Origin of the sequence: Chryseobacterium sp. RU33C (assembly GCF_900156015.1) — a bacterium.
Lineage (GTDB): Bacteria > Bacteroidota > Bacteroidia > Flavobacteriales > Weeksellaceae > Chryseobacterium > Chryseobacterium candidae.
In genome coordinates this window covers 57672-173014 of sequence record NZ_FTMT01000004.1, presented here as the reverse complement: position 1 = coordinate 173014, position 115343 = coordinate 57672, and the positions used below count along the sequence as shown (strand labels likewise).

The following is a 115343-nucleotide window of genomic DNA, read 5'->3' as shown; positions in this document are numbered from 1 at the left end:
CTCCGGAGGACAGAAGCAAAGGGTTCTTATTGCAAGAGCGGTGTACAAAAATCCTCATTTTATCCTCTTCGATGAAGCCACCTCTGCGCTGGATGCCGAAAATGAAAAAATCATTCATGATAACTTACAGGAATTCTTCAAAGGAAAAACGGTAATTATTGTAGCCCACCGTTTAAGTACCGTAAAAAATGCAGATCAGATTATTGTTCTGAAAAACGGAGCTGTTGTTGAAAAAGGAAACCACCAGGAATTGGTCAACAGAAAAGCAGATTACTACAGTCTTGTAAAAAATCAGCTTGAATTAGGCAACTAATCACCTCTCAATATATTTTAACCGTTTCGCAGTTTGTGAGGCGGTTTTTTATGCAGCTTATTAAAAAAGAAAACCTTTGCAATGCATTTACAAAGGTTTTTGTTTTAGTCTGGAGAGATTGTAAATCAATTATTTAAAATCTTTATCCTCAATATTCTTATTGTAGTATAAATCTACAAGAGTTGCTTCCTGATTACCATCTTCAGAAACAAAAGTAGATTTGGTAGCATACCAAAGATCCCCGAATTTTTTATAATCGCTTTGTAAAACTGTAGAGAATGTATTCTTTTCACCATTTTCCACCGTTTCTTCTTTGCTTAGAAAGAATGACTTTACATCGTAATACAGATAGGTCACCTTTCCTGTTATATAGGTTGCTTTTATTTTATAATAGATCTTATCCGGATTTTCGTCAATAAGTTCAATCTTGTATAATTTTGGATCTATGTAAGCAAGTTCATTCATGATATACTTTCTGTCGGCCTTATCTTTAAATTCAGCAGGATCAGCCAGCTTTCTCTCACCGTTGACCAGTTCATAACCTGTTTTACCGTCAAACCATGATTTGTAAACAATTCTTCCCTGGTATTCAATTTCAAAGCTTCCTTTATTGGGTACCATTTCTTTGGTAATCCAATACACATTTCGTCCGTCCATTACCGTTTCAGATTTGGAATAAAGCGTTTTTATGCTGCTCAGAAGTTTTTTTCCGCCTTCTGCCTGGATGGCTTTTTCAATAATTTCTTTGGCTTTGCTTTCGCTGGATGTCTGTGAGAATAACGGGTTAGAGGCAGCGATCATGCCAACGACTACAATGGTATTGAATAACTTCATGGTTTTATTTTTTCTGTGGCAAATGTACCAAAAGACATGATATAGTTTTCCTTTTTGATTCACTATTTTTAAATTATAATGAATTAAATATAAAAAACAGACAGGGATTTATTGCATTGAAAACAAAAAAGCCCTCCGTAATAACTTACGGAGGGCTTTGTACCCCAGACGGGACTTGAACCCGTACGTCCTTGCGGACACAGGATTTTAAGTCCTGCGTGTCTACCAGTTCCACCACCAGGGCATGGTGTGGGCAAAAAAAAAGATTCGAACCAGAGGTTCCAACCTTCTTAATGATTCTAAAAAACCTTTTAGAATAGTGCGGATGAAGGGACTCGAACCCCCACGCCTCACGGCACCAGATCCTAAGTCTGGCGTGGCTACCAATTACACCACATCCGCTGGTTTTGCTGATCTGAATACTCAGATTCAACCTGATTTATTACAAATATAAGATTTTTATTTAAAGAACGCTCTCTATTAAAACAAAAAACCCTCCGTAAGATATTACAGAGGGTCTTGTACCCCAGACGGGACTTGAACCCGTACGTCCTTGCGGACACAGGATTTTAAGTCCTGCGTGTCTACCAGTTCCACCACCAGGGCATGGTGTGGAGCGAAAAACGGGATTCGAACCCGCGACCCCAACCTTGGCAAGGTTGTGCTCTACCAGCTGAGCTATTTTCGCATAGTGCGGATGAAGGGACTCGAACCCCCACGCCTCACGGCACCAGATCCTAAGTCTGGCGTGGCTACCAATTACACCACATCCGCTGGTTTTTTATATTGTAAGTTTTAAAGAGCTTGCTTCGTTTTTGTGAGTGCAAATATAGGACAATTTCCTTTATCACCAAACTTTTCAGGAAAAAAAAATAAAATTTCCATATTTTTTTTTCATGCCTTCTTTTATTACATTTCATTTTCATACTTTTACATCGTTAATATTTACGATATGGAATTACAAGGAACGGTAAAGAAACTTTTTGATGCTCAAACATTTGCGAGCGGGTTTCAAAAAAGAGAAATGGTTATTTTGACCCAGGAACAGTATCCACAGCCGATAAACATAGAATTTTTGTCTGATAAAATCAGTTTATTAGATAACCTTAAAGAAGGAGAAAACGTAAAGGTAGGAATCAACATCAGAGGAAGAGAATGGGTTTCTCCTCAGGGTGAAACGAAATACTTCAACTCTATTACGGGATGGAGAATAGAAAAAGTTTCTGAAAATGCTTCAGAACCTACTCAGGCTATGCCTCAGCAATCAGCATCTCCAGTTTCTAACGAAAATCCGTTTGCCGGAGACGATGATGACGATTTGCCTTTTTAATTAAAGAATAAAGATCAAATATAAATCCTGCTTTTTGAAGTGGGATTTTTTTTCTAAAAATGGTCCGATTAGACGAAAACGAGATTTCATTTCCTGACCCTGAGCTGTATGATGGGCACGAGGGAGTGGTTGCTTTTGGTGGCGACCTGTCTGTAGAACGTATTTGGTTTGCTTACCAGCTCGGTATTTTTCCCTGGTACAATCCCGGTGAGGAAATCCTTTGGTGGTGTCCCGATCCAAGATTTGTTCTTATTCCTGAAGAATTAAAAGTTTCCAAGTCTATGAGAAAGATACTCAACAGAAATGTTTTTACTTTCTCCGAGAATAAGAATTTCAGAGAAGTGATCAGGAATTGCCAGCAGGCTACAAGAAAAGGACAGTCAGGAACATGGCTTTCTGATGAATTGATGGAATCTTTTATCCGGCTTCATCAATACGGCTTGGCCAAAAGTATTGAAGTATGGCAGGGTGAAGAACTTGTTGGCGGTTTTTACGGATTGCAGATTGGAAATGTATTCTGCGGAGAAAGTATGTTTGCCAGGGTAAGTAATGCTTCAAAAGCAGGTTTTATCAACTTTGTAGAAAGCAACAAAGACAACCTTGAGTTAATTGACTGCCAATCACATACAGAACATCTGGAGAGTCTGGGGGCGAAAATGATTCCTAAAAAAGAATTTCTAAAAATCTTACACGAAAATAATGAACGCAGATAAAGAAAAATGGGTTCTTCTGGTGGTTCTGAGTATTATCTGGGGATCATCCTTTATTTTAATCAAAAAATCGCTGGAGCATTTCAATCCGTTTCAGGTTGGGTCTTTAAGAGTTCTTATTGCCGGGATTATTCTTCTTCCGGTGGCTATTTCCAATTACAAACTTTTCCCTAAAAAACATTTAAAATGGTTAATTCTGGCTGCCTTCACCGGAAATTTTATTCCCATGTTTCTGTTTCCGATTGCTGAAACGGAAATAAGCAGTAGTATTGCCGGAATCATCAACTCCATGATGCCCATTTTTGTGATTATTGTAGGTGCACTGGTCTGGAAGTTTGAAACCACGAAAAAACAGATTACAGGAACCCTAATAAGCTTTACCGGAGTATGCATACTCGCATTTGGAGGAGGAGACAGCAAAGAGCTGAAAATGATCCCTATTCTGCTCCTTTTATTGGCTACTTTATGCTATGCACTGAGTACCACAACTGTAAAATCAAAGCTGATGGATGTCTCTTCTACGGTTTTATCTGCTTTTGTTTTTTCCTTTGTTTTGTTGCTGCCATCCATTATTGCACTCACAGGTACAGGATTCTTTTCGGAATTCAGTTTTTCGAAGGATAATCTGATGGGACTTATGTTTGTCAGCCTTTTATCTGTTTTCGGGACCGGCCTGGCCATGATGATGAACTACCGTTTATTAAAAGTTTCCTCTCCCCTCTTCGCATCCACTGTTACCTTAGTGATGCCTATTGTTGCTATTATCTGGGGAATAATTGATGGTGAAAAACTCACTTATTTACAATTTACGGGTGCTGGAATTATTATCGCAGGACTCATCTTTTTAAGAACAAATCCAAAAAAATAAAATCATATTATAAATTAAATTATATTTGGTTGATTATAACTTATAACTATGAAAAAACTTCTACTTTTGGGGTCTGTAGCCTTATCTGTACTTTCCTGTTACAATTCTGACGACACTCCTTTTGACAACAGTGATCCGTCTAATCAAAGTGTAATTCTTCCCACGAAGATGACCATGGACGGTATTGTAATGAAAATCAATTACAACGGAACCAAAATCATCAGTATGATGAACAACATTAATCATGGACAAAGAGTGGAGTTTTCTTATACCGATGATTATGTTTCGGGCATTAAGAATTACGAAAATAATGTTCTTGAAAGTGCTGTGGAATATGGATATTCCAATGGACGTATGGCTTCAGCGGTTGTTAAGGAATATTCTACTACCGGAACTGTTCAAAATACGGTTACATTTACCTATAACTACACCAGTAATACGGAAATCAAGGTGAAAAGAGAGACAAATTCGGGAATTGCAGGTTCTTCCACCATCAACAGTGTATTTACTTATAACAATGGAAATATGGTAAGCAGCGTAGGATCAGGAACCGGAACTGTTAATGGAAATACCGTTAATTATACCGAAAAAGAGACTTATACTTACACAGAAAAAAACTATCCTTTTAAAAATGTAAAAGGCTTTGACAAAATCATATTCAACGGAAATGAGAACAGTGACGGGGTAAGCATGCTATTTTCGAATATAAAAAACAGCTTAAGTACTTATAAAGGAGAGTTCACCCATGCTACAGCCGGAGGAGGAACAGTTACCGGAGCTACCTCTCATAAGTATACCACCACTTTTAATACTGCAGGTTATCCATCTGAAGAAAGCAGACAGTCTCTTGATATGAACGGAAATGCAAACACCAGCGCTCCGGATAAATTTTTCTACGAATACAATTATCAATAAAAAAAACCTGCATTTCTGCAGGTTTTTTCTCTTATTTTAGATTCTTCTAGTTCTTTTTCTTCACTTTGCTGGCTTTTACCTTTTTCACTTCGTCTTTAATGAAAGGATATTTTTTCTGCATATCCTTAGCTAGAGAAGGATCAAGTTCAAGTGCTTTTTGAAGTGATTCCATTCCTTTATCCTGGTCTTTCAGATTGTAAAAGCAATTACTAAGCTGATAAAACAGCTCTGCTCTGTAATGCTTTTTAATGGCTCTGTTCAAAACCGTTACCGCATCTTCATACTCTCCTACCAACATCAAAACTTCTGAATAGGCATACCAGTTATAGAATCTTGACGGCTCTGCATCCACCAGTTTTTTAAGACAGGAAAGGCTTTCTTCAAACTTCCCTGAATCAATGAACAGGAATGCCAGTCTCTTTTGATAATCAAGATTGTTTTCATTGAGCTGGGTAGCTTCTTTGGCAAAATGCAATGCTTCAGACATTCCGCCCATCTCTTCATAAAGATAAGACTGCTCCATCATGGCAAGATAGAACTGAGGATCTTCTCTCAGTGATTTCTGGAATGCGTTTAATGCTAAAATAGGCTGTTTCAGGGCCTTATTGCACAATCCGATCTTATAAAAAGTAAATGCTTTTGTATATTCAAGCTCCAGCATTTCTTCATAAGTTTCGATCGCCTTTTGGTATTGTCCCAAAGCTTCATAACAAGCTGCTTTATTGGCATATACTCCTACAGAGTTTGAGTTGATTGCCAGCAAATAGTCGTAGCCTCTTATCGCTTCGTCATAATTTTTTCTGTTGAAGTAGAATTGTCCGTATTCAAACCATGCGGTTTCAGAATAAGGGAATTCATCTAAATATTCATTAAGAAAGGCAATAGCCTCCTCACTCTTATTCAGGTCACTGAAGCATACCATAGCATTTTCCAGCGAATATTCATCCGTAGGATCTTCCTTCAGTGCTTTTCTGTAATGTTTAAGAGCGTTAAAAGGATCTCCGAGATTCACATATTCATCCGCAATAAAGTTGTGGAGAAAGTTTTCTTCTTCCTCTAATGTTAAAGCTTTTTTGCAGATTTCAATGGATTTTCTGGGATTTCCTAGGTTCGAATAATACTTGGCGTAGCAAACCAAAAAGTCTGTATTCTCCATAGAAGCGCCTTTCAGTTCGTCAATAAGTTCTTTCGCCGTATTATACTCTTCCCACTCCAGAAGGATCTCAAGTCTTTTAATCTTAATATCCAACGAATTAGGGTGAAGCTTTAGTCCATAATTAACAGCCATGTCAGCGTAATTAAAATCCCCAAGCTCCAAATAATAAACAATAATGTCTTCCAACTCTTCTGTATCAAAGTAGAATTCGTCATTGTTTTCCATCATTTCCTCGAACTTTTTTACAAGTTCATTTCCAAAATACTCTTCCAATAGTGTCCTCTTTGTCGGCCCAACGTTTGAATTTGCTTACAAACCTCGGCAAACGTTTAATTAATAATATATCTGAAACTGATATTCAAATATTTATGCAAAGTTGCAACTTTTTTTTGAATTTTCCATTTCATAAATTTCTATTATAAAAATAGTAAAAAAAGAAAACCGATAAAAGGATTGTGGATAAAAAACCGGAAATTGGGGTTAAATTCTTATAACAAGGTGTTTTCCGCTTTGTATCTCAGCGTTTCATGCCGATTCGATATCTTTACTATCTATTTCTTGTGTCTCCATTTTAATTTTTCCATCCACAGCTGCCTGAAACATTTCTGATATAAAAAAAGAACAGACTCATTGTCCGTTCTTCCTGTATTTTTAGATTAAACTTCTGATTTTGCTAATGATATCATCACCTAACTGATCTGCTTCCTCCTGAGATTTAGCTTCAGTATAGATTCTGATAATCGGCTCCGTATTGGATTTTCTAAGGTGGACCCAGTTGTTTTCAAAGTCTATTTTTACACCATCTACTGTAGAAACTTCTTCATTCTGATATTCCTGCTCCATTTTACTTAAGACAGCATCTACATCAATCTCTGGTGTAAGTTCTATTTTCTTTTTCCCCATAAAATAGCTCGGATATCCTGCTCTCAGTTCAGAAACGGTTTTATTTTCTTTGGCTAAATGAGTCAGGAAAAGCGCAACTCCTACCAAAGAGTCTCTTCCGTAATGTAACTCAGGGTAGATAATTCCTCCGTTTCCTTCTCCTCCGATGACAGCATTTTTCTCTTTCATCAGGGTGACTACGTTTACTTCTCCCACAGCACTTGCAAAGTATTCTGAATTATGGGTTTGTGCCACATCTTTCAGTGCACGGCTTGAAGAAAGATTGGAAATAGCTGCTCCGTTTTTATTTTTCAATAAATAATCTGCAACCGCTACCAATGTGTATTCTTCACCAAACATTTCTCCTTTTTCATCAATGAGAGCTAATCTGTCTACATCCGGATCTACAACGATTCCTAAATCTGCATTTTCTTTCTTCACCAATTCACAGATATCTCCCAAATGTTCTTTTAAAGGTTCAGGATTGTGTGGGAAGTGACCTGTAGGCTCACAGTATAATTTAATCGTTTCGCATCCTAATTTATCCAAAAGCATAGGAATGGCAATTCCTCCTGTAGAGTTTACCGCATCAAGAACAACCTTAAAATTCTTTGCTTTGATGGCTTCTGCATCTACCATTGGTAAATCCAGAATCTGCTGAATATGGATATCAAAAGCATCATCTCTTGTTTCATATTTTCCAAGATCATCTACTTCTGCATAGTTGAAGTCTTCACTTTCTGCCAGGGCCAATACTTCAGCACCGTTTTCACCACTAATGAATTCTCCTTTTTCGTTTAATAACTTCAGAGCATTCCATTGTTTTGGATTATGAGAAGCGGTAAGGATAATTCCTCCGTCTGCATTCAGCTCAGGAACCATTACTTCTACTGTAGGCGTTGTAGAAAGCCCCAGGTCTACCACATTAATTCCTAATCCCTGCAATGTAGCGGTTACTAAAGAAGACACCATCTGACCGGAGATTCTTGCATCTCTACCGATGATAAGCGTAAGATCTTTTTTGTTTTTATTATTTTGAAGCCAGCTTCCGAATGCAGATGCGAATTTTACAACATCCAGCGGTGTTAAGTTATCATTTACTTTACCACCAATGGTTCCGCGAATTCCGGAAATAGATTTTATTAATGACATGATGTTTTTAATTTATTTTGTTTTTCTGAATTTTCCAACGCAAAGATACTTAAAAGACCCTTCAACTTATAAAACAGGAATCTTTTTTTGGACTTTATCATAGGTATTTTTCACAACTCTCGGTGGTGCAAAACGATACCCCAGATAAATAAGTCCGTACAGATTATTATTTTCTACTGCCTCTTGGTTTTTCTGATAGGTATAAGTCTTAAAGCTCATTCTTGCTCCAAAAAGTAAATGTTCCGAATTATATCCGACGTGGAGTCCTCCTTCCATTCTCAGGGTTACAAACTGTTCATTTTCTTTCTTCTTATTCTCCTCAGTGGAGCTTGAAAACTGTCCCCCAAGACCTACAGAAAGATAAGGAGCAATATTTACCTTATCTTTTATAATCCAATTATAAAAGTATCCCATATTACCGCCTATCTTATACTGAACCTCTTTGTTTTTCACTTCATTGATTGTGTTGGTAAAAAAGCTAACATCATAATCCAGATAGGGAATCCAGCTTCCGCTGCTTTTTTTCTGCCATTCACTGTGAGTATATATACTTTTGGCTGAGAAATTTTTATTGAGTACGTATGATGTTGTTCCACCAAAACTCAGTACTTTTAGGTCCGGAAACTGTAAATAAGCATCTGTCTCCTTCCAGTCCGGAATAAAATCTTTCATATTTTCCACATAAAATCCCTTTACTTTTTTATAATAAAGATTCTGGATAAATCTTTTGGGGAAAAACCTGAAGCTCAAATCTGTATAGGAGCTTTTTCCTTTCAAATCATCCTCATTATTTCCCGGGATAAATTTGGGAGAAAAAGAAATGGTAGCACTTATAACACGATAGTCAACGGATACAGATGTTCTAGTTTTGTTATTGATAGACAGTTCTATTTTATCATTTTTTCCCTGGGAAAGAATGTATTTTTCAAGATTCGTATCAAGATTAAGGCGAATCATCACCTGTTCTGCATAAGACTTGATGTTTAAGGTATCTGACTGTGCTTTTACCTGAAGAACAAATAAAGAAAATAAAATGGATAATCCTGCTTTAAAAAAATTCAAATCGAGTAATTTACATTAGAAAATGAAATTACTGATTTTTTCAATTTATTTTAATGCATAATTATTTTTTTTTATTAATACTGAATAAAAAACAAAGCAATTTGTGTTTTATTTTTAATTAACAGAAAAATACTCTATCATAATCAACATAAATGTATTATTTTTAACATTTTGTTCTCATTTTTCAGATTCCTTTATTAATTTATGTTTTTTTAAATTTGTGTAATAAAAATTTACTATTCAATGAAAAAAATTATTTTATTATTTACTCCTTCCATTTTCTTCTGCCAGAATGTTGGGATCAATAATACTACGCCTATCGCCACATTAGATATTATATCATCAGGAAATACCAATGCAACGAAGGCTTTAAAAATTACCAATTCAAATCCTACAGAAATCTTTACTATTCAAAATGATGGTAATGTGGGGATAAACAGTTCTTCGGCAGCAGCCAATACAGCCCAATTAAACATTAATTCAGGATCGGCTACAAAATCTGTATTAAAATTAGATAACCTCAGCAATACTAAAGATAAGACTATTGCTTCAGGAGTTAACTATAATCAGTTCAGCAGCCTGGTAGTGGATAATAACGGAAATGTATTTAAGCAATTTGATATCAAAACAACCAGTGGAACGGCTTCAACCTTTGACGGATCCTATACAGCAACCTCAACAAACACAACCCTTACCAATCTTTCCGGAGGAAATGTTGTACGTTTTCAAATACTTACTCCTGATTTCACGTTAGGAACCGGAGACGTTTTGTATGCTGATGTTATGTGGACTCGTAATGCCGGCTTTTTGGTATCTAATTATGGATATGACAGTTCTTCTGCAACGGTTAATCCAATGGTGATTAATGGTCTTGGAACCAACACTCTTGTATTTAATTTTACCAATGGAACAGACTTGACATTTTCTGTAAACTTAACCGGAAGTGTAGGGGCTGGCTCTAATATGGGAACTTTAAATTATAATATTACCGGTTCTGGAGCCACCTCCGTCCCTTTTAATGTTTACTATAGCTTTAAATCCAGATAATTTATGAAAAACATTCTTATTATCAGCTGTCTTATAACAGGAAATAGCATTTTTGCACAGACAGGGAACTTTGGAATCAATACGAATACCCCAACTTCAAAGGTTGATATTGTATCCACCGGTAATTCTTCTACAAAGGCATTAAGAATATCTGATTCCGGATTGCTGGAAAAATTTACGCTTTTAAATAACGGCAATATGGGAATTAATTCTACATCGCCAGACGCACAACTAGGCATTAATACAGGAACGAATACAAAATCGGTATTAAAGATCAATACGGTAAGTACAACAAATGGGAGACAAAATACGGGGATTAATTATAATCTCTTTTCTCCACTCATTTCTGATGAAAATGGGAATTTGGTGAAACAGTTTGATTTGAAAACAGCCAACAGTAATTCCTTAACTTTTGACGGATCTTATACAACTTCAGGAGCCACGAATAAGACATTGTGCTCTGTGAATTCAGGAAGTATTCTCGGTTTTACTGTACTGACAGGGTTTGTTCAAGGACAAAGCGGTACGGGTGTCGTTAAATATGCTACGGTTACCTGGTCCAGGGGTTCAGGTTTTATCATAAGTTCCAACGGTCACGATTTCGCAAATAACAATTCTAATTCTTTAACGGTTCAAGGCTCAGGAACCAATACACTTACTTTTGATGTTCAAACGGGTGATGACCTTATTTTTGAGGTTACCGGCGGAAATCTTGTTTACCGGCAGGTTGATTCAAGTACCGGTACGGGCAGAAGTGAAGGATTTAATATTTTCAAAAGCTTTAGAACAAGATAAATAAGAATATTTTTTAACTGCAGCCGCAATCTTTATCACAGCTGGTTCTTTTGGAACTGAATTTCTTTGGTGCGAAATTCTTTTTAAGTACTTTAAATAAAGAGTAGCAGGCGAATGCTACGATTAACAGAACAAGTACGTATTGAAAAATTAATGATGAATCCATTATTTTAAAATCTGATATACGATCATCGACACAAAATAGGCCAAACCTGTCATCATGACCACCTGAAAGCCGGTCCATTTCCAGCTTTTGGTTTCTCTGTAGACTACTGCTAGTGTAGAAACACACTGCATTGCAAATGCGTAGAAAAGAAGCACCGAAATTCCGGTTGCAAAACTGAAGACTTTTTCTCCGTTGGGTTTTACATCTCTTCTCATTTTATCAATAACTTTTACTTCCGGGGCATCATCTTCCAGGCTGTAAAGTGTAGACATTGTTCCCACAAAAACTTCTCTTGCCACGAAGCTTGTAAGGATTCCTACTCCCATTTTCCAGTCGTAGCCGAGCGGAGCGATTACGGGTTCTATTCCTTTACCCATTTTAGCAAGGTAAGAATGATCCAGATGAACATCTGCTGCTACAAATTCATTTGTTTTCTGGCTTGGCCCGAAATAGCTTAAAAACCAGATAATGATACTTACGATGAAAATTATTTTTCCGGCTCCGGTAATGAAGTCCCATACTTTTCCTAAAACCATTTTAAAGTCATATCCGAAAAGTGGTTTTTTATAGGCAGGAAGATCCATTACCAGGTATGTTTTTCCTTTACTTTTAATAAATCTTTTAAGAATTGCTGCTGAGAATAAAGCCACTAAAAATCCTAGAAGATACATTCCCATCAAGACCAGTGCTTTATATTTTATTCCCAGGAATGTTCCTTCTGAGATAATCAGTCCGATAATGATGCTGTAAACAGGAAGTCTCGCAGAACATGTCATAAATGGGGTTACCAATATCGTGAGCAATCTTTCTTTTACATTTTCAATATTTCTTGTAGAGATCACCGCCGGGATCGCACAGGCAGTTCCTGATACAAGGGGAACGATACTTTTTCCGTTAAGCCCGAAGGGGCGCAGCAGCCTGTCCATCAGGAATACCACTCTTGCCATATATCCTGAATCTTCCAATAAATAAAGGAAGTACAGCAGGATTCCAATCTGTGGTGCAAAAACCACAATTCCTCCTATTCCCGGAACAATTCCATTTGAAATCATTGAATTAATTGGTCCTTCCGGAAGATGTTCATTGGTGAATGCTGCCAGCCATGAGAAGGATTCTTCAATCCAGCTCATCGGATATTCTGCAAGGAAGAAAACGCTTTGGAAAATAACCAGCAGAATAGCTAAAAAGACAACATAACCCCAGAATTTATGAACTAAAACTTTATCCAGTTTTTCGGTTAACAATTCTTTGAACTGAGCTTTTTTAGAAATGACATCAGCCAGTATTTTGTCTACATTCTGATATCTTCTAACGGTTTCCTGAACCTGCAACCTTTTAGGCACCAGGCTTTTAGAATCTGATTCATTCAACTGTTCCATTACTGAGCCAATTCTTCCAAGATCTGTTCCCAGGGAAAGGCTCATCCATGCTTTGTATTCGTTATCGAAACCTTTATTTGCTGACAGTTTCTGAATAAAGTCTCTATGTTCATTTGGGGTTTCAAAAGAAAGTTTGTCTGTTTTTACAAACTCGCTGTTATAAACAGCTTCCCTTACTTCATCAATCCCGATCTGTTCCTTGGCATTGGTCTGAATAATTTTAATACCTAATGCATCGGAAAATTTTTGAATATCTATCGTAATCCCTCTTCTTTCAGCCTGATCAATCTGGTTGACAATCAAAATCATAGGAATACCAAGATCCTGAATCTGCTGAAACAGCAGCAGCCCTCTTTTTAAACTTAATGCTTCAAGAATATAAACAACTCCTGCGTAGTTCTTCTGCTCATCGATAAGATATTTGGAAAAAATAGCCTCATCTTCTGAACTCGGGTATACACTGTAAGAACCTGGAAGATCTATCACCTCAACTTCTTCATTTTTGTAAACATAGTTCCCCGAATGACTTGCAACGGTAACGCCGGCGTAGTTTCCTGTTTTCTGCTTTTTGTTGCAAAGCGTGTTGAAAACCGTTGACTTTCCTACATTAGGATTCCCGACTAAAAGTATCTGTTTTTTCTTGTTTTCCTGCATTAATTCAATTCTTCAACAATGATGTAATCTCCTTCTTCCTCACGAAGAGCAATCCGGCTTTTTTCTGCTCCAAATTCTACATACATTGGCCCGCTGAACGGAGCCTGATACAAAATCCTGAAAAGGGTATCCGGAAGAAGTCCCATTTCAATAATTTTATTGGGCATTTTAAGATGGTCGTTATCATACCCCAATATCTTCCCCATTTTATTTTTAGGGAATCCACTTAATTTATGTAATCCTTTCTCTTTCAAAGCCTGATTTTTAGTCTTGCAAATATACGCTATTTAAATTTAATCTAAATAACAAGGTTCAGAAAGAAAACTTCCTGAACCTTATAATTTTTAAATATTTAGTTAATTAAAGACCTCCAAAACTAGCCATGCAGCTAGCTGTTGCTGCTGCCTCAGCAAAGCCTTCTGAAGTAGGAATTCCCATAGATATATACATTAAGGAAATAGACATTGAATTGTTGAATACACATTGCTGGAAGGGATTCATTACCTTTGCTTTTGCAACTTTTATTACCACATTTTCATCTTTAAAATTCTTTTTTGCTTTAAGAACAGCTTCTGTCTTACTTTTGGATTCGACTGTATTTAATTTTGGATTTTCTGTTTTAGCAAATACAACCGCTGATGTCATCAATAGTGATGCAATAATAATTTTTTTCATGGTTTAATAAATTAAATTAGTTTTAACAAACATATAAGAATAAAAAATAAAATCAAATTTTTTTTGAATAATTTTTTAAAATTTCTTCTCATTAAGTATGAGAAATTATTATCCTAAAAGAAATCAGCCCAGATACAGTGATGTATTTGGGCTGATTCATATGAATATTATTCTAATATTTTAATCATCTGTGTACACATTCTGCCATCATTGCAGCCCATATGAAGGATTGTAACTCCCAACATAAGATGCAATTGCAATACATCCCTCCAAATTCATCTTAGCCTGATCCAATTTTTTAATTATTTTTATTTCTGCTTTTTCATTCTTAAAATTTTTTTTGGCAACCAAAGCAGTCCCAACAACGATTTTTTTGAATTTTCAGAAATAAAAAAGTTTATTGAACTTTGTTTCAATAAACTTCCTGTAACATAAGTAACAATCGGCATTATAAAGAATTTCACCAACTATTTTTGACTATTAACCCATAGTATTTTAATTTGTTGTAAAACAAACATATAATGAAAAATAATTGTTTATTCTTGAATATCAGTTCAAAATAGTGTTTTCTTCAATCCTATATAATCCATAATGGAACATTTTCAATAAAAAGAAATCAACCCAAACACATTGCTGTATCTGGGTTGATTCAAAATATAATTTAGTTGATATGAATGCTTATTTTTTCTTCTTATCAGAAGCTTGTTCTTTTTCTATTGGATTATCATTAGATCCGAAGAAATCTTTTACCTGCTTTTCCAATCTCTTCATAAAGTCTCCTACGGTTCCATCTGTTCCCGGCATTGGTCTGCTCATATTTTCTGCGGTCATATAAGGTCTCGATTCGGCAAAAGGATCTGCTTTGTAACCTTCGTAAGATTTCAGGAATTTTTCTTTCGATGTAGGCGTTATTGTATTGCTCATCATTCCCATTTTAGCATTGATCTTATCCGCATAAGACAATTCATCATAGTTCTCTATCTTTTTGTTTCCACTCAACTGCCATGAATAGTTTTTATCAGCATCTTCAATTTTTACAATAAGGCCTGGAAGTCCTTTAAATTTATATGGACCATCCTGAAAAGGGATGTCTGAACTGAACCATGCCGTCCATTTTCTTCCTCCAAAGTCAGTAGTTGCCTTCTGAGCATTGTATGCTCCTATTTTTTGTTTATCTGGTAGAATACTCCATTCCAGCTTCGGGTCGTCCTCATATGAGAACAGGTTTCTGCTGATTCTGTCTACATACTGTACCTTCATGTCAGGATAAGTCTTGATGATCTTATAGGAAAATTTCGGCCACTTAATCAGCTTAGTCATATCCTTAAAAGATTTGGTTTTCTCCATTTCTTCTATCTGAACTTTAATGATAAAATCCTGGGCAGGCATTGTATAATCCTGATAGATTGATTTTTTAGGAGTAATATCAAGGATAGTAATGATCTTATCTAGTTTTGCTGAATCTTTCTTCGGCTTAAAAGTAAGTTCATAAAAGAAACGGTTTGCAGTCTCTTTTGATTCCTGAGCGCCAGCAAAAGCAAAAAGAGCGATAAGAAATAGGGAGAATAATTTTTTCATTATAGCAAGTTTTATATAATTAGTAATCGCATGTTTTATTTTGTTACAGTTTTTTTCAAATTTTATTTATCATTTATCCTTAATGTTATAAGAATTAAAAAATTATGATTCTCTTAAAACGGTTTCATTTTTAAAACGCTTACCTTTAAGTTTCTAAAAAACAAAATATTATGGACACTTTATCTCAATTAAAATCCGAGCTGGAGGGAGAATTTCAAACCACGAAAAAATTTATTGAACTGTTCCCGGAAGGAAAAAACGATTATGCTCCTCATGAAAAAAGCATGAAAATGATGCCCCTTGCCGCTCATCTGGTAGAAGTTTTTGAATGGCCAAACACTATTTTAAAAACTTCCGAACTGGATTTTGCCAAAGGAGACTACAAACCTGTCGTTCTTTCTACGAGGGGTGAACTCATGAAAAAGCTGGAGGAGGACTACCAATTGGCCAAAACGGCATTGGAAAACAGTACAGAAGATGATCTGAATCCCAGCTGGACGATTAAAAATGATGGTCATGAGCTGGCAAGCTGGAGCAAATACGGAGCAATACGCCATGCTTTAAATCAGATCACCCATCACAGGGCTCAACTGGGAGTGTATTACAGACTGAACAATATTCCTTTGCCAGGAAGCTATGGGCCTTCAGCAGACCAGCAAAGCTTTTAATTACTATCTAAGTATATCTCAACAAAAAACCAATCCGCGTGGATTGGTTTCTTGTTTTATTTAAAATTGAATTTTACGGTAAACATCACCTGGCTTGGGCGGAGCTGCATGGTTGTTTGTGTAATGGTAGCATCTCCGACATTTATTCTTTCAAATACTTTTCGGTCTGCAATATTCATCCATTTCAATTCAAAGTCAACTTTTTTCTTTGCCCAGCTGAATTGGTATGAAACATCAAAAAATCCATTGTTTAGTTTTGTATCTCCCAGTTTTGAATTGATCTGGTCCCAGTAAAAACCAATGGTATGATTTTCTAAAGGATAAAAGAATACATTTAAGTTATGAGTGTAAGATTCGGTTTTTCCAAGATCATTCTGGATGATTCCATTACTTTGTTTATTCCATGATTTGGTCATATTAAAATCAATACTCATCCATGAGAAATAGGTATTGTTGAATTTAAATCCTAATGTATTCCCATTATTTTTGGTGTCAATATCCTGATCATTTCTTCTGGACTGTGATTTTGAACTTGTATCATTAAATGTTACTGAAGCATTGGTTTTGAATTTTGGAAAATACTTTCCAATTTCTACATACAGGCTATTGTTTGTTCTTTTATTTTCACTTTCTATATACTCAATAACGCTAAATCCTAATTCGTTGACAGCGCTTGAGGCGAGTAAATTGTTTTTTGTATCAGTTAACCTGTAGCCCACGTTAAAAAACAGATTGTTCAAAGGATTTCTGTACTCTAATCGTAGTCCTCCATTTTTTGTATTGGTTTCAGGTATCGGATTTTTAGGGTTCATTACATTAAATCCTCCCGGACTTGTCAGGATATACCCTGCATAAGCCGTCTGTATATCTCCAAAATTATTGCTTATTCCTGCATTCACGCTGGCTTTAAAGAATGAAGCAAATGAATATTGGGCAAAAATATTGGGTGTAAAGGTTACTTTACTTAATGATTTGGAAACATTTCTAAAAGCATCTTCAGCCTTAATATTATTGAAGTTTACCGGGAAACTTGAAAATAGACTCCACGATTCAGATTTATAATTAATTCCTACAGATGCAGATGGATTGATTCTTGTGAATTTTAAATCATTTTCATAAGCTAAGCCTGCGAAATCCGGTTTATTATTAACTGTGCTTCCATCAAAGTTGGTGGTAAGGTTATCTGTTGACAGATCAAATCCTACTTGTGGTGTAAAGGTCCATCCTTTTGTAGTGAAACTGATATTTGCAGAATGTGACGTATCTAAAGACTTGATTCTGAAATACTGTAACGCTGTACTTCCCGGCGCAAAATCTATTGTTTTTAAAGGACCTTTAAGCGAATCTCTATAAGGAAACTGCAGGTAATTAGCAGGGCTAATTTCTAATGTCTGTCTATCATCCTGATAGCTTATATAAGACTTAAAATTCACCATTTTTTCTTTCCAAGGGATAATTGTACTTAAAGAGTTTTGGAAAGATGTCGTAGGAGATTCTAAAGCTTCATTTCCAAATCTATATCCGGTTTTATCATTTCTTTCTGCAACAGCTCTGTCTGCATTCCAAAACTGAGAAAATGTAGTTGTATTTTTAAAGAATCCTTTTTTGGCATTCTTCGTAAATATCAATTCTCCCTTCAATTTATCTGTATAGAAATTGTTCAGGAATCTGGTCGTGTATTGTGTTCCTTGCTGGATATCTCTGGTAATACTGTTCGATTCTCTTTCTACCGCATTATTAGTATAGTTTGCGTTAGCTTTAAGCTCCCATTCTTTCTTCTTATCAATATTTGTTAAATAATTAGCTGACAAATAATGAACGCTGTTCATCAAATATCTTTTTACCGGAAGATCAGGCACGGATGCATTCTCTACACTCAGCCAGTTATTTTGAGAAATATTACTTCTTCTTCCTTCCCATGAACTTCCGAAAGCCAGAATATTCCCTTCATTTTCTACCTGTTCCCCCATGTTATTGGTTTTATAATTGACTACCCATTGGCTTTTCTGCCCGAAAAACATGGGAGTCAGCTTTACATTCCAAAGCCATGGATCTCCGAAACCGGTTCCTACTTCGCCTCTACCGGTCATGGTAACAGAGTTTTTAAGTTTGATATTGATGGCAGCCTGATCTGAAGGTACTTTATCCTGAAGTATTTTTACCGGCTGGTGGTTTTCAAGAACTTCTACTTTCTGTACGGCATCTTTAGGAAGTGAGTTGTTGATGGTTCCATAACCACCTTCCATCAGGTCTTTTCCATTGACGTAGAATTTATTGATGGCATTTCCCTGATAAAGAATTGTTCCGTCTTTATTGACTTCAATCCCCGGAATCTTTCTCATAACATCTGCAAGGGTTCTGTCATTTTTACTGTTGAATGCTTTAAGATCGTAAGAAATGGTATCGCCTCTTGCGGTAATCATCTTTGTTTTCAGCTGTACTTCTTTAATTTCTGTGGCTTCAGACTGCATTTTGAAGTTCAGAGTCTGATCGCTGTTATTGATTTGCTTGGTAAGAGGTTTCTGATTGAATGCTTTCACTTTCAGATCCACATTGGATTCTCCGGAAGTGAAAGTTACCTTATATTCTCCCTTAGAGTTGGTAATTCCGTAAGCAAGAATAGCATCTTTGCCGGGTTCTTCTATAGTAACACTGGCACTTGGTATTGCCACCCCGTCATCATCAGTAATTTTTCCTGAAATCGTTTTCTGAGCAAAAGTAAGCACAGTAAAGAAAAGCATCAGAAATAAAGTAATATTTTTTTTCATACTTATTATTTGCTCAATTAGTTAATCATTGTGGTTTTTTGTTACACTTTTATAAAGATCAATTTTACCCTCAAAGGTTAAATCAGTATCACTACAAACATAGTGATAATTTTCAAGCTTTTGACTTTTGTTTAAAAAAGAAATATTCTCAAACAAAATCATAAACAGTTGAAGGTTTCTTTTCCAATATTTATTTCATCATAAGATCATGTTTGGCATAAAAAATATGCAAAAGGAGTAGGAAATTATTTTTAAATTTCTGTAACATTATCCGGATAGATATTGTCTTTTTTTATTACATAAAGAACAATTTTAAAAGGAAGTAAAGGAATTAATATTCTTACTTATTCTAAATAGTAAAATCTGATTTGAATCATAGATTAAAAAAAAAATTAAACGCTATTACATAAATATATATTTAATAATTTTGTAACATAAAATTTATAAAATGGGAATTATTTTAAAGCCTATAGATGTTGTAGAAGACATTTCAAAAGAAGAATTCTACGCAAAATATCTGAAGCCAAGAAGGCCCGTTGTCATCAGGAATATGGCAAAAAAATGGCCTGCTTATCAAAAATGGACGATGGAATATATGAAGGAAGTTGTAGGAGATGTGGAGGTTCCGTTATATGACAGTTCAAAGGCAGATCCTTCTGCTCCCATCAATGCATCGGCAGCAAAAATGAAGTTTGGAGATTATATAGATCTTATCCAGCGGGAGCCTACTGATCTCAGAATATTTCTTTTCGATCCTATAAAATATGCCCCAAAATTGTTGGAAGATTATATTTCTCCCAAGGAATTAATGGGAGGTTTTCTGGATAAATATCCCAATATGTTCTTTGGCGGAAAAGGATCGGTAACGTTCCTTCATTTTGACATTGACATGGCCCATATTTTCCATACTCACTTCAACGGAAGAAAGCACATTCTTCTTTTTGATTATAAATGGAAAGAAAGACTTTATCAGATTCCATATGCAACCTATGCCCTGGAAGATTATGATATTGAAAATCCTGATTTCACCAAGTTTCCGGCACTGGATGGTGTAGAAGGAATTGAGTGTTTTCTGGAACATGGAGATACCTTATTCATGCCTACAGGATGGTGGCACTGGATGAAATACCTGGACGGAAGTTTCTCAATTTCTTTAAGAGCCTGGGACAAATCGTGGGCAGTAAAAGCACATTCACTGTGGAATCTTACCGTACAGCGTAAATTCGACGACATCATGAAGTCCAATTTCAAAAAAAATTATATGGACTGGAAAGAGAAAATGGCAATTAAAAGAGCAGAATTAGCCCTGAAGAGAGGTTTACCAAGATAAATAAAAAAGACGTTTCGTTTGAAACGTCTTTTTTATTCTATGCATAAGAAACTTTATTTCTTAATGATTTTATAGCCCTTTTCAGTCTCTTTATCTTTTATTTTTATTATATAATTTCCTGCGGCCAACTCGCTTACGTTTATAGTTCCGTTTTCTAAGCCCATCATTTCTTTTTTCACCAGTTTTCCACTAAAATCATAGATATTGATTTCAGATATCTTTGTTTTATTTTTGATGTATAAGATATCTTTTACCGGATTTGGATAGATAGATGCACGGCTGTTATCCGCTTTTACATCAGAAACCGCAAGATTATTTGCTGAAATCTGGAAATCGTCTATCCCTATAAACCAGATATCTTCTGTAGTGGAATGAAAAGCAATATAAATTGTTTGCCCTACATAAGGAGTCAGATCGTAAGTGTACTGATTCCACGAAGTAGGTGGTTTTACTGCTGTTGCGAGCGTGTTGGTAAGCCCTGCAACGGTAGGTGTTGTTGTTGAAACTTTTACATCCACCGTTTCAGCTAGTCCTGACCCTCTGTTTCTTGCCCAGAAAGTAAGCTTATCTGATACTCCTGCGGTAACTACTATGGCAGGACTAATGACATAATCATCATGCGCAGTACTGCCATATTCCAATCCCAGAAAATGAGATCCTGAATGAGGAGCATTGAATGAGGAATCATAGGAATCCAAAGTTTCCCAGGTTCCGGAATCTCCTCCATTAATTACGGTCCAATCAGCAGGTATTGTTGCCGAATCAAAACTTTGAGAATATTGTGCAAGCAGACCTATTGGTACAAAGCACAGCAATGTTACGAATTGATAAATTTGTTTCATGTGTTTGTTTTATCGGCTAATTTAATAAAAACAAAACATATTTATTAACAAATCGACATGAAAAAAAAGAAATAATCTTGTTTTTTACAAAAAACTTCTACAACACCCTATAAACAGGATACTGTCTAAACGTTTTCTCCTCAAAATAAGGAGAATGTCTGTAGATCCAATCCAGTTGTGCTTCTCCATCTTCAGACAATTTTTTATCCGATGCTTTAGCTGTTTCAAAGGATTCTCTCAGCTTTTTATCCTTTTTCAGGAGTTCGGCAGCGGTATCTTCAAAAATATAGGCGGAATAATATTCTTTCTGAGCCAGAATTCCGTCAAAAAAGTTCCAGTTGAAAAATGAGTCTAATGCTTCAGGTTCAAGTGTTTCTATGATATATTTTACACCAGGCTGATCGGTAGAAACCAGATAATCCCCGGCAGCAAATGTCATGTTTTTCAGAGCAGTGTCCACTGTTGTTTCAAAATGCAGATAGTGGCCTTCATACGGGTTTTTAACGGTTTTAAAATCTTTGATTTTATAAGACTCAACGGCTATTGTACTGTCTTTCTCTATTGGTTTCATCAGAATTTTATTTCTTTTAAATTCTTCAATCACCCGATATTGCGACTGTGGAATGACATAATACTTCGGAATGGTAATATATCCGGTTGGAACTGCTGTTGTAAAAAGCTTTATATTTTTTGTAAAAGGTTTGTTTCTGTCATAATACAGCCTTGGCTTCCCTGAAACTTCACTGGGTTTGTATTTTCCTTCATAGCCCTTAAAATCCATCGTAGAGAATTTTGTGGAATCTATTTTCCAACGGATGCCATATTGTTTTCCTGCCTGATATTGTTTTAAATTTTTAATACGAAGCTGTTTTATTTTCTGATAATCTTTATCTAAGTTCTGCAGATTCACCAGCATATATTTGTAGGTAGCATCCACCCTTTTGTCATAAGGCTTCAGCATGTGGGTTTCCGGAACGGTTCCCAACGAGTTGAAAAGGGAAGTATATCCCGTAGAGTATCTGGGAGAGTCTTCAAAGGAGGCAAATCCTACTTCCGGTACATCTCCGTGAATGTTGACATAAGGCGTACTTTCATAGCCCAATTTCTTCATATCTTCAAGATTTTTAGCCTGATAATCATTGTAGAAATAGTTTCCCAGGGTATTTCCCAAGCGTTCTTTAAAGGTAGAAATATAGGTGAACGTATATTGATAATCTGCTCCATTGCTGACATGGTTATCAATAAAGACATCCGGTTTGAGCCACTGGTATATCTCCTGAAAACTTCTGGCATTTCTGGAATCTGCTTTGATAAAATCTCTGTTCAGATCGTAATTCCTTGCATTTCCTCTGAAACCATACTGTTCAGGACCGTTTTGATTGGCTCTCGAGTAAGATCCTCTGTTCAACATTCCGCTTACATTATAGGCTGAAATAGCAGCAATAATAAAGTTCTGAGGGGTTTTAATCTTTTTGGAGGCAAGATCTCTCATCAGCATCATGGTAGCATCTATTCCGTCAGGCTCTCCAGGGTGAATTCCGTTGTTGACAAAGAGAATGGCTTTGTTTTTTCTTAATTTTTCAAGATCTTTTTCAGGAAAGGGATTATAAATCACCACATAAATGGGTTTTCCACTGTCATCTTCTCCTTTTTTAAGGTATTGAATGGTATTGAAATTTTTAGCCAGATCGTGATAATAGCTATTCATTTCATCGTAGGTAACAGTTTGGTTACCATTCCCTTTTTCAAAAGGAGTCTGAAATGATTTTTGAGCCAAAAACAGCGTAGAGATTAGAGTGAATAAAAGATATTTCAGTTTCATTGAAGTCATATTTTCAGACTTTAAAATTAATCATCTTTTGTGAGAAAAGGGATGTGCTGGCAGTCAAAATTGCAAGAGGCTAAAAGGTAAAATTATTTTAAAATAGAAACCTAACAGGTTTTGAAAACCTGTTAGGTTTGTTCTCAATAGTATTAATTTCTGCCCTTTTCTTCAGGATATAAGGAGGGAAGCGGATCACTTTGCCAGAATTCTTTAGTATCAATATCCATGATGGATAAAACTCCGGTATAAGCGGCTCCGGTGTCCATATTCCAGATATTGGCTTTATTGGCGGGTATTTTGATCCCAATATCCAGCGTTGGGGTATGTCCGATGAATATTTCTTTATACAGAAGCAGTCTTTTAGGATACAATTCCGAGTTTCTCTGTAATTTTTTATCCATTGCGACAGCTGTTTCCCACAGAGTTCTGTCCCAACGGTAATTACTGGAATACACCTCTCTTTCAGGGCCGTGCATGGAAACATATCCGGCATGAATAAACAACCGTTTCTGATCATCAATATGATAATTTTTCATCCTTTGAAAGAATTCGAGATGAATATCCAGGTCTTCAAGAGAATAATCCGCATAACTTTCTATGGTACTTTTTCCTCCATTAAAAAGCCATACATCAGGTTTTTGTCCAAATGCCAGCCAATCTTCAAACCATACGTCATGATTTCCTTTGATGAAAATACATTCCTGCTTTTCAGAAAGTTCGATTAAGAACTGGATAATTTGGGAGGACTCGCTCCAACCGTCTACATAATCTCCGAGGAAAATCAGTTGATCATCAGGTGTGACTCCTGCTCTTTCAAGAACCTGCTGTAAGGCTTTAAATCCACCGTGAATGTCTCCTATTACTAATGTTCTGCTCATTTTATTTTGAAATGTATTTTGCATCTACAAAATCTGTAAGCCAAACCCTGTTTGCAGACTGATAGAAAGATAATCCGTCCTGATGCATTGTTCCGGTTCTGATGGTAAGAATTACAGGTTTACCGTGTCTCATTCCCACCTTTGCAGCAGTCTCTTTATCAGCACTTAAGTGTACATGCTGGCGGGTTCTTTTTTCAATTCCTTTTTCTAAAATGGAAGAGATATTGGCTTCTGCAGTTCCGTGGTAGAGAAATTCAGGGGGCTGTTTGGCCTCTAAAGCCAGATCTATATCAATAGAATGGCCCTGACTTGCCCTGATCATCGTTTTATCTTCATTAAAAGCAAAGCGTTTTTTGTTATTGGTTTCTACAACCTCATCCAGTTCTTCGGGAGTGAAATACGCTCTTCTTTTGGCTGATTTTGCTCTCAGCTCTTCTATATCTGCCCACCCGTTTTCATCCAGTGTAAGTCCTATACTTTCTGGCTGATGACGTAAGATCAGGCTTAAAAATTTACTTATCTTTTTCTTTTCTATTTCGTTCATGGTTTGTGTTTTAGTTCATTAATTTTTGGTGTAATTTCTCACACAATGCTTCAATATCATCCTTTCTCTCCAGTTCAGCAATCCATTCCTGCGGAATATTTTCATATCCGTAATAAACTCCGGCAATTCCTCCGGTAATGGCTCCTGTAGTATCTGTATCTTCTCCGAGATTTACGGCTTTCAACACGGCTTCAGAATAGCTTTCTGAATTGAGAAAACACCATAGTGAAGCTTCCAGGCTGTGAAGAACATATCCTCCACTCTTAACTTCATCTTCAGGATATCTGGAAATATCATTCTTTAAAATTCTACTGAAAAGCTCAATTTCATTTGGATTAAAGCCTTGTTTTTCAGCATATTATAAAGACACTTTCTGTGTATGCGTGTATGCCTCTCTTTTATTTTTTCCTTTCAACAATTGAATGGCAAAAATGACATAGATGAAACAGGCAAAAACAGACCGGAAATGACCATGAGTTATCGCCGAAACCTCTTTTACTGTAAAATAAATTTTCTGAATATCCTCTTCATTTTCAAGATAAAAAGCAAGGGGAAGAATTCTCATTAAAGAACCATTCCCATTGTCTTCTTCAAAAATATTTCCTGAAAATTTAGCACTTTCGCCTTTGATTAATCTTGCCAGAGCATGTCTTGTAGTTCCTCCGATATCGAAAAGTTTTCCATGGGCAGTCCAATGACCATATTTATTCCATTTCACAAAACTTTGTCCGATTTTTTCCAGATCGTAACCTTTGGCAAGTTCATCAGCAAGACAAAGAGTAAGTGAGCTGTCATCACTCCACGTTCCTTTGGGCTGGTTCCAGGACATATATTCAAGCATTTTTGTTACCGGAAAACGTTTTAAGTCTTCTCTTTTCTTAAATTCCACCGGAACACCAAGTGCATCTCCAATGCAGACCCCCATGATTCCTGCTCTTACTTTATTTTCCATCAGGCAAGGTTGATCAGTTTATCAAATAATAGTTTCATTCCTTGTGTAGCTGTTTCCTTCATTACTACAGCTCTCTGTCCGTAGCCAAACCCTGTTTCGTTAGGATTGATGACGATTAAAAGACAGTCATCTTTGATATCATGAATAAGCCCGGCAGCCGGGTAAACCTGCAAAGAAGTCCCGATAACCAGTAAAATATCCGATTCTTTTACAATTTCTTTTGCCTTTTGATATAAAGGGACATCTTCTCCAAACCAAACGATAAAAGGTCTTAATTGTGCTCCGTCTTCGGCTTTGTCACCAATATTGATATCTTCTTTTTGTTCATAAATCAGGCTTTTATTATTACAAGAACATGATTTGAACAGTTCTCCGTGAATGTGAAGGATATTGGTAGATCCAGCTCTTTCATGAAGATCATCTATATTCTGGGTAATGATCTGTACCTCAAAATGCTTTTCCAGCTCTGCCAGCAATTGATGCGCTTCGTTGGGCTGTACTTCATGAAGCTGACGTCTTCTCTGGTTGTAAAATTCCAGGACCAATGCTCTGTCTTTTCTCCATCCTTCCGGACTTGCCACATCCGTTACATTATGATTTTCCCAGAGACCGTCTCCGTCTCTGAAGGTTTTTATTCCGCTTTCGGCACTGATTCCTGCGCCGCTTAATATGGTTAGTTTTTTCATTGTTTTTAATATAATAGTTTTTTGTAAATCAATTCATTTTCATCATCAAAACAAACAAAAATAACTTTCTCAATAATATCTGAATTAAATTTTCTGACTTCATCTACCGCAATTTTTCCTGCCAGTAATTTTGGAAATCTATAGACTCCTGTACTAATATTAGGAAAAGCAATCGTCTTCACACCAAGGCTTTCTGCTAAATTCAAAGAATTACGATAACAGTTTGCCAGAAGAGTTGATTCCTTTTCTTCGTGACCGTTCCAAACTGGTCCTACTGTATGAATAACATATTTTGCAGAGAGATTTCCTGCATTTGTTACTACTGCTTCTCCCGTTTTGCATTTTCCTTGTCTATTTCTGATCGCAATACATTCTTCCAAAATCTGAGGACCGCCTGCTCTATGAATAGCTCCATCTACCCCGCCTCCACCAAGTAAGGAAGAATTGGCGGCGTTAACAATTGCATCAGCTTGGATTTTTGTGATGTCTCCTTTTATTAATTCAATTTTCATAAAATTTGCTTTTTTTCCAGTTTTCAACATTTTTTGTCCAATCAGGAACTGTATTTTCATTACAACATAGAATGCTTACTCCTCCAGCCATTGCACATGTTGTATCCCTGTCTCCTAAAGCAGAAACTGTATTCCATAGACATTGCTCAAAATTATTTCTATATCTCGATAACATCCAGATAACAAGAGGAACAGTATCCTGAGCTGTCATTTTGATTCCGTTTCCAAGAGTTCTTATTAGTAATTCTATACTTGGGTTACCATCAAGATATAATGATTTATTCAACTTACTTTTCATATCAGAATCATTTAACTCATTTTGAATTTTCTGAATAAAATCTTGCTGAGTAAGTTTTATGATCCCCAATCTCTCCTGAATAGCAAATGCTGATGCCAAAGCAATACTTTTTGTGCCTTCTATTGCTTCCTTATTGGCATGAGTAATCTCGCAGGAAAGCTCGGCATTTTCTTTTAATTTTTTAAGATCATCATAGAAGTACGCTCCAATTGTACAGGCTCTCATAGCTCCTCCATTTCCCATGGACCCCTGCCCTGCAAATTTTGAATAAGAAACGTCTTTCCAATTCTCTCCATTTTTCAAATCTCTGAAATACCGATGCATAGTAGGTCCATATCCTCTGTTGATATCCTTATAATAGTTTTTAGTAAACTCTTCTGCCAGAAAGTCTTGATGGATGCTGCCAAACTTTTCCAAAGATCTGAAAACAGCAATTGACATAATGGTATCATCTGTAAAATCCAGAGACCTTTCTGTAATAATTCTCTGATGAATATACATTTTTACTATAGATTCTTCTCCAAAAAAGCTTTCACCAAAAGCATCTCCTATAGCTATTCCAGTAAGTGATTTTGAGGCAAGAAAGAGTTTATCCATTTAATATTTAATTTTATTCAAAATCATATACATATACTTGTATCTCTTTTGCAAGCAATGTTCTTTCAATAATAGGTTCTATTTCTTCCCATTTTCCTCCTGCCAGTCCACATCCTATTCTCGGCATATGTACTGAAGCATTCTGTTGGGTAGCTTCATGAGCCAGTTTTAATAAACATTCTTCCACGGCATCATATCTTATAGGAGGAACATCCGAATGAGTAATTATTTTATGCTGAGCAATCATATTGCAGATCCAGAGATCTTCTTCTGTCTGAACCAGCTGGATTTCTCCAAGGTTAAAATTTTCTTTGTTTTTAAACCATTCCCTGTATTCTTTCTCCGGTTGTCTCCATCTTTTTGAAATGGCAGTAACAAAACCTTTTCCCCAGCCTCCAATATCATTACAGATATGGGCAATTATTTTATTTCCTCCTGCGTCAGGACAGGTAGCATCTCCTTTTATATATTTTATTGCTTTCATGGTCATTATTTTCAATCTTTAAATCATTCTTCTAATCTCTTATTAAGTATAAAAATAATGCTTTTACTCTATGCCTGATTACTTATTTTGAAATTAAAAAGGGCTTAAAATCCTTCGAATAAGGAGAATAAGATCCGTAAACAGCATTAAATTCAACCTCAAGGTTTTCCAGTTTAAATTGTTCATCAATCTGATCAAGACAGGTAACAACTAAATTCTTTTTAGTCGGAAATACATACGCTCCATCCAGCTTTAAGGCGTAATTCAGCAGTTTGTAATCTATTTCCCCGGTTCTTAGCTCCTTTTGATATTCATTAAATGTACAGGTTTCTTCTTCATTATTTTTCAGATTCATTTGTTTTTCATTGCTTATCCAGCCGTTTCCGTGGCGGGTTGAATAACTTCTGGTGACATAAAACATTTCAATATCTTCAATTTTTAAAAGCTTACAGATTTCGTATGCATTTTTAGAAGTGGTATGAGCATAGGTTACATTAGGAAAAACGCCATGATCCATATCGAGTAAAATACCCTGACTTCCTTCGAAAATGAGGTGATCGAATGAAGCCAGGTAATTATAATCATCTATTTTCCAATCAATAGCTTCAATGGCATTTAAATAAGGCTGTAAAAGTTCCCTGATCTCGCCTTCTTCTACAAAACCATAGTAATAGGCAATTCCTTTCAACTTTTCTATCAGCATTTCTCTGGGTGATATGAGGTCTATAGCAAACAGTTTATAAGGACTTTCGTGTCTTTTCATGGTTGCTCCTATTCCTTTTCCGCAGGTTCCGTGTTCCAGATTACGGGCATTTGTTCTGTTCTGCCATACATCGAAAGGAGTTGTAACTTTTGCCAATGGATGGATATGCAGCTCAATGTTTCCGTTCTTTGCTTTTAACTCTTCTCTTTCATTGAGTAGAAAAACCGGATGAATGGTACAATGCTCGGTAAAGTAAGAAGGCAGACCGCGAAGTGCACCGCTTGCAAAACTGGAATGTACATGCTTTCTTTCATCAATCATTACGGTATGTGCCGCCTGCTGCCCTCCTGAAAATCTGATCACAACAGCCTCCGGATTCTGAGAAGCCAGAAAATCTGTGGTAATCCCTTTTCCTTCATCACCAAAACCAAGTCCTATTACTATTTGCGCCTTTTTCATGTCTTTTAATTTTTGAGGTTTCTAGCATTCATATTTTATGATGACATTGACAGATTTCTAAAGCATCTGAAACTGATCTAATCCTCCTGTTCCTGTTGTTCCGAAGCTTTGATTTTTAAACTTATCACAGATGATGTTTTTTATAACATCCGGAATTTCCCTGTGATCTGCTATGGAAATACAGTTTTGTCCTAATAATTCTTTCCAGCCTCTGTCTGCTCTCAATGCCTGATCGGAATGCAAAACACTGATGTGGTATACTTCATATTTTTTCTTTGCCTCTTCCAGCAGTTCAAAATGAGTGTAGGTTTGCTGTCCTTTTCCCATAATCTCTCTGATCGCGGATGCAGAAAGTGTTTTTAAACAGGGTTCGTCACCTACGGTAAACAATAATCCTTTTTGTCCTCTTTTTTCAAACGCATCTGTTCTGGTGTGAAAAGCGGCAAAATACCACGCTAAAAGATAACTTTCACCTGCATTTCCACCTCCTCCGGACTCAATATAAGTTCGTGTGAGCCACATATCCAGTTCTTGATCTCCCGATTCGAACTGCCCCACCTGAAGCGGATAGCCATCACATTCATGATCTCCGATTCCAAGAAACAATAAGGCCGGATCGGGAACTCCTCCCTGGATAATTCCTCCCATGAGTTTAGGTAATCCTTCTCTGATCAGCTCATGAGGAATATGTCCCATACTTCCGGTAACATCCAATCCTAAAATAATCGGAACTGAATTGGGATGAACTTCCGAATCTCTGGATTCTCTGAAAGAAATACCGTGAGGATTCATCGATTCGTGAGCCATTCTTTTGGCATTCTGGGTGAAAATTTCTCCCGCGGATTTTGTTCCGTAACCTGCTTTGCTTGCTCTGTCATAACGAGCGCCTAAATCGTATCTTGTACTTCCCATGACTACAATGTTTTTCCAAATAAATATTCAAATCTCTTTTGGGTCACTTCGAGCTGAATATTCAGATTTCTGATTGTTAATGATAATTCCATATCTTTCTGAACGAATGCTTCGGGATTAAAATCCGCAAAAGTCAGACTGTTTCTGTCTAAAGGACTGATATCAATAAGCCCTTCCTGTTCGCGCTCGAGTCTTTTAATTTTTAATTCGATATCTTCCACTCTGCGCATGTAAATCAGTTCGGAATCTGCTCCGATGATTCTAGCACGGTCTTCTCTGATCTGATCATTATTTCTTTGTAATGATTTGATAAATCTGGGTTTTAATTCATTTTCCATGATCAAATATTTTCATTTGTGTTAATATTAAGCTAATTAAACAAGACATAGCAATATATGTCTCTGATCCGGTTGATTTATACTTTTGAATACATTATATCTGTTCTCAAAACATATTTCAAGCCACTGATCAGTGTTTTTCCTTCGTGTCTTAATAGATGATGAAAAACAAGGGCAGTCCCTTTCTTTGGAGCGACTGTAAACAGGTTTTCAAATTCTGTTTCTCCTCCTTCAAAATCATCATTCAGATAGATCATAAAGGTGTAAAAGCTTTTCTCCTTTTCATTTCGGATATAACTTCCGTCTCTGTGCATTTTGAACTGCTGTCCGGGAGCATATTTATAAACTCTGAGCATTTCATTAAAGTTAAGAAGCTGATATCCATCATATTCCTGAGGCAGAAACTCTGCAGCCTTATTAAAAAGCTCTTCAGCAATTGCAGTATCAAAAATCATCAATCGGTCATTATTTCTGATTCCTTTATTCATCTGCTGGCGTCCGAATACATTGATTTTTGCTTCTTCAAAGACTTTTTCCTGAGAAAGACTGATATAATGATCACATTCCGTTTCAGTCAGAAAATCTTCAATCAGGAATATCTGTGGATGTAATTCTATTTTTTCCATAATTAATATTTTGTGTCTGGTTTGTGTTTTTACCTTCTTAATTCATCTCTTACTTCCATCAAAGCAAATCCTAAAAGGTTTTCTCCGTTCCATAATAAAGGGTTTTCAGCTCTGTTATCTGTTTCCAGCATCCCAATTCCCCAGATTCTATCATAAGGACTTGCCTCCACTAAAACTTTGTCTCCGGTTGACAGCAGGAAGTCTTTAAATTTCTGGTTTTGAGAGAATTTTAAAAGATTTCCCTGGGTTACAATCTGATATTTATGTTCATCCCAAAGCTTCGGGTCAAAGTTTTTCACTTTTCGGCCAAGAGCTTTTGCCTGATTAGGAGTAGTGGCTCTTAAAATTTCCTCTTCCATTTCAGCATCATTAAATAATCTGGCTTTTCCCGCCATCATATAATGTTCTGCCGTTCTATAGGTAATTCCGTTTTCTTCAAAAGTTCCCGGAAACCACTGACTGAAACATGATTTGGTAACCTCATCTTTTGCCGTGTGTCCCCAGAAAAAAAGAAATTTTATCTTTTCTTTTTTCTGAAAGCGTTCTGTAATATTTTGTAGGGTGAATTTCATGATTGCGTTATTTTGACACAAATTTAAAGGAATATGATTTTATTAACCAAATTTATTTGTGTTAATTTTACACTAATAAATATAGTTGATTGATTTTCAGAGATAAAAATTTAATTTCAATCAACACGAATAACACAAATTTTGATCACAAATGACACAAATTTGATGCGTTTAGGCTAAAGCCAATGGAATTTGATCTTAAAAATTATTATTACATCAATGTTATTCTGAACGAAATGCAGTATAGTGATGAATCTAAACAACTACGAGATTCTTCCTCCATCAGAATGACAGAAGCCCGATAATACAATCTGGAGTCAAATGTTTCCTATTGAATGTCTTTCAATTAATATTGTATAATGTGCATTCCGAAAACGCCTATAAATATTAGCGAATAATCGTGCAAGACATTTGTGAAATTTGTGTTTAAAACAAACTATTTAATTTCAAAATAAAAGCCCTGTTCTTCCAGCTCTTTATATTTCTCTTTATTGAATGTAAAAAGTTTTCCGGGTCTGCCACTGCCTTCTTTTTTAACGTTGTTGGTTTCGTTAAGCAGTCCGTAGCTCATGATTTTTTTGCGGAAATTTCTTCTGTCAATTTCCTGTCCGACAATTGTTTTATAAAGGTTTTCAAGGTCTGAAAAAGGAAATTCTTCATTGAGAAGATTGAAGCCGATAGGCTGGTATTGAATTTTTGTACGAAGCCTTTTTAGAGCAGTCTCAATGATTGTTTTATGATCAAAAGCCACTGAAGGAAGTCTATTGATACTGAACCATTGGGCTTCTTCGGCATCTGAATCGGCAAACAGCTCATGATAAGAGGGGTTTACAAGCCCTAAATAAGCCACAGAAACAACTCTGTTTCTCGGATCGCGACCCAGACTACCAAATGTATAGAGTTGCTCTAAAAAATCGGGCTTTATGCCGGCTTCTTCATACAATTCTCTTTTTACTGCATCATCTACACTTTCATCATCGAGAACCAGACCTCCCGGTAAAGCCCAGCCACCTTTAAAAGGCTCAATATTTCTTTTAATCAGAAGGATCTGAAGGTCTTTTTTATCAAAATATCCGAAAATAACGGCATCTACAGCCACTTTTATATCCTGTAATTTTTTTGGAGACTCCATAAATTGATTTGCGTTATGAATACACAAAGTTACAATTTATGCCTGTATTAAAAAATAATTTCCGTTATAATAAAAGTTCTTATATTTAATTCATCATTCTAACCATCTTAAAACTAAATTATTATGAAAAATTTATTAGCAATTCTTTCTGCGGCATTTTTATTAATAGCTTGTGAAAAAGGAAAAACACCTGCAGCCAATGGCACCGATAAAGCAGGTTCTACGGCTGCAAACTCTGAGTGGAAACCTGTAGATTCAGCAACCGCCATGAAAGATTGGATGGCGTACTCAACTCCGGGAGAAATGCAGAAAATGCTTGCCAAGTCTGATGGAATCTGGAACGGAGAAACCACTATGTGGATGGAAAACGGAGCAAAACCTATGATGAGCAAATCTGAGGCTACGAATAAAATGATGTTTGGCGGACGTTATCAGATCACTAATCATAAAGGTGACTTTATGGGAATGCCTTTTGAAGGAATGAGCATTGTAGGATACGATAATTCAAAAAAGAAGTTTGTCAGTACATGGATCGACAATATGGGAACCGGAATCATGCATAGCGAAGGCGACTGGAATCCTTCCTCAAAATCGGTTGAATTTAAAGGAAAAATGACAGATCCTTCAAGACCAGGAAAAGACTGTGATTTCAGAGAAGTATTCACGTTTGTAGATGACAATACTCAAAAACTGGAAATGTACGGACCTGATTCCAAAACAGGAAAAGAGTACAAAACCATGGAAATAAAATATACGCGCAAAAAATAAATCCATAAAAAACCGCTTCATCAGAAGCGGTTTTTACTTTATAATAGATTAATAATTAATCATTTAACTTTAACACTGCCATGAACGCTGATTGCGGTACTTCTACTCTACCAATCTGCTTCATTTTCTTTTTACCTTCTTTCTGCTTTTCCAATAACTTACGTTTTCTGGAAATATCCCCTCCGTAACATTTTGCGGTAACGTCTTTTCTCAAGGCTTTAATAGTTTCTCTTGCGATTACTTTCGTCCCTAATGCAGCCTGAACAGCAATATCGAACTGTTGTCTAGGGATCAGCTCACGAAGTTTTTCACACATTCTTTTCCCGATGTAATAAGCGTTGGAATCGTGAATCAATGAAGATAAGGCATCTACCATGTCACCATTGATAAGAATATCCATTTTTACCAGCTTGGAAGCTCTGAATCCTATAGGATGATAATCAAATGAAGCGTATCCTTTAGAGATTGATTTCAGCCTGTCATAGAAGTCGAATACAACCTCAGCAAGAGGCATATTGAAAATTAACTCTACTCTTTCTGATGTCAGATAACTTTGGTTAACAATTTCTCCTCTCTTTTCGATACATAAAGTCATTACCGCTCCTACGAAATCGGATTTTGTAATAATAGAAGCCTTAATGAAAGGTTCTTCTACTCTGTCCATTGTTGAGGGATCCATCATTTCAGACGGGTTATTGATCAGAATCGGAACTTCAGGTTCTTTTTTAGTATATCCAAAGTAAGATACGTTCGGTACCGTAGTGATCACATTCATATTGAACTCCCTGTCAAGACGCTCCTGAACAATTTCCATGTGAAGCATTCCTAAGAATCCGCAACGGAAACCAAAACCAAGAGCTGCTGAACTTTCCGGTTCGAAAACCAGAGAAGCATCATTCAGTCTTAATTTTTCAAGAGAGAATCTTAATTCTTCAAAATCTTCCGAATCGATTGGGTAAATCCCGGCAAATACCATTGGTTTTACTTCCTCAAATCCATCAATCGGTGCATCAGCAGGTTTTTCAAAAGAAGTGATGGTATCACCTACTTTTACTTCACGGGCATCTTTAATACCCGATACAAGATATCCTACATCGCCGCAATGGATTGTTTTCTTCGGCACCTGCTTCAGTTTTAAGGTACCCACCTCATCAGCTCCGTATTCTTTTCCTGTTGCGAAGAATTTGATTTTTTCATTTTTAGTGATACTTCCGTTCACTACTTTAAAATAAGCTTCGATACCTCTGAAAGGATTGTAAACGGAGTCAAAGATCAAAGCCTGAAGCGGACCATCAGGATTTCCTACGGGTGCAGGAATTCTTTCCACAATCTGCTCAAGAAGGTTATGAACACCTTCACCTGTTTTTCCGGAAACTCTTAATACATCTTCATATTCGCACCCGATAAGGTTCATAATCTCATCGGTTACTTCTTCAGGGTTTGCAGACGGAAGGTCAATTTTATTCAGAATAGGAATAATTGTCAAATCATTTTCCAATGCAAGATACAGGTTACTAATAGTCTGAGCCTGAATACTCTGTGCAGCATCTACAATAAGAAGAGCACCTTCACAGGCAGCAATAGAACGGGAAACTTCATAAGAGAAGTCAACGTGTCCCGGGGTATCAATAAGGTTTAAAATATATTTTTCTCCTTTATACTCATAATCCATCTGGATGGCGTGTGACTTGATTGTAATCCCACGTTCTTTCTCCAAATCCATATCATCAAGCGTCTGAGACTGTAATTCTCTTTGGGTAACGGTATTCGTATACTCCAAAAGACGGTCTGCCAGAGTACTTTTACCATGGTCGATATGAGCGATTATGCAAAAATTTCGTATGTTTTTCATTTAAGAATCTTGTAGTTTGCAAAGATAAAAAAAAGCGAGAGATTATTGTCTTTCATTATCTTATTGTATAAAATTATTTAATTTCCATTGAAAACCTTTGTATTTCTAATTCACCCTTCCGGAAATATTCCTATTTTTCAAAAATATATCCTCCGGTTAAAGAATCAAGATAAACATTGGATTCCATAGTAGATCTGAAACCGACACCATGAACAGCCCCCGCATTGGTATTGGATGAAGAGTCAATTGCTGCACCTATTAAAGCTCCTACTAAACCTCCTGCCACTGCTCCAACGAATAAGCCTCCGGTTTGGGCTGAAGCAAAAAGATTGGTTCGGGAAGAATAGATACAAAAGCCTTTATCGTCTTTCTTCATTTCATCAAAACCCACAGGTGTCGTTTTATAAGCTATTCCGTTTTCTACGTAGCAATATATTTTAGAGAGCGAAGTCTCAAGACCTTTATATATTAACTGTACTACTTTTCCTTTCTTATTTTTTTTGAGGGAATACTCAGGATTTGGATTCTGGTTTCGAAATTCCTGAAAGTTTGTATAAATACCATCTTTAAGAACAGTATTGTTAAATGCTTTATACTCCTTGTTTAAATATTCTTCATATCTGTTTATTTCATTTTCAGGAATATAATATCCGGGATTGATATTTGGATAATAAGACGCTTTTATAAACTGGGTAAATATCTCAGAGATCTGTCCAGCCAAAAATATAGAAGGATGTACGGTAATTTTTGGATTAGAAACAATTACGTTATTATATCTTCCAATAAAATAGTATTTATCATTTCTTTTAATAAAGCTAGAAAGTTTAATTCTTGCTTTTGCATAACTAAATGTACGGTTACTATCCTGTTCTTCATAAACTTTCAGGTCTTCCAGCATCAGAACAATATCATTATTTCCCAGTGTTTTATTGTCTTCTCTGAATTTGTTTTCGATAAATCCCGGAAGGTCGTTACTTTCAAATTTCAGTTCAACTATATCTTTTTTGTCTGGAATACTTCCTATATTTTTATTGGATCTGTTATCAATAAAAGTAAGTGACTTTGTAAGTACTTTTCTGTCTTTTAGATTATCATTAAGCTTAATTATTTCAGTCTTTTGAGCTGGCCATAAGGATGAAAGAAAAAAAAAGAAAAATAATTTTTTCATCTTGCAAATTTTCGGCAAAAATAGGAATTTATAGTAAAATTAAACGGCTCTCACAGAAAGATCTGTAAGAGCCGTCCAACATTAAAAAAATAAACTATTATGGGTTCTGTTTGGATCCCGAAGCATTATGATTTCCGTGAGGTTTTCTTTCATCCATTTTATCCTTCATCATCTTTTCGGATTGAAACAGCTTCAGAACTTTTTGGCAGGGAATTACCTGCTGCATTTTATCTGCATATTTTTTCCTGTTATCCAATAGCTTCTGCCCTACTTCAAAACTTTGCTGCAACTTAGCTTTGGCTTCGTCATCCGATAAAGTTTCGGGATCAAAGTTGGAATTAAACTGACTTTTTATCTGCTTCTGGCTATCCAGATATTCGTTATACAATTGTGTAAATTCGGCTTTATCATCCGGATCGACATTCAGATTATCCATGATCATATTGTTCCTGAATTTCTTCAGAAGTTCTTTTCTCTCTTCCGGAGAAAGATTATTGATGACTTCTTTCCTTTGTTTAGGATCCATCTTTTTCCAATCATAATCTGTTCTTTGGGCATTTAATCCAAAGCCATAAATAATCAAAAACGTCAATAATATCTTTTTCATTTTCTTTTAATTATAAATATCCAAATAAACGTCCTGAGTCGAATTACTTGCTAACTCTGCAATTTCAGAATTAGAAAACGAGTCCAGATATTCATTCATTCGTGTTTCTTCTTTTTTCTTCACAGTTTTCACCGGTTTAGGGCTCTCTGTTGTTTTTTTAGTTTCGCTTACACTTTTAGAAGCGTAAACATTGTTATTTTTTTGATTTTCAACTGTTTGATTATTATTTTCAACAGAAGTTAAATCAGATTTTAAAGTTTCATAAGCCTGCTCACTTTCTGTTTTCGGCGCTTCGTTATTGGCAACATAAGCTGTTTTAGAGTTCAGTATCTGTTCTGTGGAATCGTTATCTGAATTAAAAACATACGTTGTTCCAAAAATCAAAGCCAGCGATGCCGCTGCTGCATACATCCAGTTCAGCTTAAAGACAGGTGCTTTTTTACTTGTCTTTATATCATTCATAACGCTCTCCTGAATATTTTCAAACATATTATCAGGAACTGTGTAAATGTTTTTACGCTCTAATTTTTCTATGTCGAACTCTTTCATCTTTGTTGGTCAAAAATTATTTTTCGTAATTTTCTTTAATATAATCTTCTATTTTCTGTTTGGCATAATGATAATTTGTTTTCAAAGTCCCTACAGACATATCTACAATTTTTGATATTTCTTCGTAGGGCAAATCATCATAATACCGCATCATAAATACCAGTTTCTGCTTTTCGGGCAGGCTGTGTATAGCGTTCTGCAGTAAAACCTGTATCTCTTCAGCATCTCCTTCTGTATTATCTGCGACGAGATTCTGCATATGATACTCCGGATCCTCATCAGTTTTCTGCATCTTTTTCATTTTGTTGACCTGCTGCAATGCTTCGTTGGTAGCGATCCTGTACAACCAGGTATACAACTGGCTATCATTTTTGAACTGATGAAAATTCTGATATGCTTTAATAAAAGTTTCCTGCAAAGTATCCTGTGCAAGATCTCCGTCCACAATAATTCTTCTTATGTGCCAGTACAATCTGCTTTGATAGGCGTCCATCAAGGCACGAACCCCTTTATCCTGGGTCCGTGGATTCTGCATCAACGAAATAATTTCCGCGTCCTTAATCTTCATAAGATGCCTTCATTGTTTTGGATTACAAAAATAGCTGAAAGTTAAATTAAAAATTCAATTTTCAATGTAAATATTAAAACTAATATGAGACACTTACGCAATAAACGTGCCTATATTGAAGAAGAGGATTTCTGAAGCAATCTTCCTTTCCCGGCTCAGCTTAAAATCTTATATTTGTTATATGCAAATTGTAATCATCGGTTCCGGAAATGTTGCCTATCATATGGCAAAAGCTTTCAGGTTGAAAAGCATTCCTGTGGCCCAGCTATTTGGGAGGAACGAAAAAGAATTGAAGAAAATATCTGAAGAATTAAATATTCCTTCCGCTACAGATCATCTGGAAAAAGCAGATCTTTATATCATCTGTGTAAGTGATCATTCTGTGGGGGAAGTTTCGAAGATGATAACCGAAAAAGACTGTCTGGTTGCCCATACCTCAGGATCACTTTCAAAAGAAGTTCTTGCAGGAGACTATCGAAAATCCAGCTTCTACCCTTTGCAGACTTTTTCAAAATCCAAGGAACTTGACTATGAAAAAATTCCGTTTTTTATAGAAGCGGAAAATGAAAAAGATCAAAAGATATTGTTTGATCTTGCTTCAAAGATTTCGGAAAGGGTGATGGATAGTAATCACGAAAAAAGAAAATATATTCACCTGACAGCTGTATTTGCCTGCAATTTTGTGAATCATCTTTTTTCAAGGGCTAAAGAAATTTCAGATTCCCAGGATATTCCGTTTGATTATTTCTTACCGCTGATTGATGAAACGGTTCATAAAATTCATGAAATTGAACCTAAAATGGCACAAACAGGGCCAGCCGTAAGAAATGATGTAAGGATTTTACAGCTGCATGAGCAGTTATTGAAAGACGAAAGTCTTGACATTTATAAAACAATGAATCATTCTATTCAGAAAATGTATGAGCTATAAAGAGAAATTAAAAGATATTAAGGCATTTGTATTTGATGTTGACGGCGTTTTCACAGACGGAAGTGTTTATCTGCTTCCCGGAGGAAATATGTGCAGGGTAATGAATGTTCTGGACGGATATGCGGTAGTAAAAGCTTTAAAAAACAATTATTTAATCGGTGTTATTACCGGAGGAAATGATGAAATGGTAAAGCATAGAATCAATTATCTGGGTATTCAGGATTACTATCCGAAGTCTCATAATAAAATAGATGATTTTGAAGATTTTAAGAAGAAATATAATCTTAAAAACGAAGAAATTCTGACGATGGGTGATGATCTTCCGGATATTCATATCATGGAAAGTTCAGCTATTGCGGCGTGTCCTGAAAATGCGGTTCCTGAAGTAAAAGGAATTTCCGATTATATTTCTCCTAAAAATGGAGGAACGGGTGCTGTTCGTGATGTGATTGAACAGGTAATGAAAGTTCAGGGGAACTGGCATGACGATAATACTCAATCCGTATAAGTATCTGTATGAAATTACTTTTAGCATCACAATCCCCAAGAAGAAAAGAACTTCTTTCAAGCCTTGGTTTTGATTTTGAGGTCGTAAAAATAGACTGTGAAGAAATTATCCCGGAAAATATTAAAATAGAGGAATCTGCCGCTTACCTTTCTGATTTAAAGGCTGAAGCCTTCAGAAACCTGGAAGAAGGTGAAGTGCTTCTGACTGCTGATACGGTAGTTGCTATCGACAATCTGATCCTTGGAAAACCTAAAGATGAAGCGGATGCCTTTAAGATGCTTCAAAATCTTTCCGGAAGAACACATCAGGTGTATACGGGAATTACCATCAAAACAGCTGAAAAAACGATTACCGAAACGGATGTAGCCGATGTTACTCTGGACAAGGTTTCGGATGAAGAAATAACTTATTATATTCAAAACTATAAGCCTTTTGACAAAGCTGGCAGTTATGGTGTTCAGGAATGGCTGGGAATGGCGAAGATCACAAGCCTTACAGGAAGCTATTATACCATTATGGGGCTTCCTACCCATCTTGTTTATAAAATCCTGAAAGAATCTTCTCTGATTTAAAAGATGATCAGACTTGAAGCGCTCATTAAAGAAGAAATAAAATATTTCCGCAAGAAATATAAATATTATTCATTATAAAATTTTATTATTTTTACAAAATCATCAAACTGCTGATAATAAAAAGCAGATTAGCGAGTTATATTGAATAATGAAAAAGAATATATTATTCCTTTTAGTCATATGTCTTGTTGCTTCCTGTGCTACCAAAACAAAAAAGCCGGAGCAGCGTTCAAGAGTATTGAAAGGATTTTCCACATATTACAACACTCTCTTTAATGCGAAAGATGCATTAAACAGTGAGTTTACATCCAGAGACAAAGGACATAAGGATAACTTCTATGCGCCTTATATCCCTATTCTTACTTACGAAGAACAACCTTTGGGAAGTGATCTTGGGCAAACTGAAGCTTTTGCAGAAAACTCTATGAAGATGGCAGAAGTAGCCAACAGACCTTCAGGAAGAGGCAATTCAGGAATTCCGAATATTCCTGGCGGACCTCAGGGAAATGGACCTTCAAGACCTGACGGTGAGCAAGCCAAAGGAGCTACTACGCTGGAAATTGCAGAAGCAAAAGCTTTAAAAGCAATTAATAAATATTCTGTTACCAGAAATGGTGAAGAGAAAAACAAGCAGATTTTTGATGCCTGTATGATCCTTGCGCAGGCAAGAATTTATCGTGGTAAATCTCTTGAAGCCCTGGATGCCCTCAATTATGTTTTCACCCGTATGAAAGATGATAAAAGAATTGCACTCGCAAGAATTTATCAGGGGCTTGCATATGATAAAATCAAAGATTATCACAGAGCGCATGAAACATTTGCCAAACTGAAGAGTGAAGATATCAGTAAAAGCTATGCAAAACTACTGAGCATTTATTATTCTGAATCTCTTCTTGATGCTGGTAAAAAAGAGGAAGCGGCTAAAGAACTTGATAATGCTTTTGAACTGAATTCGGACAGAAAACTGAAAAGCAGAATCGCTTATCTGAGAGGTCAGGTGCTGGAAAATCTTAACCAGAATGATAAAGCAAGGGAAAGCTATGCTGCAGCATATAAATACGCCAGTGATTTCGAATTTGAAGTAAAATCTCAGGTTGCCATTGCCAAAACTTTTAACGGTAAAGGCGACTATGCGGGAGCAAAAAACTACCTGGAAGGAATCAGTAAAAAAGGGATGTATGGCTCCAGAAAGAATGAATTTTATTATGCTTTAGGGCTAATGGCCAATAAAGCAGGCAAAAAGGATGAAGCACAGCAATTTTTCAGAAAATCTCTTTTTGAAAAGGTTTCTGATCCTCAGATCCGTGGATTGGCATATTATGAAATAGGTAAAAGCTACCTTGATAAGAATGATTATATCGGAGCCGGAAGTTATTATGATTCTGCGCTTGCTGTAATGACTTATGAGCCTTCAAAAATCCTTTTAAAAGACCAGTCTGAATACATTAAGAAGATTTCTAAAAACTATTACCTGATTAAAAAGAATGACAGTATTCTTTCTCTGGCCAAGATGAATGACAGTCAGAAAACAGATTATTTCACAAAATATATTGCAAAATTAAAGATTAAGGAAGAGAAAGAGGAACAGGAAAGAAGACGTGCAGAAAGAAGTAAAGGTTTTGATACCGGTGATTACAGCGCCAATTCTATTTTTGCCAATAGTGCCAATTCTTTTGAGGACTTTGGCGTAACTACAAAAGGTTTTTATTTCAGTAATTCAGGAACGGTAAGCAAAGGAACCTCTTCGTTTAAGCAAATCTGGGGAGACCGTGCCCTGGCCGATAACTGGCGTTCTTCCAAGAAAATGGCCACTATTGAAGATATGAAGAATGAAGCGTTAGGAGTAACTTCAGCGCCTAATCCAAGACGTTTTGAGCCTGCGTATTATATTGAACAGATCCCTACAGATCAGGGGAAATTGTCTCAGTTAAAAAAGGACAGAGATACTGCTTCACTAGGTCTGGGAATTATGTATCAGAATTATTTTACCAATACCCCACTGGCTACAAAAACGCTTTATGACCTTGTAGATGTAAAGCCGGAAGAAAAAGTGATGTTACAGGCGCTGTATGAGATTTTTGCCATGAATTATGAGAAAAATCCACAAGCTTCTGAAAGAGCAAAACAAATTCTCCTGGCAGATTATCCATATACTTCTTATGCAGAATTCGCCAGAAATCCCAAGAATAAATCGTTTGTAAAATCAACCGAAGAAGTTGAAAACGAATACAAAAAGGCATATGCTCTATTTGAATCTGAAAAATTTGCAGAAAGTAAGGATGTGATCGATCAGACGATTCAGAAGTATCCCAAAGATGCGCTGGTTCCTAAGCTGTACCTTTTAAATGCATTCAATGCAGGAAAATCCAGTGGAAAGGAAGTAATGATTCTCCAGCTTGAGCAGATTGCCCTGAATTATTCTAAAACATCTGAAGGAATTAGAGCCAAAGAAATGCTGAATTACCTGAAAAGTGATTTGAGCTTCCAGGCAACGGATAATAAAGGAAATTCTATTCCTCAACAGCCGTCAGGAGTACCCCTACAGCCTAATACTCAAAATACGGGACTTCCACAAATGAACAGCGGGAAAGTACAGAAACTGGAAAATGTAGATCTGCAAAGTACTACTCCGTTACAGACAAATCCTTCCCCACAGAAGCAAGATAAAAATGATAAAAACCCTGGTGTGAAAAGACCTACTTCACAGGTTCCATCAAAACCTCAATAACATAAAAAAGCGAAGATTTACTCTTCGCTTTTCTTTTTCTTTACTCCATGAAAATCTTTGAGATAAAAAGGCTCAAAATAGGCCATATCCTCAAATTCTTTGTTTTCTATTTTTTCCAGAGTCTTTCTGATGAGATATTGTGCAGAAGGATAAACATCTTCTTTAAAAACGGCATCCGGGAGATTCAGAATATCTTTTGCCTTTTTAGCACCATCCCCTGCAAACAGAACTTTTTTATCTTTAAATTCTTCAAAAGAAGTTTCGTCTAAAATCTTAGCTTCCGTCTCAGATAACTCCTTCCCTGTCCTGCCGTCATAAACAGCCGTATACACCTCCATTCTCCTTGCGTCGACCAAAGGTACAACAAAGTCGTAGTTATCGCCTAAAAAAGGCTCTACCATGCTTTCAAGAGAATTCACTGCAATCAAAGGAACTCTGAGTCCATAACAAAAGCCTTTCGCAGAAGCAGCACCAATTCTTAAACCGGTATAAGATCCGGGGCCTTTTCCTAAAGAAACTGCTTCGATATCTTTAAGTGAAATTCCCGCTCCTTCCAACGCCCACTCCACATAGGTGTGTAAGCTTTCGGACTGTTTATAGTTTTCAGAAACTTCTTCACAAAGGCATATAAGCTTTTCATTGTCTGATACTGCTACTGAACAGTTCTTAGATGATGTTTCAAGATATAGAATTTTCATTTTTTTGTTTTAAGCTAAACAGCAACATTGCAAGAGCAAAATTACTTTTAATACTCTGCAAATTTACTCCATTATTTTGGACTATTTTCTATAAATCGTTCTTGGCTCAGCCTGAGCACTTGGATAGATGGTCATATCAGAAACAGTAACGTGTTTCGGTGCATTTACACAGTAAGCAATGGCATCAGCAATATCTTCCGCTTTCAGGGCATCATAGCCTGCGTACACTGTTGAAGCTTTTTCAATGTCTCCTTTGAATCTCACCAGAGAGAAATCCGTTTCTACAGCTCCCGGCTGGATATTGGTTACTTTGATTCCAAATTCGGTGAGTTCCAGTCTCATCCCTTCGGAAATAACATCTACTGCTTTTTTCGTTGCACAGTACACTATTCCATTGGCGTAAGTTTGTCTCGCTGCTACAGAACTGATATTTACAATATGACCTAAATTTTTAGTTTTCATAATTGGTATAATCATTTTAGAAACATAGAGCAATCCCTTTACATTTCCGTCGATCATAGAATCCCAGTCATCTGTCTTACCAGCAGAAAGAGGATCTAACCCGTGGGCATTCCCTGCGTTATTAATCAGAACATCAATCTCTTTCCAGTTTTCAGGAAGGGAATTAATGGCTGCTTCTACTTCTTCAAGATTCCTTACGTCAAATTTCAAACTAAATATTTCGGTATAATCAGAAAGTTTTGTTTTCACAGATTCCAGCACCTCACTTCTTCTTCCACAAATAATGATTCTGTTTCCTTGTTTTGCAAGAAGCTCTGCAGTGGCTTTACCTATACCGGAAGTTGCTCCGGTTATCAATATTGTCTTCATAAAATTGGTTATTAAATGTCCGAATGCTGTACACTGTCAATGTCATGATCCTGATACATTCAAACATTGTTGTATTGATTTATTAGTTCGCATCAAAGGCCTGAAAAGCATCTTTGATATGGTTAACTATTAAGTTTTTATTATAATCAGGAAGAACGGAAATAATATCAAATCGGGCTTCCTGATCTTTATTAAATTCTTCCAGATAATGATTAGCTGCGGAAACAATAGATTTTATCTTTGTTTTGGTTACAGCTTCCTGAGGAAGGAGGAAGATATCGGTAGATCTTGCTTTCACTTCCACGATAATAATCAGATTATCTTTTTCAGCAATAATATCAATTTCGTTCTGCTTAAAGCGAAAGTTTCTGGCCTTAATTGTATAGCCGTTTTTCTGAAGATAATCAGCAGCAAGATTCTCTGCTATTTTTCCAAAATCATTATGATGGGCCATACTGTAAGTTTTAGAGTTGGGGGAGTAGTGGTATTTTAAAAATCAATCTTAACACTGCTGTCCACATTCATTTTCACATTGGCTCCGATTAAAAGTGGTCTGTTGTCCTTAATGTGCCCATTAGGAAAAGTAAATGCAACGGGGAATTTATACTTCGAAATTCTGTCAGAAATCAGTTTGTAAGCAAATTCATCAAAACTATCTTCATAGCTTTGATTGTCCTTTTCATCACCCATATTGGTCATTCCACCCACAATAAGTCCTTTGATCTTACTGAAGACCCCGGCAAGCTCCAGACTCATGATCATACGGTCCAGTGCATAGAAGTTTTCTCCGATATCTTCAATAAACAGAATCTTGTCTTTAAAATCGAATGAATATTTCGTTCCCAGAAGAGCGTAGATAAGGGCTAAATTCCCTCCAACCAATTCTCCCTGAATATTCCCTTTTATGTTCAAAGGGTGAGATTTTAGGACGTATTTAGGCTTTTTGCCTTTAAGGATATCAAAGATCAGATCATAGCTTTCATCTGTCACACCAAAACTGGATGTCTTGATGGTCTGCCCATGAATGGAAACAAAACCTTTTTTCAACAGATAACTTTGTATGACTGTATTATCGGAATATCCAATATACCATTTCGGGTTTTCTGTGAAGTTTTTCAGCTTCAGATGCTGAAGAAGATGCTGGCATCCATAACCTCCTCTGGAAGCCCATACCGCTTTTATTTCCGTATCATTAAAAGCCCAGTTGATATCTTTTGCTCTTTCCTTTTCTGTTCCGGCATAATTATATCCGTTTGAAAATTTAGTGTAGAGATGTTCCCCGGGAACGGGTTCAAAACCTCTGCTTCTAATCATTTCTATTCCTTTTTCCAATTGAGGGACATCTACCGCTCCGGCAGGGGAAATAACAGCTATTTTATCTCCTTTTTTAAGAGACTTTGGAAAGATCATTTTTTTCATTTTGCTTTTTGATATTTTACTTCTTTCTTTTCTGCTTCCTCCAGCTGTTTTTCAAATTGATTGAACTTTTTAAAACTCTGCAGGAAAATAAAGAAACTGAAGATAATAAGAATACAGCCAACAACTCTTCTGATCTGGTTGGCCAGTTTTTGTGTTAATTTATCGTGAAACTGCTTGGCGAGAAATATCTTGGCAAGATCTATAGACAGGTAAGTAGCCAGTACTATGCTGATGTATAAAATAAAACTGCTGGTGTCCGGATATTGATTCCTTACGGAAATTACCGTTACCAGCCAGAAAAGGATGACTCCAACATTGAGAAGATTAAAGAAAAAACCATTGAAAAATGTTTTAATATAATTCTGGCCGATAATCCTTTCTTCACCGGGCAGATGCATCTTGGTTTTGGTAACCAGCATCACAATCCCATAGATAAAAATAAGAATGGAAGTAATTCTGTAAAACCCCGGATGCTTATCTATTAATGTTACAATATCTGTACTGGCATAATACGCCGCTACAATGCATAATAAATCTGCTGTAATGACACCAAGATCTAATGACAGGGCATGTCTGGGGCCTCTGGAAAAGCTGGTTTCAATTAACAGGAAAAATATAGGTCCTATGAAAACCAGGCTCAGCATAAATCCTAATATGATGGCAGATAGTACAAGTTCTAGCATTAAGTGGTGTTTTAAAATGAATAAAAATTCATTTCGTTTAATACAAAGTTATACTTTATGATTTAATTATTCAATAAAGTTGTGATATATCAAGTGGATTTTAATCAGAGTTTAATGTAATTTTTTTAAGAAATAGGAGAGGAGCGTTTATTATACGTTTTTTGCTAAAAAAATAAGGTAATTATATACTTTATAAACCCTGTTAAAATTACAAAATAATAATTTTCTCCATAAGAAATTTTGTATCTTTATAAAACGAAAGGAAGCTCTGGTAAAGCTTCCTTTCAAGATTAAATAACGTATTAACTAATTAATAATTGCTCTAATATGAAAACCATCATACGCATTCAACCTATATCTGATTTTATTTATAAATCCGATTTTAAAACAAGAACCGAAATAGAATTTTATTCTGACGGAACTAATTCTATTGCCGAAGCTGTTTATTATTATAAATAACCTTGTTAATTTAAAGAAACTCCTACAACGTAATAACCTTTTTTCAAAGTAGGAGCTTCTTTCGTTTGTTTATCTATAATTGTTATAGATGATTTTCCGTTACCATAGAATTGGTAATACGGAGCAAAACTTTTCATTTTCTTATAACCATACTCTGGTAACTGATTCTTTATTTTTTCCAATAATTCTAAATCATTACTATAAAAGTTGGTTTTATTTAATGTGAAATTATATTGGTTTGAAAAGGTTTTTTCCCTTTCAATAACTTGATCCTGATCTTTATTTCTAAAACGATATTTTTTTATATCTATATTCCTATTTTCAGTTTGTATTTGAAACGGCATTTCTGCTTCCCAATTTCCGTGAAGATTTTCAGGTAATTCAAATACTGTTAATCTCGATAAATTCAATAAATCTTGTAAATCTTTGATTTGAGAAAAGGCGTTAACGCTTAAAAACATGGCGGTTGTTAACAATAGTTTTTTCATTTTTTATTAAAGAAACTTTGTTTGCTTGTCCATAACAAACGATTAATAAAAAGTAGCGTGGACAAATAATCTACCTTTGTTTTGAGGTTAACCGCCAAGCAAACCCTATCCCATAATAGACTAATGCCCACGCCCTATGGCATGAACAATGAGCCTATCAATTTTTGGGATTTTAATTTTTAAACTTGGCGGTTTTTCAAAATCAAAATTGATAGCTATCGCTACATATTTTCTTAATCGTAAAGATATTAATTATCTTCTAAAGTTATTAGTCAATTCTTTTAAGGTGAGAGTTCGACCAAAACCTTGATTTATCGTTAGCATGAATCTTTCTAAAGAAGTTTCTTTTCTCGTATTCCATCTGAATTCAAATTCAGGCAAATATCTGTGAAGTAGCTTTTTGCTTACTTTGTGATAAATTCCAATTATTCCTCTTTTTAAATGGCTCCAAAAGCATTCCATAGTATTTGTTGTAGCATTTCCATTGACGTACTGATATGCAGCATGATTCACGATTTCATGTTTCTTGAATCTCTTATCTAATCCTCTATAAGCTCCATATTCATCTGAATAAATAGTGCTCGATTTATCTACACAATGAGATAACATTACTTTCATGCCCTTCCAATGTAATTTTCCTATCTGCATAGTTCTTACTCTTCCATTTTTCTCAACAAATCCAAATACTGCAACTTTATCTTTTGTTGAACGTCCTTGGGAATGTTTCACTTTTTTATTGTAATGCCTATTTTTATTTTTGCCTCCAACATAGGTTTCATCAACTTCGATTTCTCCACTAAATTTTCCTTTTCTATCTTTCATACTTAAACGAATCTTATGAAGCATTAGCCAAGCTGATTTTTGCGTTATTCTCAAATCTTTAGATAGTTGAACTGAAGAAAGTCCTTTTCTATGATTTACAAAAATGTATATAGCATAAAACCAATTTCTAAGGTCAATATGAGTTCCTTGAAAAATAGTTTTAGTTATAGGACTGAATTGCTTCTTACAAGAAGAACATTTGTATAAGTATTTATTTGCGAATCGATAGACTTTATCAGAATTTTCACAATGAGGGCAAACGATATTATTTCCCCAACGTAAAGAAATAAGATAGTCTTTACATTTATCTTCTGTATCGAACATTCTCATGAGTTCAAGAACGTTATGAAATTTAGGTAATTCCATTATGTAATGTTTTGGCGGTTACAAAGATAAACTTTGTAAAAATAAAAAGAGAGGTCTTTCGACCTCTCCCGTTTTCGCCAAAAAACTACATAATACTGGAAGTATTACTTAGTCTAAGTAACTTTGTGAATATTTCTTTATTTTGTAAACTAAGGTTTATAAAGTATATAATTACCAAAAATAAAGAGGTCATTCCGCTTAGAAACAACCTCCTTTATATGATAATTTTACTGAATATGTTCAGCAATTTTTTTTATTTTTCCAAACAGTTTTCATTGAAAACAAATTCGAAATCTTTTCTGATTTTAAGACCAAAAATACCCCTTTCAAAGGTATAAATAACCTGATTTTTAAAAAGCATTCTTTTATAATCAATCCAAAAACTTCTGGTCATGTAAGAATATTCGTAGGCGTTTCCACTCAAATAAACGTAAGTTGTCTTTCCTTTCTGATGGCTGTGTACGCTTCCAACCTCTGAAACCATGTTTCTGAAACAATATGTTTCTTTGGTAGGATTCATTCCTGTAACGTAATTGATAAGAAAGAATCCATTTATTATCAATGGAAAAGTGACTCCAAAAAAATATTTTCTTCCTTGCTTATTGATATTGATAATATTTCTTTTAATTAGAATATTACATAATATAACAAGAACAATCAGAACCAATACAAAAAGATAAAAATTGATAACAGTATTAAAAATTACTGTTACCAATAATATTGCGTTTAAAATACTAAATACAATGTATTTATCTATTCTCGTCATTACTTCACGATCTGGAAATCAAGCTGTTTCTGAATCAGATTGGCTTTTACCACTTTGATCTGAACTTCATCTCCAAGCTGATATTTATTTCCATGTCTTATTCCGTATACGGCATGGGTTTTTGCATCATACATATAGGAATCATCTACAAGGTCTCTCAACTTGATCAATCCTTCCGCTCCGTTTTCAGGAATCTCAACCCAGAAACCAAATTCTGCCACTCCGGAAATTACACCTCTGAAAGTTTCTCCCAGATGTTTTTCCATGAATTTCACCTGCATGAATTTGATGGAGTCTCTTTCCGCATCTGCTGCCAGTCTTTCCATGGCGCTGCAGTGTTTTGCTTTGTCTTCAAGCTCACCTCTGTTTGGAGATTTTCCTCCATCCAGATAATGCTGAAGAAGACGGTGAGCCAATAAATCCGGGTAACGGCGGATAGGAGAGGTAAAGTGGCTGTAGTATTCAAAACCAAGACCATAGTGGCCAATGGGTTCTGTGGAATATACTGCTTTGCTCATACTTCTCATCGCAAGAGTTTCAATCATATTTTCTTCCCCTTTTCCTTTCACATCATGAAGAAGTTTATTCAAAGATGCGGCAACCTTTTTGGTATTGGCCAGATCCATTTTGTATCCGAAAGTAGCAACAAAGTCTCTCAAAGATTCCAGCTTTGCGGGATCCGGATCATCGTGAACCCTGTAAATAAAAGTATTGTTGGTGATCTCACCTTTTCTTGAAAGCGATACAAATTCTGATACTTTTTTATTGGCTAAAAGCATGAATTCCTCGATCAGGTGATTGGAATCTTTACTGATTTTAAAGTACACTCCAATCGGTTCATTATTTTCATCAAGATTGAATCTTACTTCACTTCTGTCAAAAGTAATCGCTCCTTTTCTGATACGATCATTACGCATTATTTTCGCCAGCTTATCAAGCGTATTGATTTCTTCCGCCAAATCTCCCTGTCCGGTTTCAATACGTTCCTGTGCTTCCTCATAAGTAAATCTTCTGTCTGAATGGATAACGGTTCTTCCAAACCACTGTTTCTGAATTTCAGCATTGTCATTCAATTCAAAAACAGCTGAAAAAGTATATTTATCTTCATGTGGACGAAGGGAGCAAACATCATTACTCAACACTTCCGGAAGCATCGGCACAACCCTGTCAACCAGATATACTGAAGTAGCTCTCTGATAGGCTTCATCATCAAGAATAGTTCCCGGCACTACATAATGAGATACGTCTGCAATATGAACTCCGATTTCCCAGTTTCCGTTTTCCAGTTTTCTGATGGATAAAGCATCATCAAAGTCTTTTGCATCCTTAGGGTCAATGGTAAATGTACAGATATTACGCATATCCCAACGTTTTGCCACCTCTTCATCTGTGATGCTTCTGTCAATTTTATCTGCATCAGCTTCTACTTCCGATGGAAATTCATAAGGGAGGCCATATTCTGCGAGAATAGAGTGGATTTCCGTTTCGTGTTCTCCCGGAGCACCCAATACCTGAATAATTTCACCTTCCGGATTTTTATCCCCGGGTCTCCATTCTGTCATTTTTACAATGACCTTATCTCCATCTTCTGCAGTGCTAAATTTTCCTTTCGGAATAAAGATATCTGTGTTGATTGTCTTTTTATCACAAACCACAAACCCAAAATCTTTGTGGGCAACCTTCTGAAAGGTTCCTACAAACTCTGTTCTGTTTCGTTCCAAAACTTCCAAAACAGAGCCCTCTAATTTCTTTCCTTTATAATGATAAGTTATAATAAGAACCTTATCTCCCTGCAGGGCATCCTTTACATTTTTGGAATGAACGAAGACATCATCTTCCAAACCTTCCACACTTACGTAAGCATTTCCACTTTGGTTAAAGTCAATAGTTCCGGTAAGCGTTCCTGCGATTTTTAGGTTCACAATGTATTTTCCTTTTTCAACTTCTTTAATCTTTTCAGATCCCTGAAGTTTATGCAGCGCCTGGATCACAAGTTCTCTTTGTCTTGGATTTTTGTAATCTATCCCATCAGCGATCTGCTTATAGTTATAAATTTTGGATGAATTTGCATTCATAAAACGGAGGATCATTCTTCCGATCTCCATCATCTTTAAATCATTTTTATGACTTATATATTTTCTTTTTTTTGGCATTTTAATTTTTCTTTTAATTGTTTTGGTCTTATCTCAATTAAGACCTTTTTCTAAATCTTCCTTATTAGTTCCTTAGTATAAGGTTATTCAATTTCATCATTAGAATCTTTCCGTAAATCATCAGAAATTATCTTTCAGTTTGCTTAAAACGGGAGCTTTAGTTTTGTATAAATTTAATACAATTCTGGAGAAGAAAAGAGAAAAACCTTTTATTAAATATATTTCAAATATAAGAAAGGCTTTGGAGAATAATAGAGTGTAATTTCTATTGGACACTGCAAATGTACGAATAAAAAATAAATAAGGCTTGTAAAGTGATTTACAAGCCTTATTATAATTAGCAAACTGCAATTTTGTCAACTCTGTTCTGGTGTCTTCCACCTTCAAAGTCTGTTGAAAGAAATTTATCTACAATTTCAAGTGCCAGTTCTTTAGATATAAATCTTGCCGGCATTGAAATCATGTTGGCATCATTATGCTGTCTTGCCAGTGTTGCAATCTCCGGCATCCAGCACAAAGCGCATCTAATTTTCTGGTGTTTGTTTGCAGTGATCTGAACTCCGTTTCCGCTTCCACAGATCAGAATTCCAAGCTCATTTTCTCCGTTTTCCACAGAGGTTGCAGCAGGGTGTACAAAGTCCGGATAATCCACACTGTTTGTGGAAAACGTTCCAAAATCCTGTACTTCAAAACGTTCTGAAAGATAGTTCTTAACAATCTCCTTATATTCATAGCCTGCATGGTCCGCTGCAATAGCAATTTTTCTTTTCATAATACTCTTATTAAGCTTTATTAGATTCTATTTCCTTACAAAGGTAAGAATAATAACAATTCGTGTTAGTAAACCCTGAGTTAATTGTGAAAAGGTATGTGAATAACTGTGGAAAACTTTTCTCAACTTTCTATTTTTAAAGATGAATTTATTTCGTAATAGAAAATCTTTCCTCAAACTTTTACCACAACTTTCCAGATGTTTTCTTCAGCTATCCCCAGATTTTTCCATAATAAAATAACTAATAATGGCTTTGTTTCAAAGTTATCAACATTTGTTAATAAGTATGTGAAATTGCAGGTTTACAGAGTTTTATAATGTGAGTTAAATATGAGTTGAATAAAAGTTGAATGTTATCAATTTTTAGCCTAAAACTTATCCCCGAAACTAACAATACTCAACAACAACTACATTATTCTTTTTTTTATAAGAGAAAGAATTGTTGATTAATGGGTGATTGGGTTCGGGGAAAGTTTTTGAAAACTTTTATTTTAATCAAACTGTTGAAAAAGTTTAAAACCTTACATTTGTGAAACAAAAATTCAATGAGGTTTATGAAATTGTTCCTGCGAGATTTTTACAAAAACTAAAACGGATTTCTGCAGAACAGTCTCATAAGGCTAAGTAAAAAATAAATCTATTTATGAAAACAATCAATGATCTTAATTTTAAAGATAAGAAGGCTCTGGTAAGAGTGGACTTCAATGTTCCGCAGGATGATCAACTGAAAGTGACAGACAACACAAGAATTGTTGCTGTGAAACCTACAGTGGAAAAGATTCTTAATGATGGTGGTTCTGTCATCTTGATTACGCACCTTGGAAGACCAAAAGGAGAGGTTAAGGATGAATTTTCCCTTCAACATATTGTAGGTGAAGTTTCTTCTGTTTTAGGACAGGAAGTAAAGTTTGTAGACGAATGTATCGGAGAAAAAGCAGAGCAGGCAGCTGCAGATTTGAAACCAGGGGAGATCTTACTATTGGAAAATGTACGTTTTCATAATGAAGAGGAAAAAGGAGATGCTGCATTTGCTGAGAAGCTTGCTAAATTAGGAGATGCTTATGTAAATGATGCGTTTGGTACAGCGCACAGAGCTCATGCTTCCACAGCAGTAATAGCTCAGTATTTCCCATCAACTAAATATTTCGGTTTACTAATGGCTAAGGAGCTTCAGGCTATCGATAAGGTTTTAAAAAGTGGTGAAAAACCTGTTACAGCTATTCTGGGAGGTTCTAAAGTTTCAACTAAAATTACCATTATAGAAAATATTCTTCCTGCAGTAGATAATCTGATCATTGGCGGAGGTATGGCATTTACCTTTATTAAGGCTCTTGGAGGAAAAATCGGTACTTCTCTTGTAGAAGAAGATAAACTTCCTTTGGCCCTTGAGATCTTAGGAAAGGCCAAAGAACATAAAGTAAAAGTATATCTTCCGTCTGATGCTATCATCGCTGAAAGCTTTAGTAATGATGTAGAAATAAAAGAAGCTGATATTTATGCTATTCCTGAAGGATGGATGGGACTTGATGCTGGTCTTAAATCAAGAGATCAGTTTAATGATGTATTGCTGAATTCACGCACAATTCTTTGGAATGGCCCGATTGGAGTTTTTGAAATGTCAAATTTTGCTGCTGGAACAGTTGCATTAGGAGAGAGTATCGCAGAAGCAACAAGATTGGGAGCTTTTTCTTTAGTGGGAGGCGGTGACAGTGTTGCTTTCGTGAAGCAATTCGGATATGCTGATCAGGTTAGTTATGTTTCTACCGGTGGGGGAGCAATGCTTGAAAGTCTTGAAGGACTTGAATTACCAGGCGTAGCTGCCATCAATAATTAATAGGAAATATAATATATTTTAAAGCCTGCTAATTATATTAGCAGGCTTTTTTTATTTCTTAGATTTAATTAAAATCCTTTATTGATCGGTGTTTTAATACTATTTTAGATATAACTTGTAGTTATATATAGATAGGTTGAATTCTCTTTCAGTGACTTATGTTTTTCAGGAATTTTATGATCACAATATTCTTGTAAAATTTATGTATATAGGAGACTTTATTTCTGTTTTTATTCTCATTTTGATTTGGTAAATGACCATGATTTTTGCAATACTATTGATATAAAGAGAGGTGTTTCTTCTATAAATTATACCTTGTATTTCGAAAAATATAGAAAGAGAAATTGATATAATTTTATGAAAATTATTAGAAAGTTGGAAGGAAGATTTGTGATTTTTTCTTCTAATTGGAATAAGACTTTATTCATCTTTTTTTGGAAAAAATATGATAGATTGATTTAAAAATGAAAGATTTCTGGAAATAGTATTTTTGCTTGTTTTAATTTTAAATTTCTTTTATAAAAGTAGAGATACAAATTTTTGTGAATCCTGGAGATTTAAATTTATTTTTTTTATTTCACATATAAGTGACTATCTTGTATCTTATTGTATATTAATGATTAAACTAATTTGTTAACTGTTTTATTCCTTATCATTTTCATATGATCATTTTCCATAATATTAGAAATAATTGCGTAAGTGCAATAAAATGAGTAAGTTAATGCCTTTTTGATTTTTTTAGAACTTTTTCCAGGATAAATTTTAGTTCGTTTTTGATTTTTTATTTCTTTAGACTGAAAAATTTGCTATGAAGTTTATAGCCTTCTATTTTCAAATTTTTTGTTGAGTATTGAGTTTTGAATTTTGAATTCTCTAGGATTATTAATTTTTATTATTCCGATTTTCTCAAAAAATAGTAACCAATCAATTTTCATCAATTTTTTTTTTAATAGAGAAAAATTATTTTAATAAAAATTATAAAGTGGAGTAGGGGAGTTCTTTTTTGTTTTTATATAGTGGAAGAATTATTTTAAGAGGAAATTCGATTTTCAATTTTGCTTGTGGGCAGAAATATATTTACCTGTTCAGGTTTAATTTTTTATTTTCAATAAAACGTCGAAAAATGACCTTCATAAATAGTTTAAAAATCGATTTTCTATCTTTTTTAGAGTATTTGTATCTTATTTTATTTTGAAGTTAAATTGAAGCTGTTTTTGTGATAATTTATCTTGTTAAAGCTAAATTTCTTCTTTTTTTCGCTTGTTTTTATGGTTTTATTGAATACTAAGTTAGAAACTTAAATAAAAGCTTTAAGTACATAAATTACTGATGAGATGATCTATATTTTTCTTTATTATTAAAATGGAGTAGGGAAGATATTTTTTATTGATAGGTAAGGAAGGTAAATTTCTATTTTATTTTTAAGTCTTTACAAAATAGATGTAGGATTTAAAATATAAATGTATTCCGGAAAAAAGAAAACTCAGGAGAAAAAATCCTGAGTTTTTGATTTTTAAGCTAAAGATGCCGAAAATTTACCTTCATAAATGGGTCAAAAATCGATTTTCTATCTTTTTTCGATAATGTATATCAAACTTGAAAATTCGTTCGAAAATAAGGCCTTTGCGTTAGAAATTGTTCCGTAAACCATGGCTTTTATCCAAAATAGCGGTGATTTTTTATATTTTTCGCTCAACATGGAGATATAATAAGAATCAAGAACCAAAGGTTTGATCTTTCTCATTTTCCAGTCAGGATTTTTAGAAATTAAGTTTTCCATACCTTTTTTTGAAAAATGATAGATATGTCTTGGGACATCATAAGCTGCCCAATACTCTTTATAATGTTTCGCATCATAAGAAGTAGGGTTAGGAACAGCAATAACAAGAATTCCTTTTTCTTTTAATTTTCCATGGAAAATAGCAAGCATTTCATCTTGATTCTCGATGTGCTCAAATACATGCCAGAGCGTAATAGCATCTAAGGTCTTTTCTTCAATTTTATTTATATTATCTAAGATGGAAGCCTTTGTAATTTTTCCTTTTGCTGCTTTTCTTGCATCAGAATCCGGTTCAAATCCGTAGGTTTCAAAATCATTTTCTATATACTTTACAAACTCTCCGGCACCGCATCCGTAGTCAAGAACTTTTGATCCTTTTTTTATTCTGTCTACGAGTATATTCTTTTTGTACTGCAGATTGAAAGACTGAAGAAATTTATAAAGCTTTTCTTTCATACTTCCGGAATCCTGGTGATGAGAAATATAATCTTCGCTTTCATAATATCTGGAAATATTGGATGGGATAGGAGTGGTTTTAAATACACCTTTTGTTTCTGTCTCTTTAATTTCAAATATTTCCTGTGAAAGAAAATGATCTTTTATTTTCATTGAAGTAAATATCTTTAATATGATAAAAAATTAAGATATCCAGAAGTTTTTTACGCTTTTAAATACCTTAATTTTTTGTTTTTGTCTTTAATGTTTCACGTGAAACATTTTTTATTAACGTCCTAAATAAACTAGTAATACATTGATATCAGCCGGAGAAACACCGCTTATTCTTCCTGCCTGGGCAATTGTCTTCGGACGAACATTTGTCATCTTCTGTTTTGCTTCTGCAGAAAGACTGCTTAGTTTTGTATAATCGAAGTCTTCCGGGATTTTAATATTTTCAAGGCGATTCAGTTTAGCTACATTTTCCTTTTCTTTCTCAATATATCCTTTATATTTAATATTGATCTCTGCCTGCTCTCTTACTTCTTCATTATATTGAGTAGAAATTTCTTTAATAAAATCAATTTCGTCCAGCTTTTCTAATGTCATATTAGGTCTTGTAAGGATTTGAGCTGCTCTGTAGGCCTGATCTACAGGACTACTTTCAATAGATTCTAAAACCGGGTTGATAATACCTGGTTTTAAAGAAGTTTCTCGAAGAAACTCTTCAAGTGACTGACTTTCAGATATTTTGGTTTCAACTCGTCTTAATCTGTCTTCTTTTGCTAATCCTAAATGGTATGCTTTCTCTGTTAATCTGATATCAGCATTATCCTGTCTTAAAAGAAGTCTGTATTCTGCACGTGAAGTAAACATTCTGTAAGGTTCTTCCGTTCCCTTTGTGATCAGGTCGTCAATCAATACTCCAATATAAGCTTCATCTCTGTTTAAGATAAAATCTCCTTTTTCATGAACTTTATTGTGTGCATTGATTCCGGCAATTAATCCTTGACCTGCTGCTTCTTCATATCCGGTTGTTCCATTGATCTGTCCGGCGAAATATAAATTATCAATTAATTTGGTTTCGAGCGTATGTTTTAATTGGGTAGGAGGGAAGTAGTCGTATTCAATAGCATAACCTGGACGGAAAACTTTTACATTTTCGAATCCTGGAATATGTTTCATTGCTTTGATTTGTACATCCTCAGGAAGAGAAGAGCTGAATCCGTTTACATAGATCTCCACTGTTTTCCATCCTTCCGGTTCTACAAAAAGCTGGTGTCTGTTTCTTTCTGCAAAACGATTAATTTTATCTTCAATACTTGGACAGTATCTTGGGCCTAAACTTTGAATGGTACCATTGAACATTGGACTTCTGTCAAAACCTTCTCTTAAAATATCATGTACGGTTTCGTTGGTATATATAATATGACAGCTGAGCTGTTTTGTCAATTTCGGAGTATCAAGATAACTGAACTTTTGAGGATTTTCATCTCCTTTCTGTTCTTCCATTTTTGAATAATCCAAACTTCTTCCGTCTACTCTCGGTGGAGTACCGGTTTTCATTCTTCCTGCTTCGAAACCTAAAGTGACCAGTTGTTCTGTAATTCCAAAAGCTCTTGGTTCACCCATTCTTCCTCCGCCTAATTGTTTATCTCCAACGTGAATTAATCCGTTAAGGAAAGTTCCGTTGGTAAGAACTACAGATTTTGCTTTAATCTCAATTCCTAAAGAAGTAACCACTCCGGCTACTTTATTATTTTCAACAATCAGTTGTTTCACCATATCCTGAAAGAAATCAAGATTGGGAGTATTTTCTAATGCTAAGCGCCATTCTTCGGCAAAAAGCATTCTGTCATTTTGGGTTCTCGGAGACCACATCGCAGGACCTTTTGAAAGATTCAGCATTTTGAATTGGATAGCAGATTTGTCTGCTACAATTCCGGAATATCCTCCCATTGCATCAATCTCTCTTACGATCTGTCCTTTTGCGATTCCGCCCATCGCCGGGTTGCAGCTCATCTGCCCGATGGTCTGCATATTCATTGTAACAAGTAGGGTTTTTGAACCGAGGTTAGCTGCTGCCGCAGCGGCTTCGCAACCTGCATGTCCTGCACCTACCACTATTACATCATATATTTCTGAAATCATTTTTATCTCGCTTGTTTTAAGCTTTAAACCTTATCTTTATAACCAATGTTTCACGTGAAACATTTTTGGAGAATGCACTCTAGGTAAACCTATATTGTTGCTAGAATAGAGTGCTTTAGATGCCGGACCTTAAGTGATTCTTCAATCTTAAAACTTTGAATCCCTGTATTTATCCAGATACAGATCTTCCATTCTCCGCATCTCTTTTTCTTCCTCTTCCGTCTTGTCTTTATAGCCTGCAAGGTGTAAAATACCATGCGCTAAAACCCTTCTTAATTCTTCTTCATAATCTCGGGAAAGGGTAGAGGCGTTATCAGAAATGCGCTGCAAAGATACGAAAATCTCACCGCTTATTGTCTTGCCTTTTACATAATCAAAAGTGATGATATCTGTATAATAATCATGCTGCAAATAATCCTGATTGATCTTAAGAAGATATTCATCATCACAGAAAATGTAATTGATTTCTCCTGATTTTTTTCCTTCTGAAAGAATGAGATCTTCCAGCCATTTTTTGTAATCTGCACTTACCGACTCTGGTAAGTTTTCATAAAAGAACTGTATCATTTTTTTAAAACCAGTGTCCTAAAATAACACTGAATATACCTTTTTGGTTATTTTTAAGTGAGTGGCTGAAGTTTACTTTGATCTGTCCGAAAGGAGATTTGTAACCTGCCGTTATTCCCAGTGAGCTATAATTTACTTTCACTGCTTCTTCAAACTTGATATCGTTTGATAAATTTGCAAAGGTAAAGTTTCCACTGATAAAATAGTTTTTATTAAACTTAAACTGGATATCATTAGATGCCAGTATGACATTGTTTGTATAAAGCTGGGCGAAATAGAATCCTCCAAAACTTTTAAAATTGATGAGATTCTGCTCAAAAATTCCTCCCAATCTATATTGATAGTAGGGAGGAAGGTTTTCACCGATAGTAATTCCTCCAAACAGATTGAGACGATAACTGAATTGTTTATTAAGTGGAATATTGAGTTTAAGGTCTGCTTTGATCTGAATGATTCTTTTATCAACTTCAGACTTTAAAAGATCTATAACCTTTCCTTCTGCAGCAAAATAAACCCCTTTTGTAGGAAATTCCTTATCATCCTGAGTATCGGTTTTAATAAAGGCATAAGGGTTCAGAAAACGGCTGTACCGCCTGTTATCTCCATTGCTGTTTTCTGCTTTGAAATAATCATGGCTTATACCGCCGCCAATGGCAAATTTATCTTTCCAAATAGACTGTATATAAGCTTCGTTTCTGATCCATTCCCAGCGGTCTACTACATAATTATCTATATTCTTTATATCGAAGCTCATTCCGGAGGAATAAAGGCCAACTCCCGGAATGTATCCGTTATCTACAAAATAATTCAGGTAATATCTGAGACGATCCCCAACAACAACATCCAGAGAAAGGTTTGAATTTTTGAATAAAAGTCTTTTTGCAGAATAATTCAAAAGAAGTCCTGTTTTAAAAACCTCGTCATAATGGAGGCCAAATTTTAAAAAATGACGGGTATCATCTTCAGTCACGTAAAGCTTCAGATAGTTAGTATTATTCTCCTGAACGATGTCATAATTGATAAATTTGTAGTTGTTGGTAGCAACCAGTTTATCGATCATTTTATTAATATTTCCATACGTCTGCAGAGAAGGGAGACGCAATCCCATTTTTCCCAGCGTATAGTTCTTTCCATAAATTTTACTTCCTTCGATGGAAATACTGTCTATTTTATAAACGTTGGAATATATTGGATTTACCTGCTGTCTGAGACGGTCAAATGGTCTCTTCGGCAGCTGATCCAATATCTTGGAATATTTTAAACCTTCCACATATCCGCTATCTAAAATTTTCTTTTTGTCATCATAGCTTGTGGCAGACATGCCTTTAAGATTGGGTTTGATATTGATGTCTGTGTATTTGTATTGTCTGCGGGTATCTCTTTTGATTCCGAAATCAATAACCTGGTTAAGAATGGCTATAATATTGTTCAAATCTTCTCTTTTCGAGAGATCCTGGTTAAGGTCCACACCAATGACAATATCAATTCCTTTGTCCTTTAAAGGCTTTGACGGATAGTTTACCGTCATTGCTCCGTCAATATAAATGCTGTCGCCAATTTTTACAGGATCCATTAAAGAAGGAAATGCCGAACTTGCCATAATAGACTGCACGAGATCTCCTTTCTCAAAGATCTGCATATTTCCGCTTTCAAGATTGGTAGCAACACATAAGAATGGAATGGGCATCTTAGAAAAGTCTTCAATATTGGAAACGTTTTTGAAAAGTTCTTTCAGAAGATAAACGTTTCTTTGGCCGGTGCTGATAGAAGAGGGAAGTGTGATTTTTCCGTTTTTAAGCGGAATGGATAAAAGATATTTGTCTACGGATTTGTTAAAAAAGCTGGCTTCCTGCCGGGACTTTGGATCCATAATAAGAGAATAGAAATCCGTATCCATGACTATTTTTTCTATTTCTTTTCCGGAGTATCCGGCGGCATACAATCCGCCTACGATAGCTCCCATGCTTGTTCCGGAAATATAGTCTACTTTCACTCCTAACGAATCCAGTACTTTAAGAACTCCGACATGTGAAAAACCCTTGGCACCACCACCGGCAAGCGATAGTCCTATTTTGGGATTCTCCGGAATTACCAGATTTTTTTTTACCTGAGAATGGATCAATAACAGTTGGAATATGAAAAGCAGAATCAGGAGTTTTCTCATAGTTAATCTTTTATATAAATCCGTTTCACCCGTGGTGAAATGGAGGTTAATACTTCATAGGTTATCGTTTTGCAGTAGCCTGCGAATTCTTTTAAACTTGGTTTGGCGTTGAAAACAGTTACCGTGTCGCCTTCCTTTACATTCGGAATATAGTCTACATTGATCATCATCATATCCATACAGATATTTCCTACGATAGGTGCCAGTGTTTTATTTATCCCTACATTTCCTACCTGGTTTCCGATCAGTCTTGGAATTCCGTCTGCATATCCCACAGGAATCGTTGCAATTCTTGTAGGATGATCCGCTTTATATCTTCTGCTGTAGCCTACAGATTCTCCGTTTTCAACAGTTGATATCTGTGAAATTACTGTTTTAAAGCTTACAACAGAACGTAATTGTTTCTGAATTTCGGGATCTGCTGATTCTCCTAGCATTCCTATGCCAATTCTTACCATATCATGCTGATGATCTTTATAGCTCGTGATTCCTGCTGAATTAAGAATGTGGCGGATAGGAGTGTATCCTAATTTTTCAATGAGGCAGCTTGAATTTTTTTCGAAAATCTCCAGCTGTTTCAACGTGAATTCTTTTTCTTCAGGCATATCAGAAGATGATAAATGACTGAACATACTTTGAACCTTTACATTTTTTCGTCTTAAAGTTTCGCTTAACTGATCCAGTTCAAAATCTTTGAAACCAAGACGGTGCATTCCTGTTTCCAGTTTAATATGAATAGGATATTTTTTATCATAACCGGATTTCTGAACTGCTTCATAGAATAATTCCAATACTCTGAAACTGTAAATTTCAGGCTCAAGGTTATATTCAATAATCGTCTGGTAGCTGTGCTGTTCAGGATTCATCACAATAATAGGAGTGGTGATCCCTTTCTTTCTAAGTTCAACTCCTTCATCAGCATAAGCTACCCCAAGATAATCTATATGGTGATGCTGAAGAAATTCTGATACTTCAAAACTTCCCAAGCCATAGGCATTGGCTTTTACCATGGCCATCATTTTAGTTCCGGGCTTCAGCAATGATTTATGATAGTTGATATTGTGAAGAATTGCATTAAGGTTTACTTCCAATACCGTATCATGCTTTCTGAGTTCAAGAATATCTTTCAGTTTTTCAATCTCAAATTTTCTGGCTCCTTTCAGTAAGATAATCTGATTTTCTATTTCAGTAAGGTACTTACTTTCAATCAGCTCTTTGGTATCAATAAAAGTATAGGTTTTAGCTTTAAATAATTCACTGAATTTTGATATTTCATCACCGATTAAGAATACAGAATCAAAATGCTGTTCATTCACCAGTTCAGAAACTTCTTCGTACAATTCTTTGGCATTGGAGTTCACTCCTACAATGTCTGTAAGGACCAATGATTTTTTAGGTTTGTTGTATTCATTCAAAAACTGAAGAGCAGTCTTCAAAGAATCGAGGTCAAGATTAAAAGAATCGTTGATGACAATATTGCCCTTAATTCCTTCAATCGCTTCAAGCCTCATTTCAACGGCTTTTAAAAGATTGATTTTTTCAACGATCTTTTTATTTCCGATATTCAGTTCCTTAAGCACAGAGATAAGCGCCATAGCATTGGTTAATGTAGCTTCGTCTCTCTGATGAACCGGAAAACTGATTTCTTCACCCAAATATTCAACAATGATGTTATCATCCTTAGAAATATTATTTTTGATGAAAACCTGATTCTCTTTTTTAAAACCGTAAGCAATTAATTTTTTGTCAGAATAGGATTTTTTTATTTTTTGATCAACCAGAGAATTGTCACCATTATAAATGATGACTTCGGAATTTTTAAAAAGAATAATTTTTTCATCAATCAATTCTTCCTCGGAAGAAAAGTTGGCAGCATGAGCGGTTCCAATATGAGTTAGTAATCCGATCTGAGGATGGAAAATATTTTCAAGCTTTTCCATTTCATCAGGTTTTGAAATTCCCACTTCAAAAATTCCCAGCTGATGAGAATTGTTGATCTGAAGAAGAGAAAGTGGAAGACCGATCTGAGAATTAAAACTTTTAGGGCTTTTAACGGTAGGAAATTCATTCCACAGACATTGGTAGAGCCATTCTTTTAAAATAGTTTTACCGTTACTTCCCGTAATCCCGATGGATTGTAAATGAGAATGTTCGAAATGATACTTTGCTAATTTTTGAAGAAATTCTACGGAATTTTCAACAATAATCCAGGTTATGTTTTCAAACTCAGGATAATGATGTTCAGAAATAATGACATTGATACCCCTGTCCATTGCAGATTCGATAAATTTTTCACCGGAATTTTTATGTGTATTGATCGCAATAAAAGCAGTGTTCCTCGTAGAATAAATAATTCTGCTGTCATATGCTATATTTTTGATCAATAGATTTCCGTCTCCAATGACCTGTGCATTGGTAATCTCTGCAATGTGTTGTACTGTATAATTCATTGATACCCTTTCTGCTTTATTTTCAGCGAAAGAGCAAAAAGGTAAAATAGTAAAAGGTTAAAGATTTATGAGATCATCTGTTTTTTCCTTTTTAATATTTTACGATAAAGCTTTTCCGCTTTTCATTTTATATTAAGTGAATATTATGTTTTGATGCAAACAGCTTATTTCTCTGTTTTGCCTTTATCCATTTATTATTTTCTTTTTGAAAGTACTTCGTCAATAAAAACACGGCGGCTTACTGCTTCATAACTTTCTGTTTCTCCTAATTCTACCAGATTATCTCCCTGGGAAGTTCTCATGGAATAGTTGGCCAGATTACCTGTTCTCTTACAAATAGCATGCACTTTTGTAACATATTCGGCAGTCGCCATCAAATTAGGCATTGGTCCGAACGGCCGTCCCAAAAAGTCCATATCCAATCCTGCAATCACCACTCTGATCCCGCTATTGGCAAGCTGGTTGGCCACATCCACAATACTTTCATCAAAAAACTGAGCTTCATCAATGGCTACTACATCACAATTGGAAGCCAGCAGAAGAATTTCATTAGGGTTTTCTACTGCTGTACTGCGGATTTTATTCTGATTATGGGACACTACATCCTCTTCAGAATACCGTACATCCATCTTTGGTTTAAAAATTTCCACATTCTGCCCTGCCATTTCCGCTCTTCGCAATCTGCGGATCAGTTCCTCGGTTTTGCCGGAAAACATAGAGCCACAAATCACTTCCATCCAACCACTTTGTTTGGAATGATTAATTGTATTTTCTAAAAACATTTGTTAAATTAGCCGTATATTTTTAACATCAAAAGTAAGCAATTTTAATAAGAATCTTATTATGCAGAATATCCAAGATTTAAAGGAAAAGATTTTTTTTGAATCCATGAATATCATTGATAATCTGGACAAAATAAGCAATATAGACGAATTACTTTCCAAGCAAGATCTTGTAGATGAGCTTGCTAACAGGATTTCTTTTTTGAAACTGCTGGAAAAAAATATTGAATACTTCGCAGCAGACCATCCGGCACAGAATCCGGATCATCAGTATATCTCTTTTGTTTCAGGAGAAGCAGAACATCATGATAACGGAAATGAAGTGACCGAAGAGGAAGCTATTTTCAATAATGAACTGAATGAAATTGATGAAAATGAAGTTTATTCAGACGGATCTGAAGAAGAGGAAGCTGTTTTCAATAATCAGCTGAATGAAATTGTAGAAAACGAATTCCACGAAAATATCGTAAGTTTTGTAGAAGAAAATAATATTGAAATCACCTCTGAAAGTCAGGAAAAGTCTTTTGGTAATGAAACGCTGGAAGAAGAAGCTGCTTTCAATAATGAACTGAACGAAATTGATGAAAATGAAATTTCAGAGGAACAGAGAGCTGTGTTGAGCTTTGTAGATGAAGATAAAATTCTGGCTAATTCCAGACCGGATTCGGATGAAGATCTCAATGAAGACTTGTTTCATCATGAAGTGACGGAGGAAGAAAGTATTTTCAATAATCAGCTTAATGAAATACAAGAACAGGAAGAAAAAGCTACTGAATCGGAATCTGAAAAAGAAAATGATTTTGCTGTAGCAGACGATGCAAAATCTTCTGTAACAGAAACCATTCCAAGTATTTTTGATACAGAAACACTTGATGATGAAATATTGATTGAAGAAAATGAAGAACAGTTTGTCGCTTCAAATGTTTCAATAGAACAGGGAGAAATGGCTACAGAAACTTCCAATGTGGAGAATATTCTGAGCGATATTAAAAATGATTATTCAGAAGAAACAAAAGAAGAAAGCATTCTGGCTGAAGTCTATGACCGAAGAAAAATTGTTGAAATCGATAAACCTGTTCGTGAAGAAACAGATAAACATCCTTCTGATGAGAGCTTCGAAAATTTAGAAGAATACCATCGGGAGAGAAAAATAAAACTTGCCAGTATCAAAGGAATGAAGGCTGTTCAGTCACTTTTTGATGACGACCACCTGGAGCTTTCCAAAGAAGAGAAAACTTCTCCGGTTGTAAAAGAAGACGCAGGAAGCATTCTGAAATCCAATATTCCAACCCAATTCATGGAAGCAGATAAGCTGAAACCAGAATTTAAGCTGGATCTTAATGACAGACTTGCCTTCACAAAAATGCTTTTTGAAGGAAGCCAGACAGATCTGAATGATACCGTATATCAGCTGAACAAATTCAGAACACTGGAAGAAGCTAAAGAATATCTTAGTGATCTGTATTATGAAAGAAAATGGAATAAAGTGGATGAATATGCTCAGAGACTTTGGATATTGGTAGAAAATAAATTCTTATAATTTTGAGCGGAATCCTATATTTTGTTCCCACACCCGTCGGGAACCTTGAAGATATGACCTTCAGAGCGGTAAATGTACTGAAAGAAGTTGATTATATTTTATGCGAAGACACCAGAACTTCCGGTGTACTTTTAAAACATTTTGAAATATCAAAGCCTTTAAAATCTTATCATTTGCACAATGAGCACCAGGCAACAGAGAAAGTGATTACAGACCTTAAAAACGGCCAGAATATCGCTATTATTACTGATGCAGGAACGCCTGGTATTTCGGATCCCGGATATTTACTGGCAAAAGCAGGAGCAGACAATAATATTGACATGATCTGCCTTCCGGGAGCAACAGCGCTTATTCCGGCACTGGTGGTTTCAGGACTTCCCAATAATGAATTCTTATTTGCAGGATTTCTGCCACAGAAAAAAGGAAGACAAACAAAGCTGAAGCAGCTTGCTGAAGAAAAAAAGACCATCGTTCTTTACGAGAGTCCTCATAAAATTAATACCACTTTGGAGCAGATTAAAGAATTCTTCGGAGAAGAAACCAAAGTAAGCTTAAGCCGTGAGATTTCTAAAAAGTTTGAAGAAACTAAAAGAGGAACAATCAATGAATTAATTGAGTTCTCAAAGAGTAAAACTTTAAAAGGGGAGATCGTTCTTATTGTCAATAATTCTATTTAATTTTTCTTGAAGACATTAGTTTTATATTGTGTTCTATAGTCTGTACAGCGCAGACTAACCAATATATGAAGGTGATCCTTTCGAAAAAAACAGACTTTATTTATTTCACAAAATTTTAAAATAATTCTGTTCAGCTCTAATGAAATTTTAAATAATGATCAAAAAAATCCAGTATTTTAACAATTTAAATGGGTTGAATAACATTTTATAATATCTTTGCAAACCGTTTAATTCCAGAATGGAATTGTAAAAACATGAAGAGACAGCTGTCACTGGCTGAACGAGTTATAAAAGAAAATAATTGTCAATAGATATGAAAATATTAGAAGGAAAAGTAGCACTAATTACCGGAGCTACAAGAGGAATCGGTAAGGGTATCGCTGAAATGTTTGCCCAGCAGGGGGCAAAAGTAGCATTTACCTACGCTGGCTCTGTAGACAAAGCAAAAGAATTAGAAGCAGCTTTAAGTTCTGTAACCCAAATTAAAGGATATCAATCTGATGCATCAGATTATGATGCCGCTCAGAAATTGGTGGATGATGTAATGGCAGAGTTCGGGCAGATTGATATTTTGGTAAACAATGCAGGGATTACCAAAGATAATCTCTTATTGAGAATGTCCAAAGAAGATTGGGATAAAGTAATCAAAGTAAACTTAGATTCAGTATTTAACCTTACAAAAGCAGTAATTAAGCCGATGATGAAGGCAAGATCAGGATCTATCATCAATATGACTTCTGTAGTAGGAGTGAAAGGTAATGCCGGGCAAGCCAACTATGCAGCTTCAAAGGCCGGAGTTATCGGATTTACAAAATCTGTGGCACTGGAGTTAGGATCAAGAAATATCAGATGTAATGCGATTGCCCCTGGATTTATTGAAACAGAAATGACAGCTGTGCTGGACGAGAAAACAGTTCAGGGATGGAGAGAAGAAATTCCAATGAAGAGAGGAGGACAGCCCGCAGATATCGCCAATGCTTGTGTATTTTTAGGCAGTGAGATGTCTGCTTACATTACCGGACAGACGTTAAACGTTGACGGTGGAATGTTAACTTAGAAAATGAAAAAAGCACAGAATATAGTATTATTCTTGTCCGTTTTACTATTCATCGGTCTGGCATACATTAGTAGATTTAATGTATATCAGACCGATGATTATTTTTGCTCTTATGCCGCCAGAAAACTTGGGCTGGTACAATGTTTTATAGATACCTATACAACATGGGGAGGCAGATATTTCGGATATTCTCTCAATATGTTTAATCCTGTATTTTATGACAGTAAAAATATTGTTCCGAAAATATATCCTGTCTTTCTGATGCTTTCTTTTATTGGAGTTTCAGCATTAAACTTTAAAGAATATTTCAACTATTCTACTAAAGAGTATCTAAAAAAAGGATTTCTATTGTTTTTCTTCTACACAATGCTATTGGTAAGTCTACCAGAACATTATTTCTGGATCACAGGTTCTAATATCTATTTTGTTCCTGTTATTTTGTCCGGTATTTTACTCTGGTTTTTCAAAAAATATGAGGATTCAAAGCAGAAAATATGGTTTTATCTTTCATCTTTGCTTATTATTATTCTCATGGGGTCTAATGAAATTCTGGCATTGATAATTGAAGGAATTTTAATACTCTCTTATTATCAGAAACGGAATAGAGAAAATCTCTTTTTGATGATGTTGGGAACAGTTTTTTTACTTGTATGTTTTCTTGCACCAGGAAATTTTAACAGGATGGGAGAAGTGGAAAATGGAATGGTAAAATGGTTGAAGAGAATTGCTCTTTTGGGTGCTGATACTGCCTATGTGGGACTTAAGGTTATTGCCGTACTTCCATTGTTTATTAAGGTTTTTGAAGAAGATCTGAAAAAAATCACCACTCAGATAACATGTAAAAAATCAGCTTTATTCTGGTACGTTTCCTTTCTTCCTTTACTGTTTACAAGTTATATTCTTACCTCTATCGCAAGACAGTTTGAAAGTATACTCTTTTATTTTCTGCTTACTTCTTCACTGTTATTATATTTTAAATTTGAAAGAATTAAAAGATTCTGGTGGGTTTCTCTGCTCATTGTTTTTCTACCTGAAATAAAGGTTTTCCCGGCAAAATATTCTTATTTTAATATTGATTTCAACGGTGAAAATATAGTCAAGGAGCTTCTTACTACAGATCTTAACGAATATGAAAGAGAGATGAATGAAAGAATAAATAATATTAAAAACTCCTCTCAGGACTCTGTGGTAGTAGACAAAATAAAAGAAGTTCCAAGAGTTTTATATATGGATGAAATGGCTTCTGTAAAAGAACAGGAGACTTATGTAAACGATCAGCTTCAAAAATATTTCAATAAAAAATATATCAGAACAAAAGAATAAAGGCTTTAGATAAATGTTCTAAAGCCTTTTATTTCTATTCCTTAAAAATCTGGTTTTCCTGTTCCTGAACCCTGATAAAGGTTGTTCTTTTGGACAGCTCTTTAAGTTTCGAAGCACCTACATAAGTACAGGTAGATCTTACACCTCCCAATATATCCTTTACAGTATCTGCTACCGGGCCTTTATAGGGCACTTTCACGGTTTTTCCTTCAGAAGCACGATACTCTGCTACGCCTCCGGAATGTTTATCCATTGCTGTTTTAGAACTCATACCATAGAAAAGGCGATATTTTTTACCGTTTTCTTCTATCATTTCGCCACCACTTTCGTCATGTCCGGCAAACATTCCGCCCAGCATTACAAAATCTGCGCCGCCACCAAAGGCTTTTGCTACATCTCCGGGTACTTTACATCCTCCATCAGCAATGATTTGTCCGCCCAGCCCATGCGCAGCATCCGCACATTCAATAATCGCAGAAAGCTGAGGATATCCTACTCCTGTTTTTACTCTGGTAGTACAAACTGATCCCGGACCAATACCTACTTTTATGATATCTGCACCTACCAAAAGAAGTTCTTCTACCATTTCTCCGGTTACTACATTTCCGGCTATAATAACTTTCTCTGGAAAATTCGCTCTTGCTCTTTTCACAAAATCGACAAAATGCTCAGAGTAACCATTGGCTACATCTATACAGAGAAACTCAATTTTGGGGTGCTTTTCGAGAATCTGTTTTATCTTTTCTTCGTCTGGCTTTCCCGTTCCTGTGCTTAATGCAATATATTGATAAATACTTTCGGGCTGGCTTTCCAGAAACTTACTCCATTCTTCAGGAGTATAATGTTTATGAATAGCAGTAATGATTTTTTCTTTGGCTAGTTCTACCGCCATTTCAAAAGTTCCTACGGTGTCCATATTGGCGGCAATTACGGGAATTCCAGTCCATTTTTTCTTAGTATGCTTAAAAGTAAACTCTCTTTTCAAATCAACCTCCGAACGGGATTTTAAAGTAGAACGTTTAGGGCGGAACATTACATCCTTGAACCCCAGTTTTATGTCATATTCTATACGCATTTTGTAATTATTTGTCAGAATAAAGGTAGTGAATAATATGAAATAGTGTATTTTTGAAATAATGGATTTTCCTGTAACTTTTAACATTTTTGGCAAAACAATCCTTGCACATCCTCTCTTTGAGGCGGTTGGAATGTTTTTGGGAATGAGATATTATTTTTATCTGAAGCGTAAGTCAACAGAAAAGCTTTCTTTCAATACTTCTGCCGCGGTTTTAATAGGAGCTACTGCCGGAGCTTTGATAGGTTCCAAGCTAATCGGTAATCTTGAAAACCCTTATGCATTATTTGAAAACTTTTCTATCAGAAAGTTCTGGTCAAACAACACCATTGTGGGAGGGCTGGCTTTTGGCTTATTGGGAGTAGAGATGGCAAAAAAGATAGTGCATCACAAAGAAAGTACGGGAGATCTTATTGTTTTTCCCCTGATATTGGCCATGATTATAGGCAGAATAGGGTGTTTTCTTACAGGGATTGATGAAGAAACATATGGCATTCCTACTGATTCTGTTTTTGGAATGCATTTGGGAGATCAATACCTCAGGCATCCTGTTGCTTTGTATGAAATAGCTTTTTTAATTGTTCTCTGGATAGGACTAAAATATATTCAGAACCTTAAGAAATATCCTTCCGGTTTTATTTTTCAATTGTTTATGCTTGGCTATTTTATTTTCAGATTCTTTTTAGATTTTATAAAACCAAGGGTTGAGATCATAGGAAATCTTGGTATGATTCAAATGGTCTGTATCTGTGTAATTATTTACTATATTTATACTATAAACACCAAAATTTTATATTTAAAATGAAAACCTTAACTATTTTGGAAGTAGGAAATCTGGCTGGGGTAGTTGTAATGATTGTAGGTGCGATTATTTTGGTTGCACTGGTTTTTTCCCTCATCGTCGCTTTTATTACAAAACTTATTTATGAAAGGAAAGGAGACCGGAAATTCAGCAAAAAACAATTTATTCAAACAATGCTTATATCCCTTCTGATCTGTGGATTGATCAGCGGCTATATTTGCGGAGGACTTTAAAAATTTTGCTATGCCAGTAAGAAACTATACTTATTACGATTATACAATAAGTCTCTGCCCGGAATGTCTGAAAAGGGTGGGAGCAAAGATTATCATAGAGGATGAAGCTGTTTTTATGACAAAAAGATGTCCGGATCATGGATTTTTTAAAACAAAAATAGCTTCTGATGTACATTATTATAAAAATATAAGAAACTATAATAAAGCCTCTGAAATGCCGCTCCATTTCGGGACCGATGTGGAATATGGCTGTCCTTATGATTGTGGGCTTTGTGTAGATCATGAACAGCATAGTTGTCTTTCTATCGTAGAAGTTACAGATCGTTGTAACCTGACCTGTCCAACCTGTTATGCGATGTCCTCACCTCATTATGGAAGTCACAGAAGTCTGGAAGAGATTGAAGCTATGTTTGATGTTATTGTGAAAAATGAAGGGGAGCCGGACGTTGTCCAGATCAGTGGGGGAGAACCTACCATTCATCCGGATTTTTTCAAAATTATGGATATTGCCAAGTCAAAACCTATCAAACATCTGATGCTGAATACCAACGGAATCAGAATAGCCAATGATCCTGGATTTGCTGAACAGTTGGCAACCTATGCTCCTGAGTTTGAAATATACCTCCAGTTTGATTCATTTAAACCTGAAGTCCTGGAAGATTTCAGAGGCAAGGATCTTACTGCAGTCAGAATGAAAGCACTGGAAAAGCTCAATGAGCTTAACCTTTCTACTACATTGGTTATCGTCCTTCAAAAAGATAAAAATATTGATGAAATTGGAAAAATTATAGAGTTTGCCCTGAAACAGAAATGTGTGAGAGGCATTACCTTCCAGCCCGTTGAAATCGCCGGAAGAAACCGGGAAGATTCTGCTCATGAAAAAATTACCTTAACTGAGGTAAGACAGGAAATAATCAATCAGTTTCCTTTGTTAAACTCTGATGATATCATTCCGGTTCCATGTAACCCGGATTCCCTGGCTATGGGATATATTTTAAAACTTCAGGGGGAAACAATTCCTTTGACCCGATATATCAATCCTGCTGATCTTCTGAATAATGAATCAAGGAATACCATTGTTTACGAACAGGATAAGGGTTTGCATATGCAGCTGCTGGATATTTTCAGTACCGGAATTTCAGTAGATAAAGTTCAGCCTAAAGTCAATCAGTTACTGTGCTGTCTGCCGGAAGTGTGTGCCCCGGATCTCGACTATGATAACCTTTTCAGAATAATTATCATGAACTTTATGGATGCTCATGATTTTGATGTACGGGCAGTGAAGAAGTCGTGCGTACATATTGTCAATAAAGACCTGAAGTTAATCCCTTTTGAAACGATGAACCTTTTTTACAGAGATGAAAAAAAGGCTTATCTGGAAGAACTCAGAAAAGAAGATAAAGTATTATTTTAGCCATATAAAAAGCAAAGCGTGAAATCTGATTTCACGCTTTTATTATCTCCTTGTTATTTTACTTCTTTTACATCTTCAAAAGTCATTACATCTTCCAATGTTTTCATGTATTCATAAGCTGTAAGGTCAAACTTTACCGGAACAATAGAAATATATCCGTTAGCTAATGCCGTTTCATCAGCATCTTCAGAATCATCCATATTGTTGAAATAACCCGTAAGCCAGTAATATTTTTTACCATGTGGATTAATCCTTTCATCAAAGCTTTCTTCCCATTTGGCATTGGCCTGTTTACAGACTTTTACTCCTTTTATTTCTGATGCAGGAAGTTTAGGAATATTGACATTTAGTACAACACCTTTAGGCATTGGGTTTTCCAATGTTCTTCTTACAATATTCTGAATAAATTCCTTGGCTTGGGTAAAATCTGCTTCCCAACTGAAATCCAGTAAAGAGAATCCAATCGCAGGAATTCCTTCTACACCGGCTTCTACAGCTGCCGACATGGTCCCTGAATAGATTACATTGATAGAAGAATTTGCTCCGTGATTGATTCCTGAAACCACAATATCAGGTCTTCTGGTCAGAATTTTATCAAGAGCCATTTTTACACAGTCTACGGGAGTTCCGCTGCAGGAAAAATCTGTCTGCGGGCCGTCCAGCGTAACTTCTTCGTAACTTAGGGTTGAATTGATGGTAATAGCGTGGCCTTTTCCACTTTGAGGAGAGTTGGGGGCTACAACCACTACTTCTCCGATTTCATTCATAAAACTGACAAGATTTCTAATACCTGGAGCTGTAATTCCGTCATCATTAGTCACCAGAATAAGTGGTCTTTCCATAAATTATCTTTAATTTTTTATTTAAACAGAGTGAGTTTGTTCATTTTCAGAATTGAACCAATAGATTTTCAACACATCAAATGTAGGTAAAAATCAGACGCAATAAAATACCAGATTGGGATTGGCTGTTGCGAAAAGATAAATAAGATTCTTGTACTTTGACTTATAGAATGAAAAACCAAGTGTAGATAAGGAAAAGTACATAGGGGAAAAAATAAAACTGAAATGAAGGAAATTTAATATGAATTTCATTTCAGTTTTAATTGAAGTGGTTGTACAACTATTAAACTAGTCGAGAGGTTTTCTGCCGGATATGATATTATAAAGAATAACAATAATGGCAATGACCAGTAAAACGTGAATTAAATAACCTGTGCTCATTCCGGGAACTATTCCTAACATTCCCAATAGCCAAACAACGATGCAGATTACTGCTACTAACCATAGTAAACTTTTCATAACTTAATATTTTGAATTTGTATGGTTAATTCTCTGCATATTTTATGCCTTTATGTCTGAAAATTAGTTTTTGTGGTATGTGTTTTTTATTTTTTAATTAAAAAAATAAAACTTAGGATACGTCTGAAAAAAGACTGATCTGTATATTTTTGTAATGAAACAGCCTGATAATAGGAAATGACTAACATTGTTTTGATTATTTGCAAATCTCTTTAAATAAAAATGGCCAAAACTGACGATATTTGTAAATAAGGTATTAAATTTGATCATTTGTAACAGTACCAAACTTACTGCTACTAATAGTATACTTATTTTAAAAAAATTAATAAATAAAGACAGTTTATGTGGAAAAATTTCAAACTGAATAAATTTTTACTCCTGATTCCATTAACCAGTCTAATGTTTTGTTTCAACTCGCCACAGAATGACGATGAAAAGATGCAGACGATAATGGTGAGCGTAAAAAATACACTTTCTTATCTGCATTATAGCCCGAAATCTATCAATGATGCCTATTCAAAGGACGTTTATAAGCATTATTTCGAGTTGGTAGATCCGGCAAAAAGATATTTTCTGCAATCTGATATGGATGAATTCAGCAAGCATGAAACCAAACTGGATGACTATATCGGACAAGGTGATCTTACATTCTATAAGCTTACAATCGACAGACTCTACCAGAGAGTGGATGAGATTGATAAAATCACTCAGGATATTTTCAGTAAGCCCATCAATCTTCAGGAAGATGAAACACTTACTCTTGAGCCAAAACTTAAAAAAGTACCTGCCAACAAACAGGAACAGTATAATGAGTGGAAAAAATTCATCAAATACAATATCCTTCAGGAAGTTGAGTCGATGAACAGCAAAGAAGAAGCTCAGAAAGAAAAGAAAGACTCTGTTCAGAAATACAAACTGAAAGATACCATTAAGTTTAAGCCCCTTACTCAGGACGAAAAAATCAAAAAAGCAACTGATGAAGTAAAAGACCTGGTAAAAGATACCTTTACAAGATTCAAAAAGAGAAAGAAAATGGATTGGTTTACCGTGTACATGAATGCGTATACTGAAGTATTTGATCCGCATACCAACTATTATTCTCCAAAAGATAAAGAAGATTTTGATACTCAGTTTACCGGAAAAGTAATTGGTATCGGAGCACTGATCCAGGAGAAAAAAGGAAACCTTTACTTAGGAGCTCTTACCATTGGTGCACCGGCATGGAAATCCAAGCAGCTTTCAGAAGGAGATAAAATCCTGAAAGTAAGATCCAAACCGAAAGAAGATGCTGTAAATGTGGTGGGAATGCTTTCGGATGAAGCGGTAAGACTCATCAGAGGAGAAAAAGGAACGCCCGTAACATTAACGGTTCAGAAAAAAGATGGTACCATTAAAGATGTAACCATGATCCGTGAAGAGGTTGCTATTGAAGATACTTTTGCAAGAAGTATTGTAGTGAATACTGCCAATGGTAAAAAATACGGTTTCATCAACCTTCCAAGTTTTAATGCTGATTTTGAAAACGCCAAAGGAAGAAACGCTTCTGATGATATCAAAAATGAAATCATTAAGCTTAAAGAACAGAACATTCAGGGAATCATTCTGGACCTTAGAAACAATGGAGGTGGTTCTTTAACTGAAGTAGGAGATATCATGGGGCTTTTCATGGAAGCTGGTCCTTACGTTCAGGTGAAAGACGGAAACGGAAAAATTCAGACGCTTAAGAACAAAAATGAAACGCCAATCTGGACAGGCCCGCTTGTTATTATGCAAAATGAACTTTCAGCTTCAGCTTCAGAAATCCTTGCAGGAGTAATGCAGGATTATGGCAGAGCGATGATCATTGGATCTCCACAGTCTTTCGGGAAAGGAACCGTTCAGACTTTTGTGGATCTGAACAGATTCCTGAACACGGAAGATGATTTTGGATCTTTAAAACTGACAATCCAGAAATTTTACAGAATTACAGGAGAATCTACACAGAGAAAAGGAATTGTTTCTGATATTCAGATGAAAGATTTCTTTACGTATGCTGAAGTAGGAGAGCGATATGATGATTATGCCCTGGCCTGGGACAAGATTCCACCTACAAAATTCCAGAAACTGAACTATTTCAATATTCAGGCACTGGAAAAAGCAAGTGCAGAAAGAATGGCTAAAAACAGCAATTATCAGTTGTTATTAGAATCTGCTCAATGGAGAGAAAAACTGGATAAAGAAGAAAATATCACATTGAATATTACAAAATTCAATGAGTTGATGAAGAACAGAAAATCTCAGATTGAAAAGTTCAAAGCTTTGACAAAATTTGAAAACGGACTTCAGTTTATCATGTATCCAAGTGAAATTGAAAGAGAGAAAAAAGACGAAGTTTTCAGGAAGAAATCTGAAATGTGGATCAAGAATCTGAAAAAAGATCTTTACCTGCAGGAAGCAATGAATATTGTATCAGATATGGGAGCTAAATCCTAAACATAAAAAAACCGCTAATTAAAAGATTAGCGGTTTTTTTATTGAATAAAGTAGATTACTTAATTTCTACACATCCCACTCTTCCTCCGGCATTTCCGGTAGGCTGGGTATGGAAATCATCTGCAGCGGCATGTACAATAAGACCTTTTCCAATGATGTTTTTAGACTCATCTGTACAACCCAGACACCATTTATCTGTCTTGAAAGTCAATGTTGCCGTTCCGGTCTGATCAGCAACCAGGTTTCCTATATCTCCCATATGGAAATGTTCGGCACCCCATTTACCATGATCATTCTTGGAAGGATTCCAATGGCCTCCCGTAGAGGTTCCGTCTGCTGCAGAGCAGTCTCCTTTTTCATGAATGTGTACTGCATGGATTCCAGGAGTAAGGTTGGTGATGTCAAGCTTCATTGTTACTTCATTTCCATTTTGAGTAAACTTCGCCGTTCCTCCTGTCTGTGTTCCGCTTTTGGCATTTACAGAGTACGTTTTTGTGGTTCCGCATGAAACTGCAAAAACGGCAAATCCCGCCAATAATGCTAATGTTTGTACTTTCATTTTTTAAATGATTTATAGTGATTTTAGGATAAATTTAAAAAAGATTTTCCAAAGCGCTTTATGATCTCACTCTTTTTTAAAAAAACAAGCTTGAGTAACAACTGTAATACAGCTTGTTTTAGCCTTAAATTCTGAAAACTTAGCTCTGGAGGCTAAATGTATTTAAAACGAGGTGAAAAAACTTATTTTAGTGGATAGAAAGCCATTCATAGATCAAATCCCGAAGGCAGTAAACAAATAGAAAATGATTATTCTGTATACCTCCATCAGCAAAGAAAAACATCAGTCTCGTTGACACCAATATCTGCCTGCTTTCTTTACTGGGAAAAGTTCTTCTGCAATATGGTTTGAAGACTTATTATACCATTTTGAAGAGGATATCCTGTGACAAAAAACGGAATGACTTTCTTACAATAACAATAATAGACAACAGAATTTCAGCATGGAAAAATATCTTTGTGAACTAACACATGTAATTTGGAAGAGTATAAAAAGCGGATTGTGAAAACAATTCAATATATTGATAGTCATATTGATGAGGATCTTTCTCTGGAAAAAGTTTCAGAGTTAAGTGTCTATTCTCCGTTTCATTTCCACAGAATATTTAAGCTGGTTACTACTGGGATCTCGGGTTTTCCAGTCACTCGGCTTTCTGCAAAACTTTCAAAAAGCATTGCGTATTCTACAAGAAGAACCTTTACCTATGAAATCTATCACACCAATTTTAAGGAACATCCGGAAGGGAAGATGGTCGTGGATTTTTGCTTTCCGATTCATTAATTACCATTCGGTAGCAAAAGAATGCCCTTCGGTAATAAATTTTTTACAGAAAGACATTTCTTGTGCTATTTTTGATCCAGAAAACAATAAAAATGAAAACACAAGGACAAAACATACTGTTTCTGATTCTCCTTCTCACTTCCATCATGGGATATTCCCAGGTGAAAATATCAGGAAAAGTATCCTACAAAAACAAAGGAGTAGCTGAAGTAAATGTTACGTTGAAAGATACCTATGATGGCACTACAACAGATGCTCAGGGGAATTTTACCTTCGAAACTTCAGAAAAAGGGACTCACATCATAACATTTACCCATCCAAAATATGAAAATATTGAAAGAACTGTTACTATTGAGAATCAGGATGTTTCTTTGAATGTTGATCTTAAAGAACAGATCAGTGAGATAGATGCAGTAGTAGTTTCTGCAGGATCTATTGAAGCCAGCGATAAAAAAAGAGCAACAGCATTGCTTACCCCCATTGACATTTATACCACAGCAGGAGCAGACGGACAGATTTCTTCCGCTTTGACCTACCTTCCAGGAGTTCAAAAAGTAGGAGGAACTGAAGGTCTTTTCATCAGAGGAGGAACAGGAACGGAGTCTAAAATCTTTATGGACGGAAGTCTTATCAACAATTATTTTTCTAATTCTGTTCCGGGGATTGCAGGAAGAGACCAGTTCAATACCTCTCTTTTTAAAGGAAATATCTTCTCAAGTGGTGGTTATTCTGCATTGTACGGGCAGGCTCTTTCCGGTGCTTTAATGCTGGAAAGCGTTGATCTTCCGGATGAAACTTCCTATAATTTTGGTATTTCACCCATTTTTCTGAGTGCGGGATTTCAAAAGTTAGGAGATAATAAAAACTATTCCTACGGAGCTACAGCAGGATATTCTCTTTTAAGTCTGATGCAGAAAGTCTTTAATTTTAATACAGACTTTGTAGAAGCTCCACAGGGACTTAACGGAGATCTGAATTTCAGATTTAAAACAAAATCAGGAGGCTTTTTCAAATATTACGGAATGTTCAATTCCAATAAAATGGGGGTAAGGTCAGAAAGTCTTGAACCCGGACCCGAATTCAGTCTGGTAAAGCTTAACGGTAAAAATACATTTCATAACCTCTCTTTTAAACAGAAATTCGGGAAGTATCTTTTGAATGTAGGAGGTTCTTACTCTTACAACAGATCGGATCTTCATTTTTCTACAGAAACCAATGACGTTGAATCCAACAGAAGCCAGCTTCTTACCGATGGAAATTATCTGAATTTCAAAGCTGTTCTTGAAAGAAAAATCAACAGAATCAGTGCAGTACGAGGAGGAATTGAATTGAATAATACCGATGAAAATCTGAATTTTGAAGCAGTACAGAAACATTATAAAGATTTGATCTCCTCTGCTTTCGTGGAAACAGATCTTGGCTTCAGCAATGCTTTATCAGCAAAAATAGGAGTAAGAGCAGAGCATTCTTCTTTTTTAGGAAAGGATAATATTGCGCCTCGTTTTGCTATTGCCTATCGTCTTGCAAAAGACTGGACCACTTCCTTGGCTTACGGACTTTTTTATCAGAATCCGGAAAGTAAATACATCAATGGCCCTGCAAATCTTGGTTTCCAGAAATCACAACATTATATTTTCCAGGTTCAGAGAGCTTCAGAGGGCAGAACTTTACGTTTTGAGGCGTTTTACAAGAAATATGACCAGTTGATTAAGACGTTCAATATTACCCAGAATAAAGAGCAAAATCAGCAGATTCAGACCGCTTTAAACAATGATGGATACGGATATGCAAAAGGGCTGGAATTTTTCTGGAGAGACAATAAAAAAACATTTGAAAATATTGACTATTGGATCAGCTACTCCTATCTGGATTCAAAAAGAGATTTTCTGAATTATCCGGTAAGCCTGCAGCCGAGTTTTGCAGCAGAACATACGCTTTCAGCAGTCGCAAAAAGATTTATTCCGGAATGGAAACTTGGGGTAAATTTATCTTACACGTATGCAAAAGGACGCCCTTATTATGACATAGCTTCTAAAATTGAAAATGGGGAAGTGATTAATTATACCAGAAATGAAGGAAGATTAAAAGATTATAACGCATTAAACTTCAGTGTTAATTATCTTCCGAATATCGGTAAAAAAGATGCGAAAGCTTTTCCGGTATTTGTATTGAGTATCAGTAATATCTTAGGATCAAAGAATATATATGGCTATAATTTCTCAGCCAATGGTTCCAGAAGTTCTGCCATTGTTCCGCCAGTCAATACGTTTGTTTTCATAGGAGCATTTATAAGCTTCGGAGTAGATAAAACAGATGATGCCATCAATAATAATTTATAAAAACATACCTTAGAACAAAAAATATAACTCACTTTTAAAATTTGATATCATGAAAAAATACCTTTTAAGCTTTGCTTTAGCTTTTGTAAGTTTAACTGCTTTTGCACAGGCAGATTATGACAAAATAATGTCTGAAAAAATAGCTAGAATTGAAACCTGCAAAACCTCAGAAGATTTCCAGACTCTGGCGAATGATTTCCAGAGAATAGGAAGTAAAGAAAGCACAAAATGGCTTCCGGCTTACTATGCTGCATTTTCTTATATCCAAAAAGGAAGAACCCTGATGAGAGACGGAAAAATGCAGGAATTGGATGGTATTGCAGACCAGGCAGAGAAGCATCTCTCAATGGCTCAGAATCTTGCAGGAACTGATAATGCAGAAATTCACCTGCTGAGAAAAATGTCTTATTCTCTGAGAATGATGGTGAATCCAGCACAGCGTTATATGACAGATGGCGCAAGAGCTGCTGAGGAAATGAGTATTGCGGAGAAATTAGATCCTTCGAATCCGAGAATTGCGCTGATCAAAGCAGAAGATGTCTATTTTACTCCCGAACAGTACGGAGGCAGCAAAACCAAAGGATTGGAGATGTTTAAAGCGGCTCAGGCAAAATTTAACACCTATAAACCCAAAACGGCTTTAGATCCAAACTGGGGAAAGGGAGAAGCTGATTATTTCTTAAGCTTACCGGTAGAAAAAGCAAAATAGTTTTCTCCATATTTCACTTACAAACCAACCTTCATTCGCGTGAAGGTTTTTTAATACCATTCGGAAAGGAAAATCAGCCCTTCGGTAACAATTAATTTTTGATACCTTTAATAAAAACTAATTTTGAGTCAAGAAAACAGATCATGAAACGGAAAAACTTTATCGTACTATTCTGGATATCACTTGCAGTCTCCATGTTTTTCTTTTTTGTCTTTACAGAAGAAAAGAACCTTGAAAACTTTTTGTATACAATACTCATTTCTTTTATTTATTCCTTTGTGCTGGGAGGAGGAAATGGATTGCTGAACAGTTTTCTGAATAAGAAAATTCCGTGGTCTGAAGCTACCACCAAAAGGGCCGTTATCAGTATCATTTCAATTATTGTGGCCAATTTTGTGCTGGTCTATTTTTGCAATTATGTCAATTTTGTACTTATTCAGAAAGCGGCTACTACAGAAGAGTTTTTCCTTGGAAAATATAATTTCCTGAATTGGTTTACCATCAATATTGCATTGCTGATATCCGCATTTCTTCATGCCAGAAGTTTCATGGAAGAACTGAAAAAGACTTCCAAAAAAGAAGTAGTGGAACAGAAGCTTATCGCCAAATCTGCTAATGCCCAGTTTGAAAGTTTAAAGAACCAGCTGGATCCCCATTTCCTTTTCAATTCATTGAATGTTTTAAGCTCTCTGATTGATGAAAATCCAAAACAGGCACAAAAGTTTACGGCTTCAATGTCAAAGATTTACCGATATGTACTTGAACAAAAAGATAAAGAACTGGTAACGGCAGAAGATGAAATAGAATTTGCAAAAACCTATTGCGATCTTTTGAAAACAAGGTTTGAAGACAGTGTGGACTTTAGTTTTGATGTTGCCAAAGAAGACTATCAGAAATACGTTGTTCCATTAGCTTTGCAGCTATTGTTGGAGAACTGTATCAAGCACAATTTTGCAACATCATCAAGACCTTTGATCATTAGAATTTTTTCAGATGGAAATACCCTCTGTATTGAAAATAATCTTCAGGCAAGAGAACAGATCAAGGAAAGCTCGGGAATTGGTCTTGCTAATATCGTACAGCGTTATTCCCTTCTTACAGAACGAAATGTCTTCATCGAAAAATCCGAAGATCATTTTAAAGTAAAACTTCCAATGCTTATAACTAAGCCGCATATTTCCAGCTCGAAACCAGAGGATGATTCAGCTGCTTATAAACGGGCACAAAAGAGAGTAAAAGAGATTAAGAGTTTTTATATGAACCTGATTTCTTACTGTACGGTAAGCGCTTTTTTAATCTTTATTAACCTTTTTACAAGCAGTAGAAATCACTGGTTCTGGTTTCCTGTACTGGGATGGGGAATAGGTGTTGCTTCTCATGCATTTCAGGTGTTTGGAGTAGGAGAATCATGGCAGGAAAAGAAGATTCGTGAAATTATGAACAAACAAAAAAAATAGGCTTATGGAAACATTTGACGAAAACGATATGGATTATCAACGGGCAAGAAGACAGGTAGAAAGACTGCGTGGATTTTATGGACATTTATTCGCTTATATCGCAGTGAATGCCCTGATTGTTGTCTATAATTGTATGCATCTGAAGCCCGGCGAAAGCTATTTTCAGTTTAAAAACTTTTTTACGGCAACTTTCTGGGGAATAGGGCTTGCTGCACATGCGGTTACCGTTTTTCTGCCCCGTGTTAATTTTATCAAAAAATGGGAAGATAAGAAGATCAAGGAACTGATGGATAAACAGAAAGATCACTAAATAAATTATCTTTTTCAAAATACTTTTAACTTTAAATTTGTTGAAATGAATGCTTTATCAATTCTATTCTACATTTCAATGGCCGCTTGGTTTATCACGGAATTCCTTTACAAGAACATGTTGAAATCCGGTAAAGAAGATCAGAAAAACAAAGATAAATCTACACTGAATATCTTATGGCTGGCCATTCCTTTTTCCATTGCAAGTTCAGTATTTGTGTCTTATCAGACTCATTTTCCAATAATTGACGGCATCTGGATTTTATATCTGGGTGAACTTTTTATTCTTATCGGGATTCTTGTCAGATATGTGATCATCAGATCTTTGGGAAAATATTTTACAGTAGATGTTACTATCAGACAGGATCATAAAATTAAAAAAGAGGGATTTTATAAATATCTGAGACATCCTTCCTATGCTTTTTCTCTACTGACTTCTTTGGGTCTCGGTTTGTATTTAAATAACTGGCTTTCATTGATCTTTGCTTTTTTACCTCCGTTTTTGGCCTTCGCCTACAGGATTAAGATTGAAGAACAGGCTTTGACAGAACAGTTTGGAGATGAGTATATTGAATACAGAAAAAGTACTAAAAAATTAATTCCGTTTATCTATTAATGACAGGTTTTTACAGTTCAGATAGGATAATCTACCGTTCGGTCATATAAAATTGATTTGTGGTACTTTCCTGAGCTACCTTTGACTCAAGAAAAAACAAATCAACCTCTTAAAAAAAACATTATGAAAATTTTACCTGACAAAGAAACAATTGCTTACAGAAAAGCTTCAAGAAGAGTGAAAGATCTGAAAGAATTTTATGGAAATCTTACCTCTTACTGCATCATTATTCCTTTTTTAGCAATACTGAACATTATAACTGCTCCCGGATATTTATGGTTTTTATGGCCTGCACTGGGATGGGGAGTAGGAATTGCATTTCATGCCATAAGCGTATTCGGAATTGGTAAAAGCTGGGAAGAAAGAAAAATAAGAGAGCTTATGGAGAAAGATGAAAAACAGAAAATAAAAACACTATAAACAATAATCATAACTAAAAACATATACAATCATGGATTACGAAACAGCCTCTGAAAGAACGAATAGTATCAGAAAATTCTATAAAAGCATTTTTATATTTGCCCTGTTTGCCGTTCTGATCATTCCTGATGATATTTTTGGTGAAAAAATTATTCATTTGAGTTTATTTGACAGGTATACCATCCTTGCAATCTGGGCATTTATTATTCTCATAAAAGCAGCAAAACTATTTCTTTTTGATTCTGAATGGGAAAATAATATGATTGAAAAAGAACTCAGGAAAGATAAAAGAACGATAAAGTATTAAAATGTATCCACTTTTATCTACCTTTATTTTCCAAAATCTGAAAACCAAAATTTAAACTCAATGATCAAAACTGTCATTATAGAAGACGAAAAACCTGCTTCAAGGAAACTGGAGAGAATGCTGAATAACTTTCCTGAAATAGAGATAGTTGCTAAAATAGAATCAGTGGAAGAAGGAGTTGCCTGGTTTTCTGAAAACGAACATCCACAGCTGATCTTTTCCGATATTGTTTTAGGAGACGGACTGTCTTTTGATATCTTTGAAAAAGCTCCTACCAAAGGTTTCATCATCTATACGACAGCCTTTGACCAATATACCCTGAAAGCTTTTAAGCTGAACAGCATTGATTATCTCTTAAAACCCATTCTTGATGAAGACCTGGAAGGAGCAGTGGAGAAATTTAAATCCTTCATTCCTGCCAATGACACCAATGGCTCTCAGGATATCAAACAGTTAATCCGAAAAGAAAAATCTACCCTTTCCAGAGTGCTTGTAAAAATAGGCTACAACCTTAAGATTATTCAGACTCACGAAATAAGCTGCTTTTTCAGTGAAAATAAAATCGTTTATCTTCAGACGGAAGACCGTACTTATCCATCAGATTTTACGCTTGATGAGTTGGAAGATGTTCTGGATACGAAAAAGTTTTTCCGGGTGAACAGACAGTTCATTATCAGTTCGGATTATATCAAAAATATTCATACCTCGCCTTATTATAAAGTGGATCTTGAATTTCAGCCGGAAGAGGAAATTACGGTCAGCAGAGACCGTGTGAAAGATTTTAAAGACTGGTTGGTCAGTTGATAAGTATTAACCTAAAAACATACACCATGGATCTCATATTATTATTCTTTAAACTATTCCTTACCCTCTTTTATCCCTGAAAAATCCATCATCAGGAATTATAAAAATCACTGGCCGACTGTACAAACTGGTGAAATGCTTCCGTAACTTCTTTTGAATGTTTATGGGTAAGCGGAAACGGAACCATATGGGAATACTCAAACGGAAAATCTTTGATTTCAATGTCTACATTGATATTCCTGTAGCCGCCCCGCAGCGTATTGAGAGCTTCTATAGGAGGAGCAACACTGTCTTTTTCCAAAACATAGGCTTTGATCTGAGATTGGATTTCCTGAATTCTTTCTTCTCTTTCTTTCTGAAAATAATTGTAGCGCAGCATTTTTTTAAACCAGCTTTCCTGTGGATGCAACGATTCATTCTGATAATGTTTAAGACGTGGATCCGATTTAAAATCAGCGCTCAGCAATTCCGTAAAAACAGACTGCATTTTAACGGTTGCCTGGGTATCCATGATATATTTTGAGATAGGAAACATCCTGTCGATCGTCATTCCTCCACAAAAACAAAACACTTTTGAACGGGTAAAATACTGATTCGGATCAGCCATTTTGATAATTAAAGAAAGAAATGATCCTATAGAATAGCCAAATAAATCCAGATTTGCTTCTGGAGAAATACTTTTGATTTTACCGTTTTTAATACTTTTTACCACCTCAGTAATATCCGAATATGTCTGAAGTCCGGACCAGAAAATTCTTTGTGGATGAGCTTCCAGTCTGGAACTTATGGCTGCATTCACGTAAGAGTAATTCATGTTTTCCGGATATTTTTTCTTTCTGAAATTAACCACTTCCATCATATGATGGCGGTCACTCCAGATAGGGTCTGCACGGTCCATATGAAATGCAATGGGGAACAAAATGATAGCCTTTTGTGTTCTTTGAGCCAGTTCATATGCCCATGGCAGGTATTTATCCCATTTCTTTTCATTCAGTCCATGAAAGAAAAACAGAGCTTCCTCGGCTGTTTCAGTATCTGCCCGCTTCAGAATATGATACTCAAACCTTTTATTGCATTCAATATCATAATCTTTGATGTCTACAGCAGGTTGGTTGTAAAAGAGATAGCCGTTTTTGTTGATTTCGAGGGTTTGCTGATGTTTGCTGCAATGCTGATTTTCTGAGCCATAAAGAAGGTCACAAACCTTGGATTCAAAAGGGACTGATTCAATGCTTACATTCAGTTCTTTGAGTTTAGGACTGCTTTTTCCGGAATCAAAATGCTTTTTCAAAACTTCATACAATTCATAATATTCCATAGCACTGCGATTGAAAGGTTCATATTTAGAACTATCAATTTAGATAAAAATTGCGGTAATCAATTGATTTTTAAGAGTTAAATGTATTCTAGACATAGAAGAATTATAATTAACCCCGAAATAAAAATATTTCAGGGGCGTTATATATATTGATGATGATGTTTATTGTTGAGTTTTTTTTAAAAACTATCTGTAATCAATCCGGCTAGATTCCGTATCTTCAAGTTGTTTAATGATAGATTCAGGGATTTCATCACTGTCAATGGGAAAACTGATGGAATCAGAAATAAAGCTTTTTCTGTCGGCTTTTCTGAAAATTTCAAACAAGGCAATCGGTTCCTGATTGAAGCTAATGCAGGTGCTTATAAAGTGGATTTCGTGGAGTTTATAATCCGGGTTCTTAAGTTTTTCTTTACTATCCTTTATCCTTGAAATGAAATGTCTCTGGCGGATAAATGTATTGCTGTTCATTATGATAAAAACATAATCTGAATAAGCGGTTACCTTTCCGAAATACTTATGGTGATCACCACCGCTTCTTTCAATAAAATATTCTCCGGTGGTTTCAGACTTATAAATTTCCATCGCAGAACGCCATATACGGTCTTCTTTTGCCATCAAAGGATTATCGGGCAGATTTCTGTTATAAGAATACCAGCAGCCTACTAAACGGTCTAAAAGAGCGGTGTTCAGATTAATCTTATTCATGTCAATTCTGAGATCGTTAAAATTGAATGCTTCTGTATTAGAATTGATGAAATCGATATAATTGGAATACCCCAGAACTTTCACAATTAAACTCAGCTTGGCGAGATTGGGCCTGCTCAGAACTGAATTTTCGTTCTGTCTGAATTTTTTCAGTTTATTGATGATCAGATGCTCATACAGATAATTTGTTCCCAGAAGATCTGGCTCTTTTTTGATCTCTTTTTCTGAATGATCCTTGATAATCAGATCATTCAGTTCAGCACTGATATAAGACCATTCAGTTTTTGTAACATCTTCCCAATGGTTTTTCTTTAAAAATTGCCGGCTTAAGAAATTCATGAGCTTCTCAAGATGCAGAATATCTTCCTTTTTCATGGTATATATTATAAGACTAATCTAAGATTTTTATCAAACCAAAAAAGACTTTTGAGAGACTTTTATATTGTATAATCCATTGATATTTGAATAGAAAAACAAAAATCAAAACAATGGAAACAAAAATGATAGTAAAAGATGAGTGCCTCTGGAGCCGGATACAGGCATTTTCCCTTGATGCTCCCGGGGCTGATTTCCCTTTCTCAAAAAAACTGGCCAAAGAAGAAGGCTGGAGTCTTGATTTCGCAAGAAAAGCAATTGAAGAATACAAAAAGTTCGTGTATCTCTGCTGTATTCTTCCCCATGGAGCTTCTCCCAGTAAAATTGTGGATAAAGTATGGCATATGCATCTGATCTACACCCAGAATTATTGGGAGGAATTTTGTCCCCACATCTTAAAAAGACCGCTTCATCATCATCCTTCGAAAGGTGGATTCGCAGAGAAAGAAAAACATCAGAAATGGGTTGAAGATACTTTAGCAAGTTATCGGCAGGTTTTCCGGCAAGAAGCGCCCCAAGAAATCTGGAAAGAAATTAAGAAAAAATCTAAAGTACAATCCTGGCTGAGAAAAATGGCCTTCTTAGCCCCAATATTTGTGTCACTGCTTTTATTGTCGTGTACAGAAGGAGATAACTTTTCAGGGTTAATGGTTATTGGAGTTGTATTCGGGATTATTTTCATTCTGGGAACTATTGTTTCAATTATAGGAGATCAGGAGTTTTCTGACGCTAACAGAAAAGATAAGCAAAATAATGACGGAGGAAGTTGTGGTGGCTCAAGCTGCAGCGGAGGAGATGGTTGTGGAGGCGGCTGCGGTGGTTGCGGAGGCTGTGGAGGATAATAAAACTAACCATTATGAAAAAATTCATCATTCATTCAGTTCCGGTTGTGATAGGCTTTATATGGCTTATGGCAGTCCATCAGACATTTAATCCGGTTATTCTTAAAGGACCTGACTTTTTGAAGTTCTATCTCATTCTGGTTCCAGGATTTTATGCTTCGCTTTTCATTCTAAAAACTTTGAAAGGAGCTATTTCAGGTACGACACATTATTTCGCAGGATTTATTTTCCTCTTAGGAATTATCAAGCTTATCAGAGGAGTTATGCTGGGAAGGCCTGTTGGATTTCTTTTGATGATCTTAATAACAGAATGTATTGTTACATTGATTTTTATCTCAAGTCATGTCAATGAAAAGATAAAGTAAAATTCATTATTAAAAACAAACCCGAAACAAAAATGTTCCGGGCTTTATAATGTTTGTTTGATATTAAATATCTTTCTTTTCTTCTTTTACCTGCTGATAGCCATATTTTCGAACCATAACGGAAGTCAGGACTACTAAAATAAGACTGATCGCGATATTGGATTTTTCCGGATGCACAATGGCCTGATAAAAATTATAACCGAAAATAGCGGATACAAGTGCAATCAGAATATTGTTTACATAAGCATACTGGTTTTTTGCAGATGTTTTCATATTAGTATTTTTATTTACTCAGTAAGTATGAGAACAAAAAAAACGTTACAGAAAATTTTTAAAAAAATTATTTTCTTTAAAAAACAATTTCGATGTAGTTAAAACCTCTTCATTCAAAAACTCTTATGAAATCACGCCGCTACCGATCAATTCCTCATCGATATACCATGAAGCAAACTGTCCTTCGGCAATAGCAGACTGAAGCTCGTCAAATTCAATATAAAAAGCATTCTCAAACTGATATAACGTCGCTTTCTGCAAAGGCTGTCTGTATCTGAATCTTGCCATTACTTCCATAGATCCTCCGTTCTGAAGTCTCATATCTTCACGAACCCAGTGCAGTTCAGAATTGTCAATTTTCAAAGCTTTTTTATGAAGTCCAGGAAAATGGCTTCCTTCTCCTACGAAAAGAATGTTGTTTTCCATATCTCTGGAGATGATAAAACAGCTTTCTTTGTGCCCGCCTATACCAAGACCTTTACTTTGTCCGATCGTGAAAAACTGGGCTCCCTGATGTTTCCCGATAACTTTTCCGTCAGATTTTTTATAATTGATTTTTCTTGATAAAAACTCAAGTTCTTCTTCTTTGGAGGTGAAATCAGGTTTTTCTTCCGAAAATAAAGGAGAATCTTTGAAAATTTCTACAATTTCCCCTTCGTTAGGTTTTAATTGCTGTTGTAAAAACTGAGGAAGACTGACTTTTCCGATAAAACATAACCCCTGAGAATCTTTTTTATCTGCTGTTACCAGCCCGATTTCTTTTGCAATTTCTCTTACCTGAGGTTTTGTAAGTTCTCCAATCGGGAATAACGCTTTTGAAAGCTGATCCTGACTTAGCTGACAAAGGAAATAAGACTGGTCTTTATTGTTGTCTTTTCCTGCCAGAAGGTGGAAGATTTCTTTACCGTTTTCATCAAAAGTAGAATTTACCCTTGCATAATGTCCTGTTGCTACTTTATCTGCTCCTAAAGACATTGCGGTCTTCATAAAAACATCAAATTTTACTTCTCTGTTACACAATACATCAGGGTTGGGAGTTCTGCCTTTTTCATATTCGGCAAACATATAGTCAACAATGCGTTCCTTGTAAAGTTCACTCATGTCGATCACCTGGAAAGGAATTCCAAGCTTTTGTGCCACCATAAGGGCATCATTACTGTCCTCAATCCATGGACACTCATCTTCTAATGTGACGGAAGCATCGTTCCAGTTTCTCATGAATAAAGCCACTACCTCATGGCCTTGCTGCTGCAGCAAATATGCTGTAACACTAGAATCTACACCTCCGGAGAGGCCTACTACTATTTTCATTGTATTTCAATTTTACGAAACTCTTAACGGGAGTTCTTAGTTTGATGCGGCAAAAATACAACTAAATAGATTCGTAAAAAAACCATAATTTTAAACATTGATAAAAACGATAGTGTCTTAAGCCCTTTTTTATCAACCTCTCTGCAGCCGGAAACAGACGAGAGCATAATTGTAAGACCAAAAATATAACATATGAAAAAGTTTATTATTTCTATGATGCTGATATCTTCAGGGTCAGTTTTTTCCCAAATTTCAGCAGGTACGCCGATGCAGGAAAACAGTAAGTGGACATTTGGAGGTGGCATTGGATTAGGATTTGGAAGCAACAGCGCGTTTAATCTGTCCGCATCACCAAGAGTAGGTTACAGGTTTACGAATGATTTTGAAGGCGGAGTCTTAGGGAGTGTTTCGTGGCAGACTTCTGATTATTATAAATCCACCATGTTTGGAGTAGGTCCTTTTGTGAATTACTACTTCGCCAGATCATTTTATGTAGGAGCCAACTATCAGCATTATTTTGTTGATTATAAAGATAAATACTACGATTATAAATATAATACAGAAGAGAATGCCTTGTATTTGGGCGGAGGATATATGCAGCGAATTGGAAATAACTCTTTTATGCAGCTGGGTTTAATGTATAACGTGCTATGGAAGCAGAATTCCAGCGTATTTTCCAGCGGCCTGATCCCGAATATTGGTTTTGTGGTAGGGCTTTAGCAGGTTTAATCAGAAAAATAAAATTCATTCGGCTTTAGCCTAAACCTAGAAAAACAAAAATCCCCGGGAAAATTTCCCAGGGATTTTCTATTTGAAATTTGCTTTCTTATTTAATTAAGATTGAGAAGATTTCTCTGCAGCTGATTTTTTCGTTTTCTGCGTTTTCCCGATCAATCCGTCTTTTGCTTCATTAAGGTCAAGAACTACGGTTTCTCCTTCGCTCAATTGCTTGTTTACCAGCATTTCTGCCAATAAGTCTTCAATATACTTCTGGATGGCACGTTTCAATGGTCTTGCTCCGAAATCTTTATCCCATCCTTTTTCAGAAATAAAGTCTTTTGCTTCTTCAGTAAGATCTACTTTATATCCTAATTTTTCAAGTCTGCCATAAAGTTTATTCAGTTCAATATCAATAATTTTCTTGATATCATCCTGTACAAGAGAGTTGAAGATCACAATATCATCAATTCTGTTTAAGAATTCCGGTGCAAATGCTTTTTTAAGGGCATTTTCAATAGTGCTTCTCGCTCTTGAGTCTGAAGTGGTTTTCTTCGCAGAAGTTCCGAATCCTACACCGTCTCCGAAATCTTTAAGATCTCTTGTTCCGATGTTTGAGGTCAGAATAATGATGGTATTTCTAAAATCAATTTTTCTTCCTAAGCTGTCTGTAACGTGTCCTTCATCCAGAATCTGTAACAGAATATTGAATACATCCGGGTGAGCTTTTTCAATCTCATCCAAAAGAACCACTGCGTAAGGCTTTCTTCTTACTGCTTCTGTCAGCTGACCACCTTCTTCGTATCCAACGTATCCCGGAGGCGCACCTACTAATCTCGAAACCGCGAATTTCTCCATGTATTCACTCATGTCAATTCTGATCAGAGATTCATCGGATTCAAAAAGCTCTCTTGCCATTACCTTAGCCAATTCGGTCTTACCAACCCCTGTTGTTCCAAGGAAAATAAAGGTACCTATAGGGCGGTTAGGATCTTTAAGACCTGCTCTGTTTCTTTGGATAGCCTTAACGACTTTCTTCACAGCATCTTCCTGACCGATTACTTTTCCGTTCAGCTTCTCATCCATTTGGGCCAATTTGTCAAGCTCGTTCTTACCAACTTTCGTTACCGGAACACCGCTCATCATAGAAACCACTTCCGCTACATTTTCTTCTGTTACGGTTTCTTTTTTCTCTTTTACATCCTTATCCCATTTTTCCTGCGCCGAATTCAGTTCCATCTGAAGACGTTCTTCCTCATCTTTCAGCTTTCTGGCTTCCAGATAGTCCTGAGCTTTTACTGCTTTTTGTTTCAGTTCTTTGATATCTTCGATTTTCTTTTCAAAATCAATGATTTCTGTAGGAACTTTCATGTTTTTGATATAAACACGTGATCCGGCTTCGTCCATTGCATCAATCGCTTTGTCCGGTAAGAAACGGTCTGTAATATATCTCGATGTCAGATTGACACAAGCCAGAATTGCTTCCGGAGTATAGATTACATTATGATGTTCTTCATATTTATCTTTGATCTGGTTCAGGATCTGAACAGTTTCATCAATAGAAGTAGGTTCCACCATTACTTTCTGGAATCTTCTTTCCAAAGCTCCGTCTTTTTCAATATACTGACGGTATTCATCCAGTGTAGTGGCCCCGATGCATTGAATTTCTCCTCTTGCCAAAGCCGGTTTGAACATATTGGAAGCATCTAAACTTCCTGTAGAACTTCCCGCACCTACAATGGTATGTAGCTCATCAATAAATAAGATGACATCTCTGTTTTTCTCCAGTTCCGTCATAATGGCCTTCATTCTTTCCTCAAACTGACCACGATATTTAGTTCCGGCCACTAAACTTGCCAGATCTAAAGTGATCACACGTTTTCCGTAAAGAACTCTGGACACTTTTTTCTGTTGAATTCTTAATGCTAAACCTTCAGCAATGGCAGATTTACCAACTCCCGGCTCCCCGATAAGAAGAGGGTTGTTCTTCTTTCTACGCGATAAGATCTGAGAAACTCTCTCAATTTCTTTTTCACGCCCGATCACCGGGTCCAGTTTTCCATCTCTGGCCAAAGAAGTAAGGTCTCTACCAAAGTTATCCAAAGTAGGCGTTTTACTTTTTGCAGAACCTAGATTTCCTGTAGGCTTTCTCATTTGCTCAAATTCTTCTCTCTCATCATCATCGTCATAAGCACTCATCTGAGGAGACTGGCCTGAATTTTTAAGCATAGTCTGGTATTCTCTTGAAACTCCTTCGTAGTCGATGTCATAAGCTCCCAGAATATTTGAAGTAGGGTCCTCATATTTATAAAGAATACCTAAAAGCAGGTGAACGGTATTAATTTCATTGCTTTTATATTGGCGGCATTCTAACTCTGCACGTTTAATGGCATGATCTGCCATCTTGGTGAAAGAAATATTGGTAACCTCTTCAGAAATAGGATTTAGACTTGCTGTATTTAAAGTTTCAATTTTTCTTCTGATTTGTGTTAAATCCGCATTAAGGTTTTGAAGGATTTCTTTTGCAGAGTTTTCCGTTTTTATAATACCTAAAAGTAGATGTTCTGTATTAAGAAATTCACTTTTCAGCCTTTTAGCTTCGCTTTTGCTTTGTTTGAACACCTGGCTCAAACCTTGTGAAAACTTATAATCCATAATATATCTCATTAGAACAAAGGCAGCATTACCTTTTATTCATTATCTAAATTACAAATATTTTACCAAAAAACAATTAATGACTTTATGGCAGAAAAAATTTTATTATCTTATTGAAAATGATTAAGTTTGTTCTCCTTAAATTTCCCCCCATGAATACTGAAATTACTAATTACATCGGCTATTCTGCTTCTCTTTTTATCGTATTGAGTTTCATACTGAAAGATGTAAGAAAAATAAGAGTGGTCAATATGATTGGCTGTATTTGTTTTGTCATTTATGGTATCTTTAATGGAATGCTTTGGCCGGTTATCATACCAAACGGGCTTATTTGTTTCATTCAAATCTATTATTTAATGCTAGATAAGAAAGATTGATGAGGAAAAAAATAATTACTTCTGCTTTTAGTAATCTGTATACTGACCAACGGATAGAGAAGGTATGCAAAACCCTTTTTGACAACGGATATTCTATAGAACTGATCGGTAACGACTGGGAAGGAAATGAAAAAATGGAGCGTCCTTACTCTTTTTCAAGGATCAGCTTAAAGTCTAAAAGTTTAAAGACCGCTTATTTTGAATTCAACTGGAAATTATATAAAGAGCTGAAGAAAAAAGCGGACAAAGATACGATCCTTCATGCCAATGACATTGATGCACTTCTGCCAAATTATCTCATTGCCAGAAAACTGAACATTCCGCTAGTCTTTGACAGCCATGAAATTTTCACGGAAATGCCATCGGTTCAGAACAGATTTTCGCAAAAATTCTGGAGAGTGCTAGAGAGAAAGCTCGTTCCTCACATGGATTTGATGATGACAGAAAGTGAAAGCTACGCAGAATGGTTTCATGAACAATACAATGTGAATCCGGTAGTGGTTAGAAATATTCCGAGAAAAATTCTTTCTGCACCGGAAATTCCCGATAATAAGCCTAAAATTATTCTGTATCAGGGAGCAATTAATCAATCCAGAGGTATAGAAAAAATGATTTTGGCAATGCATCATATTAAAGATGCTGTCCTGAAAATTGCAGGTGACGGACCAAAGAAAAAAGAATATGAGGAACTTGTTATTCAGGAAAAACTGCAGGATAAAGTATTTTTCCTGGGTAAGCTGAAACCGGAAAATCTTAGGGAAATAACCAAAACTGCTGATGCGGGATTCAGTCTTGAAGAAAACAACGGGGTAAGCTACTATTATTCGCTTCCCAATAAGGTTTGTGATTACATACAGTCTAGAGTACCGCTTGTGATGATTAATTTTCCGGAGATGCAAAGGATAAAAAATCAATTTAATGTAGGAGAAATTATTCCGGATCATCAGCCTGAAACCATTGAGAAAGCAATTAATCTTGTTCTTCATAGGGGAAGACAGTATTATCAAAGTGAATTAAATAAGGCAGCAGATGTTTTTTGCTGGGAGAATGAAGAAACAAAAATCTTGCAGCTTTTTGAAAAAGCATCCGGTAAATAATTTTTACAAAATTGGTTATCTTTGCAAAAGAAATTTGATTTAAAATGACCATTAAAGAAAAACAGCAGGAAATAATAGACGAATTCGCTTTTCTTGACGATTGGGAGCAAAAGTATGAGTACATCATTGATCTTGGAAAAGAACTGAAAGGCTTACCGGATGATAAGAAAACAGAAGAAAATCTTATTAAAGGCTGCCAGAGCAAAGTTTGGATTGATGCTGAATTTAAAGAAGGGAAACTTTTCTTTAATGCAGATTCTGATGGTATTTTACCCAAAGGTATCGTTTCTCTATTAGTGAGTATTTACAGTGGACATTCCACTCAGGAAATCCTGGATTCTGATTTTGATTTTATCGGAGAAATAGGACTACAGGAATTTCTTTCACCTTCCAGAGCTAACGGGCTGATGGCGATGACAAAGCAGATCAAGTTTTATGCAGTTGCTTACCAGCTGAAATCATAATCGTGACCAGAATTTTAGCATATCGTTTTTCCGCATTCGGAGATGTTGCAATGACAGTACCTGTTTTCAGAGAATTTCTGGAGCAGAATCCCGGTGTGGAAATTATTATGGTTTCCAGGAAAAACTTTGAGTCTCTGTTTGCGGGAATTTCCAATGTAACTTTTAAGGGAATTGATCTGGATGATTACAAAGGTCTTTTTGGATTGAGAAAACTGAGTAATGAACTGATCCGTGAATTTAATCCTGATTGTATTGCCAACCTCCATGATGTAATCCGAACCAAGGTTTTAGACAGAATATACAGACGAAAAGGACTTAAGGTCTTCAAAATAGATAAAGGGAAAGAGGAAAAAGAACATCTTACGGATGTATGGAATCTGGAAAAGGTTCAGCTTAAAAAAACGGTAGAACGTTACGCTGATGTTTTTCGTGAAATGGGATTCAGTATTGAACTTTCTCATCAATTAAGGCCGGTTTCGGAGCAGAAATCAGGAATAGGGTTCGCTCCTTTTGCCCAGCATAAGGGAAAAATGCTTCCTTTGGAGAAGTCGTATGAGCTGGTAAGAATTCTGGCTCGGAAACATACGGTGTACTTCTTTGGAGGAGGTAAAAAAGAAACCGAAACCCTTGAAAAATGGGAAGAAGAGATTCCTAATACAAAAAACCTTGCCGGAAAATTAAATCTTACAGAAGAACTTAATTATATTGCCGGATTAGAACTGATGATTTCCATGGATTCTGCCAATATGCACCTTGCAAGTCTTGTAGGAACGCGATGTGTTTCTATTTGGGGAGCAACTCACCCTTATGCCGGATTTTTAGGATTTGGACAGAGCGAAGAAGATGCGGTTCAGGTGAAAGATCTGAGCTGCAGGCCATGTTCCGTTTTTGGAGATAAAGAATGTTACAGAGGCGACTGGGCCTGTCTTGAAGAATTTAATATTCAGAAAGTTGTGGACAGGGTTAATTTTTAAAAATCAGCTTTATTATTTCTTCGGCTTTAGCTTTATCAGAGTGGCTTGTTTCTAAAATATTCTTTCTTTTTTCCGTTTCATGATAGTCTTTTTCAGCTGAGGTAATAATATGCTGGCGGATTTGCCTCATATCAGTACCATACAGGCATAAATTTGTTAAAACAGGATCATCCGTAATATTACCATTAATAATTACAAAACGGCTGTTGTAAAGCGTATTGAAAAGCTTCACCTTTGTTCCTGAATTCTGGTAAGAAATCAAAATATTGGCATGAGCAGCTTCCAGAAGACGATAAAGGTTTTCTGTAGTTTCAATAGGAGTGAGGCTGATATTCTCAACTGCCGAAATCTTGCTTTTAATATCTTCACTGGCCCGATCTGAGGCGACAACCAGTTTATATTGGGGAAGCGTTTTAAATAACTCAATAGTCTCATTCAATGCTCTTTTATTGTCCGCAGTGGTGAGATCTCCGTGAAAAAGAAAATAACTTCCTTTTTTATCCAGTTGCTTTACGGATGGGTTGCCGTGGAAAATATGAATCAAATGTGCATTCTTTGAATAGGATTCAACTTCATGATACTCTTTTTCAGACAAGCAGAATACGGCTTCGAATTTCTTTAAAAGCTTTTTCTGATATCCTGTATATTTTAAAGATTCAATGGTGTAGATGATCTTTTTAAATAGATTTTTTTCTGACCCGGAAAGGCCTTTATAATATTCAGCTTCGTTGTTGTGAAGGCGAAGATAGAGTTTTTGGTTATTCTCTTTCAGAAACCGGATAATATGCGTTGTCTGTAAACCCTCGAACAAGATCGGAGCTTTATTCTTTTCCAGGTTTTTAAGAAGGGCTTTAGAATCTCTGATAGCTGCAGCGAAAGGTGTTCCTGAAAAATAGAGGAGTGGATTCTTTCTCTTTTGATAAAAAAACAGATTTTCCGTAATCGCTTTGACCTCCGGATCAATCTTATGAGGGATTTGATCTACAAAACAGTGAAGGTGAATTTTTATTCCCAGATCAGACAAGGCCTTAATCTTATAAAATACATCAATGATCCCACCATAAGAAGGAGGGTAGGGATAATTGAATGATATGAGATGGAGTTCCTTCACGTCAGGCGAAATTCAAATGCAGACAAAGGTAAATAAATATAAGGAAAGCGCAGGACGCTTTTAAATGCTTAGGGATAAAAATAAAAAAATCTCCCTTAAAAAAGAGAGATTTCTGTGGGTCCTGAGGGATTCGAACCCCCGACCCTCTGGGTGTAAACCAGATGCTCTGAACCAACTGAGCTAAGAACCCGAATTTTTTTGAAAGGTTTCGTTTCCTTTTCTGTGGGTCCTGAGGGATTCGAACCCCCGACCCTCTGGGTGTAAACCAGATGCTCTGAACCAACTGAGCTAAGAACCCTCTAGACTTGTTCTCTTGTTTAGAGTGGTGCAAATATACGACTTATTCTTTAATCTCCAAATTTTTTTCCAAAAAATCTCCCACTACAAAGTTGCTTCCGCCAATAAAAATCATTTCTTCATTTGTACATTGTTCTTTTGCAGCGAGATACGCTTCCTGCACGGAATCAAAAATTTTATAAAAAATTTTCGCCTCCTGAAGCATGTTTTCATAATCTTCCGGGTGTCTTCCCCTGTGGACAGACGGTTTTGCAAAATAGAACTCAGAATTTTCAGGAAGCATTTTCATTACATCATCTATTTTTTTGTCATTCACAAATCCCAAAATGACATGCTTGTGCCTCTCAATTGAATTTAATTGTGAAAAAACATACTCCAAACCTGCCTGATTGTGCCCCGTATCACAAATCGTAAGCGGATGTTGTGAAAATTCAAACCAACGGCCAATAAATCCTGTATTCTGATGCACATGGAGAAGTCCTTTTTCCAATGCTCCGTCAGAAATCTCTATTTCCTGTTTTCTTAATTCTTCTACCGCGGCCATTACAACTCTGATGTTCTTTTTCTGATAGTTTCCTTTCAGATCAGATTCCAGATCTGTATTAATAAGAGTAGCATCTACAAATGGAGCATTTTCTTTCGTTGCTTTTTCCTGAAGGATATTTTTAACGGCTTCGTTCTCGTCCCCGGAAACAATTGGGATATTGCTTTTAATTATCCCAGCTTTCTCCGTGGCAATTTCTTCGATGGTATCTCCAAGAATATTCTGATGATCCAGCTGTACATTGGTAATAGCCGAAATCAATGGTTTAATAATATTGGTAGAATCCAGTCTTCCTCCCAATCCTACTTCAATAATGGCAAAATCTACCTGCTGCTGATAAAAATATTCAAAAGCCATGATGGTTGTAAATTCGAAGAAAGAGGGACGGATATATTCCGGAATCGTTTTCAGCTTTTGAATAAAATCAAAGACAAATTCTTTATTACAATTTCTTCCATTCACTTTAATGCGCTCTGTGAAGTCTATAAGGTGTGGGGAATTGTACAATCCGGTTTTATAACCAGCTTCCTGAAGAACCGATGCCAGCATATTGCTTGAAGAACCCTTTCCATTGGTGCCGCCAATGTGAATACACTTTATTTTATCCTGAGGATTTCCAAAAAAAGCACAAAGCTTTGTTATGTTGTCAAGCCCAGGTTTATAAGCTTTCTGTCCATCTATCTGATAGTTGGGCATCTGTACGAAAAGCCAATCGATAGCTTCCTGATATTGTTCATTTGTCATGGTACAAAATTCCCAAAAGTTTTTTTAAAATAAAATATAATTTTTCAATCTGTAACTTTTTTATATTTAATTCGTCTAATATTGAAAAATCTTAATATGAAATCGCTCTGATTTGTAAATACAAATATTGCTTAATATGATGCGATTCCATATGGCCATTAAAAACAAATAAACATATACAATATGAAAAAAGTTTGGATCATCGTTTTTGGATTAGGTTATCTGGGTTTAAGTGCTCAGAAGAAATGGTCCTTAAAAGAATGTGTAAGCTATGCAGTGGAGCATAATCTTCAGGTTATCCAAAATCAGTATAACAAACAAAACCAGGAATATAATCTTAAAGCAGCCCAAAAAGAGTATTTACCTTCTGTATCAGCTAGTGTTACAAATGGAGTAAGTTTTGGGCAAGGCTCATTAGGAGCAGGAAGCTTTAGAAACGATAGATTCAATAACAATGTTGGTCTGGGAGCCGATATTCTGCTCTATAATAATGGTAGATTAGAGAAAAATGTAAGAAAAGCCCAGTTTGATGTAGAAGCAAGTCAATATGACATTGAAACCATTAAAAATGATATCTCTCTTCAGATCGCTCAACAATATCTGAACACCTTATTGAATAAAGAGATCGTTAAAATTTCTCAGAGTGCCGTGGATAATGCTCAGAAACAGTTTGACAGAGCTAAGATCACAACTCAGGTTGGAACAACTGCGCAGACGGTTCTGGCAGAGGCTGAAGCGGCATTGGCAAGAGAAAAACAAAACCTTAAAACAGCAGAAGTAAATGTTGGACGCGCTTTGTTTGCTATTGCTCAGCTATTACAACTGTCAGATTATAAGGGTTTTGATGTTGAAGATGTGAATGTTCCGGAAAAACTTGATTTACAGCTTAATACTGTAGATGAAGTGCTTGCAACGGCGTATGATATACAACCCCAGATCAAAGCGGCCGAAAGCCGGATAAGATCTGCAGAAGCGCAAACTGAGGTAAGTAAAACGGCATTCTGGCCTACGTTGACAGCCAATGCTGGTCTTAATACTTTTTATAACAGGCAGTTTGATGCTATGCCGGGTGTTGTGCAGGGAACTTTTTTTGAACAATATAAAGATCAGTTCGGACAAAATGTAGGGGTATCACTTAATATTCCTATCTTCAATAAAGGGAAAACAAAACTTCAGGTAGAGCAGTCCAAAATCAACGAAAGCATAGCCAAAAATACCTTAGAGCAACAGAAACAGACGGTAAGACAAAATGTTCAGAAAGCTCAGTTTGATGCTGATGCCAATTATGAAACGTATATGGCGGCAGTGGAAGCTGAAAAAAGCTCTAAACTGGCTCTTGATTTTGCAGATAAAAGTTATGCTGCCGGTAAAACCACTATCTATGACGTCAACGTGGCGAGAAATAATTATGCAAATGCACGGGGATCAGTAGCGCAGGCAAAATATAATTATCTTTTTAGTCTTAAACTATTGAATTTCTATGCAGGAATTCCATTAAGTTTGTAAAATGCCAATTCAATCATTAGAAAAATACTTACCTCAAAATACACTTAAATATTTAAGAATCTGGTTTGCAGATTACTATATACATATAAAAGTTACAAGGAACAGAAATTCAAAACTTGGGGATTACAGAAAGCTTCCGGACAATTCTCATGAAATTACGGTAAATTCTACTCTTACTCCGCAGCTTTTTTTCTTTGTGCTTACTCACGAGCTGGCACATCTGATTGCTTTCGAAAAATATGGAAGAAGAATCTCGCCTCATGGCAACGAATGGAAAGAAACTTTCAGAAATATGCTTCTGGAAAGTCTTGAAATTTATGATGAAGAGCTGAAGCCTATCATCATAAAGTTTTCAAAATCACCCAAAGCCAATTTTATGGCAAGCCCTGATCTGGTAAGATATTTCCATACTGAGAAGCAGGATGATACTCTGCAATTTATCGAGGAACTTAAAAAGGGCGAATTTTTTATCTATCGCAACGAAAAGTATTTATTAGAAGGTCTGGTTAAAAAAAACTATCTTTGTAGGAACCTGGCTACTGGAAGGAAGTATTCTTTTAAGCCTTTAGCGAGGGTAGAAAAATGTAGCTAAGAATGTCAAAATCAGATAGATATTGTGTTATCATGGCTGGAGGAATCGGAAGCCGGTTCTGGCCTATGAGCACGCAGAAATTTCCAAAACAGTTTCAGGATATTTTAGGAACCGGGCGTACTATGATTCAGCAGACCTATGACCGAATCAGCAAGGTAATTCCTAAAGAGCAGATATTCGTGATTACGAATAAAGAATATGTTCATGTTTCCCATCAGCAGCTTCCGGAGATTCCTGAAGAGAATATTGTGGGTGAGCCGCTTATGAAGAATACAGCAGCTTGTAATCTGTATATGGCGAACAAAATTGCTGAGATTAATCCGGATGCCACCATGATTGTATTGCCGGCTGATCATCTTATTCTTAAAGAGGATACATTTCTGGAAAAAGTAGAGCTTGCGTTTGATGTGGCTTCAAAAAATGATTATCTTGTAACATTAGGAATCACTCCTACAAGACCTGATACAGGTTATGGCTATATTCAGTTTGTAGAAAAAAAGGGATCTGAATATTTTAAAGTGAAAACATTCACTGAAAAACCTATTCTTGAAATAGCCCAAAGCTTCTTGGAAAGTGGTGATTTCCTTTGGAATGCAGGGATTTTTGTTTGGAATGTAAAAAGCATTCACCACGCATTTAATCTTTATCTTCCTGAGATGATGCAGCATTTTATGGCTTGTGAGTACAACTCAGAAAAAGAAAACAGTTGTATTGAAACCATCTATCCGAAGGTACAGAAAATTTCCATTGATAACGGAATTTTGGAAAAAGCCAAGAATGTATATGTAATTCCTTCAGATTTAGGATGGAGTGATCTTGGGACATGGACCTCTGTATATGAAAATACGGAAAAAGATAAAGACGGAAACGCTGTAAAACTGAAACATTTACTTTCTTATAATTCAAAAGGGAATATCATCCGGTTAAAGAATAATAATAAGGCTGTTATCATTGATGGCCTTGAAAACTACATTGTTGTAGACACAGATAAGGCACTTCTCATCTGTCCCCGGGATAATGATCAGCTCATTAAAGATTATGTTCTTGATTTGAAGAGCTTTAAGAAGGGCGAGAAGTTCATGTAATCTTTGTTATATTTTCTGCTGATTTTTAAATTATGATTAAAACCGCAACCCGATTTACAATTCTTACATTTTTACTTTTGGGAATCTTAGGATTTGCCCAGGAGAAGAAAAAGTTTTCAAGCATTCCTGCTGTTTTACAGCAAATCAACCCGGGTAGCAGGGTAGATTCATGGGTGTTGGTCTACAACAGCTATGGTAAAGGTCAGGAAATAAAGATTTCGGGTAAGGTAAATTATACTCCTCAATTCTCTGGATTTAATCTTTTTCCCAGTGAAGACAGCTTTTATTATATCGCTTATTCAGAAGGAGGTAAAGTAAATTACGTTACGGCTGTCGAAGGACTGAAGAAGTTTGTAGACAGAATTGATAATGCCCAGGAAGCAGCTGTTGTATTAGCTGCTGACGGATATATGATAGATGAGGAGTTTAAGGACCTTGCAGGTAATTATCATGAAGACAAGTCGAATTACTATCTGGACCTTGGAAAACTCACCTCAAAGGAATGTCCATACCAGAAAACGCATTATACAGTTACAGTAAATAAATCTACAGGTGCTGTAAGCAATGTCAAAGACAATGGAACCTATATTGAGCTTTACAATAAAAAATGCGCTAATAACCCGAGACTTTTAAAAATCGAAAAAAAGGAAGAACCAAAGAAAGATGAACCCCAAAAAACACCCAAACGCAGATAATACCTATGAGACAGAGCGATTAATCCTTCGTCCCATGTCCAGTGAAGACAAAGATTTCGTCTTTGAGCTTTACAACACACCCAAATTCATTCAACATATCGGAAACCGGAATGTTAATTCTGTGGAAGACGCCGAAAATTATATCCTCAATAGATTTGCTCCCCAAATTGAAAGACTTGGATTTGGAAACTATCTTTTAGTAACTAAAGAGGGAAATAAAAAAGTAGGGGCAGTAGGAATCTTCGAAAGAGAAGGGCTGGATATTGTGGATATAGGATATTCTCTACTGGAAGAGTTCGAAGGTAAAGGATATGCTTTTGAAGCTGCTCAGAAGGTTAAATCTATTGGAATGGATGAGTTTGGATTAACAAAAATATCCGCCATCATTTCAAAAGATAATGTTTCTTCCCAAAAGCTCATTGAAAAGCTGGGATTAAGGTTTAAAAAGCACGTTACACTTCCTGGTGAAACAGAAGACTTAAATTATTACGAAACAGAATAATAAATCTATAAAAAAATATTTTCACAAATAGCACAATAATATATCTGTGTTATTTGTGAAAATATTTGTGATATCTGTGTTTAAAAAAAAGTTATCCTTCCAGAATCTGCTCAGCAGCAGTCTTTGACGTTACTTTTTCAATCACTCTTGTACAAATACCATTTTCATCGAAAATAAAAGTGGTTCTTACAATTCCCATATACGTTTTTCCAAACGTTTTTTTCTCCTGCCATACCCCGAATTTCTCAATGATATTGCGGTTTTCATCTGCAATAAGATCATAGGGAAATGCAAATTTACTGTGGAAGTTCTTCTGTTTCTTTACAGTGTCGCCACTTACTCCCAGTAATTGGTATCCTGCTTTTTCAAGCCTGGAATAATTATCACTCAGGTTGCAGGCTTCCACAGTACAGGTTGGTGTATTCGCTTGCGGATAGAAGAAAACCACCAGTTTTTTTCCTATTAACTTTGATGAGGTTACCGTTTCTCCGTCTTGATTGAATCCTTCAAATTCAGGTAATTTATCTCCAACTTTCAGCATAATGATTTAATTTTGTTCAAATTTAAGGCATACATGACAAAAAAACAAAGAGCTGAGCTTGTTCAGATAGAACTGGATAAATTATATCCCACCACACCTATTCCGTTAGATCATACCGATCCCTATACATTAATGGTAGCTGTAGCACTTTCCGCACAGACCACAGATAAAAAAGTTAACCAGGTGACCCCAGATCTTTTTGCGGTAGCAGGAACGCCACAAAGAATGGCTAAACTTGAAGAATTTGAGATCAAGGAATTAATTAAAGAAATCGGACTATCCAATACCAAAGCCAAAAACCTTAAAAGGATGGCAGAACTTCTGCTGGAAAGACATAACGGTATTGTTCCGCAAACTTATGAAGAATTGGAAGCGCTTCCGGGCGTAGGGCACAAGACCGCATCAGTAGTGATGAGCCAGGGTTTCGGATTTCCTGCTTTTCCTGTAGATACTCACATTCATCGGCTGATGACACAGTGGAAACTTACCTCCGGAAAAAATGTGGTGGAAACGGAGCGTGATGCCAAGAAATTATTCCCTGAAGAAGTATGGAATAAGCTTCACCTTCAGATCATTTTCTATGGAAGAGAATATTCTCCGGCAAGAGGAAAAGGAGAAAAGGATTTTATTACGAAAATGATGTTTGAGAAGTAACCCGTTGTATTTTAATGCAAATATCGCAAAGAGGTACTTCGTTTGGCCAGGACAATGTTTTCTTAGCTGAGTGAAACGGCCTTGCGAACGAAAAAGAAAACGCAACAATTACTTTGTGATCGTTGCGTTATTTTAGTTGTTAATTGATGGATTAAATGTCCAATAACCTTCTGTGGTAATTAATCTGTCCCAAATGATAATCAAGATGAGCAACCAGATGGATCAGAAAGTAATCTGTTGTCATGGCTCTCTCAAAAACAACCAATGGATATTCTTTTTTAAGATCTTCTTCAGACAATTGCGGCAGAACGGAATCTATCATTGCTATGGTGGCTTCAAGTTTTTCAATAAGTTCAGCTCTAGGAACATCATTTAATGAAAATTCCAGCTCACGATGCCTTACATATCCGGTGTTTCCAAGCTGTGCTCCTATAAAATGATTGATATTTCCCACCAAGTGAAGGGTTAGATTACCCGCAGAATTAGCAATGTTTTTATCAATCTTCCAAAGATTTTCTTCTTTTTGATAGGCTTCTATCTCTGTTTTTAATTTACTTAAATCTCTGTTAAAAAGAGATCTGAGGCTTTCTGTGATCATATTAATTTCTTTATTTAGAAGAACAAAATAAAAGGGTACCGATTAACGAAGTACCCTTATTAGTGTAAATTTATTTTTGTTTTTGAGCCCAAAGCTCCATTTTTCTGTTCAGAACATCCAGAGGAAGACACCCCTGGCTTAACACTTCATCGTGGAAGCTTGCCAGATTGAATTTGTTCCCAAGTTCTTTCTGATATTTTTCTCTCAGCTCACGGATTCTTAAAGACCCTATCTTATACCCTAAAGCCTGACCCGGCATCGCCATATATCTTTCTACTTCTGCAGTGGCAGCCCCTTCATCATAAGAAATATTGCTTAAGAAATATCTGATCGCTTCTTCTCTTGTCATTTTTCCGGTATGAAGTCCCGTATCTACTACAAGTCTTACCGCTCTCAGCATCTGATCGCTCAGGTAACCCATTTTCTGATAAGGATCTGTATATAAACCAAACTCAGGGCCTAAAGTCTCACAATAATGAGCCCATCCTTCGCCGTACGCTCCGAACCATCCGAATCTCATGAATTTAGGGAGTTTAGTATTTTCCTGTTGAAGAGACATCTGATAGTGATGCCCCGGAATGGCTTCGTGAAGGAAAAGAGACTCCATTCCTGAAGTAACATTAAATTTGGCAGGGTCCGGTAACGGGACATAAAATATTCCAGCTCTTTTACCATCCGGAGTTCCCGGCATATATTCTGCACTGGCACTTGCTTCTCTGAATTTCTCCGTCTGTCTGATCTCAAACTTTGTTTTAGGTGTTACATTAAACATGGTTTTCAGCTTCGGAGTGATTTTAGTTAAGATCCCGTTAAATGCATTTAAAACCTCTTTAGACGTTTTATAAGGCATTGCCTTTGGATCCGTTTTAACAAAAGTGATAAAATCTTCAAGAGTTCCTGTAAAACCTACCTGCTGCTTTACTTTTTCCATTTCTGCACGAAGCATAGCTACTTGCTGAAGTCCGATTTTATTAATTTCTTCAGGAGATTTCTTAGTGGTTGTCCAGCTTTTTACATAATAGTTGTAGATCTCGTTTCCGTTTGGAAGACTGTTGTATCCGTCTGTATCTCTTGCTTTCGGAAGGTATTCTTTTTCTAAAAATGTTCCCATTTTAGTATAAGCCGGAATAATTTTTTTGGTAATAGCCTCTTTATAAAGTGCCGAGAATTTTTCTTTCTGAGCCTGAGAGAAGCTTTTCGGAAAATTTCTTATCGGACCATAGAAAATATTCTTTTCTATGTCAGAAGTGGTGATTTCCTCTGCTTTCATCTGAGGAATCATCTTGACAACCAGTTTTTTAGGAAGTACAATCTTATTGTTGATTCCTTCGCGGAAATTGTCTGCCGCGGCATTCATCCATTCCGGGAATTTTTCCATTCTTTTCAGCCAGTCGCTGTAGTCTTTTTCTGTTTTAAAAGGTTGATTGCCCTGTCCGCTCCCATACAGAGGAAAAGTAAGCGGAAGTCCTCCAAATTGAGTAAAAGGAATATATTCCGGATGGTAGGCATAGGCCTCAGTTTTATCTTTTAAAGTATAATCCAAAACATCATACACTACCTTATCTTCATCAGAAAGGGATTTATAATCTACATGTTCCAGCTGTTTTTGCACAGAATTGTAGAATGCTATTTCTCCTGAGATAAAATCTTTATCAATATTGATAGGAAGCTGGTCATTATATCTTGTATCTCCCTGTGCTGTAGCATCTAACGGGTATAGCTTCAGGTACTGCTCGTAATAATTGGAAGCAATAGAATCCAGGTTGCTGGGCGTTACTTTTGTAAGGGGAGAATCCGATTTTTTGCAGGATGCAAGACCAATCATCAGTCCTAATCCCAGAATACTTTTTGATACAATGTTTTTCATTTTCAGAATCTTTATGAAAGCAAAAGTAAGTATTATTGGGAGATTCAGACTTATTGTTTGCATTGATTTTAAAAAATTATTTTCAAAATCCTTTCAACTTTGAATCAATTTTTTATCTTTGTCTAAAACATTTAGCAATCATATTATTACAGTTCTTTTTTAAGAAAAAATGAAAGGGATTTTAAAAATTTACCATCCGGACGAAACGCTAAAATACAATATCAGAAATACTTATTGTAAGGCAGTTTACAGCAACCAACAACACCTTTTAGAGGTTGAAGTGATTACGGATGACAGCTTGGATCACGTAGAGGATGATTCATTACAATACAACTTTCCGCAGCTTTCACTTGAAATTTTCGATTTCCCTATCGAGTCGCCGGAAATAGAAGGAAAAACTATCAAAATCAATGATTCTGAAGAAGAAACTTATACAGAAGTAGACCTTTTCGATGACGAAGATGCCTATATCTATGACAATGAGCTTCTTTTTGAAAAAAATGAAGAAGGGGAGCTTCAGGTGATCTGGAAAGGAACCATTGATGATTTCTATACCGGATCAGATACACCGATTCCTTTTAGATTAAAATGCGAATTTAAGCAGGATGATATTGAGGTAGACGAAGATTAGCCGATATCTTCATTCTTATTACCGGATTTCTTTTCAAATAATTTTGGAAAGAAATTTGCTGTTTGTAAAATTGTAACAAAATTTAAGTTGTTTTTAAGCAATTTTTAAGAGTTCAATTCATATTATTCTCCTACATTTGTCGTTGAAATTTAATAAAATTTACATTTAATGCTGTTAACGGAACTTTCTCAGATTTTATTTGCACAAATCGCTACTCCTGCAGTTGCTGCGGACAACTTAGAGTTCTCATTCTGGAAGATTATGTTCCACGGAGGAGCTTTTGCTAAAATAGTGATGGTCACTGTGTTGCTATTGGGAGTGTTTTCTCTATATCTGTTTTTTGAAAGATTTTTCTTTATCAAAAGGCTGACATCAAAAACAGATTCCAACTTCATGAACAATATCGAAGACTTCATCAAGGCTGGGAAAATAGAGGCAGCAGCAGATTACTGCAAAACCCAGAACTCTCCTGAAGGAAGAATTTTAGAAAAAGGAATTTCAAGATTAGGACGTCCTGTTTCTGATATTGTAAGTGCTATGGAATCGCAGGCACAGGTAGAGGTTGCCAATATGGAAAAAAATCTGAACCTTTTGGCTGTAGTGCCAAGTATAGCACCCATGTTGGGCCTTTTAGGTACGGTAATCGGGATGATTATTGCCTTCTTTAATCTTTCCCATGCCACAGGATCTTTCTCTCCGAAAACACTTTCTGAAGGTATCTATACTGCTTTGGGGCAGACCGCTGTAGGTCTTGCTGTGGCAATTCCGGCTAACTTCTGCTATAATATTCTATTGACAAGGATTGATAAATTTGTCCTTAAAGCTCAGAATATGTCAGGAGAATTTTTAGACCTTATCAACAAACCTTTATAAATTTTCTTACGATGAAAATTCAAAGAAGAAATAAAGCAAATCCGGAATTCAGTTTAGCAGCGATGACAGACGTTATCCTGTTGATGCTGATTTTCTTTATGATCACCTCTTCAGCAGCCAATCAAAGCGCTATTGATGTGAATCTGCCGAAAGCCGGAGCCGTTGATGATAATATTCCGAATCCTGTGACAGTAAGTATCAAACCGGATGGTTCATTCTTTGTGGATGACAATCCTGTAAATAAAGGAGAACTGGAGAGGATTATTGTAGATAAATTGGCCAGCCAGACCAATAAATCATTCACGATAAGAGCAGACGAAAATACATTACATAAAGATGTAGTTTTTGTAATGGAAATTGCTGAGAAGTATAAATTTAACATTGCCATTGCAACCGTTAAAGATAAATAACAGATCCGGATTTCCGGAAACAATTACGTTTTAAGATGAAAAGCTATACAGCAGACAGAAACGAAGAAAATAAAGATAGAGTAAAGAGCGCACTGCTTTCTATTCTTATCTGGGCTGCTATTCTGCTTTTTGTTTTTTTGTATAAATTAAAACCTGAACTGGACAAAGATCCTGAAGTGGTTACTACCATGCTGGTCAACTTCGGAGACAACAGAAATGGAAAGGGGATTGAAGAGCCCGCTGAACAGCCTGGAAGTCTTGCTGCTGCAACAGAAGAAGTAACACCAGTGCCTGCAGAAACTCCGGTTTCGGAAACAAAAACAGTTATAAAACCAGAACCAGCTCCTACTCCGGAACCAAAGAAAACTGAGGTTAAAGAGAAGGTCATTACAGGAAATAATTCAAAAGCTGCTGTTCCTAAAAAAGAGGAATCTAAAAAAGCTGAGAAAAAAGAGGCCACCAGCACGAGTGCTTCAAAAAATACCAAAAAATCAGGAGCAGCTGCGGCAAACTCAAAAACAGGGAATGGAGACGGAAAAGGAAATGCTGCTATCGGAAACCTGATCAAAGGAAGAGGAACCAAAGCAGGAAGCCAGGGGACAGGTGAAGGAATTGGAAATGCAGGAGATCCTTTAGGTGGTGACGGAAACGGAGACAGTAAAGTAGGAATCGATAGAAAACTGGTAGGCTATATTCCCGGAACAATGGGAAGAGGAGGAGCACAGCCTTCTCACAGCTGCACGGCAAGCGGATCAATTACCATTGCTTATACTGTAGATAAAGCAGGAAATGTTGTTTCCGCAAGAAGAGCCGGAGGGATTTCAGATCCTTGTGTATCATCTACATCTGTTGCCTGGGTTAAAAAGTATGTAAAGGCAGAGAAAGCCAATACTTCTTCCACCGGAACTTATAAAATTACATTCTAAAAATACAAAAGCACTTTATTCAAGTGCTTTTTTTAATTCATTTATTCTGTTGATAATTGGGAGTGCAAAGATTCCACTGGTCTGAAGATATAGCTCATAGAATGTCTTTGCTTTATCCTGAAAATCTTTGTTATTTTCATGTTTGCTGTTGAAATAGAAAAGATTTCCCAACATTTCATAATAATCTTTGTGATCTCTTTCCTGTCTTTCATTAACGATGGCAATCATTTCTTCCTTGGTTTTAGAAGAAACCTCTGTAAAACTCATCTTGAAAATATCTCTCATCAACGTATCAAAATCCAGCTCTTTCTGCATTAAACTTTCTTCAGGTTTATCCAGAATAAGTTTTTCCAATGCCTGAGTTAATTGGCGGATGAGTCTTAGGGTAAATTCTTTATCTGTGATCATAATGGGTGTAAGGTTTTGAGTTTAATGTTTAAAGTTAATAGCATTGTTCAACAGCATCTTTTCATTAAGCAAAGAATAAATAAGCTAATGCAATTGCAGTGATAACACCGACTAAATCGGCCAGAAGCATAGCAATTACCGTGTATCTTGTATTCTTAACGGCTACGGCACCAAAGTATACTGCAATTACGTAAAATGTCGTATCTGAACTTCCCTGAAGTACCGCTGCCAGTTTTCCCTGGAAACTATCTGCCCCAAATGTTGACATCGTATCCACCATCATTCCTCTGGCTCCTGAACCAGATAAAGGCTTGATTAGGGCTGTCGGAAGTCCGTCCACAAATCTCGGGTCCATATTGGCAACGTTGGCCACCCATTTCATACCGTCAATGATTACATCGAATACACCGGAAGTTCTTAATAACGAAATTGCGATCAGCATTCCAACCAGATAAGGAATAATCTTAACACAGGTGGTGAAACCTTCTTTTGCACCCTCAATAAAAGCATCAAAAACGTTGATCTTTTTATAAACAGCTCCCAATACAATCGCAAGGAAGATAAACAGAATTAAACCATTGCTTAATACTTTACTGAAGTCATCCAATTCATCTTTACTCAATTGTACCAGATACAATACCAATAAAGCAATAATGGCTGAAATTCCCCCTAAATAAGCGATTACTACCGGACGAAGAAGATTGATTTTCTGATACAAAGAAACGATGATCATTGCAGCCAGTGTAGCGGCAAAAGTGGCAATCATACAGGGCAGGAAAATATCTGTAGGGGTCTTTGATCCCATAGAGGCTCTGATGGCAATAATAGAGACCGGGATTAACGTCATTCCTCCGGCATGAAGACACAGGAACATAATCTGTGAATTGCTGGCGGTATCTTTATTGGGATTTAAGGTCTGGAGACTTTCCATTGCCTTAAGTCCAAAAGGAGTAGCAGCATTATCCAGTCCCAGAAGGTTAGCGCTGAAATTCATCAGCATATGCCCGAAAGCAGGGTGATTCTTAGGAATATCGGGAAATAATTTGGAGAAAAAGGGCTGAATCAGACGGCTTAGAAGGTTAATACCTCCTGCTTTTTCAGCAATACTCATGAATCCCATAAAAAGGGTCATGATTCCGATAAGACCAAGACAGATCTTCACCGCAGTTTCAGAGGTTCCGATGACTCCGTCAGCTTCCTGAATGCGATAAACATTTACATTCTGTTTTAAAGAATCTGTTTTATAGTGAATTCTGCTGTCTGCGAAATCATTCTTTTTCATCAGGCTGTCTCTTACAAGAGGAGAGAGGCTGTTCATACGCTGGGATGCAATCTTCACTGTATCACCTCCTTTTCCTACGACCATATCATTGAAGATGGTTTTGTAGTGACCTGACGATACGTATTTTATACTGGCAATGGCAATGGCAATGATAATGAAAGCCGACCAAATTCTGCTGAGAACCATCTGATTGATTTAATTGTTTAAACTTATCAAAAATACTTTAAACCACAAAAATAACTAAAGTCTTTTGTTTATCTGATGTGAAGGAAAAGTAATGATAACTTCTGATTTTAGAGTTTATAACGCAGAGTCCGCAAGGATTCTAATAGTGAAGCTTTTTTCGTTCGCAAAGGCGTTAGCACTAAGCAAAGGCTTTGATTTAAGAAATATTGCTGAATGAAATGCCCTAGCGATCGAAAATATACAGTAATCTTATGTATTTTCCTTGCGATCTTTAGCGTTTAAAATAAAAGAATTGCTCTTCCAGATAAACAAGATGCCCTTCAAAATCATCATCAAGATTTTTCAGAACCTTTGCGTCATCCATTTTTTTGATTAATGCATTAACAAAGAAACTCTTTTCAAAAAACTGGCGGTGAATTCCGGGGAGAATTTCCATAAAATAATCCATTCCGATTTTGTTGTTATGGAGATCCATTTTGGTTTCCAAAGGCTCGTTCGGAAAAAGGTCTTCATGCATATCCGTTATTCTTTTGCAGAAATCAAGCGCTTTTTTGGGAGAAGAAATTTTACAGCAGTACATCATAATAAAGCAGCACCAAAGCGCGTGTCTGAAAGCATTTCCAATTCCGTTATTGGAGGCTGTTTCAGGAAATTTTTTCTGTGCAATGGTAAATGCCTTTACCGTGGCATAAAAACTGAGTAAAGCGAAAAGAGGATGGGGAAGGACAAGTGATAAAAGACGGATAATCTTTTTAAAACTCATACTTCTGATGGTATTGAAAAATATCTTAAAAGTCCTCATAAATAAAAATCTCTCCCTAATTAGAGAGAGATTGTATTGTTTTTGTTACAGATACTATGCTTTTACAGCTAATAAATTGACTGTTTTGGCAACAGTATCCTGAATTTCAGTTCTTTTTACGATGAAATCTACAAATCCTTTTTCCTGTAAGAATTCTGATGTCTGGAATCCTTCCGGTAAATCTCTACCGATTGTTTCACGGATGACTCTTGGTCCTGCGAAACCGATCAGTGCTCCCGGCTCTGCCATAATGATATCGGCAGTCATTGCGAAAGAAGCTGTAATTCCTCCGAATGTAGGATCACAAAGGTAAGCGATGTATAAAAGTCCAGCTTCAGAAAGCTGAGCCAATTTAGCCTGAACTTTTGCCAGCTGCATCAACGAGTAAGTGGCTTCCTGCATTCTTGCTCCTCCGGACTGACAGATAATCATATACGGAAGTTTATGCTTGATACAGTAGTCTACCGCTCGTCTGATCTTTTCTCCCATTACAGAACCCAAAGATCCACCGATGAACGCAAAATCCATACAAGAAACTACCATTTCAGTTCCTTTTACGGTTCCTACAGCATTTCTGATAGAATCTGTAAGCTTAGTTTTAGCTTTTACTTCTTTCAAACGGTCTTTGTAAGGCTTTGTATCTTTGAAGTTTAAGATATCAATACTTTCAACATTGGCATCCAGTTCGGTAAATTTACCACCGTCAAAAAGGATGTCAAAAAATTCTGCACTTCCTATTCTCACATGAAATCCATCTTCAGGAGAAACATAGTTATTCCTCTTTAGTTCATCATGTTCCACTACTTTTCCGGATGGAGTTTGATGCCAAAGCCCTTTGGGAACGTCCTTTTTCTCATCAGTAGAAGTGGTAATGTTTTTTGCTTTTCTTTTAAACCAGTCGAATGCCATTTTTGTTTGTATTAATGTATAAATGTAAAATGCACCAATGTAAATGTATTTCTATGAATACTTTTTACATTGATACAAATTTACAGTTCTTATTTTAAAGTATTTACGTTATTTAAATCTTCAAATGCTTTCACCAATCTTGTAGAGAATGTTTCTTCACCTTTTCTTACCCAAACTCTTGGGTCGTAGAATTTCTTGTTAGGTTTTTCTTCTCCTTCAGGGTTTCCGATTTGAGCTCTTAAATATTCAATATTGTTAACCATATAATCTCTTACCCCTTCTGTGTAAGCAAACTGAAGGTCGGTGTCGATATTCATTTTGATTACTCCATAGTCGATAGCTTCTCTGATCTCTTCTAAAGTAGATCCTGAGCCTCCGTGGAATACGAAGTTGATAGGTTTAGCAGATGTTCCGAATTTTTCCTGAACATATTTCTGAGAATTGTCAAGGATTTTTGGGGTAAGAACTACGTTACCAGGCTTGTAAACTCCGTGTACGTTACCGAAGGCAGCAGCAATTGTGAAGTTATCAGAAATAGCTTTTAATTTTTCATAAGTATAAGCTACGTCTTCAGGCTGGGTATATAATTTAGAATTATCAACGTCTGAGTTGTCAACACCATCTTCTTCCCCTCCTGTAACCCCGATTTCTACTTCAAGAGTCATCTGAAGCTTAGCCATTCTCTCGAAATACTGAGCTGAAATCTCAAGATTTTCTTCTAAAGATTCTTCAGAAAGGTCTAACATGTGAGAAGAGTAAAGAGATTTTCCTGTCTGCTTGAAGAATTCTTCGTTAGCATCCATCAATCCGTCAATCCAGGGAAGTAATTTCTTTGCACAGTGGTCTGTGTGTAGAATTACCGTTGCTCCGTAAGCTTCAGCCAGAGTGTGAATATGCTTTGCACCGGCAATTGCTCCTAAGATTGCAGACTTTTGCCCGTCATTGTTTAATCCTTTCCCTGCATTAAAAGCAGCTCCTCCATTTGAAAACTGAATAATGACAGGAGCGTTTAATTTTGCTGCAGTTTCCATTGTAGCATTTACGTTGCTGGATCCAATTACGTTTACTGCAGGTAATGCAAATTTGTTTTCTTTAGCATACTGAAAGATATCAGTAACTAACTGACCTGTGGCAACTCCTGCCGGAAAAATTCTGCTCATGTTTTACTTTTTATTATAAATTTATTAGGTGTTTTAATTTCGTGTAAAGGTAATCATTTTTAAGAAATTACTAGTTTCTTTTATCTCGGCCCCAAAGAAGCTTCTGACGGATGGTTTCATAGAAACTCAAACTGTTGGGCTGCACCAGAAGAAGCTGGAATTTTGCCTTTTTAATGATGATTTCCTTGTCGGTTTCTATGTGTATCAGCCGGGAGTCTAAAGAAAGAGAGTATTGTGGTACACGGCTTTCCACCCTGAATTTTATTTCTACTTTATCATTTACTACTAAAGGTCTCACATTCAGATTGTGTGGAGCGATGGGAGTAATGACAAAATTTTCGTTATTGGGAGAAATGATTGGTCCTCCGCAGCTCAGAGAGTAAGCAGTAGAACCTGTAGGGGTTGAAATAATCACACCGTCACCCCAGAATACATTCAGAAACTCATCATTGATATAAGAATCTACTGTAATCATTGATGTTGTTTCTTTTCTGGAAACAGTAACATCGTTTAGCGCATAAGGGAAAGCTCCTTCCAGTTTGGGCGAAACCACTTCAATTACAGCACGGCGGCTTGTTTTTACATCGCCTTTTAGAATGGAATCCAGTTCTTTAAAAGCTTCTTCTTTTGTGAAAAAGGCCAAAAATCCAAGTCTTCCTGTATTTACTCCTACCACCGGAATTTCAAGATCCTCAATGAAGGTTAAAGAATTTACAATCGTTCCGTCTCCACCGAAAGTGAAGAAAAGATCCACTTTTTTATCCAGAAGATCCTGCTTAGAATTGAAAGTTTCGAATATTTTTGAAAACTGAAGTGCTTCAGCCATTTCATCATACA

Annotated in this window: 112 protein-coding genes, 7 tRNA genes and 2 pseudogenes (2 of these 121 cut by a window edge); 49 read left to right on the top strand and 72 right to left on the bottom strand. The window is 36.0% G+C overall.

The annotated features are described in order from the left end of the window. On the top strand, positions 1-313 hold the 3' end of the coding sequence (locus BW946_RS05645) for a peptidase domain-containing ABC transporter (protein ID WP_076595223.1). It extends 1895 nt beyond the left edge of the window; 313 of the gene's 2208 nt are visible here — the last part of the coding sequence; the start codon falls outside the window, past its left edge; it ends in the stop codon at positions 311-313. A 129-nt stretch (positions 314-442) separates the two neighbouring features. Here the strand turns inward: BW946_RS05645 and BW946_RS05640 are convergent, their stop codons facing one another. The 6 genes from BW946_RS05640 to BW946_RS05615 form a co-directional block, all read right to left on the bottom strand. Then, positions 443-1147 carry a hypothetical protein gene (locus BW946_RS05640; RefSeq protein ID WP_076595222.1) on the bottom strand — a complete coding sequence of 235 codons (705 nt, stop codon included), beginning with the start codon at positions 1145-1147 and terminating at the stop codon, positions 443-445. Between the two features lie 160 nt (positions 1148-1307). Next, a tRNA-Leu gene (locus tag BW946_RS05635) sits at positions 1308-1391 on the bottom strand. Positions 1392-1467: 76 nt separating this feature from the next. Beyond that, positions 1468-1549 (bottom strand) — tRNA-Leu (locus BW946_RS05630). 120 nt (positions 1550-1669) lie between these two features. Beyond that, positions 1670-1753, bottom strand: a tRNA-Leu gene (locus tag BW946_RS05625). Positions 1754-1759: 6 nt separating this feature from the next. Further along, positions 1760-1835 (bottom strand) — tRNA-Gly (locus BW946_RS05620). A 4-nt stretch (positions 1836-1839) separates the two neighbouring features. Continuing rightward, positions 1840-1921, bottom strand: a tRNA-Leu gene (locus BW946_RS05615). 178 nt (positions 1922-2099) lie between these two features. Here BW946_RS05615 and BW946_RS05610 point away from each other — a divergent pair. Genes BW946_RS05610 through BW946_RS05595 form a run of 4 tightly spaced genes read left to right on the top strand, consistent with a single transcriptional unit; the run spans position 2100 to position 4970 of the window. Beyond that, positions 2100-2477: a DUF3127 domain-containing protein gene (locus BW946_RS05610; RefSeq protein ID WP_076595315.1), complete on the top strand. Its 378-nt coding sequence runs from the start codon at positions 2100-2102 to the stop codon at positions 2475-2477. A 59-nt stretch (positions 2478-2536) separates the two neighbouring features. After that, positions 2537-3190, top strand: coding sequence for a leucyl/phenylalanyl-tRNA--protein transferase (gene aat / locus BW946_RS05605; protein WP_076595221.1), 654 nt, complete (start codon positions 2537-2539; stop codon positions 3188-3190). Continuing rightward, positions 3177-4055 carry a DMT family transporter gene (locus tag BW946_RS05600; RefSeq protein ID WP_076595220.1) on the top strand — a complete coding sequence of 293 codons (879 nt, stop codon included), beginning with the start codon at positions 3177-3179 and terminating at the stop codon, positions 4053-4055. The genes aat and BW946_RS05600 overlap by 14 nt, the downstream gene beginning before the upstream one ends. 48 nt (positions 4056-4103) lie before the next feature. Then, entirely contained in the window at positions 4104-4970 is an 867-nt protein-coding gene (locus BW946_RS05595; RefSeq protein WP_076595219.1) for a hypothetical protein, read from the top strand. 46 nt (positions 4971-5016) lie between these two features. On the opposite strand, the gene BW946_RS05590 is transcribed toward BW946_RS05595, so the two are convergent. From BW946_RS05590 to BW946_RS05580, 3 genes are all read right to left on the bottom strand, one after another. Next, entirely contained in the window at positions 5017-6399 is a 1383-nt protein-coding gene (locus BW946_RS05590) for a tetratricopeptide repeat protein (RefSeq protein WP_076595218.1), read from the bottom strand. A 378-nt stretch (positions 6400-6777) separates the two neighbouring features. After that, the gene (gene glmM, locus BW946_RS05585) at positions 6778-8160 is read right to left on the bottom strand and encodes a phosphoglucosamine mutase (RefSeq protein ID WP_076595217.1); all 1383 of its coding nucleotides are present in this window, start codon (positions 8158-8160) and stop codon (positions 6778-6780) included. Between the two features lie 66 nt (positions 8161-8226). Continuing rightward, positions 8227-9222, bottom strand: coding sequence for a DUF4421 family protein (locus BW946_RS05580; RefSeq protein ID WP_076595216.1), 996 nt, complete (start codon positions 9220-9222; stop codon positions 8227-8229). 243 nt (positions 9223-9465) lie between these two features. On the opposite strand from BW946_RS05580, the gene BW946_RS05575 reads away from it, so the two are divergent. Together BW946_RS05575 and BW946_RS05570 are read left to right on the top strand one after the other, a co-directional pair. Continuing rightward, entirely contained in the window at positions 9466-10269 is an 804-nt protein-coding gene (locus tag BW946_RS05575; RefSeq protein WP_076595215.1) for a hypothetical protein, read from the top strand. Positions 10270-10272: 3 nt separating this feature from the next. Then, positions 10273-11064, top strand: a complete 792-nt coding sequence (locus BW946_RS05570) for a hypothetical protein (RefSeq protein WP_076595214.1) — start codon at positions 10273-10275, stop codon at positions 11062-11064. A gap of 165 nt (positions 11065-11229) precedes the next feature. Here the strand turns inward: BW946_RS05570 and feoB are convergent, their stop codons facing one another. From feoB to BW946_RS05550, 4 genes are all read right to left on the bottom strand, one after another. Continuing rightward, positions 11230-13263, bottom strand: coding sequence for a ferrous iron transport protein B (gene feoB / locus BW946_RS05565; protein WP_076595213.1), 2034 nt, complete (start codon positions 13261-13263; stop codon positions 11230-11232). Beyond that, a complete protein-coding gene (locus tag BW946_RS05560; RefSeq protein WP_076595212.1) occupies positions 13263-13517 on the bottom strand; it encodes a FeoA family protein in 255 nt (84 codons plus the stop codon). Before BW946_RS05560 ends, feoB begins: the two co-directional genes overlap by 1 nt. Before the next feature lie 106 nt (positions 13518-13623). Continuing rightward, the gene (locus BW946_RS05555) at positions 13624-13938 is read right to left on the bottom strand and encodes a hypothetical protein (protein WP_076595211.1); all 315 of its coding nucleotides are present in this window, start codon (positions 13936-13938) and stop codon (positions 13624-13626) included. A 678-nt stretch (positions 13939-14616) separates the two neighbouring features. Then, the gene (locus tag BW946_RS05550; RefSeq protein ID WP_076595210.1) at positions 14617-15516 is read right to left on the bottom strand and encodes a GLPGLI family protein; all 900 of its coding nucleotides are present in this window, start codon (positions 15514-15516) and stop codon (positions 14617-14619) included. A 170-nt stretch (positions 15517-15686) separates the two neighbouring features. On the opposite strand from BW946_RS05550, the gene BW946_RS05545 reads away from it, so the two are divergent. Next, positions 15687-16184 (top strand): DinB family protein, encoded by a 498-nt coding sequence (locus tag BW946_RS05545; protein WP_076595209.1) that lies wholly within the window; start codon positions 15687-15689, stop codon positions 16182-16184. 56 nt (positions 16185-16240) lie between these two features. On the opposite strand, the gene BW946_RS05540 is transcribed toward BW946_RS05545, so the two are convergent. After that, positions 16241-18952, bottom strand: coding sequence for a carboxypeptidase-like regulatory domain-containing protein (locus BW946_RS05540; protein ID WP_076595208.1), 2712 nt, complete (start codon positions 18950-18952; stop codon positions 16241-16243). Between the two features lie 448 nt (positions 18953-19400). On the opposite strand from BW946_RS05540, the gene BW946_RS05535 reads away from it, so the two are divergent. Continuing rightward, positions 19401-20282, top strand: coding sequence for a cupin-like domain-containing protein (locus BW946_RS05535; protein WP_076595207.1), 882 nt, complete (start codon positions 19401-19403; stop codon positions 20280-20282). 53 nt (positions 20283-20335) lie between these two features. On the opposite strand, the gene BW946_RS05530 is transcribed toward BW946_RS05535, so the two are convergent. From BW946_RS05530 to BW946_RS05460, 15 genes and pseudogenes are all read right to left on the bottom strand, one after another. Then, positions 20336-21124, bottom strand: coding sequence for a T9SS-dependent choice-of-anchor J family protein (locus BW946_RS05530; RefSeq protein ID WP_076595206.1), 789 nt, complete (start codon positions 21122-21124; stop codon positions 20336-20338). Positions 21125-21221: 97 nt separating this feature from the next. Further along, the gene (locus BW946_RS05525; RefSeq protein ID WP_076595314.1) at positions 21222-22946 is read right to left on the bottom strand and encodes a M14 family metallopeptidase; all 1725 of its coding nucleotides are present in this window, start codon (positions 22944-22946) and stop codon (positions 21222-21224) included. A 152-nt stretch (positions 22947-23098) separates the two neighbouring features. Further along, positions 23099-23827 (bottom strand): metallophosphoesterase family protein, encoded by a 729-nt coding sequence (locus BW946_RS05520; protein ID WP_076595313.1) that lies wholly within the window; start codon positions 23825-23827, stop codon positions 23099-23101. A 1-nt stretch (position 23828) separates the two neighbouring features. Continuing rightward, positions 23829-24371, bottom strand: a complete 543-nt coding sequence (locus tag BW946_RS05515) for an RNA 2'-phosphotransferase (protein ID WP_076595205.1) — start codon at positions 24369-24371, stop codon at positions 23829-23831. A gap of 10 nt (positions 24372-24381) precedes the next feature. Then, a pseudogene (locus BW946_RS05510) lies at positions 24382-25296 on the bottom strand (ADP-ribosylglycohydrolase family protein). Positions 25297-25322: 26 nt separating this feature from the next. Continuing rightward, on the bottom strand, positions 25323-26009 hold the full coding sequence (locus tag BW946_RS05505; RefSeq protein WP_076595204.1) for an SIR2 family NAD-dependent protein deacylase: 687 nt from the start codon (positions 26007-26009) through the stop codon (positions 25323-25325). 5 nt (positions 26010-26014) lie between these two features. Continuing rightward, positions 26015-26521, bottom strand: coding sequence for an O-acetyl-ADP-ribose deacetylase (locus BW946_RS05500; RefSeq protein WP_076595312.1), 507 nt, complete (start codon positions 26519-26521; stop codon positions 26015-26017). After that, complete coding sequence (locus BW946_RS05495; protein ID WP_076595203.1) at positions 26511-27416, bottom strand: ADP-ribosylglycohydrolase family protein; 906 nt, start codon at positions 27414-27416, stop codon at positions 26511-26513. Before BW946_RS05495 ends, BW946_RS05500 begins: the two co-directional genes overlap by 11 nt. 13 nt (positions 27417-27429) lie before the next feature. Then, a complete protein-coding gene (locus BW946_RS05490; protein ID WP_076595311.1) occupies positions 27430-27900 on the bottom strand; it encodes a macro domain-containing protein in 471 nt (156 codons plus the stop codon). Between the two features lie 82 nt (positions 27901-27982). Continuing rightward, positions 27983-29062 carry an adenylosuccinate synthetase gene (locus BW946_RS05485; protein WP_076595202.1) on the bottom strand — a complete coding sequence of 360 codons (1080 nt, stop codon included), beginning with the start codon at positions 29060-29062 and terminating at the stop codon, positions 27983-27985. 57 nt (positions 29063-29119) lie between these two features. Continuing rightward, on the bottom strand, positions 29120-29974 hold the full coding sequence (locus BW946_RS05480; protein WP_076595201.1) for a hypothetical protein: 855 nt from the start codon (positions 29972-29974) through the stop codon (positions 29120-29122). A 2-nt stretch (positions 29975-29976) separates the two neighbouring features. Then, entirely contained in the window at positions 29977-30312 is a 336-nt protein-coding gene (locus tag BW946_RS05475) for a hypothetical protein (RefSeq protein ID WP_076595200.1), read from the bottom strand. Between the two features lie 77 nt (positions 30313-30389). After that, positions 30390-30938, bottom strand: a complete 549-nt coding sequence (locus tag BW946_RS05470; protein ID WP_076595199.1) for a 2OG-Fe(II) oxygenase — start codon at positions 30936-30938, stop codon at positions 30390-30392. A 29-nt stretch (positions 30939-30967) separates the two neighbouring features. Beyond that, a complete protein-coding gene (locus BW946_RS05465; protein WP_076595198.1) occupies positions 30968-31510 on the bottom strand; it encodes an NADAR family protein in 543 nt (180 codons plus the stop codon). Between the two features lie 436 nt (positions 31511-31946). Then, positions 31947-32642, bottom strand: coding sequence for an NUDIX hydrolase (locus tag BW946_RS05460; protein ID WP_076595197.1), 696 nt, complete (start codon positions 32640-32642; stop codon positions 31947-31949). A gap of 123 nt (positions 32643-32765) precedes the next feature. On the opposite strand from BW946_RS05460, the gene BW946_RS05455 reads away from it, so the two are divergent. Then, positions 32766-33410, top strand: a complete 645-nt coding sequence (locus BW946_RS05455) for a DUF1579 domain-containing protein (protein WP_076595196.1) — start codon at positions 32766-32768, stop codon at positions 33408-33410. A 55-nt stretch (positions 33411-33465) separates the two neighbouring features. On the opposite strand, the gene lepA is transcribed toward BW946_RS05455, so the two are convergent. The 5 genes from lepA to BW946_RS05430 all read right to left on the bottom strand — a co-directional run bounded on the left by lepA (position 33466) and on the right by BW946_RS05430 (position 38154). Then, positions 33466-35262: a translation elongation factor 4 gene (gene lepA, locus BW946_RS05450; protein WP_076595195.1), complete on the bottom strand. Its 1797-nt coding sequence runs from the start codon at positions 35260-35262 to the stop codon at positions 33466-33468. Positions 35263-35392: 130 nt separating this feature from the next. Further along, the gene (locus BW946_RS05445) at positions 35393-36430 is read right to left on the bottom strand and encodes a glycine zipper 2TM domain-containing protein (protein WP_076595194.1); all 1038 of its coding nucleotides are present in this window, start codon (positions 36428-36430) and stop codon (positions 35393-35395) included. Positions 36431-36527: 97 nt separating this feature from the next. Beyond that, a complete protein-coding gene (locus BW946_RS05440) occupies positions 36528-37037 on the bottom strand; it encodes a hypothetical protein (RefSeq protein ID WP_076595193.1) in 510 nt (169 codons plus the stop codon). Between the two features lie 6 nt (positions 37038-37043). Further along, positions 37044-37586: a hypothetical protein gene (locus tag BW946_RS05435; protein WP_076595192.1), complete on the bottom strand. Its 543-nt coding sequence runs from the start codon at positions 37584-37586 to the stop codon at positions 37044-37046. Positions 37587-37602: 16 nt separating this feature from the next. Next, complete coding sequence (locus BW946_RS05430; RefSeq protein WP_076595191.1) at positions 37603-38154, bottom strand: RNA polymerase sigma factor; 552 nt, start codon at positions 38152-38154, stop codon at positions 37603-37605. Positions 38155-38335: 181 nt separating this feature from the next. On the opposite strand from BW946_RS05430, the gene BW946_RS05425 reads away from it, so the two are divergent. The 4 genes from BW946_RS05425 (at position 38336) to BW946_RS05410 (ending at position 42893) form a co-directional block, all read left to right on the top strand. After that, positions 38336-39085: a Rossmann-like and DUF2520 domain-containing protein gene (locus BW946_RS05425; RefSeq protein WP_076595190.1), complete on the top strand. Its 750-nt coding sequence runs from the start codon at positions 38336-38338 to the stop codon at positions 39083-39085. Next, a complete protein-coding gene (locus BW946_RS05420; protein ID WP_076595189.1) occupies positions 39075-39593 on the top strand; it encodes a KdsC family phosphatase in 519 nt (172 codons plus the stop codon). The genes BW946_RS05425 and BW946_RS05420 overlap by 11 nt, the downstream gene beginning before the upstream one ends. A gap of 8 nt (positions 39594-39601) precedes the next feature. Beyond that, complete coding sequence (locus BW946_RS05415; RefSeq protein WP_076595188.1) at positions 39602-40165, top strand: Maf family nucleotide pyrophosphatase; 564 nt, start codon at positions 39602-39604, stop codon at positions 40163-40165. A 148-nt stretch (positions 40166-40313) separates the two neighbouring features. Continuing rightward, complete coding sequence (locus tag BW946_RS05410) at positions 40314-42893, top strand: type IX secretion system periplasmic lipoprotein PorW/SprE (RefSeq protein ID WP_076595187.1); 2580 nt, start codon at positions 40314-40316, stop codon at positions 42891-42893. 17 nt (positions 42894-42910) lie between these two features. Here the strand turns inward: BW946_RS05410 and tsaB are convergent, their stop codons facing one another. The 10 genes and pseudogenes from tsaB to rpiB all read right to left on the bottom strand — a co-directional run bounded on the left by tsaB (position 42911) and on the right by rpiB (position 52350). Then, positions 42911-43591 carry a tRNA (adenosine(37)-N6)-threonylcarbamoyltransferase complex dimerization subunit type 1 TsaB gene (gene tsaB, locus BW946_RS05405; protein ID WP_076595186.1) on the bottom strand — a complete coding sequence of 227 codons (681 nt, stop codon included), beginning with the start codon at positions 43589-43591 and terminating at the stop codon, positions 42911-42913. Between the two features lie 81 nt (positions 43592-43672). Continuing rightward, on the bottom strand, positions 43673-44422 hold the full coding sequence (locus BW946_RS05400; protein WP_076595185.1) for an SDR family NAD(P)-dependent oxidoreductase: 750 nt from the start codon (positions 44420-44422) through the stop codon (positions 43673-43675). Between the two features lie 82 nt (positions 44423-44504). Continuing rightward, positions 44505-44882: pseudogene (locus tag BW946_RS05395) on the bottom strand (YraN family protein); the annotation flags it as partial. Positions 44883-44911: 29 nt separating this feature from the next. Continuing rightward, positions 44912-45841: a S66 peptidase family protein gene (locus BW946_RS05390; protein ID WP_076595183.1), complete on the bottom strand. Its 930-nt coding sequence runs from the start codon at positions 45839-45841 to the stop codon at positions 44912-44914. Continuing rightward, positions 45838-46524: a LysE family translocator gene (locus tag BW946_RS05385; protein WP_076595182.1), complete on the bottom strand. Its 687-nt coding sequence runs from the start codon at positions 46522-46524 to the stop codon at positions 45838-45840. The genes BW946_RS05390 and BW946_RS05385 overlap by 4 nt, the downstream gene beginning before the upstream one ends. Before the next feature lie 464 nt (positions 46525-46988). Beyond that, positions 46989-47471, bottom strand: coding sequence for a hypothetical protein (locus BW946_RS05380; RefSeq protein ID WP_076595181.1), 483 nt, complete (start codon positions 47469-47471; stop codon positions 46989-46991). A 252-nt stretch (positions 47472-47723) separates the two neighbouring features. Continuing rightward, complete coding sequence (locus BW946_RS05375) at positions 47724-48659, bottom strand: IS1595 family transposase (RefSeq protein WP_076595180.1); 936 nt, start codon at positions 48657-48659, stop codon at positions 47724-47726. A 253-nt stretch (positions 48660-48912) separates the two neighbouring features. Further along, positions 48913-49425 carry a hypothetical protein gene (locus tag BW946_RS05370; RefSeq protein WP_076595179.1) on the bottom strand — a complete coding sequence of 171 codons (513 nt, stop codon included), beginning with the start codon at positions 49423-49425 and terminating at the stop codon, positions 48913-48915. After that, positions 49425-51578 carry a ribonuclease R gene (rnr, locus tag BW946_RS05365; RefSeq protein ID WP_076595178.1) on the bottom strand — a complete coding sequence of 718 codons (2154 nt, stop codon included), beginning with the start codon at positions 51576-51578 and terminating at the stop codon, positions 49425-49427. The genes BW946_RS05370 and rnr overlap by 1 nt, the downstream gene beginning before the upstream one ends. Positions 51579-51915: 337 nt before the next feature. Beyond that, entirely contained in the window at positions 51916-52350 is a 435-nt protein-coding gene (rpiB, locus tag BW946_RS05360) for a ribose 5-phosphate isomerase B (protein WP_034694035.1), read from the bottom strand. A 643-nt stretch (positions 52351-52993) separates the two neighbouring features. On the opposite strand from rpiB, the gene BW946_RS05355 reads away from it, so the two are divergent. Next, positions 52994-54184, top strand: a complete 1191-nt coding sequence (locus BW946_RS05355; RefSeq protein ID WP_076595177.1) for a phosphoglycerate kinase — start codon at positions 52994-52996, stop codon at positions 54182-54184. A gap of 1567 nt (positions 54185-55751) precedes the next feature. Here the strand turns inward: BW946_RS05355 and BW946_RS05350 are convergent. From BW946_RS05350 to BW946_RS05325, 6 genes are all read right to left on the bottom strand, one after another. Beyond that, the gene (locus tag BW946_RS05350; protein WP_076595176.1) at positions 55752-56573 is read right to left on the bottom strand and encodes a class I SAM-dependent methyltransferase; all 822 of its coding nucleotides are present in this window, start codon (positions 56571-56573) and stop codon (positions 55752-55754) included. Between the two features lie 114 nt (positions 56574-56687). Beyond that, a complete protein-coding gene (gene mnmG / locus BW946_RS05345) occupies positions 56688-58550 on the bottom strand; it encodes a tRNA uridine-5-carboxymethylaminomethyl(34) synthesis enzyme MnmG (RefSeq protein ID WP_076595175.1) in 1863 nt (620 codons plus the stop codon). 147 nt (positions 58551-58697) lie between these two features. Then, the gene (gene ybeY / locus BW946_RS05340; RefSeq protein WP_076595174.1) at positions 58698-59117 is read right to left on the bottom strand and encodes an rRNA maturation RNase YbeY; all 420 of its coding nucleotides are present in this window, start codon (positions 59115-59117) and stop codon (positions 58698-58700) included. 4 nt (positions 59118-59121) lie between these two features. Continuing rightward, on the bottom strand, positions 59122-61281 hold the full coding sequence (locus BW946_RS05335) for a patatin-like phospholipase family protein (protein ID WP_076595173.1): 2160 nt from the start codon (positions 61279-61281) through the stop codon (positions 59122-59124). Positions 61282-61283: 2 nt separating this feature from the next. Continuing rightward, positions 61284-63731 (bottom strand): bifunctional UDP-N-acetylmuramoyl-tripeptide:D-alanyl-D-alanine ligase/alanine racemase, encoded by a 2448-nt coding sequence (locus tag BW946_RS05330; RefSeq protein ID WP_076595172.1) that lies wholly within the window; start codon positions 63729-63731, stop codon positions 61284-61286. A gap of 194 nt (positions 63732-63925) precedes the next feature. Further along, on the bottom strand, positions 63926-64513 hold the full coding sequence (locus BW946_RS05325; protein ID WP_062672824.1) for a thymidine kinase: 588 nt from the start codon (positions 64511-64513) through the stop codon (positions 63926-63928). Between the two features lie 61 nt (positions 64514-64574). Here BW946_RS05325 and BW946_RS05320 point away from each other — a divergent pair, with 61 nt between their 5' ends. The 4 genes from BW946_RS05320 to BW946_RS05305 all read left to right on the top strand — a co-directional run bounded on the left by BW946_RS05320 (position 64575) and on the right by BW946_RS05305 (position 69110). Further along, a complete protein-coding gene (locus BW946_RS05320) occupies positions 64575-66053 on the top strand; it encodes a hypothetical protein (protein WP_076595171.1) in 1479 nt (492 codons plus the stop codon). Positions 66054-66055: 2 nt separating this feature from the next. Beyond that, positions 66056-66730, top strand: a complete 675-nt coding sequence (gene rsmI, locus BW946_RS05315; protein WP_076595170.1) for a 16S rRNA (cytidine(1402)-2'-O)-methyltransferase — start codon at positions 66056-66058, stop codon at positions 66728-66730. A gap of 313 nt (positions 66731-67043) precedes the next feature. Continuing rightward, the gene (fabG, locus tag BW946_RS05310) at positions 67044-67787 is read left to right on the top strand and encodes a 3-oxoacyl-[acyl-carrier-protein] reductase (protein WP_076595169.1); all 744 of its coding nucleotides are present in this window, start codon (positions 67044-67046) and stop codon (positions 67785-67787) included. Between the two features lie 3 nt (positions 67788-67790). Continuing rightward, complete coding sequence (locus BW946_RS05305; RefSeq protein ID WP_076595168.1) at positions 67791-69110, top strand: DUF6056 family protein; 1320 nt, start codon at positions 67791-67793, stop codon at positions 69108-69110. A gap of 34 nt (positions 69111-69144) precedes the next feature. Here the strand turns inward: BW946_RS05305 and BW946_RS05300 are convergent, their stop codons facing one another. Further along, positions 69145-70185 (bottom strand): GMP reductase, encoded by a 1041-nt coding sequence (locus BW946_RS05300; protein WP_076595167.1) that lies wholly within the window; start codon positions 70183-70185, stop codon positions 69145-69147. Between the two features lie 61 nt (positions 70186-70246). Between BW946_RS05300 and BW946_RS05295 the strand changes: the two genes are divergently transcribed. Genes BW946_RS05295 through BW946_RS05285 form a run of 3 tightly spaced genes read left to right on the top strand, consistent with a single transcriptional unit; the run spans position 70247 to position 72634 of the window. After that, positions 70247-70990 (top strand): prolipoprotein diacylglyceryl transferase, encoded by a 744-nt coding sequence (locus BW946_RS05295; RefSeq protein WP_170872055.1) that lies wholly within the window; start codon positions 70247-70249, stop codon positions 70988-70990. Continuing rightward, positions 70987-71220, top strand: coding sequence for a hypothetical protein (locus BW946_RS05290; protein ID WP_076595165.1), 234 nt, complete (start codon positions 70987-70989; stop codon positions 71218-71220). Before BW946_RS05295 ends, BW946_RS05290 begins: the two co-directional genes overlap by 4 nt. Positions 71221-71230: 10 nt before the next feature. Continuing rightward, complete coding sequence (locus BW946_RS05285; RefSeq protein ID WP_076595164.1) at positions 71231-72634, top strand: radical SAM protein; 1404 nt, start codon at positions 71231-71233, stop codon at positions 72632-72634. Between the two features lie 53 nt (positions 72635-72687). On the opposite strand, the gene surE is transcribed toward BW946_RS05285, so the two are convergent. After that, positions 72688-73476: a 5'/3'-nucleotidase SurE gene (gene surE, locus BW946_RS05280; protein WP_076595163.1), complete on the bottom strand. Its 789-nt coding sequence runs from the start codon at positions 73474-73476 to the stop codon at positions 72688-72690. 288 nt (positions 73477-73764) lie between these two features. Then, positions 73765-73935: a lmo0937 family membrane protein gene (locus BW946_RS21160; protein ID WP_047426491.1), complete on the bottom strand. Its 171-nt coding sequence runs from the start codon at positions 73933-73935 to the stop codon at positions 73765-73767. A gap of 342 nt (positions 73936-74277) precedes the next feature. On the opposite strand from BW946_RS21160, the gene BW946_RS05275 reads away from it, so the two are divergent. After that, positions 74278-76407 carry a carboxy terminal-processing peptidase gene (locus BW946_RS05275; protein ID WP_076595162.1) on the top strand — a complete coding sequence of 710 codons (2130 nt, stop codon included), beginning with the start codon at positions 74278-74280 and terminating at the stop codon, positions 76405-76407. A 55-nt stretch (positions 76408-76462) separates the two neighbouring features. Here BW946_RS05275 and BW946_RS05270 read toward each other — a convergent pair whose 3' ends face one another. After that, the gene (locus BW946_RS05270) at positions 76463-76966 is read right to left on the bottom strand and encodes a superoxide dismutase family protein (protein WP_076595161.1); all 504 of its coding nucleotides are present in this window, start codon (positions 76964-76966) and stop codon (positions 76463-76465) included. Positions 76967-77467: 501 nt separating this feature from the next. Between BW946_RS05270 and BW946_RS05265 the strand changes: the two genes are divergently transcribed. The 9 genes from BW946_RS05265 (at position 77468) to BW946_RS05225 (ending at position 84707) form a co-directional block, all read left to right on the top strand. Then, positions 77468-77746 (top strand): AraC family transcriptional regulator, encoded by a 279-nt coding sequence (locus BW946_RS05265; protein ID WP_139325969.1) that lies wholly within the window; start codon positions 77468-77470, stop codon positions 77744-77746. Between the two features lie 92 nt (positions 77747-77838). Then, positions 77839-80085: a TonB-dependent receptor gene (locus tag BW946_RS05260; protein ID WP_076595159.1), complete on the top strand. Its 2247-nt coding sequence runs from the start codon at positions 77839-77841 to the stop codon at positions 80083-80085. 49 nt (positions 80086-80134) lie between these two features. Next, a complete protein-coding gene (locus BW946_RS05255) occupies positions 80135-80794 on the top strand; it encodes a hypothetical protein (protein ID WP_076595158.1) in 660 nt (219 codons plus the stop codon). Positions 80795-80937: 143 nt separating this feature from the next. After that, on the top strand, positions 80938-82251 hold the full coding sequence (locus BW946_RS05250) for a 2TM domain-containing protein (protein ID WP_076595157.1): 1314 nt from the start codon (positions 80938-80940) through the stop codon (positions 82249-82251). Positions 82252-82255: 4 nt separating this feature from the next. Next, on the top strand, positions 82256-82561 hold the full coding sequence (locus tag BW946_RS05245) for a 2TM domain-containing protein (protein ID WP_076595156.1): 306 nt from the start codon (positions 82256-82258) through the stop codon (positions 82559-82561). Between the two features lie 45 nt (positions 82562-82606). Then, the gene (locus BW946_RS05240; protein ID WP_076595155.1) at positions 82607-83176 is read left to right on the top strand and encodes a methyltransferase family protein; all 570 of its coding nucleotides are present in this window, start codon (positions 82607-82609) and stop codon (positions 83174-83176) included. Between the two features lie 123 nt (positions 83177-83299). Then, positions 83300-83596: a 2TM domain-containing protein gene (locus BW946_RS05235; RefSeq protein WP_076595310.1), complete on the top strand. Its 297-nt coding sequence runs from the start codon at positions 83300-83302 to the stop codon at positions 83594-83596. Between the two features lie 31 nt (positions 83597-83627). After that, positions 83628-83903: a 2TM domain-containing protein gene (locus BW946_RS05230; protein ID WP_076595154.1), complete on the top strand. Its 276-nt coding sequence runs from the start codon at positions 83628-83630 to the stop codon at positions 83901-83903. 60 nt (positions 83904-83963) lie between these two features. Continuing rightward, positions 83964-84707 (top strand): LytR/AlgR family response regulator transcription factor, encoded by a 744-nt coding sequence (locus tag BW946_RS05225; RefSeq protein ID WP_081906405.1) that lies wholly within the window; start codon positions 83964-83966, stop codon positions 84705-84707. A 91-nt stretch (positions 84708-84798) separates the two neighbouring features. On the opposite strand, the gene BW946_RS05220 is transcribed toward BW946_RS05225, so the two are convergent. After that, on the bottom strand, positions 84799-86025 hold the full coding sequence (locus tag BW946_RS05220; protein ID WP_076595153.1) for a DUF6051 family protein: 1227 nt from the start codon (positions 86023-86025) through the stop codon (positions 84799-84801). Positions 86026-86211: 186 nt separating this feature from the next. Continuing rightward, positions 86212-87108, bottom strand: a complete 897-nt coding sequence (locus BW946_RS05215) for a hypothetical protein (protein ID WP_076595152.1) — start codon at positions 87106-87108, stop codon at positions 86212-86214. 113 nt (positions 87109-87221) lie between these two features. Between BW946_RS05215 and BW946_RS05210 the strand changes: the two genes are divergently transcribed. Further along, on the top strand, positions 87222-87950 hold the full coding sequence (locus BW946_RS05210; RefSeq protein WP_076595151.1) for a glycine-rich domain-containing protein: 729 nt from the start codon (positions 87222-87224) through the stop codon (positions 87948-87950). A gap of 14 nt (positions 87951-87964) precedes the next feature. Further along, positions 87965-88315: a hypothetical protein gene (locus tag BW946_RS05205; protein ID WP_076595150.1), complete on the top strand. Its 351-nt coding sequence runs from the start codon at positions 87965-87967 to the stop codon at positions 88313-88315. Between the two features lie 63 nt (positions 88316-88378). Here the strand turns inward: BW946_RS05205 and BW946_RS05200 are convergent, their stop codons facing one another. Both BW946_RS05200 and mnmA read right to left on the bottom strand, forming a co-directional pair. Next, entirely contained in the window at positions 88379-88588 is a 210-nt protein-coding gene (locus BW946_RS05200; RefSeq protein ID WP_076595149.1) for a hypothetical protein, read from the bottom strand. A 123-nt stretch (positions 88589-88711) separates the two neighbouring features. Next, positions 88712-89899 (bottom strand): tRNA 2-thiouridine(34) synthase MnmA, encoded by a 1188-nt coding sequence (gene mnmA / locus BW946_RS05195; RefSeq protein ID WP_076595148.1) that lies wholly within the window; start codon positions 89897-89899, stop codon positions 88712-88714. 192 nt (positions 89900-90091) lie between these two features. Between mnmA and BW946_RS05190 the strand changes: the two genes are divergently transcribed. Continuing rightward, complete coding sequence (locus BW946_RS05190; RefSeq protein ID WP_076595147.1) at positions 90092-90619, top strand: hypothetical protein; 528 nt, start codon at positions 90092-90094, stop codon at positions 90617-90619. A gap of 114 nt (positions 90620-90733) precedes the next feature. Here the strand turns inward: BW946_RS05190 and BW946_RS05185 are convergent, their stop codons facing one another. Beyond that, positions 90734-93271, bottom strand: a complete 2538-nt coding sequence (locus tag BW946_RS05185) for an ATP-dependent Clp protease ATP-binding subunit (RefSeq protein ID WP_076595146.1) — start codon at positions 93269-93271, stop codon at positions 90734-90736. 152 nt (positions 93272-93423) lie between these two features. On the opposite strand from BW946_RS05185, the gene BW946_RS21630 reads away from it, so the two are divergent. The 4 genes from BW946_RS21630 to BW946_RS05165 are packed head-to-tail and all read left to right on the top strand — an operon-like array spanning position 93424 to position 96183. Beyond that, entirely contained in the window at positions 93424-93648 is a 225-nt protein-coding gene (locus BW946_RS21630; protein ID WP_076595145.1) for a uroporphyrinogen decarboxylase, read from the top strand. Beyond that, positions 93648-94745 (top strand): glycosyltransferase, encoded by a 1098-nt coding sequence (locus BW946_RS05175; protein WP_076595144.1) that lies wholly within the window; start codon positions 93648-93650, stop codon positions 94743-94745. The genes BW946_RS21630 and BW946_RS05175 overlap by 1 nt, the downstream gene beginning before the upstream one ends. 44 nt (positions 94746-94789) lie before the next feature. Continuing rightward, positions 94790-95209: a SufE family protein gene (locus BW946_RS05170; protein WP_076595143.1), complete on the top strand. Its 420-nt coding sequence runs from the start codon at positions 94790-94792 to the stop codon at positions 95207-95209. 50 nt (positions 95210-95259) lie between these two features. Continuing rightward, positions 95260-96183 carry a glycosyltransferase family 9 protein gene (locus tag BW946_RS05165; RefSeq protein ID WP_076595309.1) on the top strand — a complete coding sequence of 308 codons (924 nt, stop codon included), beginning with the start codon at positions 95260-95262 and terminating at the stop codon, positions 96181-96183. Here BW946_RS05165 and BW946_RS05160 read toward each other — a convergent pair. From BW946_RS05160 to BW946_RS05145, 4 genes are all read right to left on the bottom strand, one after another. Beyond that, positions 96173-97294 (bottom strand): hypothetical protein, encoded by a 1122-nt coding sequence (locus BW946_RS05160; RefSeq protein WP_076595142.1) that lies wholly within the window; start codon positions 97292-97294, stop codon positions 96173-96175. The genes BW946_RS05165 and BW946_RS05160 overlap by 11 nt on opposite strands. 115 nt (positions 97295-97409) lie before the next feature. Continuing rightward, positions 97410-97484, bottom strand: a tRNA-Val gene (locus BW946_RS05155). 33 nt (positions 97485-97517) lie between these two features. After that, positions 97518-97592: transfer RNA gene (locus BW946_RS05150), tRNA-Val, on the bottom strand. A gap of 42 nt (positions 97593-97634) precedes the next feature. Then, complete coding sequence (locus BW946_RS05145) at positions 97635-98879, bottom strand: bifunctional folylpolyglutamate synthase/dihydrofolate synthase (protein ID WP_076595141.1); 1245 nt, start codon at positions 98877-98879, stop codon at positions 97635-97637. A gap of 183 nt (positions 98880-99062) precedes the next feature. On the opposite strand from BW946_RS05145, the gene BW946_RS05140 reads away from it, so the two are divergent. The 5 genes from BW946_RS05140 to BW946_RS05120 are packed head-to-tail and all read left to right on the top strand — an operon-like array spanning position 99063 to position 103259. Further along, a complete protein-coding gene (locus tag BW946_RS05140; RefSeq protein WP_076595140.1) occupies positions 99063-100385 on the top strand; it encodes a TolC family protein in 1323 nt (440 codons plus the stop codon). Position 100386: 1 nt separating this feature from the next. Further along, the gene (locus BW946_RS05135) at positions 100387-100977 is read left to right on the top strand and encodes a SprT-like domain-containing protein (protein ID WP_076595139.1); all 591 of its coding nucleotides are present in this window, start codon (positions 100387-100389) and stop codon (positions 100975-100977) included. 2 nt (positions 100978-100979) lie between these two features. Continuing rightward, the gene (locus tag BW946_RS05130; RefSeq protein WP_228402464.1) at positions 100980-102062 is read left to right on the top strand and encodes a mannose-1-phosphate guanylyltransferase; all 1083 of its coding nucleotides are present in this window, start codon (positions 100980-100982) and stop codon (positions 102060-102062) included. Between the two features lie 32 nt (positions 102063-102094). Next, complete coding sequence (locus BW946_RS05125; protein WP_076595138.1) at positions 102095-102757, top strand: hypothetical protein; 663 nt, start codon at positions 102095-102097, stop codon at positions 102755-102757. Next, positions 102726-103259: a GNAT family N-acetyltransferase gene (locus BW946_RS05120; protein ID WP_076595137.1), complete on the top strand. Its 534-nt coding sequence runs from the start codon at positions 102726-102728 to the stop codon at positions 103257-103259. The genes BW946_RS05125 and BW946_RS05120 overlap by 32 nt, the downstream gene beginning before the upstream one ends. A gap of 91 nt (positions 103260-103350) precedes the next feature. Here BW946_RS05120 and bcp read toward each other — a convergent pair whose 3' ends face one another. Continuing rightward, positions 103351-103800: a thioredoxin-dependent thiol peroxidase gene (gene bcp, locus BW946_RS05115; protein ID WP_076595136.1), complete on the bottom strand. Its 450-nt coding sequence runs from the start codon at positions 103798-103800 to the stop codon at positions 103351-103353. A gap of 33 nt (positions 103801-103833) precedes the next feature. Between bcp and BW946_RS05110 the strand changes: the two genes are divergently transcribed. Then, positions 103834-104454, top strand: a complete 621-nt coding sequence (locus BW946_RS05110) for an endonuclease III domain-containing protein (protein WP_076595135.1) — start codon at positions 103834-103836, stop codon at positions 104452-104454. Between the two features lie 151 nt (positions 104455-104605). Here BW946_RS05110 and BW946_RS05105 read toward each other — a convergent pair whose 3' ends face one another. Next, positions 104606-105052 (bottom strand): DinB family protein, encoded by a 447-nt coding sequence (locus BW946_RS05105; RefSeq protein WP_083688785.1) that lies wholly within the window; start codon positions 105050-105052, stop codon positions 104606-104608. A 70-nt stretch (positions 105053-105122) separates the two neighbouring features. After that, positions 105123-106919 (bottom strand): DUF885 domain-containing protein, encoded by a 1797-nt coding sequence (locus BW946_RS05100; RefSeq protein ID WP_076595134.1) that lies wholly within the window; start codon positions 106917-106919, stop codon positions 105123-105125. Positions 106920-107088: 169 nt separating this feature from the next. Here BW946_RS05100 and BW946_RS05095 point away from each other — a divergent pair, with 169 nt between their 5' ends. The 4 genes from BW946_RS05095 (at position 107089) to BW946_RS05080 (ending at position 109759) form a co-directional block, all read left to right on the top strand. Beyond that, complete coding sequence (locus BW946_RS05095) at positions 107089-107550, top strand: hypothetical protein (protein WP_076595133.1); 462 nt, start codon at positions 107089-107091, stop codon at positions 107548-107550. A 168-nt stretch (positions 107551-107718) separates the two neighbouring features. After that, positions 107719-108423: a MotA/TolQ/ExbB proton channel family protein gene (locus BW946_RS05090; RefSeq protein WP_047426580.1), complete on the top strand. Its 705-nt coding sequence runs from the start codon at positions 107719-107721 to the stop codon at positions 108421-108423. A gap of 11 nt (positions 108424-108434) precedes the next feature. Continuing rightward, on the top strand, positions 108435-108833 hold the full coding sequence (locus BW946_RS05085) for an ExbD/TolR family protein (protein WP_076595132.1): 399 nt from the start codon (positions 108435-108437) through the stop codon (positions 108831-108833). A 35-nt stretch (positions 108834-108868) separates the two neighbouring features. Continuing rightward, on the top strand, positions 108869-109759 hold the full coding sequence (locus BW946_RS05080) for an energy transducer TonB (RefSeq protein ID WP_076595131.1): 891 nt from the start codon (positions 108869-108871) through the stop codon (positions 109757-109759). Positions 109760-109774: 15 nt separating this feature from the next. Here BW946_RS05080 and BW946_RS05075 read toward each other — a convergent pair whose 3' ends face one another. The 6 genes from BW946_RS05075 to BW946_RS05050 form a co-directional block, all read right to left on the bottom strand. After that, positions 109775-110167 carry a hypothetical protein gene (locus BW946_RS05075; protein ID WP_076595130.1) on the bottom strand — a complete coding sequence of 131 codons (393 nt, stop codon included), beginning with the start codon at positions 110165-110167 and terminating at the stop codon, positions 109775-109777. Between the two features lie 64 nt (positions 110168-110231). Next, positions 110232-111635 carry a nucleoside recognition domain-containing protein gene (locus BW946_RS05070; protein WP_076595129.1) on the bottom strand — a complete coding sequence of 468 codons (1404 nt, stop codon included), beginning with the start codon at positions 111633-111635 and terminating at the stop codon, positions 110232-110234. A gap of 271 nt (positions 111636-111906) precedes the next feature. Next, on the bottom strand, positions 111907-112437 hold the full coding sequence (locus BW946_RS05065) for a DUF6973 domain-containing protein (RefSeq protein ID WP_076595128.1): 531 nt from the start codon (positions 112435-112437) through the stop codon (positions 111907-111909). Between the two features lie 54 nt (positions 112438-112491). Continuing rightward, on the bottom strand, positions 112492-113346 hold the full coding sequence (gene accD / locus BW946_RS05060; protein WP_047095043.1) for an acetyl-CoA carboxylase, carboxyltransferase subunit beta: 855 nt from the start codon (positions 113344-113346) through the stop codon (positions 112492-112494). Positions 113347-113435: 89 nt separating this feature from the next. Continuing rightward, positions 113436-114506, bottom strand: a complete 1071-nt coding sequence (fbaA, locus tag BW946_RS05055) for a class II fructose-bisphosphate aldolase (RefSeq protein WP_076595127.1) — start codon at positions 114504-114506, stop codon at positions 113436-113438. A gap of 70 nt (positions 114507-114576) precedes the next feature. Next, positions 114577-115343, bottom strand: partial view of an NAD kinase gene (locus BW946_RS05050; protein ID WP_076595126.1) — the 3' portion only. It continues 100 nt past the right edge of the window; the window shows 767 of its 867 coding nt (coding positions 101-867); its start codon lies beyond the right edge, outside the window; it ends in the stop codon at positions 114577-114579.

What these genes read in the sequence shown, in the direction of transcription:
- BW946_RS05110 (WP_076595135.1), top strand. Translation starts at nt 103,834, where the DNA reads ATGACAAAAAAACAAAGAGCTGAGCTTGTTCAGATAGAACTGGATAAA.
- BW946_RS05575 (WP_076595215.1), top strand. Translation starts at nt 9,466, where the DNA reads ATGAAAAAAATTATTTTATTATTTACTCCTTCCATTTTCTTCTGCCAG.
- BW946_RS05470 (WP_076595199.1), bottom strand. Translation starts at nt 30,938, where the DNA reads ATGGAAAAAATAGAATTACATCCACAGATATTCCTGATTGAAGATTTT.
- BW946_RS05200 (WP_076595149.1), bottom strand. Translation starts at nt 88,588, where the DNA reads ATGAAAACATCTGCAAAAAACCAGTATGCTTATGTAAACAATATTCTG.
- fbaA (WP_076595127.1), bottom strand. Translation starts at nt 114,506, where the DNA reads ATGAGCAGAATTTTTCCGGCAGGAGTTGCCACAGGTCAGTTAGTTACT.
- BW946_RS05430 (WP_076595191.1), bottom strand. Translation starts at nt 38,154, where the DNA reads ATGAAGATTAAGGACGCGGAAATTATTTCGTTGATGCAGAATCCACGG.
- BW946_RS05320 (WP_076595171.1), top strand. Translation starts at nt 64,575, where the DNA reads ATGCAGAATATCCAAGATTTAAAGGAAAAGATTTTTTTTGAATCCATG.
- BW946_RS05355 (WP_076595177.1), top strand. Translation starts at nt 52,994, where the DNA reads ATGAAAACAATCAATGATCTTAATTTTAAAGATAAGAAGGCTCTGGTA.
- glmM (WP_076595217.1), bottom strand. Translation starts at nt 8,160, where the DNA reads ATGTCATTAATAAAATCTATTTCCGGAATTCGCGGAACCATTGGTGGT.
- BW946_RS05520 (WP_076595313.1), bottom strand. Translation starts at nt 23,827, where the DNA reads ATGAGCAGAACATTAGTAATAGGAGACATTCACGGTGGATTTAAAGCC.
- BW946_RS05375 (WP_076595180.1), bottom strand. Translation starts at nt 48,659, where the DNA reads ATGGAATTACCTAAATTTCATAACGTTCTTGAACTCATGAGAATGTTC.
- BW946_RS05260 (WP_076595159.1), top strand. Translation starts at nt 77,839, where the DNA reads ATGAAAACACAAGGACAAAACATACTGTTTCTGATTCTCCTTCTCACT.
- BW946_RS05460 (WP_076595197.1), bottom strand. Translation starts at nt 32,642, where the DNA reads ATGGAGTCTCCAAAAAAATTACAGGATATAAAAGTGGCTGTAGATGCC.
- BW946_RS05420 (WP_076595189.1), top strand. Translation starts at nt 39,075, where the DNA reads ATGAGCTATAAAGAGAAATTAAAAGATATTAAGGCATTTGTATTTGAT.
- BW946_RS05300 (WP_076595167.1), bottom strand. Translation starts at nt 70,185, where the DNA reads ATGCGTATAGAATATGACATAAAACTGGGGTTCAAGGATGTAATGTTC.
- BW946_RS05390 (WP_076595183.1), bottom strand. Translation starts at nt 45,841, where the DNA reads ATGAAAAAAATGATCTTTCCAAAGTCTCTTAAAAAAGGAGATAAAATA.
- fabG (WP_076595169.1), top strand. Translation starts at nt 67,044, where the DNA reads ATGAAAATATTAGAAGGAAAAGTAGCACTAATTACCGGAGCTACAAGA.
- mnmA (WP_076595148.1), bottom strand. Translation starts at nt 89,899, where the DNA reads ATGAAAATAGTAGTAGGCCTCTCCGGAGGTGTAGATTCTAGTGTTACA.
- BW946_RS05085 (WP_076595132.1), top strand. Translation starts at nt 108,435, where the DNA reads ATGAAAATTCAAAGAAGAAATAAAGCAAATCCGGAATTCAGTTTAGCA.
- BW946_RS05410 (WP_076595187.1), top strand. Translation starts at nt 40,314, where the DNA reads ATGAAAAAGAATATATTATTCCTTTTAGTCATATGTCTTGTTGCTTCC.
- BW946_RS05230 (WP_076595154.1), top strand. Translation starts at nt 83,628, where the DNA reads ATGGATTACGAAACAGCCTCTGAAAGAACGAATAGTATCAGAAAATTC.
- BW946_RS05555 (WP_076595211.1), bottom strand. Translation starts at nt 13,938, where the DNA reads ATGAAAAAAATTATTATTGCATCACTATTGATGACATCAGCGGTTGTA.
- BW946_RS05600 (WP_076595220.1), top strand. Translation starts at nt 3,177, where the DNA reads ATGAACGCAGATAAAGAAAAATGGGTTCTTCTGGTGGTTCTGAGTATT.
- BW946_RS05440 (WP_076595193.1), bottom strand. Translation starts at nt 37,037, where the DNA reads ATGAAAAAGATATTATTGACGTTTTTGATTATTTATGGCTTTGGATTA.
- BW946_RS05335 (WP_076595173.1), bottom strand. Translation starts at nt 61,281, where the DNA reads ATGAGAAAACTCCTGATTCTGCTTTTCATATTCCAACTGTTATTGATC.
- BW946_RS05240 (WP_076595155.1), top strand. Translation starts at nt 82,607, where the DNA reads ATGAATGCTTTATCAATTCTATTCTACATTTCAATGGCCGCTTGGTTT.
- BW946_RS05455 (WP_076595196.1), top strand. Translation starts at nt 32,766, where the DNA reads ATGAAAAATTTATTAGCAATTCTTTCTGCGGCATTTTTATTAATAGCT.
- BW946_RS05465 (WP_076595198.1), bottom strand. Translation starts at nt 31,510, where the DNA reads ATGAAATTCACCCTACAAAATATTACAGAACGCTTTCAGAAAAAAGAA.
- surE (WP_076595163.1), bottom strand. Translation starts at nt 73,476, where the DNA reads ATGGAAAGACCACTTATTCTGGTGACTAATGATGACGGAATTACAGCT.
- BW946_RS05065 (WP_076595128.1), bottom strand. Translation starts at nt 112,437, where the DNA reads ATGAGGACTTTTAAGATATTTTTCAATACCATCAGAAGTATGAGTTTT.
- BW946_RS05245 (WP_076595156.1), top strand. Translation starts at nt 82,256, where the DNA reads ATGGAAACATTTGACGAAAACGATATGGATTATCAACGGGCAAGAAGA.
- BW946_RS05505 (WP_076595204.1), bottom strand. Translation starts at nt 26,009, where the DNA reads ATGAAAAAACTAACCATATTAAGCGGCGCAGGAATCAGTGCCGAAAGC.
- BW946_RS05350 (WP_076595176.1), bottom strand. Translation starts at nt 56,573, where the DNA reads ATGAAAATAAAAGATCATTTTCTTTCACAGGAAATATTTGAAATTAAA.
- BW946_RS05500 (WP_076595312.1), bottom strand. Translation starts at nt 26,521, where the DNA reads ATGAAAATTGAATTAATAAAAGGAGACATCACAAAAATCCAAGCTGAT.
- BW946_RS05480 (WP_076595201.1), bottom strand. Translation starts at nt 29,974, where the DNA reads ATGGGAAGTACAAGATACGATTTAGGCGCTCGTTATGACAGAGCAAGC.
- BW946_RS05210 (WP_076595151.1), top strand. Translation starts at nt 87,222, where the DNA reads ATGGAAACAAAAATGATAGTAAAAGATGAGTGCCTCTGGAGCCGGATA.
- bcp (WP_076595136.1), bottom strand. Translation starts at nt 103,800, where the DNA reads ATGCTGAAAGTTGGAGATAAATTACCTGAATTTGAAGGATTCAATCAA.
- BW946_RS05385 (WP_076595182.1), bottom strand. Translation starts at nt 46,524, where the DNA reads ATGCTAGAACTTGTACTATCTGCCATCATATTAGGATTTATGCTGAGC.
- BW946_RS05415 (WP_076595188.1), top strand. Translation starts at nt 39,602, where the DNA reads ATGAAATTACTTTTAGCATCACAATCCCCAAGAAGAAAAGAACTTCTT.
- BW946_RS05285 (WP_076595164.1), top strand. Translation starts at nt 71,231, where the DNA reads ATGCCAGTAAGAAACTATACTTATTACGATTATACAATAAGTCTCTGC.
- BW946_RS05175 (WP_076595144.1), top strand. Translation starts at nt 93,648, where the DNA reads ATGAGGAAAAAAATAATTACTTCTGCTTTTAGTAATCTGTATACTGAC.
- BW946_RS05225 (WP_081906405.1), top strand. Translation starts at nt 83,964, where the DNA reads ATGATCAAAACTGTCATTATAGAAGACGAAAAACCTGCTTCAAGGAAA.
- BW946_RS05425 (WP_076595190.1), top strand. Translation starts at nt 38,336, where the DNA reads ATGCAAATTGTAATCATCGGTTCCGGAAATGTTGCCTATCATATGGCA.
- BW946_RS05325 (WP_062672824.1), bottom strand. Translation starts at nt 64,513, where the DNA reads ATGTTTTTAGAAAATACAATTAATCATTCCAAACAAAGTGGTTGGATG.
- BW946_RS05275 (WP_076595162.1), top strand. Translation starts at nt 74,278, where the DNA reads ATGTGGAAAAATTTCAAACTGAATAAATTTTTACTCCTGATTCCATTA.
- BW946_RS05370 (WP_076595179.1), bottom strand. Translation starts at nt 49,425, where the DNA reads ATGACGAGAATAGATAAATACATTGTATTTAGTATTTTAAACGCAATA.
- BW946_RS05255 (WP_076595158.1), top strand. Translation starts at nt 80,135, where the DNA reads ATGAAAAAATACCTTTTAAGCTTTGCTTTAGCTTTTGTAAGTTTAACT.
- BW946_RS05445 (WP_076595194.1), bottom strand. Translation starts at nt 36,430, where the DNA reads ATGAAAAAATTATTTTTCTTTTTTTTTCTTTCATCCTTATGGCCAGCT.
- rnr (WP_076595178.1), bottom strand. Translation starts at nt 51,578, where the DNA reads ATGCCAAAAAAAAGAAAATATATAAGTCATAAAAATGATTTAAAGATG.
- BW946_RS05270 (WP_076595161.1), bottom strand. Translation starts at nt 76,966, where the DNA reads ATGAAAGTACAAACATTAGCATTATTGGCGGGATTTGCCGTTTTTGCA.
- BW946_RS05140 (WP_076595140.1), top strand. Translation starts at nt 99,063, where the DNA reads ATGAAAAAAGTTTGGATCATCGTTTTTGGATTAGGTTATCTGGGTTTA.
- aat (WP_076595221.1), top strand. Translation starts at nt 2,537, where the DNA reads ATGGTCCGATTAGACGAAAACGAGATTTCATTTCCTGACCCTGAGCTG.
- BW946_RS21630 (WP_076595145.1), top strand. Translation starts at nt 93,424, where the DNA reads ATGAATACTGAAATTACTAATTACATCGGCTATTCTGCTTCTCTTTTT.
- BW946_RS05545 (WP_076595209.1), top strand. Translation starts at nt 15,687, where the DNA reads ATGGACACTTTATCTCAATTAAAATCCGAGCTGGAGGGAGAATTTCAA.
- BW946_RS05640 (WP_076595222.1), bottom strand. Translation starts at nt 1,147, where the DNA reads ATGAAGTTATTCAATACCATTGTAGTCGTTGGCATGATCGCTGCCTCT.
- BW946_RS05095 (WP_076595133.1), top strand. Translation starts at nt 107,089, where the DNA reads ATGAAAGGGATTTTAAAAATTTACCATCCGGACGAAACGCTAAAATAC.
- BW946_RS05490 (WP_076595311.1), bottom strand. Translation starts at nt 27,900, where the DNA reads ATGAAAGCAATAAAATATATAAAAGGAGATGCTACCTGTCCTGACGCA.
- BW946_RS21160 (WP_047426491.1), bottom strand. Translation starts at nt 73,935, where the DNA reads ATGAAAAGTTTACTATGGTTAGTAGCAGTAATCTGCATCGTTGTTTGG.
- BW946_RS05295 (WP_170872055.1), top strand. Translation starts at nt 70,247, where the DNA reads ATGGATTTTCCTGTAACTTTTAACATTTTTGGCAAAACAATCCTTGCA.
- BW946_RS05530 (WP_076595206.1), bottom strand. Translation starts at nt 21,124, where the DNA reads ATGAAACAAATTTATCAATTCGTAACATTGCTGTGCTTTGTACCAATA.
- BW946_RS05475 (WP_076595200.1), bottom strand. Translation starts at nt 30,312, where the DNA reads ATGGAAAATGAATTAAAACCCAGATTTATCAAATCATTACAAAGAAAT.
- BW946_RS05290 (WP_076595165.1), top strand. Translation starts at nt 70,987, where the DNA reads ATGAAAACCTTAACTATTTTGGAAGTAGGAAATCTGGCTGGGGTAGTT.
- BW946_RS05145 (WP_076595141.1), bottom strand. Translation starts at nt 98,879, where the DNA reads ATGACAAATGAACAATATCAGGAAGCTATCGATTGGCTTTTCGTACAG.
- BW946_RS05435 (WP_076595192.1), bottom strand. Translation starts at nt 37,586, where the DNA reads ATGAAAGAGTTCGACATAGAAAAATTAGAGCGTAAAAACATTTACACA.
- lepA (WP_076595195.1), bottom strand. Translation starts at nt 35,262, where the DNA reads ATGAAAAACATACGAAATTTTTGCATAATCGCTCATATCGACCATGGT.
- BW946_RS05075 (WP_076595130.1), bottom strand. Translation starts at nt 110,167, where the DNA reads ATGATCACAGATAAAGAATTTACCCTAAGACTCATCCGCCAATTAACT.
- tsaB (WP_076595186.1), bottom strand. Translation starts at nt 43,591, where the DNA reads ATGAAAATTCTATATCTTGAAACATCATCTAAGAACTGTTCAGTAGCA.
- BW946_RS05610 (WP_076595315.1), top strand. Translation starts at nt 2,100, where the DNA reads ATGGAATTACAAGGAACGGTAAAGAAACTTTTTGATGCTCAAACATTT.
- BW946_RS05090 (WP_047426580.1), top strand. Translation starts at nt 107,719, where the DNA reads ATGCTGTTAACGGAACTTTCTCAGATTTTATTTGCACAAATCGCTACT.
- BW946_RS05330 (WP_076595172.1), bottom strand. Translation starts at nt 63,731, where the DNA reads ATGAATTATACAGTACAACACATTGCAGAGATTACCAATGCACAGGTC.
- BW946_RS05515 (WP_076595205.1), bottom strand. Translation starts at nt 24,371, where the DNA reads ATGAACGAAATAGAAAAGAAAAAGATAAGTAAATTTTTAAGCCTGATC.
- BW946_RS05495 (WP_076595203.1), bottom strand. Translation starts at nt 27,416, where the DNA reads ATGGATAAACTCTTTCTTGCCTCAAAATCACTTACTGGAATAGCTATA.
- feoB (WP_076595213.1), bottom strand. Translation starts at nt 13,263, where the DNA reads ATGCAGGAAAACAAGAAAAAACAGATACTTTTAGTCGGGAATCCTAAT.
- rpiB (WP_034694035.1), bottom strand. Translation starts at nt 52,350, where the DNA reads ATGAAAAGAAAAATTGCTATTGCAGCGGACCATGCAGGCTATGAATAT.
- BW946_RS05220 (WP_076595153.1), bottom strand. Translation starts at nt 86,025, where the DNA reads ATGGAATATTATGAATTGTATGAAGTTTTGAAAAAGCATTTTGATTCC.
- BW946_RS05485 (WP_076595202.1), bottom strand. Translation starts at nt 29,062, where the DNA reads ATGAAAAAGGCGCAAATAGTAATAGGACTTGGTTTTGGTGATGAAGGA.
- BW946_RS05165 (WP_076595309.1), top strand. Translation starts at nt 95,260, where the DNA reads ATGACAGTACCTGTTTTCAGAGAATTTCTGGAGCAGAATCCCGGTGTG.
- BW946_RS05135 (WP_076595139.1), top strand. Translation starts at nt 100,387, where the DNA reads ATGCCAATTCAATCATTAGAAAAATACTTACCTCAAAATACACTTAAA.
- BW946_RS05250 (WP_076595157.1), top strand. Translation starts at nt 80,938, where the DNA reads ATGAAACGGAAAAACTTTATCGTACTATTCTGGATATCACTTGCAGTC.
- BW946_RS05170 (WP_076595143.1), top strand. Translation starts at nt 94,790, where the DNA reads ATGACCATTAAAGAAAAACAGCAGGAAATAATAGACGAATTCGCTTTT.
- BW946_RS05305 (WP_076595168.1), top strand. Translation starts at nt 67,791, where the DNA reads ATGAAAAAAGCACAGAATATAGTATTATTCTTGTCCGTTTTACTATTC.
- BW946_RS05380 (WP_076595181.1), bottom strand. Translation starts at nt 47,471, where the DNA reads ATGAAAAAACTATTGTTAACAACCGCCATGTTTTTAAGCGTTAACGCC.
- BW946_RS05120 (WP_076595137.1), top strand. Translation starts at nt 102,726, where the DNA reads ATGAACCCCAAAAAACACCCAAACGCAGATAATACCTATGAGACAGAG.
- BW946_RS05205 (WP_076595150.1), top strand. Translation starts at nt 87,965, where the DNA reads ATGAAAAAATTCATCATTCATTCAGTTCCGGTTGTGATAGGCTTTATA.
- BW946_RS05525 (WP_076595314.1), bottom strand. Translation starts at nt 22,946, where the DNA reads ATGAAACTGAAATATCTTTTATTCACTCTAATCTCTACGCTGTTTTTG.
- BW946_RS05535 (WP_076595207.1), top strand. Translation starts at nt 19,401, where the DNA reads ATGGGAATTATTTTAAAGCCTATAGATGTTGTAGAAGACATTTCAAAA.
- BW946_RS05105 (WP_083688785.1), bottom strand. Translation starts at nt 105,052, where the DNA reads ATGATCACAGAAAGCCTCAGATCTCTTTTTAACAGAGATTTAAGTAAA.
- BW946_RS05190 (WP_076595147.1), top strand. Translation starts at nt 90,092, where the DNA reads ATGAAAAAGTTTATTATTTCTATGATGCTGATATCTTCAGGGTCAGTT.
- BW946_RS05125 (WP_076595138.1), top strand. Translation starts at nt 102,095, where the DNA reads ATGATTAAAACCGCAACCCGATTTACAATTCTTACATTTTTACTTTTG.
- BW946_RS05550 (WP_076595210.1), bottom strand. Translation starts at nt 15,516, where the DNA reads ATGAAAAAATTATTCTCCCTATTTCTTATCGCTCTTTTTGCTTTTGCT.
- BW946_RS05215 (WP_076595152.1), bottom strand. Translation starts at nt 87,108, where the DNA reads ATGAAAAAGGAAGATATTCTGCATCTTGAGAAGCTCATGAATTTCTTA.
- BW946_RS05185 (WP_076595146.1), bottom strand. Translation starts at nt 93,271, where the DNA reads ATGGATTATAAGTTTTCACAAGGTTTGAGCCAGGTGTTCAAACAAAGC.
- BW946_RS05540 (WP_076595208.1), bottom strand. Translation starts at nt 18,952, where the DNA reads ATGAAAAAAAATATTACTTTATTTCTGATGCTTTTCTTTACTGTGCTT.
- mnmG (WP_076595175.1), bottom strand. Translation starts at nt 58,550, where the DNA reads ATGATTTCAGAAATATATGATGTAATAGTGGTAGGTGCAGGACATGCA.
- BW946_RS05080 (WP_076595131.1), top strand. Translation starts at nt 108,869, where the DNA reads ATGAAAAGCTATACAGCAGACAGAAACGAAGAAAATAAAGATAGAGTA.
- ybeY (WP_076595174.1), bottom strand. Translation starts at nt 59,117, where the DNA reads ATGATACAGTTCTTTTATGAAAACTTACCAGAGTCGGTAAGTGCAGAT.
- BW946_RS05595 (WP_076595219.1), top strand. Translation starts at nt 4,104, where the DNA reads ATGAAAAAACTTCTACTTTTGGGGTCTGTAGCCTTATCTGTACTTTCC.
- BW946_RS05130 (WP_228402464.1), top strand. Translation starts at nt 100,980, where the DNA reads ATGTCAAAATCAGATAGATATTGTGTTATCATGGCTGGAGGAATCGGA.
- accD (WP_047095043.1), bottom strand. Translation starts at nt 113,346, where the DNA reads ATGGCATTCGACTGGTTTAAAAGAAAAGCAAAAAACATTACCACTTCT.
- BW946_RS05570 (WP_076595214.1), top strand. Translation starts at nt 10,273, where the DNA reads ATGAAAAACATTCTTATTATCAGCTGTCTTATAACAGGAAATAGCATT.
- BW946_RS05100 (WP_076595134.1), bottom strand. Translation starts at nt 106,919, where the DNA reads ATGAAAAACATTGTATCAAAAAGTATTCTGGGATTAGGACTGATGATT.
- BW946_RS05400 (WP_076595185.1), bottom strand. Translation starts at nt 44,422, where the DNA reads ATGAAGACAATATTGATAACCGGAGCAACTTCCGGTATAGGTAAAGCC.
- BW946_RS05070 (WP_076595129.1), bottom strand. Translation starts at nt 111,635, where the DNA reads ATGGTTCTCAGCAGAATTTGGTCGGCTTTCATTATCATTGCCATTGCC.
- BW946_RS05235 (WP_076595310.1), top strand. Translation starts at nt 83,300, where the DNA reads ATGAAAATTTTACCTGACAAAGAAACAATTGCTTACAGAAAAGCTTCA.